The sequence below is a fragment of the Rhodohalobacter sp. 8-1 genome, from assembly GCF_038150125.1.
Classification (GTDB): domain Bacteria; phylum Bacteroidota; class Rhodothermia; order Balneolales; family Balneolaceae; genus SW132.
In genome coordinates this window covers 1-115343 of sequence record NZ_JBBVMF010000009.1, presented here as the reverse complement: position 1 = coordinate 115343, position 115343 = coordinate 1, and the positions used below count along the sequence as shown (strand labels likewise).

Genomic DNA, 115343 nt, shown 5'->3' with positions numbered 1-115343 from the left:
TGTTCCAGTGGTCGGGATTTGGCGATACCGAGGGGAATTTGCTTCTTTTCTTTTTTGGAGCGATTATCCTCGGGTTTACGGTTTGGATCTTTTTAGAGGCGGCTTTACTGTTTCGAAAAGAAAATGACGAGATGTAAGTGCCGTACACATTTTATTAAACCTTCATGAACTATACACGAAATGTTGATTACACTACGGGCCTTTATACTCTTCATTTCGATTTTATTTATAACCTCATCGGCTTATTCTCAAACTTTGTTTATGGGTGAAAAGTCAAGTGGTATTGGCCTGCAATATCAGTACACCTCATTTATGGGGCAACCCGCATCCGCTTTAACAGTCGGGTTTTCCATCGATAAAAACATGGATGTGGCTTTTTCAGGTACAAGCACAACTGTTGAAGAGACCCGGGACTATAATGAATTCAAGGCAGCCTCCGGGAGTGTGTTGCTGACCTTTTTTCCTGCAAAAGAACAAGATGAGAACCAATTGTTTACAGGTGAGGTAATGACAGGATTTGGTATTACCAAAATTCATAATACGCATGGAATCATGCTGATGCTTGGTACCGGTGTCTCAAAAGGGTTATTTCAAAATGAACAGGGAAGTAATATACGCCCTCGGATTTCTGCCGGCTATACACTCTCAACAATTAAAACTGAATCATATTCCGGGCCTTATTCCCCTACAGCTTCAGAAAGGACACAAGTAGATGTAGGCGTCATAATAGGAGCGGAATTGTTGATGGATCTCAGGCTCAGTAAAACTGTTACCCTGCTCATTTCACCCTCCCTTAATTTTTATCCAAACGAAAGAGAGACCGGATTGGGATTTTCTTCTTCCATCGTGTTTTAAAATTAGTAATCGAAAGTATTAGCATCATTCTTTAATCCCCCGTTCTTAAAAGGCGGGGGGTTTTTTATTTCTGCAAGATTTATAAATTGCTTGCTTGCACTGCGAAAAGCTAATACTGATCGTTACATCCCCATCAGAGACACTTAAATAGCATAAATCTCTTTTTAACTCGTCAACTCCGCTATTTAATGCTTATCATTGCAGTCCTGAAAATCATTTGCAATAAATTCTATTCCACTTTTCCAGATCCAAATACAGTAGATGAAAAATCCGTTTCGCAAAAAAGCCCCTGACCAGGAATACGTAATAAAGCCTTCAAAAGATGGTCTGGGCACGTTCGGCGGGGTGTTTACACCGTCTATTCTTACCATCCTTGGCGTTATTATGTACCTGCGATTTGGCTGGGTTGTGGGAAATGTAGGCCTCATCGGCACCCTGTTAATTGTCACACTCGCCACTGCTATCACCTTTTTAACGGCGCTATCCATTTCCGCAATAGCTACCGATCAGCGGGTACGAATTGGCGGTGCCTATTATATGATTAGCCGTTCGCTCGGTATTGAACCGGGCGGCGCCATTGGGATTCCTCTTTATATTGCCCTGGCTTTATCGGTTGCACTCTATACCGTCGGTTTTGCCGAAAGTGTTGTGGGAGTTTTCCCATCGCTCGATTTCAAAACGGTGGGAATGGTCACGACCGTTGGCGTGGCGGTTCTGGCCATGATTTCAGCCAAAGTTGCCATCAGGGCGCAATACTTTATCATGTTCGGCATTGCAATCTCGCTGGTTTCGCTCATTTTCGGGAGCCCCGTGGAGCAGTCAGACATTGAAATGTGGGGTGCGGCTGACCGGAATTCTGAAGGGTTTTGGGTTGTGTTTGCCGTCTTTTTCCCTGCCGTAACGGGTATCATGGCCGGAGTAAACATGTCGGGCGATCTTGCAAATCCCTCGAAATCTATCCCCAAAGGAACATTTTACGCGATCGGTGTGGGCTACGTGGTCTACATGGTTCTCCCTATCATTTTGGCTAACAGAGCGGATGCCCTCACACTTATTGAAGACCCGCTGATTATGCGGAAAATTGCCTGGTGGGGTGATGCTATTTTAATCGGCGTTTGGGGCGCTACGCTGTCGAGTGCCGTGGGAAGTGTTCTTGGTGCACCCCGCGTACTTCAGGCGCTTGCCAGGGACGGTATTTTGCCACGGTGGCTGCAATGGCTCGGCCGTGGCGACGGCGAAGACGATTCTCCGCGCCTGGGAACACTTTTAACAATGGTTGTAGCCCTGGCTGCTGTTTACCTCGGTAATCTGAACATCATTGCGCCGGTACTGACTATGTTTTTCCTGACAACTTACGGTGTTCTCAACGCGGCAGCCGGCATAGAACGGCTTCTCGACAGTCCATCCTTTCGTCCGGAATTTCAAGTTCACTGGAGCTTTTCCATTCTTGGCGCGGTTGGATGCCTTGCGGTCATGTTTTTAATCAATACTTTAGCCACAATACTCGCGTTCATCTTTATTGCCGCAATCTTTCTGTGGCTAAAACAGCGCGAAATGAAATCTGCTTGGGGCGATGTAGGCAAAGGCTTATGGATGGCACTCATCCGCTTCGGGCTGATGAGAATCACGGAAGAAAAAGAAGCCAAAACCTGGCGCCCCAACCCGTTGGTACTATCCGGTGCCCCAACGAAACGATGGCACCTGATTGAATTTGCGAACTCCATCACACACAACCGCGGAATTCTAACGATTGCGACCGTTCTGACCAGTGATAATATAGCGCCGCTTCGCCAGAAAAATATGGAAGATAATATCAGAGATTTTCTATCCAAACGAAGCATCCAGGGACTCGTTCGGGTTATTTCAGCTAAAGACACCTTTCAGGGTGCAGAAGATCTTGTGAAGTCGTATGGCCTGGGATCTCTCGTTCCGAACACCATCATTCTTGGCGATAGTGAAAACGAAGAGATCCGTGAAAAGTATTGCGAAATGATTGCCCACTTTTATGAGCAGAAGCGCAACACGGTTATTATTCATGACAATGACGAGAATATTTTCCGAAACAAACAGAAAATTGATCTGTGGTGGGGTGGATTGAAAGGGAATGGCGGTTTGATGATGATTCTCGCCTATTTACTCCAAAGCAGCCGCAGCTGGTGGAATGCTGATGTAACCATCAAAATGATGGTGCCTGACGAACGGGCCGCAGAAGATGCGCGCCAAAATCTGAGTCGGATTACTGCTAAGCTTCGAACCGGGGCAACCTCAGAGGTTATCGTGGCAAACGGCCGATCATTTACCGACGTTCTTCATGATTCATCAAAAGATGCAGATCTTATCTTCCTGGGCATGGCCACTCCCGATGAAAATTTTGTTGACTACTATCAGAATATTCAGAAGCGGCTTGAAGGGCTCCCAACAACAGTTATGGTTTTGGCAGGAGAGGATATTTCGTACGGCGAAGTTCTGTTGCAGCAAGATGAGTTTGACGAAAGCTGACGGAATACTTTTCCGGTGATAAACCCCGTACAGGTGACACACTGTATCGGTTGATTTTTAACCTCTTTGTCTCTAAAATGTATGTTAATATGTAAACAAGAGGAATATGTCTGCAACAACCACAACATCACGGTTAACAACATACGATGATTACCGGCACCTGCCGGATGATGGTAAACAACATCAAATCATTGAGGGGGAATTGTATATGACACCTGCACCTACCACCGTGCACCAGCGGGTTCTTTTAAATTTATTTCGACTTATTGATCCATTTGTCAATGACAACCGCAGCGGTGAAATTCTGATTGCTCCCATTGATGTTATTCTCTCAATGACCAACGTCGTCCAGCCCGACCTGGTTTATGTGGCACAGGAACGACTGAATATCATCACCAAAAAAAATATTGTAGATGCTCCTGATTTTATCGTGGAAGTCCTGTCCGAGAACACCGAAACAATCGACCGGCAGAAAAAGATGGCTCTCTATGAAAAGCATAAGGTAAAAGAGTACTGGATTGTTGATCCATCAGAGAAAACAATTGAACAGTTCGTGCTGAAAGAGAACTCCTTTCACCTCCGTGCAACCATCAGCGGTAATCAAAACTTTTCCTCTGTGGTTTTAGAAAAACTTACGCTCGCTGCAGACGACATTTTTGGATAATGTATGGGCCGCAAAAAGTTCCCCGGAGTTAGACATGGCATGTCTCTTTGCAGATCCAGGAAACTTCTGAGTAGTTAGCCAATGATTAAAAACGCAATTCTGTATCCGTTGATCAGACATGCTATGTCTTGTGGTGGCTATGATCAGTTATTTATCCCTAAAGCCCGATTTCACATCAAAGCTCATTGAAGAAACTATATGACCGAACGGCAAGAGACATGCCATGTTTTCTTATTGAATAAAGCTCGGTTTCTATTCAAATTTTTTTTAGAAACGGAATCCGCGGATGATGTCTTTAAACAAAACATAAGCTTCCCGGCGCTGTCAGGCCTTGATCCCTAAACATAGCATGTCTTGATATTGCAACTTCAGTCTCACTCTCCTCATAGCTACCCGATGTAACTGAATGCCTGGATAGCACGAGACATGCCATGTTTTATCCCATGCATCCCGAAGAATGATTTAACGATGTATAAGACGTAACCATGTAGCGATTTCCGATCGTCTTACCTTAGCCTCGAAATAAAAGGCTACTCCTCCACTGCCCCATTCTCTTTCACGTAATAATCCAGCCAGTCTACCCAGCGCGTCCATAAGTCGAGCAGTGTTTGCTCGGCATCTGGCCCGTGCCCCTCATGCGGGTACATATAAAGCGCCGCATCTTTCCCGATGCCATTCAGCGCATGAAACATCCGGCGTGAATTGGTTGGCCAGGTTCCCACATTCTGATCTGCCTCGCTATGATACATCAGCAGGGCGCCGTTGAGGCGGTCGGCCCAAAAAATCGGGGACATCTGAACATACTTATCCAGACCCCGCCACAAATCATTCGGCTCTCTCTGGAAACCCAGCGGCGTGAGCGTACGGTTGTAGTTTCCGGCGCCGGCGATACCGGCTTTAAAAAAACTGGTGTGAATCATGGCATTCGATGTCCCGAATGCTCCGTAACTATGTCCGCCAATCGCCATTTTATGCCGGTCGATGTAACCACGGGCTTCGGCACTGTCGATCACTGCCGTGCTGTTTTGAACGATACTCCACACAAAATTATCATTGGAAGAGCCCCTGTCACCGGCGATGGGCCAGTCTGGCTGCAAAACCGCATAGCCCTCTTTAATCATTATATCAGATGATCGTGCATAAATTCGGGGGTACCGATTTTTGTTGTAGTCCCGCACGCCTTCATCATAATCTTCCTGGTCATCCACCTCGCGCGGGTAGTGCCATATCAGTCCCGGGAGCGGCTCTCCATTCCAGTCCTGAGGCATTATAACCTCCATCCAAAACTCAAACCCATCAGCCCGTTTCACCTTAAAACGGTCACGCTGTGCCTGGGTTACTTCACTGTTGGGATCACTATTTACTGTGAGCTGCTCCATCTCTTCCGTTTCCCGGTTGTACAGCCAGGAATTTGGAATCATTGTGGGAGTTTCCCGCTCCAGCATTAGCAGATTCAATTCGTCGTCCAGAACTGACGCCACTTCTTCATAGACATCCGGTGAGCTTTGGAAAATTCGTGTCGTTTCTCCCGACCTTATATTCACTTCATCAACAAAAGGCCGCGGAGCATTTTCTTCAAAGTCCTCAAAATACTCTGTCCCATCCAGGTAAACATTCTCCCCGTTTGGCGACACCCGAACTACATATTCCCCGAGATCACCACCGGTTCTCATCACATTTCCGGGATCTTCGTAAAACTCCGATCTTTCATAATCGAAAATAGTGTAGGTGCTGTCAGGTTCATCCATAAAAACAGCGTAAAGTTTTTCATTTTCGCTGCCTCGTTCAGTGATAAACAGAATATCTGAATCGTCGTTATACATCACGTCATCCATTTCGCTATCAGTTTCGTATACTATCGACTGATCATTTTCGCCAAATGGAGGCACCCATTGAATCACGCGGTCGGTCGCATCGTCGTCCTCATTCGGTTCAGAATTCTCCCTGGTGTCATCGTCTCCATTGTCACCAGAATCACTTTCTTCTTCATCTTTGCCAGCATCACTTTTCAGCAGCAAGCTCAGCCCATTTCCATCGGGCCGCCACTTGATATCGCGACGTCCATAATCTTCAACCTCTTCGGCGTCGGGTACCCCAAGGCGGTGGTCAGACGTACGCAGTTCTGTGAGCACATTTCCATTCAGATCCCAAATTTCTTCAGTCCATCCAAACCGGGATACCGGTACAATGTATGAAAAAGGCCGTTTCATGGTTTGCACAATCAAATGGTCTCCATCCGGTGACGTATCAAAACGCCGAATCATAGATGGATTTCCGATATGCTGAACAACCTTCGTTTCAACATTAATTTTGGCAAGCTGACCTGTCACGAAATATTCAAGTAGATTTGCATCGTGCCTGTCTGTTAGCAATGACTGGTAAGTTCGAAGCCGGTTTTCTTCTGGCGTGGTTGTTCTAACCGTGATTGCATTTGGTGTTTGCGGGCGGCGCGGCTCAGCTCCTCTTTCTTCCGGTAAAAGTACTGTAAGGATCGACTGCCCGTCTCCGGCCCACTCAAATGAGGTAACAAGTGTTGCGAGAGCAGGCAGCGTTGTTAAGCGTTCTGACTGGCCCGACTCAAGGGTCGCAACATAAATGTGGGTTGCCCGGTTGTAGTGTGCAAAATACGCGAGTTTATCCCCGGCGGGCGACCAGCTTACATCCGTTATGGTGGCTGTTCTCGGCGTACTTAGCCGGCGTGATTCTCCTGTGCGTGAATCGATCAATTCGAGACCAATAACTGGATCATCTATAGTCATTGAGCGATTGCGGTTTGCCCGGTGATCAATCTGAAGCCCGGCAATATTGTACCAGGGTTTTGCCAGCTTTGAAAGCTGAGGCAATCCGCTTTCGATGCGGTTAAGAAAATAGCCGCCGTTCGGACTTAAATTATTTAAGGTCACATGCTCATGCCGCGGCGCAAGGATTTCTTCAGCGATTGATTCGGGAGGAGTAATGTAATCGTCGCTATAGTTCGGCTTGGATTGAGCCAGTATAGCATCGGGCACAACTGAAAGCGTAACAATCATCAGACAGGCGTAAAAACCAAAGAATTTTGAAATGGACATAGCGAGCAAATTTCATGGCGGTTGAAATGTTATAGAAGTACGTGAAAAGCGGGGTTACTGTCAATTCAGATTGATTGGCTGAGCTATCAAATATTGATTATGGCTTTATTTTACATACGGTGCATCTACCATAACAATGTTGTCACTATACAGACACAATTGAGTAATCGCATCTACGTCTACCCGACCCAATCTTAAAAAAAATTCAGCTCCTTACTTAAGATTTCAACCGGGAAGGCTGATAACATTTACAAGTTCATGAGGATCGGTTTGAGAATCCTCGATTTGGCTTTCGGGGTGATCAAAACGAGGGGGTGAAAAGAGATTTTCACCCCTTTTTTTTTTACTGTGCCGGTTTTCTTTTCTCACATTTGCAGTCTATTGAGCCGCCTTATCATTTTCAAACCTGCCGAATCCGATTCACTTAATTAGTTTTGAAATAGCCTGTTCTCCAACAAAAGATTCACAAAGACTCCGTTATAGATTGCGGTCCCGCTCTGAGATGTCATCACAAATTTACAGCTCTGGTGAGAGACCCTACATAATTCGTGATAAAACCGTGTATGGAAAGAAATTCATTCAACATGTGACAGATGCAGAAACTATTTGTAGATTGACAGATCTTCAAATCGAACTCAAAACTATTTCATAAATGGATATTATCTGGATTGGTGCGGCTTTTGCACTCGGATTTGCTGTTTCGAGAATACATCTGCCCCCATTAGTAGGATACCTTGCAGCGGGCCTGATACTTTCCGCATTTAATTATCAACCCGGGGAGATGCTGAAGGAGATCTCTCACCTTGGCGTAATCTTTCTGCTTTTCACGGTAGGCCTTCATATCCGGCTAAAAAACATTCTGCGGTTTGATATTGTGGGTGTCGGCCTGACACATATGGCCATATCAGCGGCTATTTTTACACCCATCTGCCTAGCTTTTGGATATGGCCTGGAAGCTGCAATTATTATTGCTATTACCCTAAGCTTTTCAAGTACTGTGCTTACTGCAAAAAATCTTGAGCGCAGAAATGAGCTGGGTGCATTTTACGGGCGTACCGCTATTGGCGTGCTCGTAATACAAGACCTGGTCGCCCTGGGACTGATTGCCTACACCGGGGGCGGCGCCCCTTCACTTTGGGGCATTGCCATTCTTGGAGTCCCTTTATTGAGGCCACTTCTGATTAAGCTGCTGGGTCAGGTTGGCGAGGATGAGTTATGGATGCTGCTGGGACTTGGGCTGGCGCTGGGCGGTGCCTACCTGTTTGAATATTTTAACCTGTCGGGTGAACTGGGTGCGCTTCTTGCCGGGATGCTTCTGGCCTCGGACGAACGCGCTGATAAGATTGGTAAAAAAATGTGGGGTATAAAAGAGGCATTCCTGGTTGGATTTTTCCTTGAAGTGGGCCTTACCGGGTTCCCGACAATCTCCGGATATCTTTTTGTTGGCATATTCCTGTTATTACTGCCCCTCAAATCGATCATGTTCTACTTTCTGTTCATCGCATTTCGCCTGCGCGCAAGAACCGCCTACCTGGCAACAGTGTCCCTTACTGCTTATAGCGAGTTTACGCTCATCGCGGGTGTTGTTGCCGTCTCAGGTGGATATATTCCGGCGGAAGTTATCGTAATACTCGGCCTGCTCACGGCTATTTCATACGCTGTCAATGCTCCGATCTCGATGAATGAAGAGACCTTATGGAAAAAATGGCAGACTTGGTTGCTGCGATGGGAAAGAGATGTAAAACACCCGGAGCACCATACGGTCTCTCTGGGCTCAGCTGAATATCTGATCATCGGCATGGGAAACGCCGGACGCGCTGCCTACGACAAGCTCAAGGAACAGCACAAACCGGTTGTGGGTATGGATATTGACCCTGAAAGAATCGAACGGAATATCAATGAAGGCCGCCGCGTGGTATATGGCGATATACAGGATACAGATCTATGGTTAAATTTGGATCTCAAAAAAATTAAATCTGTAATGGTTGCAATGGGAAACCAGGAGGTAAAAGCCAATGCAACACGAACACTTCGCACGCTTGGATTTAAAGGGCTGATTTATGTGTTAACAATGCGTGAGGAAGAAGCTGAAATTATGCAGGAAGCAGGCGCAAGTGCTGTGTCCATCCCAATAAAGGAAGCGGGAGAACGTCTTGCAGAACTTAGTGCATCCCACAATAGTCACGATGAATAATTGATTTAACAGTTAACAGAACTTATTAGTCTGATGTCCAAAGTAAAACCTACACTCATCTATGTTTACGATCCACTTTGCGGATGGTGTTACGGATTCCACCCGGTGATGGAGAAACTTCAAGAACGCTTCGAGGACCGCATATCCATTGATGTAAAAGTTGGCGGCCTGGCCGTTGGCGACCGTGCTCAAACCATCGAGGAAGGATTCAGCTATATAAAAGACGGTTTACAGCAGGTTGAAAAATCAACCGGTGTGGAATTCGGAAGAAACTTTAAACTACTTGTTGAGGAAGGAAGCTATATGTACGATTCCATGCCTCCATGCAGAGCTCAGAAAACGATGAATGAGCTCGCCCCGCACCAGGCTCTTTCCTTTGCCGGCACGCTTCAGGATGCCATTTTCCAAGACGGAAAAAACCTGAACGAGTGGTCCACTTATGAAGAACTCGTCGAAGATTATGACGTGGACCCCAATGAATTTAAAAATCGTTTTGAAAGCGATGAGATCAAAAACAACCTGATTGATGAATTTACATGGTGCCGGAATCACGGGGCCACAGGCTTCCCGACGCTGCTTATTCAAATTGAAGATGAAATCAGCATTATGACACGTGGATACCGCCCTTATGATACGGTTGAATCACACCTCCACCACCTCCTTCGGAATCTTGAGAAAATCGAATCGTAGCCGATTCAGCAGCTTCATAACATAAACCAGCATTTTATACACTTGGCCCCTCACTAAATAAAGCACCCAGGATCTTTGGCAACATAGATGATGCTATTGTTATATTTCTGTTATTGAGATCTATAAACTCAATTAATCCGTTACCCTTTGGTTTCGAATGCTAACTCATATATTATCACTCTATAAATCATGACTCTATCTTCTGAAATGCAATGAACACAACAATCCGATCTATTGCAGTTGTTGGCGCCACGGGAATGCTCGGTGCACCCGTTACTAAAATTTTGAAGCAGGAAGGCTTCTCTGTTACCGCAGTAGTCCGGGACATGCAAAAAGCTCAGCGCAAATTGGGGGCCGGCTTTTATCTGAGTAAAGGTAATCTTAAGGACAAAAACAGTTTGCGCACGGCCTTTACAGACGTTGATTACGTTTACCTGAGCCTGAGCACCGCACCTGATGAGAAGAACAAAAGGTTTAAAACTGAAATAGATGGGTTAAAAAATGTGATTGAAGCGGCTAAATCGGCCCGGGTGAAGCGAATCGGTATGCTATCGTCTCTGGTAAAAGATTATGACGGCTTCGATTGGTGGGTATTTGATATTAAGCGAGAAGCCTGTAAAATACTACTCGATGCAGATATTCCGGCTACAATTTTTTACCCCTCAAGTTTTTTTGAAAACCTCACCAACCTTCAGCTCAAAGGAAAGCGTGTTGTAATGGCCGGTGAACAGACGACTAAAAGCTGGTGGATTGCAGCAAACGATTATGGAAAACAGGTAGCAGAGTCATTCCGGGTTAATAAGAACCATAATGAAAACAGGGAGTATCCGGTGCAGGGCCCGGAGCCTTACAGCATGGAGGAGGCTATTGATCAGTTTATCAAACACTACCCCGGCAAAACGCTTAAGAAATCTAAAGCACCGATGTGGGTTTTCAGCCTGCTCAAACCCTTTTCAGCTTCTATAGATTTTCAGTATCACATCCTATCCGCTATTAATCAGTACGATGAGCAGTTCCAGTCTGAACATACCTGGGAAACACTTGGGAAACCGGAAACACACCTGGCTGCCTGGACAAAAAATCAGGGAGAGTAACCAAGCCAAACTCTTGATGCATGGCCATAACTGATATCTGCTTTCTGTTTAATACACAATCCAACAGCGGAAAAGCACTTGGCCGGGAACAGGAATTGCGGCAACAGGTTAATCTTCGCTGGCCAGACGCGGACATCATCAACACTGGTGCAGACGAATATTTCTGGAGTGATTTACAGCACAGGCTTCGAGGATATAAAACTCTCGTTGCTTGTGGAGGAGACGGCACAGTGCATAGAACAGGAAATCTGGCTGCCAGACTTGGAGCGGTACTTGGAATTGTTCCGATGGGAAGCGGCAATGATTTTGCCCATATGATGGGGATACCTAAGATATTACCCGATGCACTTGACCATTTACTAAAAAATGATCCGCGTCCCATTGACCTCATCAAAGTTGACGGTGACCTTGACTGCTTTTGTCTGAATACTGCAGGGATCGGACTCGATGGCCTGGCCAACCATCACACCGAGCTTTATAAGCGAACATTAGGCAGAGCAGCATATGCAGCAGGGGCGCTTAAAGCGGTTAAGGAAATTACCGGTACCAGAATGTCGGTTACAACAGATGGTACAAAACGCACCGGTAAATTCCTGATGGTTACAGCGTGCAACGGAAAGAGAGAAGGCGGGAGTTTTTGGGTGGCCCCAAACGCTGAGCCCGATGATGGTCTGATTGATCTACTGATAGTGAAACCCATGCGCTTACCATTATTGTTAATGGCACTGCCTATGTTCTTAATATCCGGCCCTGAAAGAATGTTCAATATAAACCGCACCCGGTGTAAAAAAATTGAGGTAATTTGCCGGGAACCGGTTTATATGCATGTTGACGGTGAGTACTCCAGCACGCATGTGAAGCAGTTGGTTTTTCAGGTAAAACCATCGGCTCTGAAGGTTATTGCATAGTCTGTAGTGTTGTCAATTCAATATCCAATTAATGGGTTATCTACTGAATTTCCTTGTATTCTTCGTACACGTAATCCCACAGTCCTGCCAAATCGGAGCCTTTATTATGCGGATTCTTGGATGTTGATGATTTCATCGCATCAATACAGGCACGTTCACGTGCGGTATGAATTGCCTTTAACTGATGTTTTGTGGGATTTTCGATCATCTCTTCATACTTTTCTATGTCTTCCTCTGTTACATCTTCTTCCATAATACTGATAGTTTTCGTGTTTAAATGATTAAAAATGGTATTTTTACTAAAACAAACAAGCCTTTGAAGAGTAATAGTTAATATTCAAACATTTATGAAGTCTGATATGTTCCGGTATATCGCTCTCCCCGTTGTTATTACCGTCTTCTTAGCCGGTTGCAGTACATCCTCCGACGTTGAAGAAATCAACTATATCCCCTGTGAAGACGGAACCGCGGAAGGTTACCCCTGTGATAATGTTGATTATTACGCACACCTGACGCCCACGGAACTTCTTGCTGAAACCAAAGATAATTTAAGAGCCTCACTAAATGATATCTGGGGATGGATTGATCCCGAAACCGGCCGCGAATACGCTCTTGTTGGCCTGTCAGACGGAGTGACGTTTGTAGATGTGACAAATCCCGCAAATCCTGTTGTTGTTGGCAAACTATCAGAGCCTTCAGATAACAGTGCTGAATTGAATCCCCTGATGGCCCGTCACGATGACGAGGATGGTTTTAAAGAAGCATCTTCCTGGCGTGATCTCAAAGTGTATCAAAACTATGTGTATGTTGTCAGCGAGCAGGATACCTATGGCCTCCAGGTATTTGACCTGACACGCCTCAGAGATGTTCAGGATCCTCCTCAGATATTTAGTGAAGATTATAACTACACTCGATTTGGAGATGCCCATAATATTGCCATCAATACAGAAACCGGGTTTGCCTATGTTGTTGGGTCAACAATAGGAGAAACCTGCGCGCAGCGGGGCGGTCTTCATATGATAAACCTGGCAGATAATCCCATTAGGCCTACATTTGCCGGATGTTACTTTGAAGAAGAAGCGGGCGGTATTACCGGCGGAAGAGCCGGCTATATCCACGACACCCAATGTGTTATTTACCAGGGCCCCGACGCCGACCACCAGGGCCAGGAACTCTGCTTCAGTTCAAGTGAAACCAGCTTCACGATTACCAATATGGAAGATAAAGATCAGGCGTTTACCATTTTTAACGGCTCATACTCCGGCAATCAATATTCCCACCAGGGCTGGCTTAGCGAAGATCATCGCTATTTTTTCATGAATGATGAGCTTGATGAACTGCGAGATAACAATAATACCCGGACCTACGTCTGGAATATTGAAAACCTTGATAGCCCGGAGATGATCGGATTCTACGAGCATAACACGGTCTCAGTAGACCATAATCTTTATGTGAAAGAGGATCTTCTTTACCAGGCCAACTATACATCCGGCCTGCGGGTTCTGGACATTCAAAATCCTGAACCAAACAATATATCTACTCTCGGTTTCTTCAACACTACACCAGGAAATAACCAGCCGGGATTTGCCGGACTATGGTCCGTTTACCCCTATCTCTCAGGCGACAAAGTTATCGTTAGCGACATCAACAATGGCTTGTTTATCTTGCGATACAGCCGTTAATCATCACCTACAGATTTCCAATCTATTGAAACGACAAAAACTACATCCGGAAGGCCCTGAATTCTCTAAAATAGCCGCCGGTTTGTGGCGGATGGATCAATGGGGTATGTCTCAGCAGGAGACCGTTGACTGGATAGAATCCGCACTCGAACTTGGCATTACAACATTTGATCACGCCGATATTTACGGCCTTTATACCAATGAAGCCCTATTTGGAAAAGCTCTTGAGCTCAACCCATCGCTGAGAGATCAAATGGAGCTGGTCACAAAATGCGACATTTGCCTTGTGTGCGATGAGCGACCGGAATTCCGGATCAACCACTACAATACCTCGCCAGATCATATTATTTCCTCAGTTGAAAATTCCCTTATAAATCTCAGTACAGATTATCTTGATTTGGTGCTCTTACATCGCCCCGATCCCCTGATGGATGCGGACGCCACTGCTGATGCATTTAACACGCTAATAAAAGAGGGGAAAGTGAAGCATGTTGGTGTCTCCAATTTTTCACCATCTCAGATCAACCTGCTGCAGAGCCGGCTTGATCAGCCCCTTGTCACCAACCAGGTGGAGTGCTCGCTTCATCATACAGCACCGATTTTTGATGGAACCTTTGACCAGGCGCAGCAACAGCGGACATCCCCAATGTTTTGGTCTCCCTTTTCGGGAGGCAGATTGTTTACCGGTAATGATGAGCAATCGCAGAGAATCCATTCTGCACTGGCACCGATGACAGAAAAATACGGAGCCGGCATCTCACAAATTGCACTTGCCTGGCTCATGAAACTTCCCTGTAATGGTTTGCCCGTCATGGGAACAGGGAAAACGGACCGGCTTAAAGAAGCCGTAGAAGCGACAGCAATAGAACTTGACCGGCAGGATTGGTTTACTCTACTGGTCGCCTCACAAGGGCATCCAGTTCCATAAACACCCCTTCAATTGCCACCCATTCTTTTGACATGGGTTGCAATTTCCGTACATTTTTCGACTGCAATCCCGTTCAATATGCTTTCGGGTTTATAAATCAAGTAACGACTAACCGACAATAAGCTTTTATGGATCTTTTTGATAAGCTCGAGGGACGCCCCGGCCCTTTAGGAGAATTTACATCTAACGGCTACGGCTATTACACATTTCCAAGACTCGAAGGTCCGCTTGGGCCGGTAATGAGGTTCAATGGAAAAGAGATGATTGTCTGGAGCGTGAACGATTATCTAAGTATTGGCAATCATCCGGAGGTTCGGAAGGCAGATGAATCTGCTACGAAAGAGTATGGCTTAAGCGTACCAATGGGTGCCCGCCTGATGACCGGAAACTCTACGGAGCATGAAAAGCTTGAACGGGAGCTCGCTGATTTTGTCAGCAAACCCGAGGCGATGCTTCTTAACTATGGTTACCAGGGTATAATGAGCGTCATTCATGCCCTCGTAGACCGCAATGATTTCCTGATTTACGATGAGCTGAGCCACGCCTGTATCGTTGATGGCAAGCAGCTGGCGGTTGCTGAAAAATCAGTTTTCAAGCACAATGATATCGAAAGTCTCGAGAAGCAGCTCGAGCGTGCCGAACGCCATCGAAAACCCGACTCCTCCGTACTGGTTGTAACCGAAGGTGTGTTTGGCATGACCGGCGACCTGGGCAAGTTGAAAGAGATCATTGCCCTGAAAGAGAAATATGATTTTCGCCTATTGGTTGATGACGCTCACGGACTCGGCACACTTGGAGACGACGGGTCGGGTACCGGAAAACAGCTTGGCTGCCAGGATGGCATTGATGTCTATTTCGGAACATTTGCGAAATCCTTTGCACTGATTGGTGCCTTCATTGCATCAGAACCTCGTGTTGTGGAATTTCTGAAAGCGAACACACGCAGTCAGATATTTGCAAAATCCCTTCCCATGCCGATAGTCGTGTCAGCAAGAAAACGGCTGGATCTTATCAAAAAACATCCCGAATGGCGTGAACAGCTTTGGGAAAATACTCTCGCCCTCCGCGAAGGACTGATCGATATAGGTTACAATGTACTTCCGTCGGAAAGTCCCGTAACGCCTGTTCTCACAAAAGGCAGTACAGAACTTTGCAAAACCATTATGAGAGTGTTGCGTGAAGAACACGGCGTGTTTGTAAGTGGTGTCGCCTATCCGGTGGTACCAAGGGGAATGGTTCTGATCCGGCTCATCCCAACAGCCGGCCACACGAAAGAGCACGTAGATAAAACATTACAGGCTTTTGATGCGATAAAATCCATCGCACTGAAAAATGTAGAAGAGAAAGTGTCGGCTTAGCGCAGGCACTTTCCATCCACAGCCAGCTATTTCGGGTGTGATATTCATTGTCTTAGCGCCCACAGGCCGTTAATTCCATTTCAATGTCCGGATATTGTACCGGTAATTACTTCTTTTTACGGAATCCTCACCCTTCCCAATCCGGTTGTTTCGTAGATTTTCACTACATTAACAAGCCATATTAAAACCTCTTCACATCAAATTTGAATTGATAATATGATTCGGATCTTCATAGTTCTCTTTGCCCTGATTTTCACATTTCCATTCCAAAATTCTGTCTACTCACAGGATACAACCCCATCCGATAGCCTCTCTCTCGAAAGTATTTTCCTCGAGCCCATGATTCCCGGCATCCGGCCCTCATTGCGTTCATTCTCAGCCGATCAGCAATCGATATATATTTCCTGGAATGATTCGGCATATTATGATACCGGTCTGTACGAGCTCTCGCTCGATAGCGGTGATCCCAAAAAGGTTGAAGACATCGACCGCGCCATTCATTCGCCAAATAATCGTCATGTGGCATACACAAAAGATGGCAATCTATTCGTGTCGCGAGCAGACGGCAGCGGAGAACGGATGCTTTTTCAGTCTGAGAACCCGGTCTATAGCATCGAGTGGGCACCCGACAGCCGGCAAATTGCATTTGTCAAATCGGGCGACATCTGGGTAACTAATATTGCACAGCCCGGCATTCAGCAGGTAACGGCCAAATCTGACGAAGAGCCTGGTTTTTCACTCGGTGGCTGGTCTGGCAGCGATGCACTTATCATCAGCCAGACAGATTTTTCCGACGCGAGAACTATTTATTTTCCAGAATACGTGGGTGAATTTGTTGTGCCGGGCCCGTCGCGACGGGGAATTCCCGCCGTGGCACTCTACCATGCCAACCTCGAAACCAATGCAGTAGATACGCTGATGAATGGCGTTCATCGCTCATCAACCAGGGCTTCCTACTCCGGCCGCTTTGTTGCCGTAGATTCCTCAGGCGCAGCATTGAAAAAGCGTGATATTATCCTGCACGACACCCATCAAAACACAAAGAGTATCGTTTTCACAGATTCGACCGACGGCTGGCTGTACGACCGCGACATGGAGTTTGCTCCTGATTCAGAAAAAATGTTCTTTCTGTCTGAACAAACCGGCTGGAACCACATCTATCTTACCAATGCCATTACCGGCAGCTTAGAGCAGCTTACCGAAGGCGATTATGAAATTACATGGGCAGAATGGCTAAGCGATAATGAGATTATTTACGCCAATAACGAAGCCGACTATGGCGAGCGCCATCTCTTTATCTTAAATCTGGAAACCAGAGAAACTGAACAGCTCACTACAGAAGAAGCGTACAGGTATCAGTTTGAACTTAGTCCGGACAAATCGAAACTCATTTACGCCAAAACATTTTTCAATGAGCCGTATGAGCTTTTCATGATCGACCTGGAAAATCCCGGCGAGGAGATTCAGCTTTCAAACTCCGTTCCGGATTCTTTTCACGACATCGACTGGCAGCGTGAAGAGTACATTCGATTTACCGGGCGCGATGGGGAAACTGATATTTCGATGTCGGTTCTCTATCCAGAAAATTACAATGCGGATCAGACCTACCCTGTTGTGGTATTTGCCCATGGCGCCGGATCGCTGCAAAATGTATATAAGGGGTGGTCAAATAATTACTGGCGCGAATATATGTTCAACCAGCTACTCACCCGCAATGGTTATTTTGTGGTTGATGTCGACTTTCGCCACAGTACCGGCTACGGCCGTGACTTCCGTGAGGATGTGACCAACTGGATGGGCCGGTATGAAACGATGGATATTGTAGACGGACTTGACTGGGTTAAGGAAAAAACCGGTGGCGCGCTCGATCTCGATAACGTGGGGATTTACGGCGGAAGCTATGGCGGATTTATGGCACTTTATACACTTACAGCCGCTCCTGACCGATTCCATGCCGGTGCGGCACTGCGGAAAGTATCCAATTGGCGGAATTACTATTACGCCAATCCCTGGTATACGCTACCACGCCTTGGAGATCCCGAAGAGGTCCCTGAACATTATGACCGAAGCTCGCCGCTGACCTACGCGCCTGAGCTGAAGCACCCGGTTATTCTGCTGCACGGACTGATCGATGACAATGTAGGCTCGCAGGATACGTTCCAGTATGCCGAGGAGCTGATTCAAAACCGCCACAGGAATTTTGAGATGATGATATACCCGTCAGAGCGCCATAGTTTCACCAGCGCCAACTCCTGGTATGATGAATACAGTCGTATTTTCGAATTTTTCGAGGAGCATTTGAAGTAGCTGCTATAAAATCCAAAACTATACTTTTAAAAGCTTTTGAGAATGGACTCATATTCCCCTCCTTAAAAAGGAGGGGTTAGGGGTGGTTGGATCACCGATCTTTTTCTTATCCAAAAATTTAAATTTAGTTCACAGGATTTTTGAACCACCCCTGCGTCCCCTCCTTAAAAAGGAGGGGATTTATTGCACGCAAGCCATTTAAAAGCTGTCACCAATCACCCCAAACAAAACTCAATGAAATCCATCACCACTCTTTTATTCACCCTGATTCTGCTAGCAACAGCAACCAGCACTTTCGCCCAAACCAACGCCAACAGCGGTATTTCATCTGGGCCGGTATATCAACCTTTTTTGAAAGAAGTAGCCGATGACGTATCTGCCGACCGGCTTGAAGAAGACATCCGAACCCTGGCCGGATTCCGCAACCGCCATACATTGTCCGACACCACCTCCGATACTTACGGTATCGGAGCAGCCCGTCGCTGGATTAAAAAAGAGTTCGAAGCTATTTCTGAAGCATGCGGTGGCTGTCTTGAAGTCTTTTATGTGAGTGGAGAAGTTGGAGGCACAAACAGGATTCCTGACCCTGTAAATATCGTGAACGTAGTAGCCGTCCAGCGCGGAACAGCAGATCCCAGCCGCGTGATTATGATGACGGGTGATATCGATTCGCGGGCATCTGACGTAATGGATGCCGAAATCGATTCTCCAGGCGCAAATGACAATGCATCCGGGATGGCGGGAGTGATTGAAGCTGCGAGGGTATTGAGTCAGCATGAATTTCCCGGCACAATTGTGTATGCAGGACTCTCCGGTGAAGAGCAGGGTTTATTTGGCGGAGAAATATTGGCCGATTACGCCATCGAAAATGGCTGGCGGATTAAAGGGGTGCTTAACAACGATATGATCGGTAATATTGAAGGTGTTAATGGCGTCATCAACAATACGACCGCGCGCGTCTTTTCTGAAGGAACCCGTGCAAATGAAACCGAACGGGAAGCACGCATTCGGCGGTTCACGGGTGGCGAGGTCGATTCTCCATCACGAAACCTGGCTCGATACATCCACACGATGGGTCATCAGTATATTGACAACCTGGATGTGATGATGATCTACCGGCTTGATCGCTTCGGCCGCGGCGGCCACCATCGCCCATTTAACGAGGCTGGATTTCCGGCGGTCCGTATCATGGAAACGAATGAAAACTATGTTCGCCAGCACCAGGATATTCGTGTTGAAGACGGAATTGAATATGGCGATGTGATTGAAGGCGTCAATTTTGACTATGCCGCCAAACTCACCGCGCTGAATGTGGTGACGATGGGAAGCATGGCAATGGCGCCGGCTCCGCCCGTGGGCGTTGGCATCGATGGAGCCGTTCAGCCTAGCACCACCCTCAGCTGGGATGCCCTCAATCCTGAGCAAAACCCACAGCTCGAAGGCTACAAGGTCTACTGGCGCCTGACCACCTCTCCGGTCTGGACAAATGCGCGCCCCACCGGTAACGTCACCGAATACACGCTCGAAAATATCGTGATCGACAATTACTACTTCGGCGTGGCCAGCGTGTCGGAAGACGGGTACGAAAGTCCGGTTGTATTTCCTGGGCCTGCGGGGTCTTTTGGGGAGTAGTAGATTGGGGAATTGGTTATTTGTTGATTGGTTATCACTTTTATTCGATGCTTAAGACCATCAGGTTTCGCTTACTGTTGTTGAGGCGGGTGAGACTGTCTAAGAAAGCAGTCTCGTGCACCTCTCTCGAGCTTTCATCATTGATGATACAGAAAAATTAAACCGCTGATATGGGCAGAGGTTCGTCTAACAGGGAAAGATAGGCAAATCAGGGAGGGCAGTATGAACACCCCCAATGCCTCCTACCTTTCCGGAAAGTCTCATAACTGCAGTTAGTAAAGAAATGTATAGTCCAGTTTGATCATAAAAGTATTATTGGGAATTATATCAAATACATCTCTGATTTGATCACCAAACTGTTTCTCATAGGGAGAGTCAGCAAAAGGAGCTAATGGATTGATTCTTTCTTCAATAAATCGTCCGTGAGACCATACAAGAAAAAATGTGGCGCCGGGCCGGTATTCCCACCTCAAAACCGTATTTGACTGGAAACTGTTCAGAGAGAATTCATCTCTCTTTGGATAAGGGTCAAACTGAGAAAGATTATCACGATTATCAAGAATTTGGAAATTATCATATTTACCCCGCGCCATAAAATACTGACCATAGAACTGTAAGGAAAGATTTTGTATAAAAGTGATGGTGCTTCTGACAGTAAAATCGATAGACCGGGTATCACGAGCACCAAATACCGGGGCATAGTATGTATTGTCATTCACCCGGCGGGATTGTTCAAATATGGAATCCAGCAATCCTTTATCATCGAATAATACATAATCCTCCGGGCTGAGCCGCGTCGGCGGCGCAGATTCTTTACCAATCAACCAGTCGGAACCTCTTCGTCTGAATGATTCGTTTGCTGCCCATGCAACTACACCCCTTTCCCATTCTATCTCTACATTTCCCATAAAAGATAGACGTGATCCAACATTGACGTTTCCCCTCATTCCCGTGCTGTATTGCCTTCCACCGTTATCAAAAAAAGACCCTGCTATCTCCGGAGATAACTGCCATGATCTTCTCTCATCTGTTTCATATTCCAGTTCAATTCCAAAACTTAAAGGTTCCGCCCACGGGCCTAATCCCCTTGTCTCAAAAAGGTCATAACCGCCAAAAATATTATCGAATGAAAAACCAATCTCAAAAGACTGAAATGTTTTTAAAGTCCATTCAGATCCAAAATTCAGGCTCATTCCAAGATCCAGCCCCTTATCATATGAAATGCCTTGCCGGCCAAAAAAGTCAGCCTTAGCCTGCTGAAATAGCCCAAAAGGCTGGCCTCTGTTAATTTGGTACTCAACTCTTGACAACCCTACAATGTAGTTGTTTGCACGGAGCTGTCCGATATCATTGGGATTAAATGTATCACTGAAGACGTCAACCCCGGTAAATCCTGTCAACTGTCCCTGGCGCTTTACAGACCACAACCTGCCTGCAAAACCTGTTTCTGAATTCTCCTTTGCAGTTAATGTTCTATGTGTGAAAGAAGCAAATCCTTCAATGCCGTAATTGTTATCTAAAAAACGAAAATCCCAGTCTGAGCCTCCTGAATAACTACGACGCCGGCCATCCCCTCTTGAGTAAGGACTATCAAAAAAAGTTAGTATAGAGCCAATAGAAGAATAATCGCCAATTTGTTGACTGACACGGCCTACCCCATAATTGTTTGAAGGGTTAAAATCATCCCCGGTAACAGCACCAAGAAATCCGAATGAAGTTCCTTTATCTGTGCGGCCCGACAATTTTGTAGCACCAATAATTGGATTTTGAGCACCTATTCTTCGGGTATATAAAAGTTCGCCTCGCCCGACTGAAAACTCATATATATTGAACCCTTCGACAAAAAACGGGCGTTGTTCGTCAAAAAACGTTTCAAAAGCCGACAGATTTAATTCAGCAGGATCTGCTTCAACCTGGCCAAAATCGGGATTTATGGTGGCATCAAGTGTTACATTGGGGCTTAATCCGATTTTGAGATCGCCACCTGCATCGAAACTCGTACTTGAAAGTACCGACCCCGGTGTATTTAAATTTTCCTGCCTATTAAGCCTGCTGACAGTGTAAGGGCGAAACTGAATATTCGGTCTTGGCTCTATGTTTCTTATCTCTCTTAATTCGCCAAAGCTGGCTATCAGGTTGTCGCGCTCCACCCTTGGTACCATCGGCCATTCAGATACCTCCCCCAGTCTTGGTATTCTTCTTGTAAAATGGATACCCCAAGTCAGATTTGCAGCGTTTGAAAATCGCAGCATGCTGTATGGTATTTCCATTTCCACTATCCAACCCTCACTTGTAATACTGACCTCTGAGTACCAAATTGCATCCCATGACGTATCCATACCGCGAACCCCCCCGCCTGTTTGGATTGCGTCATACTGTGTGCCCGCAGCACTTACACCAAATGCATATGCATTTTGACGATCAAAATATGAATCTATAGATACCCGAAACCAGTCCGCGCGGTTATAGTCGTCTCTTCTTGCCAAAGCGCGTTCAATATCTTCCGGATTTTCATCATAAAGTACAGCTCCTATATATACGCTGCCCTCACCATACAAAATTTTGACTTCCGATTGTTGCGTGGCTGGCGCACCTTCATCGGGAGTAAACTGTTGAAAATCTATTGCCGTATCCGCGTGTTGCCATGCTTCTTCATCCAGCCGGCCATCAATTTGGATGGAAGATTCTATTTCATAAGCATTTAATGTTCGTAAGTTTTGCGCTGTGCTCAGTATGGGAAAGAGAAGCAATCCTGTCAGAAACAAGGAAAATGGCTTAAATCTCATTTGTATACTCAAGTTATTATTTTTCATTCATTTAAAATTTCCAGCAAGAACTAATTAAATTAACCCGTAGTTATCTGGTTATTAAGTTCTAACGGCGTCCGGCTTATATCTGTACTCCGAGAAGTGATCAATTTATGTTAGAAATCTATGGTAAAATTGAAGTTTTGTAAGTAAAACTTTATTAAAGTGATAAGTGGAAGAGTATGATATTTTAATGTCAACCGAATGGGAGATAAGCAATCAATGTTAGAGACCAAACGCGGCTAATTCATTTAGGCATCAGCAAAATGTTTTAATAAATGATTAACCAATAGCCAGTGTTTTATATATAACCGATACCACTCATGAAACTAATTTACCTTCTGATCTTATCCTTTTTTCTGACCACACTTTCTGCAGCACAAAATTTTGCGCTGGAACAGCTCGAAAACTCACCCCGTCATCACGAATGGGTGACTGTGGAGCAAGAGGGCCGTGAAGTCTATAATTTTGTTGCTTACCCGGAAACGTCTGAGGACGTGCCCGTAATGATTGTGATCCACGAAAACCGCGGCCTCACCGACTGGGTTCGAAGTTTCGCCGATCAAATGGCTGAGGCCGGGTATATCGCTATCGCCCCGGATCTCCTCTCTGGTTTTGATGAGGACCATAGCCGCACGCCCGATTATGCTTCATCTGATGCCGCTCGCGATGCACTTTACCAGCTCAACCCAGACCAGATCACGGCTGACCTGATGGTGGTTCAGTCATACGCTGAAGGGCTTGATGCATCAAACGGAACAATCGTCGTGGGTGGATTTTGCTGGGGTGGTTCACAGACATTCCGATATGCCACCAATGCTGATGGCTTGGATGCAGCCATGGTCTTTTACGGAAGCCCGCCATCAGATGAAGAAGCTTACGCCAATATTTCCGTGCCGGTTTATGGCTTTTACGGCGAGGACGATCAGCGTATCAACTCCACAATTCCGGAGACAGAAGAGTTGATGGAACAGTATGGTAACACATACGACTACGTGATTTATGACGGAGCCGGTCATGCTTACATGCGCCGCGGGGATGACCCGAATGGGTCTGAGGCGAATAAGTCGGCACGAGATCAGTCGTGGGAACGACTTCTGGACATTATGTCTGATTTATAGAATTTCAGGCAAATATAAATTGATACAGATGGCTTTGCCGTCGGATACCCGGGGTGCACTTCTCCACTTACGGCATTTCACCTTAACACGATCTGGTTTTAAGTAAAAGACAATTCGATAGGACAAAACCCTCTGATAACTATTTACTGACAATTTACTCACAATGATACATTCAGCCACGTATTAATGGCGCTGAAGTACGGGATCACAAAATAAGCAAGCTTTTCCGTGTCTTTATTGGTGTGAAAGAGTCACTCATTTATACAGCAACATTACAGTTAACTGTACCCGGGATTCCATATCGGGCATTACCGTTGTTTATCTTTTTAAACTGATTATATAAATAATAACTTGTTTTAGTTACATTGCTGAAAGAAGGTCCAACCCATTTGAGCACAGGGTGTTATGCTAATTACATAAGATTGATTTAAAATCAACCATCACCGAACTATGAATGATAAAATTATGAACCATACGCTAACTGCCTCAATCGCCACATTTCTTGCATTTGCCGCTTCCATTCTTCTCTTCACTACATCCGCTGTGGCACAAGATGGAACGATATACCCGCTTGATGCTCCTGATGAGCCAAATGCTATTCCGCTCGGTACAGGTGAAGTCGAAGGGCAAACCGCGCCCGAAACCTGGTTTCGCCAATGGGGTGACCCGATGGCGAGGAATATCTCTACTGCAACTCTCACTCCGTTTTTGCCAGAACCTGACAAAGCGAATGGAGCTGCAGTAATCGTTGCACCTGGTGGTGGTTTCAGATGGCTTTCACTGGGCAATGAAGGATGGGAAGTTGCTGAGGCACTTGCCGAACAGGGGATAGCCGCCTTTGTGCTTAAGTATCGACTCCACCCTACCCCTGAGTCACTCGACGGCTTCAGAGACTCGATGAATCGAACCTTTGACACAGCAGCAGCTGACTCAGCTGATACACCGCAAAATGAAGAACCACCAAGCCGGCCGCAAAGAGACCTGTCTGACCAACTTGAAGATGCCGAGGCCGCTTATGCCATGATCGTTGACCGGGCTGAGGATTGGGGCGTCGATACTGATCGGCTGGGTATGATTGGCTTTTCGGCAGGTGCCGGTCTTACAATGCATTCAACAATCAATTCACAGACTATGAAACTGGCCTTTATTGGCCCGGTCTACGGCGGTATGGGCCCGGTTGAAGTACCAAATGACGCTCCGCCTATGTTTAATGTTATCGCCACAGACGATTTTCTTTTTCGAGGACAGTTCGGCGTCATCAAGTCCTGGTATGATGCGGGGGTACCGGTCGAGTTTCACCTTTATCAAAATGGCGGCCATGGCTTCGGCCTTGGGAATCCGGACCGCACCAGCAATCGTTGGTTTGATGCATTCATTCACTGGCTGGAAGTAAATGATTTTCTGGCTGCCAGTTCAGAAGGGTAAATCTACGTTGCAATGCTTTAGTCAAAAAGGCATCTCCATTGATCATTTCTTCTGCAGAAAAAGTCTATCTTACTTCCATAACTACATATAGAACATACTATATCCGGCCATGAAACTACCCGCTTATCTTCTTCCAGTTCTTTTCTTCGCTATGCTTGCCTGTCAATCAGAATCTCAGTCTCAACCTGAAACATCTGAAAGCGGAACAGACACTATTTCTCTTTTCAATGGCGAAGATCTTACCGGCTGGCATGCAGATGTTCCGGCAATGGATGAAAACCCGGATACTACCGAGGCTTTTATTGTGCGAGACGGCATGCTGGTCAGTCTTGGTGACCCGCGAGGCCACCTGATTACAGATGAAGAGTATTCCGATTATCGCCTGGACGTGGAGTATCGGTTTCCGGGCGAACCGGGAAACTGCGGAGTTTTAGTACATGCATCCACCCCGAGAGCGCTATATGGGATGTTTCCTCAATCAATTGAGGTACAGATGATGCATGAAAATGCCGGGGATTTTTGGGTGATTGTAGAGGATATCACCGTACCTGATATGGTAGACCGACGAGGGCCGCAAGAGGAATGGGGTATCCGCGAGGGAGAGAACCGGCATATTCTTAATTTAACGGAAGATTCAGAAAATCCATTGGGAGAGTGGAACCGGATGACGATCGAAACGCTGGGCGACTCAATTAAAGTCTGGGTCAACGGTGACATGGTCAATTTCGGGTATGATGCCACCGCCGAAAGCGGACACATTGCACTTCAGGCGGAAGGCGCCGAAGTGGAGTTTCGAAAAGTTGAACTAACGCCCATTACTGCGTTAAGTGACTAAAACGCGGGCAGTTTAAAACTCTCCGCTATCCACATCTTTCAGGAATGTCACAATACCGTTAATATAGGTTTTCTGGTCGTCATACTGCGACAGGTGGCTTCCGTCAGGGCAGTGCAGGTAGCGGCCGTTCTGAACTTCGCTCGCCATCCACTCCATATGCTTTGGATCCATCGTGTCGTGTGTGCCGCCAATGGTAAGCGTTGGAACAGCAATTTTGGGGAGATCCTTTGTTCGATTCCAGTTTTCCAGTGTGGCACCACCGGTGATGCCAAATTCGCTTGGCCCCTGCATATACATATAGACCTCTTTATTGAGGTGTGAAAATGTTCGTTGTATGGAGTTGGGCCACTTATCCAGTGGTATTCGCAGCACATGGTCGGTGTAGTGGTGCTCCATCAGCAATTCTTCATAGCGCGGATTTTCAAAGTCCTCCTTCTCTTCAAGCTCAAGAATTTCTTTATAAACCTCATCCGGCATCTGGGGACCCAGCACCTCTTTAGCATATTTGTTATAGGCTTTAACGTCAGCCATCATATTCGAAATAATGAGTCCCTTCAGAAGATCCTGATGCGCCAGTGCATACTCCATCGCCAGCATTCCGCCCCAAGACTGACCCAGCAGAAAGAAATTGTCTTTGGTCAATTCCAGGGCTTTTCGCACCTGCTCTACTTCATCCACAAACCGGTCGATCGTCCATAATTCCTCTCCATTTGGCTGATCACTGTAATAAGATCCAAGCTGATCGTAGTAAATATATTCGATTCCTTCATAAGGCAGGTATCCATCAAAACACTCATAGAGTTCATGAGTAGCGCCCGGTCCGCCATGAAGAAGCAATACCCGAATCCTGGGATTATTCCCAACCCGTTTTGTATACACCTTAAACTCTCCCTTTGGAGTTGAGATCGGTATCATATTGATGCCGCCGGTAAACTGGTCTGCTGCCCCTGAATAATCTAAGTAATCGCTCTTTTCTGCCATGATTTGCTCCGCTTAATTGTTGAATTTTGATTCTTATAGATAGTCAAGCGTGGGGAAAAAAGAAAGAGGCTCACGTCATCTTTAGTTTTTTAAATAAATTCGGAATTATATACATATTTGACTTACCCTTTATAATGATAAGTCTATTCATCAAAACAAGATTTAAAGCAACCCTTATCCGTCCATCATGATATTAGAATCAGGTTTCATCTATGTAATCCTTGTTGCGGCTGTTATTATAGTTCTTTTAACGATTAGCTATAAGTTCTGGAAAGGCAAACCGAAAGATGAGATCGATAAAACAATCATCGACTTGAATATTATGATATTTTCCAGTGGATTCATGATAGTCGTCTTTATGTTTTTGCTTCCATTTCCTTCATTTATAAGTCCTTCAGGTCTACCGGAATCAATCGGGGATTCGCAGTCAAACGAAGAACTTCTTTCATACGCTAATAACCTTGGGTTAGCTCTTGATCGTCTGCGGGACATCATCTATTTCTTCTTTATTTTCATTGTATTCGGACTTTTGGGTTCTTTTTATCAGGTCACTAAACTTGTTAGCAGCCTAAGAGAGAAAGATAATTCAGAGTCTTCAATGGATTTAGAAAAATCTATTTCTCAGAAAATGCAAAGCTTGCTGGAATCTATTCGCAAAATAGATCGGAAAGAATAAATTAAAGCTCTTCACTGAAGGGATCTGTTTTACAGATTCCTGTCAAAATTCTCACCTAAATTCTGAAACGTTATGATACTTGAGTACCTAACCTCCACCCGGCAGCAGTTTGTATTCTATAAGGAAATGGGAGATAAAACCTTCAACCAGCTCGAAGATGAAGATCTTTTCTGGCAGTATAATGATCAGTCCAATTCTATCGCGATTTTGGTCAGCCACCTGTCGGGCAACATGATTTCGCGGTGGACAGATTTCCTTACCACCGATGGTGAAAAAGAGTGGAGAAAACGCGACGAGGAGTTTGAGCCCGTCATAAAAACCCGTGATGAGCTGTTAACGGCCTGGGAAAAAGGCTGGGCCTGCCTGTTTGATGGGTTTGATACGATTGACGAGTCTAATTTTGACACCAAGATTTATATCAGAAACGAAGAGCACTCTATCATTAAGGCCGTGAATCGTCAGCTGGCCCATTGCGCGTATCATGTTGGGCAAATCGTATACATCGCTAAAATGATAAAATCAGACGACTGGAAAAGTTTATCTATTCCGAAAGGGGAATCATCGGAGTTCAACGAAAAGAAGTTTTCAAAAGGCGGACACTCAGGATCTCTCACAAATGATTTGAGCTGAAGGGATCTTGGCATACCTATTTAAAATCGCATTACAGATTCATCGAAAATATTGAAGCCGGCGTACCTGTAATGACGGGACCAGATGCCGGAAACCCAACCATGGTCCCCGGCTATAGCGCTCACAAAGAGCTCGAGTTTATGGCTGATGCGGGGATGTCGCCCGCCGAGATTCTAAAGTCAGCCACAATCATACCCGCCCGTTTTCTGAATATGGATGAGACTATGGGGAGTATCGCGGAAGGAAAAGTGGCCAACCTCATTATGCTTGATGAAAATCCGCTTGATGATGTGAGCCATACCCAGACGTTGAGCCGGGTGATGCTTGAGGGGTATTGGATTGAGTAGTTACAGATGACGTGGTGAAGTCTCTGACTCTATTTTTATCATTAGAGATGTCGACCAATACTATTTCAGTATAAATCTAATTGAGCAACTGGTTGATGTGAAGGTTGATCTGTTCAATTTGTTTTGCCTCGGTACCTTTTGCGGTAATATTCCCTATAATTTCATCTCTTTCCTCTCTGCTTAGGGCTTTAAATTTGCCAAGTACGCCGGCATCATTGAAACATTGAAGGATATCCGATTTTCCATCAATTCTATCTTGGGTATGCAGAAACAGTGTTACTGTAACCTCGTCGCCTCCACTTTTGCCAATGGCATCTCTAATTTCCTTATTTATCGAGATCATTTTGTCCTCGTCCTTTCGAGGTGCCAAGTTCATTTCTTTCAGCTCATAATCATCGATGAGTCCCGAAACTTTTAGTAAGCCCCATTTGCCTTTGATATCTGCGGTTTCAGGAATAACAATATGGTAAGTCCAGGCACCTTTACCTTTCTCGTATATCAATTTGAGTTTTTCTCTGTCGACTAGTTTTTTCAACTCTATTCAGGTTTTTGATATTGCAGGTAAAATTAGCATATAACCAATGCTGTTAAGGTCATCCTTGCTTCATATGAAAGTTTTAACACTGTTATTCTTAGAATGGTTGGAATATGATGAAGAAACGAGATATCATATCAAAAAACGAACATCAGCTTGTGCAAAGAATTATAATGAACAACACCAAAATGTTGTGTAGCGAAATGCTGGAGATGTATTGGCTGGATTGAAAAACCCGGGAGACTCCGTATTCATACGTTATAATTTCTTCTTTTGAATCTCCTTTTCTGGGGTACCTCGAAAAGTCTATACCTTTAATAGAATCTGCTTCGGTTATTTTATTTTTTCAACCAGCTCCCCGTCTTCATACCTTTGCTGGATAGTGATGCGCCCCTCTTCATCATACTCTGTCATGAGTCCCTGTTTTAATTTGTTTCCGGTATACCCGGTGTAGAATGATTCAAGCTCCAACTGTCCGTTTCTGTGCCACAAACGAACATGCCCCAAACCATCTTCGGTTTTACCGGGATGGAGGTCTTGATAGACTAAAACCTCATTGACATACATCTCCTCAAGATGAGGCTTATCCAAATACAAGTCACTTTTTTGCAGATAGATATCCCCATCTTTGGTCATCAAAGAGCCGGTATTGAACCCATCTTCATAGTAAAGCTCCATATGCAGACTATCATTCTCGACATAATATACCTTTTGAGTTCCCGTGAAAAGGTCTCCGTTAGATGTGTATTGAGCAAAAAATGGTACACCAAGTTCTTCAGAACGGTCTGCATCATACTGAAGCTTCACATCGGTATAAGTGGTTGGCTCAATCAAATCACTGAGCTTAATATCTGAGAGATCGGGCTCTTTACTGCAGAAAGTCAGAGTTAGCAACGCAAGCAGAGGAAGCAATCGTAATTTTCCTAAACCGGATTGGGCTATTGGGTAAAAATTAAGCATCATTTTAAGTCGTTTTTCTCTGATGAATAGCAAATACTGCTGGTTGAGCTCATAGGTACAATCCCGTCATAGAGCCGAATTAGTTCTTTTGGCCTCCTTTTACCGATGCCCCCTTACTGACCTTGCTTTTACTTATTAACGTTATCTGATACTTCAAACGGTTGTTTTAATCATCGGCACTGTTCTTTATTGAATTAAGTCTGATTTAGTGATCCTAAATTTTTCAGGTTCTACCGGAAAGTTTGTGGGTTGATGACAAAATATGTGAATAATCGCTTAGACCATGTTCAACATTTTCCAAATTTATAGGTCATTACTTTTGCAGATCCTTCTCTTCGCCATCAACAACAATGGCTCGATCAGGATGACACGCTCTTTGGTGAGCATACGGGCGGCGTGGTTGCATTCTACATTTTCAATATCGTCTTGTCGTCACGCCGCCCGATACCCCAAGCCGAATCATTGTCATTCTGAATAAAACGGTGGTTTTCCGTTTTGTGAAGAATCTGCAAAAGCAACATGTTTTGTTCTATCAAATGACTCGTTTAACTTTCTGAATGACCCATTTGGCTTAATAAGACTATGAATAGGATTATAACATGTACCCACAAACTTTCCGGTAAAACCTATTTTCACCTATGCGCCAAGTAAGGCACTTTCGCATTCACAAAGGTTTTTTTGATCATTAATATCTGTTTTCTCTCAGGAGAGAATTTAGTGCAGTTCAACAAACCATTGACTTTCTCCCGTCGAATTGTACCTTCCTGATAATATGATATCACAACAGAACAAAACACGACTCAATACGGCAAAAGCTGCCCGTTGTCTCCGTAAGATTAAAATATCCACGATTTATGGCATTTGAAGCTGATCACCTGAAGCAAGCATCCACCCGGTCTGAACTCATTGACCTGGCCCGAAAACACGATATCCCCATTGATCGAACCCTCAGAAAACTTGAGTATGAGGCTGAACTGAAACAGCTTCAGATCGAAATGGTGAATCTGCAAAAGTGGGTCGCCCGGACCGGTCGCCGGCTGGCCGTTATTTTTGAGGGACGTGATGCCGCCGGAAAGGGAGGCTGCATCAAACGGTTTAAGGAGCACCTCAATCCGCGGTCGTCTCGTGTAGTCGCTCTTACCAAGCCCACAAAAGTTGAGAGAGGCCAATGGTACTTTCGGCGCTACATCAAAGTACTGCCCAACCCGGGTGAGATGGTCTTTTTTGACCGCAGCTGGTATAATCGTGCCGTGGTAGAGCCCGTGATGGGGTTTTGCAACGAAGAAGAGTACGAACAGTTTATTGTTCAGGTCCCGGAGTTTGAGCATCTGCTCTATGAAGACAACCTGATCATCATCAAATTCTGGTTCTCGATATCGCGGAATGAACAGCAGAAGCGGTTTGACTCAAGGCTAAAAAACCCGCTCAAACAGTGGAAATACAGCCCGGTAGACAGGAAGGGGCAGGAGCTGTGGGACCGCTACACGCACTACAAGGAGCAGATGTTTGCCAAAACCCATACCAACTACAGCCCGTGGGTTATAGTTAGGGCAAACGACAAAAAACAGGCGCGGCTGGAGAGTATGCGGTACGTGCTTTCACGCTTCAATTACGACGGCAAAGGAGAGTCCGAAGCCACAGTGCTGCCCGACCCGAATATCGTGATGCAGTACCATCGCAGTTCTAAACAAATTGACATCTGACCACATGAAATTCAGCGACGAAGATTTAGGACTACTGAATTCAGAATTGGGTAAATGCGCCCTTCTCCGCCGGTCTAAACCGAGCGTGAAACGAGCGCTGTCTGAGGTGCGATATGCCCACAGCCTTCGAGAAGAGCAGGAAGAGCTCATCAAACTTCAGCAGTGGGTCATCGAAAATGACAAAAAAGTGGTAGTGCTCTTTGAAGGCCGTGATGCGGCAGGTAAAGGCGGGGCAATCCGCCGGCTTACGGAACGCATCAACCCGAGACACTATCGTATAGTAGCGCTAAACGTGCCAACCGAAGATGAACGCAAGCAGTGGTTCTTTCAGCGGTATATCTCGCAGCTGCCCAATCCCGGCGAAATGGTGTTTTTTGACCGCAGCTGGTACAATCGGGCTGTGGTGGAGCCGGTCAACGGTTTCTGCACAGATGGAGAGTACGAGATTTTTATGTCGCAGGTGAATGAGTTTGAAAAAATGCTGATCCAGTCCGACACGCACCTGATTAAGATCTATTTCTCAATCACCAAAAAAGAGCAAGCCAGTCGTTTTAAGGATATCAAAGGCGATCCGCTGAAAAAGTGGAAAATGACGGCTGTTGATGAACGCGCACAAGAATTATGGGAGGATTACACCACCTACAAAGAGAGGATGTTCGAAAAGACAAACAGTGATCACGCCCCCTGGAATGTGATCGATGCCAATGATAAAGCCCCCGCCCGGCTTGAGACGATTCAGTATATTCTGGGGCGGATTCCTTATGAGTGAGTGAGCGTGAATTAAAGTAGCAAGGGAGGGCTCATCTGAAATTTGATTCCTCTATCACTTATCCATTTGTAACAAAACAAATTTCGAGGGTATAAAAAACACAAAGTTAAACTGAAAGACTACTGCCTGGTTTAAATTTGATAACCATGGAACTCAGATAAAACCTAAGTGCTGAGGAACAATTAGCTCTTAGGTTTCAGATTTTCTGCATCTAAGATTAGTCTGAGTGAATCAACCGGAATTGATTGAAAGAAATTGTTATTCATAATCGGTTCGAAAGAAACAACTATTATTCCGCAGTCATGCCCAAAGAATGTGTTTCCGACCGGAAGTACTCAAAAACATCCGGAATAACCGTCAGCGGATAGCTCGAGCTGGTGTTGATGAGAATACAGATCCCGATGCCATCCTCCGGTGCAAAGGCAATCTCACTGCGGTACCCGTTCACATAACCACCGTGATAGACGATTTTTTGTCCGTGATTATCAAGGACCCGCCATCCCATGGCGTAATGCGATTTATTGACGCCTACCCAGTGTCTGCTGTATCGGCGGTTATTCATGGTTACGAACGGAGTATAAATATCTTCAAGCGTTTCTTTAGAGATGACACCGGGTTGGTGCCCGGTTAACAGAAGCAGCCATTCCCCCATATCTGAGGCTGACGCATTTATTCCGCCGGAAGACACCGCATTGTAATATTTTCTTGAAATCGAGATTGGAACGCGGCCGCGTGCTCGGGAATAATAGACGTGAGGCAGTGCTACATTCCCGGAATTCCGTATGCTGTCATAACTGGCCGAGGAATATTCCATCCCAAGTGGACTGAACAATCTTTCGTGTAGCAGGGAATTAAAGTCGGTGTTGGTTTGGAATTCAAGTACTTTTTCTATCGCTGAATAGGCTGCGTTTTGGTACGAAAGCTGATCGCCTTCTTTCGCGATCAAAGGAACACGTTCCAGGCGTGGAATAATGCGGTCTAATGTTAGCCCGTCTTCCACCAGATTCGTATATGCGTGGCGCGGCAACCCAGATGTATGAGATAGCAGGTGCCGGACCTGAACCCGGTTGGTTTGTTCGGGATCATTCAGCTTAAACTCTTCTAAATACTTCGAGACTGGATAATCCCATCTGACCAATCCTTCTTCAACAAACAGACCCGTCAGAACCGAGGCAAAACCTTTTGACACACTTCCCAGCCTGAACACGGTATGTTCGTCAACTTTTTCGGGGTTGCCTGCCTCTTTCACGCCAAATCCTTTTTGATAGACAACCCGCCCGTCTTTAACAATCGCAACAGCCGCACCGGGGATTTGTTTGGCGATCAGCCCCTCGGTAAAACTCTGCTCAAATTCATCCAGAAATGTGGTCATCGAATCGTCCATTACCCATTCCTCGGGTTTGGGCTCAGACGCTAAGTCAGGCTCAGCTGCAGGCGGCTCCGGTTTGATACCCGTAAAAGCCAGGTATGATCCGACAACGGCAATCAGCAGTAGTATTACAGAGAAAATTCGAATTACAGACAATTTATAGAAGACAAGAAGTTAAAATTTGTACTCATACGATGCTTATACAGCCAGCCGTGTATAATAGTGAGTTTATCTAACAAAAGTATAAACCAAAGTTCAATTCGAAAATAGGGAAAAATATCTAAAGCTGACCAAAAAGGGCGGTCATTTAGTTAATTCAATTTTGAATACTGTATATACCGCCTTTATGGGGATGGGCGATCCCATCTCTCTACTTCGGAATGCGGGATAACAGGCCTTTTACCGGACTGCTTTAAATGTATTTCAGTAATGATAACAATCGAACTCAGGTTATAAATCAAAAATTTCGTTTACGCGGGCATTCCCTGGCAATAATTTGAAACCTGATTTCCGGCAGCCTGTATTTCAACTTAATTTAAATCTGCGTGTAGGAATTTCGGATTACGGTTTTTATATAGAAACAACCACGATCTGCTCTTTAGTAAATGTCACAGACACCTGAGCTGACCTTACAAAACCCATTAACCTTTCATTCAAACCTCATGAGAATTCTATTCGCTGCTTTCTTCAGTCTGTTTACAATTGTAAGCCACGCTCAAACCAATTCTATCGTCTCTACACCACCCCTCACTGAAGGGCGTGCAGAAAATTACGGCATGTCACCGGAACGCCTCTCACTGATTGATAGTATGCTGGCTGAACAGATCGAAGAAAACCGGATTCCGGGCGCGGTAGCCCTCATTGCACGAAATGGCAAAATTATTTATCACACATCATTTGGGATGGCTGATAACCAAAGCGGCAGAGAACTTGAGCGGGATGACATCTTTCGGATTGCGTCTCAAACAAAAGCGATCACGTCAACAGCTGTAATGATGCTTTGGGAGGAGGGCTACTTCAGGCTTGATGATCCCATCTCAACCTATCTACCGATTTTTGGCGAGGCGCAGATACTCGACACGTTCAACGCCGACGATACTACGTACACAACTGTTCCCGCAGAAAATCAGATTACCATCCGGGATCTGATTACTCATACATCTGGCATAGGCTACGGTGTTATTGACGGAGATGAACGCTTCAAAATGATCTATGAGAAAGCGGGTGTCACCGATCTTTTCACGACTGAATCCATCACAATTGAAGAGAGCGTGACCCGGCTGGCGGAACTGCCGCTGCATCATGAACCGGGCGAGGCGTTTACATATAGTGAAGGTCTTGATGTGCTTGGGTATTTTATTGAGGTGATGTCAGGGATGCCGTTTGATGAGTTTCTTCAAACACGGATTTTTGACCCTCTGGGTATGGATGATACGCGATTCTACCTGCCGGAAGCTAAACACGACCGGCTTGTAACCGTGCAGCAAAAAGATGAGAATGGAAAGTGGACACCCTACCCCGAAACATTTTATGATCCTGACTATCCCAAAACAGGTGCTATGACATTTTTCTCAGGTGGTGCCGGCTTATCCGGCACAGTCGAGGACTATGCTAAGTTTTTGCAAATGTATTTGAACAATGGTGAATATGGCGGCATCCGCCTTCTTAGCCGTACGACCGTTGAATTTATGATGCAAAATCAGGTGGCCGATCTACTTGGAGAAAGCGGGAAAGACTACGGCCTGGCATTTGGGCTGATTGATGAAAATGGGGAAACGATGGGTGGACGTGGCAGTGAAGGTACATTTGACTGGGGCGGCTATTTTAACACCTCTTACTTTGCCGATCCGGAAGAAAATGTCATTGGAATTTTATTCAAACAAACACAAGGACCAACCGGAGATCAGTCAGGATGGAAATTTCGGCAGATGGTTTTCCAGGCAATTGACGATTAGCTATTAGCTATTAGAGGGCCTCACATTTTGTAATTACTCAACTGTCGGCTGCTCCCCATATGGGAGTTTTGTTACGAAGAAATCCGTTTGGACCGGCTGATGGGCGCCCCTAATCCTTCAGCCCGCAAATACAGCGTGCAGGCGGATAGTAATGAAAACCTTCGGCAATTTTCTTCTCTTTCAAACCACTCCATTTTACCGATCTCAATTTTTTTCATTTCGCTTAAAACTTTTTTCAGACCTGTATCGTCATACATTCAGAACCTGAAGAATTTTCGGGGATAAATCAGGCTAACTGATGGATAACATGGACGACACGCTTCTTATTAAACAGGTACAAAACGGCAACAGGGCCGCTTATACCCAACTCGTAGAAAAGTGGCACTCAAAAATCTACCGGTTTGCCTATCGCTTTTTTGCTGATGAAGATGAAGCGCACGACATCACCCAGAAAACGTTTATCAAAACGTATCAGAATGTGAACACCCTGAAGAATCCAGAGAAGTTTTCGTCCTGGATATACAGAATCGCTAACAACCTCTGCCTGGATGAACTGAAGCGCGCCGGCCGGCGAAAGTCCACATCTCTTGAAGCGTACATCGAACAGTCGGGCAGACTTGAGGGAGATCAAATAGCACCCGATACCGACTTACAAAACAAAGAGCTCGGCACCATTCTTCAAAGAGCGTTGCTCACGCTCCCTGACGAGCAGCGGACTGTCATCATTCTGAAAGAATATGAAGGCCTTAAGTTCAGGGAAATCGCCGACATTCTTGAGGAACCGGAAAGTACTGTGAAATCCCGCCTCTATTACGGGCTTAAATCAACCCGGCGAGTATTGACCCACTGGAATATCAAACACGATTATCTGAACAATGGATAAAAACGACGTACAATCCAAACTGATGGACTATCTCTATGATGAGATGGGGCCAAACGAGCGACGAGAATTTGAAAAGTTGCTGCGCAATCAACCTGAACTGCAGCAGGAGCTCAACGAGATGCAGGCTACCCGCAATCTTTTGCAGGAAGAGTCTGATGAGATCACGCCGAAAAAACTAATGCTGATTCGGACTGAGGAGAATCACACTGCTGGTGATAAAACATCCAACCCATCAGGAAATCCAAAAATATATTTCCTGAAAACATTTGCCGCTGTCGCAGCTGCTATCCTGGTGACCGTAGCCGTGTTTTCATTTGTGAATCTTCAAATCAACCAGACAGAACAAGGAACTCTGATTTCGTTCGGCACGCCTCAGCCGCAGCCTGTTGAGGAACCTGCCGAAACTGAGTCGTTCATCACAGAGGATGAATTTTATACCATGATGAGCGAGCTGCAGGAGCAAAATAACCATGTAATGGCCACAGCTCTTGAGCAAACGCGCGAGCAGCATCAGCAGCAGATGGAAAACGTGATTCAAACCCTCACTACCTATTACAACCGGCGGCGCCAGCAGGACCTTGTGCTGGTAAGCGAGGGGCTGGCACAGCTCGAGGAAGAAACGTATTACAGGTTCCTTCAGACCGAAGAAGCCCTGGAAGACCTTATTTTTGCACTGAATGTTCAACAACCAAACGAGTGAAACCTATGAAAACTCAACACATCTTTTTATCGTCAATAATTCTCTTAATCACACTGTTTTCGGGAAAGCTTGCGGCCCAGTCAGCCGACCGCTTTGACCGCGATATCCGCATTGCCGAAGGGATCATTGAGGAACTTTTTGAAGCTGAACCTTCAGCGTCCCGTTTTAGCAGCCGGCACATTCGGGAGGTAACCGGCCAGTATATTCCCGGCTATGGCATTCATTTCAGAATCGGTGCAAACCTCACGCCTGCATTTGTCAGGGTTGTGCTGGAAGAGCAGACAGAAATTCACATTGATGAAGATCCTGAGCCTGAGGAGTTGCGCGAACTCGGCCGGGAATTTGTAGAAGAGCGGTTCATGGAGTACTTAAAAAATTATGCGCCGCTGTTCAGGCAACTTCCCGGTGATGAGGTCATCCGGCTGACCATGGGGCCCCACAGTTACGGAGCTGGGGTGTTCACTATTCGACCCGGCACGGCTGCATCAAGGCGAACAGTGGCAAATCTTACGGCTTGGGCTACAGCCTCGGACATCCGCGCATATGATAACCGATCCATATCTGATGGGGAATTTGAAAGCCGCGTCGAAGTGGTAAACCTGGCAGAGCGCGATACGGACAGGGACCTGACGGTCTTTGCCTCAATCCTTCAAACCTCACTGCAGGAGGTGTCCGACACCATCCGGGTTCGTCGATCTCCTGTCGTGGAGCACCTGCCCGGACTTGGAGCGAGTTTCACAATCAACGCCTCGATGCGGACCGGCGGCTGGTTCGATTTTGGTGATCTTGATATTAATATCGAGGAGTTACGAATTGAATCAGACAGTCTCTCGATTAATATCTCCAATATGCTTGATGAGATCGATTTTGAAGAAATTGGAAACATTGCCGAAAGAATCGACAGTGCCTTTGCGCCGGATGCTCCCAGATTCAACCCCGACAGTATGAGGCGTTCAGTGAAGGAGCTGCGTGAAAGAGTAGAGCAACAACAAAGAACACTGCCTGATGAAACCGTCCGCGACCTCGTAGACCGGTTTCATACTACGCTGACCCAAACCGTCCGGGATTATGGCTCAACACTTCGGTCTCTGGACAATGACGACATGCTGATGATTACGGTAAACTGGAACGGCAGGTATTCAGCCCTTCCGGCCCGAACCGAACTACGTATCCAAAAATCAGACATTATAGATGGAGATGAGCCTGTCATTGAAGAAGTTCAGCGACGCTAATTTTGGAGAGGGCTTTGCTCTCCAATCTGAAGGTCTACTTGAAACCTTCAGATTGGAATTAAGTATGCCCAAACAGCAGTAACCTCTGCTTGTGTTTTGAGGCTGCCCGATGTGACAACCGGCGCAGCTTTTCTTTTCTTTAGTGCTACAGTTTGTCAGTTCAACAGTTGACCAGCTGACCTATTAAGCCCATCTCCAATTGAACCTATTCCCTCCAATCTTAGTTTATCTTTACTCGAAGCAAACACAAAACCTTACCCAGCCTCATGCTCATTCAAAAAGACCACTCTTTAGATAAGGCCTTCAATGAAGTACATGATCAGCTCAAACGCGCGGGAGTTGATACAAGACACAAGTTTCGGTTTTTCTCTGTTGCCACTGTCAACGCATCAAAAAAGATTATTCCGCAGAGCAGGATGGTTGTCCTGAGGTCATTTTCAGACGACTGGGCGTTTGAGTTTTATACCGACCATCGTACTTCCAAAGTGGAAGAGATTGAATCTAATCCCATCATTTCTGCCCTTTTCTGGGATCCGTCAAAGCGAGTTCAGGTTCGGATTGAAGCAGAAGCAGCGATTCATAATCAGGATGACCTTGCCGAAAGCCGATGGAAAGATGTGCAGGGCGATGCCCAAAAGGCGTACACTCCAGTTGTTTCCCCGGGTTCTGTCGTTGATAAACCAGAAGACGCACATAAATGGCCCGACGCTTACAGATACGATTATTTCACAGTTATTGTTTGCTCGGCAGTTAAAATAAAGGCCCTTCAGCTCTCGGGGATGGAGCACCTGGCGTTTTTGTGCAAAAGGTCACATGAATCAGACTCATGGGATAAAAACTGGATTGCGCCCTGACCTGTAGAGCTAATATTTGTAAAAATCGATATTTCCTCCAACTCCGGGAACGTGCTGGATTGAATTCGAAGTTTAACATTAGGGTAATGAAATTGTAGCGCTTTTTCGTTACTCTTACGTCACTTACAATGCAGGATGTTCATTGATGATAGTTCTCCTGAAATACAAACAAATACTAACCTAAATCAATATTTATGAAATATTTAGCTACGATCAGTAAGCTGATGCTCGGTGCACTAATGCTATTTGCATTTTCTGCGTCAACATCATTTGGTCAGGTTTTATTAGAAAACGATCTAAGAAGCGGTACTGCTCCGGCAGACTGGACCGCCACCGATATGGAATTCAGAGATTCGGCCGGAGGATATGCTCTTCTTAACCAAACAACATCTCAATTAACATCGCCGTCTTTCGATCTCAGCGGCGTTACAGAAGCTACACTTTCCTTTCAAGTCGCTAAATTTGGCAGTGGCGATGATGGGCCGCTAACGGTGGAAGTTTCCATTGATGGTGGTACAACATGGGACGCCCAAACATATACGTCTCCAACACCAACCGGCTCTTCATATGAAGCGGCTGAGATGGTATTTGATGCTTCAGTTCTTGGAGAGTCAGATGTGACATTTAGATTCAACCGACCGAATAGCCCATCCGCCAAGCGTCTTCGTGATGTATTGGTTTTAGGCCCTGACGGAATATCTCTGCCAACACCTACAGAAGTTTCTACTATTGCAGAGCTCCGAAATGGTACAGCTGACGGTGAAACACGCTATAGATTAACCGGCGAAGCTCTCGTGCACTTTTATGATAGTTTCCGTGGCCGCCGAATGCTTGTTGACGGCACTGCTGGTATCTGGTCTGTTGACTTAGACGATAGTTTTACTGACGGCACAACTATTGGAGACGGAATCACAGGTCTCGAAGGTACTTTGAACCTAACAAATAACGACGCACTACTTCGTTTTGAATTAGATGCCGGAGCTGCAGATGCTACAGTCACATCAACAGGTAATACGATTGACCCCGAAACTATCACGATTCCCAACCTTTCACTCGATGACACCGGTAAGCTTGTGCTTATCGAGGGTGTTACATTCCAGGAAACAGGTGAATTTAGCACGGGAACAAATTACACTCTGGAAGATGGAGATGGCAACACGCTAACGTTCAGAACCGACTATTTCGGCGCTGACTATATTGGTGAGCCAATTCCTACCGGTACTCTTTATGTAACAGGTGTTGTTGGTGGCTACGGATCGTCTCCACAAATTTTTGCACGCTCAAGTGCTGATCTGGATCTGCAAGGTGCGGGACTCCAAATTATTCACAACTCACCGGATCCTGCCGTTTCATCTGTTGATATTTTCGTGAATGGAGAGTCATTTCTTTCAGATGTAGCGTTTCGATCTGCTACCAATTTCATGTCTGTCCCGGCAGGTGTGGATCTTTCCATTGAAATAGCTCCTGCAGGCCAGGGTATTGAAGCAGCTCTTGATCCTATTGTCGTTAATTTAACGGATGATGAAAACTACATTGCAGTTGCATCAGGTGTGCTAAATGTCAATGATTTCACATTTTCTGACACAGCAGGTAAAGAATTCTCACTTGAACTATTTACAGGCGCTCAGACACAAGCAACTGACCCGGCAAAGGTAGACCTGCTGGTTCAGCACGGTTCACCCGATACACCCGCTGTAGATGTGTACCTCGAACAGACAGGTGACCAGACACCCGCAATTGGTGGTCTTACTTATCCTAGTTTTGTTGGGTATACACCAATTGATCCCAACAATGAATTGATTACTGTAGCAGTTGCAGATGGAGAACCTGTTACATCATTTGCTGCTCCGCTCGCTGACCTAGATGCCGGTGGCGCTGCAATTACGGTTCTGGCTTCAGGTTTCTTTCTTGAAGGCAACCAAACAGGGAATAATGCATTAGCACTTATTGCTGTATTAGCTGATGGTACCGTACTTACGCTTGAAGAGTTCTCTCTTACGCAGTCAATCGCGTATGCTAATCTCCAATGGCCACCAGATGCCACCATTACTACTACTGAAACCGTTGACGTATACGGCCAGGTCTACGCAGAAGGTATTACCGAAGCAGATGGTGCCCCTGCTGGTATGAATGCTTGGGTTGGAGTTTCTTCTACAGATACTGACCCGGCTACTTGGTCAGAAGAGTCATGGACCGAAGCAACTTACAATGAGCAGAAAGGTAATAACGACGAGTACGTAGCAACAATCGGCGATGGTCTTGCGCCAGGCACCTATTACTACGCTACCCGTTACCGTTACGAGCAGGAGCAGTATGTATACGGCGGTTACACTGAACAAGGCGGCGGATTCTGGGAAGAAAACGTAAATGTGTCCGGCGTACTAACCGTCACTCCAGCCGGCGCAACCATTGCAGAAGCACGAGCTGCTGAAGCAGGATCGTTCTTCGAAATTACCGGATTAGTCAGCTCACCCGATTTCGGGTTCGGTGTTGCAGATTACTATGTGCAGGATAACACGGCCGGCATCAACGTCACAGACTTCGATTCTGGAGGTGCCCGATCAGGTGTGGTTGTTGCACCAGGCGACAGCATCCGAATTGTTGGTGAAACAGCAGTTTTCAGAAATCAACAGAACATTGAAGTTATTGAATTTGAAATAATCAACAGTGGAAACCCGCTTCCTGAACCTCAGGTAATTACTGCCGCGGAGTACAATGCTGATTCAGATCTTCAAGGGTCACGTGTACTTTTGGAGAACGTAACGCTTACAGAAGCCAGCGAAGCAGACTGGCCTACAGATCCTATCAGCTCTGGCAGTGGCGTGAATGTTACATTCGAAAACGAAGCAGGCGAGACATTCATCATTCGACTCGCTCGAAACAATACGTTCTTCAGCTCCGGAACACCGGTTCCAACGGGACCTGTAAATATTACAGGATCACTGGGTCAGTTTGATGACGACACGCAGTTATTTCCTTTCTTTGAGGGAGACATCTCACCTGTTACAGTTCCAACTCAGGTTCAGATCATTCATAACTCAGCAGATCCGGCCGTTTCATCCGTCGATATTTATGTGGACGGCACGCTAACTCTGGAAGATGTTGCATTCAGAAGTGCAACAGGCTTCATTGAACTGCCATCAAATACAGCCGTTGATATTGGTGTAACCCCAACGGGCGAGCCGCTGAGTTCAGGAGTTACCTTCCAAAATAACTTCTTCGATCCGGGTAACTACTACGTGGTAGCAAGCGGAGTTCTCGATCCATCAGGATTCCAGGCAAATCCTTCGGGAGAAGACATCGATCTTGAGCTATTTGTGATTCCAAATGCAGAGCTTTCAGCTCCTGATGAGGATACGTTCTCGTTCAGAATCCACCATGGGACAACAGATGCACCCGCAGTTGATGTATTTGCCCGAAATGTTGGCCCTCTTGCAACAGATGTTACTTATGGTGCAACAACACCTGCGTATGCAGATGTAGCTGTCGGGTCATACACTATCGACATTGCACCGGCCGGTGGTAACGTTATTGCCTCGTTCGAGGCCGATGCCAACGCTCTTGGCGGAGAATCTGCACTTATTCTTGCCAGCGGATTCCTTACACCTGACAATGACAAGGATGGTGAGCCATTTGGTGCGCTGCTTGTATTAGACGACGGAACCACTGCGCTTTTACCAGCTGTATCAACCAGCATCGACGAAATCGATGGAGTGCCGCAACAGTTCGCGCTCGAACAGAACTTTCCAAACCCATTCAACCCAACAACTCAGATCGAGTATGCACTGCCTCAGGCAGCCGACGTACAGATTGCGGTATACAATGTGGTTGGACAACGAGTCGCAGTTCTGCTTAATAACGAGCAGCAGTCAGCCGGGTACCACACTGTATCATTCGATGCAAGTAACCTTGCAAGCGGCATGTACCTGTACAGAATTCAGGCAGGTAACTTTATACAGACACGTAAAATGACGCTGATTAAATAATAGCTTAAGTTGACTTTCAGCTTATTCCAATTTCAAGGCCTTCCGGTTAGCTCCGGAAGGCCTTTTTTATTTTACTTTTGGAACAGAAGTTTGTCTGCAAAGATGCAACCGTTCGGATAATTAATTCAGTGTTCAAAACCATCTTTAACATATCATCAGCTGTTTTTCTTTCCTTATCAGGTAACTATTTCGTTTCTTATCTGCGAACCTCAACTTTCTCTGAACTCTATGAAACGTACTGCAATTCTTCTTTTTTTAGGACTTCTCACGCTCACTTCAGCCCTTCAGGCACAAACAACAATTTCTGAAAAGACTGCCGGAATGGAGCACTATGAAGGCTTTTTCGACTTTTGGTGGGATGATGCAGAGGGAAAAATATGGATGGAAATAGATAAATTGGATGAAGAAGTTCTCTACGTCAATTCTCTCGCAGCCGGACTCGGTTCCAACGACATTGGGTTAGACAGAAGTCAGCTTGGCGACTCTCGCGTCGTCATGTTCCAAAAAATCGGCCCGAAACTTTTAATGGTTCAGCCCAACTACGGCTTTCGCGCCAGCAGCGATAATGCCCTTGAACGGAAATCAGTTGATGAAGCTTTTGCACAATCTGTGCTTTGGGGATTTACCGTTGAGGTATTTGAAGACGGACATGCCCTCATAGATGCCACCGAATTTCTCCTCCGCGATGCACATGACGCTATCGGAAGTCTGCGAAGCCGCGGCGAAGGCAACTACTCGCTGAATGCCGGCCGGTCAGCCATCCACTTACCCGGAACATTCAACTTTCCAAAAAACAGCGAGTTTGAGGCCATCCTAACATTTACGAGCTCCAACCCCGGCAGACAGGTTCGCTCTGTCGCGCCAACGGCTGAGTCAGTTACACTTCGTCAGCATCACTCCTTTGTAGAGCTTCCCGATGACGATTATCAGCCCCGAGAATTTGATCCGCGATCGGGTTACTTCGGTATTTCTTACCAGGATTATAGCACGCCAATTGGCGAGGAGCTGACAAAACGCTTTATCTCTCGCCATCGGCTTGAAAAGAAAAACCCTGATGCGGATGTAAGCAAACCGGTTGAACCGATTATCTACTATCTGGATAACGGAACCCCCGAACCTGTACGTTCGGCGCTGCTTGATGGCGCCCGATGGTGGGCTGAGGCATTCGAAGAGCTCGGTTACGAAAATGCGTACCAGGTGGAAGTTCTGCCGGATGACGCCCATCCGCTCGACATACGCTATAACGTAATCAACTGGGTTCATCGATCAACACGAGGCTGGTCTTACGGGTCGTCCGTTACGGATCCGCGCACCGGAGAAATCATCAAAGGGAATGTTCTGCTTGGGTCATTGAGGGTTCGCCAGGACTACATGATTGCGGAAGGACTTCTCGCTCCTTACGAAGAAGGAGTTGAGCCAGGCCCCGAGATGCTGGAGATGGCACTTGCCCGAATTCGTCAGCTTTCAGCCCATGAAGTCGGCCACACACTGGGTATTGCCCATAATTTTGCATCAAGCACAAACGATCTCGCATCCGTGATGGATTACCCGCATCCAAGAGCTACGATTACCAGCGATGGTGAACTCAGTCTCGAAAATGCGTACGACACAGGAATTGGCGAATGGGATAAACGATCTGTAGCATACGGTTACCAGGATTTCCCCGAGAATGCCGATGTTGAGGAAGAGCTGCAACGCATACTGGAAGAGACAATTAATATGGGGCTACTTTACATTTCTGATGAGGCTGCCCGTCCGCAAAGCGGCATGCATCCGGCTGCGCATCTTTGGGAATATGGCAGCGATCCGGTTGGTCAGCTCGATCATATCATGGACATCCGCCGAATTGCGCTGGATAATTTCAGTGAAGAGGTGATTCGTGAAGGGCGCGCAATGGCCCAGATGGAAGATGTGCTTGTGCCCATTTACCTGTATCATCGCTATCAAACTGCAGCCACGTCGAAACTTATCGGCGGCGTAGATTACACCTATTCCGTTCGCGGCGACAGCCAGCACGGGCCTCATCCGGTCGAAGCATCAATCCAGAAAGGAGCCATGGAAAATCTAATGAGAACCCTTGATCCTGAGGAGCTGGCACTGCCTGAATCACTGCTTGGCCTGATCCCCCCGCGTCCCGCCCGAATATCGCCTACACGCGAATTATTTAGGGGATACACCGATCCCGCTCTCGATCCGGTTGCGATTGCAGAAACCGCATCAAACCTGACAGCCGGTCTCCTTCTCAATTCAAACCGTGCCGCACGTCTTGTTCTCCAAAACGCGCGGGATGAATCACTTCCCGGGCTGGGTGACCTTTTCACTACTCTGTTCTCCCACTCTGTTTTGAAGGAACCGGCTACAGGCTACAACGGCACAATTCATCGGGCAGTGAATGTATCGATACTCAGGAACGCACTTCAGCTTGCAGGCGATGAATCAGCCGCACCGGATGTAAAAGCCATTACGAAGATGAGGGTACAATCTCTTTCTGATGAACTGAATGATCTCCAGGCAGGCACCGATAACCTCACTTGGCAGGCTCATTACAGCTACCTGTCAGATATGATTCAGTCGTTCATAGACGATCCGTCAGCTTTCTCCGCCCCTGATGCACCCTACACGCCGCCGGGTTCGCCTATCGGGAGCGGATTGCAAGAGCTGATTTCTGCTCCGAGTTGTTCGTTTTAAGTTAATTTGGATTAACAGTTTAAAAGAGTGTTCCCTTTCCCTCGGGATCCCTTATACGGGGCAATCTCCCCTTTTTAGGGGAGACTTTTTTCTAATGATTTGAAAAATTATTGCTCAAACCGAGATATTTAACAAAGCTGTAACTATGCCCTTTACCTTTACGAAAAATGACCGCGGAATATCATCGTTTACATTCCCTATCATGCGAAAACTGGTCATTCCAACCGCAAGACGCCTGTTTTCGCCGGTTGTGACGAATCCGGAAAACATGCCGGCTACCGGTCCCTGTTTCATTTTTGGAAACCACGCTAATTATTTCGATCCGTTTTTCATCAATCTTGATATGACGGACGAACCAACGGCCGGCGTTATGACCCGCGATCAGTTTCATAAAACACTGCCGCGCATTTTTATGGACAGCATCGGTATTGTTCCGACCAGCAAGTATGTACCTGAACCAGGCATTGTACGAAGCGTCATGAAAATGATTGATAAACGCCGGATGATTGTCATTTTCCCCGAAGGCGGCCGCCGATGGTCGGGCAAACCCAAACCGCTCATCGAAACCACACTGAAACTGTTTTGGAAAATGAGTATCCCAGTCCACCCGGTACAGATACACGGATCGTACCTATCATGGCCCCGGTGGGCAGACAAGCCGCGGAAAAGCACTATAGAAGTGCGCTGGCTCGATCCGCTTCACTCGTCAGATTTCACTGATTACCAAACCTTTGCCGACACCTGCCGCAACCTTATTGATTTTGATGAATACAATCCGCCAGACTCTGTTCAGATTCACTCCTGTTCAAAACCGGCCAGCGGCATTGAGCGGTTTCTTTTTCGCTGTCCGGAAACAGGAGAATCGGGAGCCGTATTCTCACCGGATGGACTTCACGTGTACAGCCGTACATCTCCGCTATCTTACAGAATGAATCTTCGATCCAGACTTGTAGATCCACAAGGGAAACCTCACTCCATCGTCGATATGTTTGAGACCATCAGTAAAATGCCAATGGTAATGGACCGGAACTCTGTTCTGCTCTCCAATCCCGGCTGTAAAATCAATGAGATCAACAAAGATCATGATCTAATAAAAAAAGGTCCCGGATTTACCGAACTAACTCCTGACTCTCTTTTGCTTTCACTCGGGGCAGAAAAAACGCGGATTTCAATTGAAGACATTCTATATATGTCTGTAGAGCAAAACCATAAGGTGACGATCACGACCACATCAGGAATTCACCAGGTGGAACTTCGAAATGCAAGTGCGCTGCAGTGGAAAAACTACATCACACGCCTAAAGGATGGGGAAAGCCCTGTAAGGAGCCTGCAATGATATTCTGGGAAATAGATATTTCGGCAGGGCGTTTTTTCCTTGATTTTGCCTGGCTCGGCGCATTGCTTCTGGCAGGATTTTTCGTCCGGTTTAAGGTTCAATTTTTTCAGCGATACCTCATCCCCGCAAATCTGCTGGCAGGAATTTTAGGATTGATGATTGGCATGAACGGTTTTGGGTTCATCGACCTAACGTCTGAACACCTTGGCGTCTACGTCTATCATCTTCTGGCGTTACTTTTCATTGGGCTGAGCCTTCGGGCCGCACATAAAAATATTGGCCTGTCGTCAGTCAAAACCGGCATTATCTTCATTATCACCTACCTTTTACAGGGAATCATCGGTTTATTGATCACTTTTGGACTCATTTTTACTGTGCAGCCTGATCTTTTTGCGGGCATTGGTATGCTTCCGCCTCTCGCCTTTGGGATGAATCCCGGAATCGCCTATACGATTGGCCAGAACTGGGAAGGCTTTGGTTTTGAAAATGGCGGAATCGTGGGTCTGACGTTTGCAGCGGCAGGGTTTTTAGCAGCCTACACAACAGGTGTATATTTTGTAAAACGCGGCATACAGAAAGGGAAAGCTGAACTCATACAGCCCGGCAGTCATGCAACTCAGTTTCATCTGCCGGATACCGACCAGGGGTTGTCAGCGGGTAAAATTACGACCTCACCGGGAGTACTTGAATCGCTATCATTCCATATTGGCTTGATTGGGGGTACCTACCTGCTCACATACCTTTTTCTGATTGCCGGAGAAGCGGTGCTCAATATCGCGGGAGCAGCAAATGAAGCATCCACGCTATGGTCGTTTCATTTTATATTTGCCGCAATAATTGCTCTTGGCGTCAGGAAAGTCGTCGATGTTACAGGATCGGCATCCTACGTAGATGACGTTACAATGACCCGGATATCAAATTTCTTTATGGACCTGATGATCACCGCTTCAGTTGCGGCCATCAGTATTACTGTTATTGGAGCCTATTGGCTTCCTCTTCTTCTTATTTCGCTATCGGTTGTGATTGCAACATGGTGGACACTCGAAAAGCTCGTTGGTTCATTGTTCCCCGATTTCACTCTTGAACGGTTTGCGGCGATCTATGGAAATATGACCGGAACGCTTCAGTCGGGACTGTTACTGCTCAGAATTCTTGACGAAAAAATGGAGACTCCCGTTAGCTACAATCTTGTATATGGAAGCGGGCTTGCACTGGTGTTAGGGTTTCCGCTCCTGTTACTCATCAACGCACCGGTTCATTATTTTAGCAGTGTTACGGCCGGGTTTGGTATTGTTTTAGTTATTATGGCCCTCTATTTACTGCTGCTGCTTTTAGCGCTTTTCTACCTAAATGGGAGAAAGTAGGCTAACAAAATTGAAAGGAAGAAGACCTGTCAGGTTTTGAAAACCTGACAGGTCTCAAAAATCAGTATCAACCCGGCACAAATAAAAAAACCCGGATGATTTTTACACCACCCGGGCTTTCATAATTGAGGATTATAAGCAGAAAACTTACTCTACAACCAGTGTACCAACCATTCCGCCACTGTAGTGTCCTGGAAATGTACAGATAAACTGGTATGTTCCCGGCTCTTCCGGAACCGTGAACGTTACTGAATCGGACTCACCATTTCCAAGCATGTCGGTGGCTGCAATCACCCACTCTTCGTATTCTGGTGAAATATATTCGTTATCTGCTGCCTGTATCGACGCTCTTGCAAACTGATCGGCATCGGCATCCTGGCTTAGCAACACGAAGTTATGAGACATGGCCGTTGGTGGCAGGTTGCTTACAGTGCGAAGAGATACACGCAGTTCTTCGCCGGGAGATGCTTCAATAGACTCCACAATCATAAACTGACCGGAGGATCCGCTTGTTACCACTCCTTCTTCAGCTTCAGCCACGGCAAAACGAAGATCATCAACGCCAACCAGATTTATTGTACGAACGCCATCATCCATCTCTTCCATTGACGTATCTTCATTTGTTTGTTCTGCTGAATCTCCTCCGCCGCCACATGCTGCAAGCATGAAGACAAACGACATTAGGATTGTGCTTATAAGTAATTTTTTCATGAGTATTATTATTTTATTGTTTGTGATTTATATCTGTTAAACTGAATAACATTCTTTTCTTATGATAACGGAACAATCGCGTGCATCTTAACATTCGGGAAGATAAGCTCATTCAGTTAATAGTTTATGAATATATGATATTATTTGATCCTGGTTCATCTTACTTCCCGCATATGTATTGCTAATGTTACCATTGCGGTCAATCAGTTTTTCGTTGAAAAGAAGTATTCCTGTCAATAGTAATAAATGGGTAATCAACAGAGCAACGATTGCTGCCTTTCTTCAGATCAAATACATGATCACATCTAATGAAATGGAGCCGGACTGTCATGGAAGTAAGACACAGACTTTACGCACATAGTTTTCGCAAGCGTCAATAATCTGTGGCAACTTATAGGAAAATTATAGATCTGAGCGGCACTGCGTCTTGTTCGATGACACAACTATAGTAAGGATTTCAAGCTTTTCATGGGGTTGATGATTACCGCCTCGTTTACAGCCATCAGTTTGCTGCTATCGGGGCCTTTCAGTTTTCGTCTCTTCTTCCCATTAGTTATAATTACAACCTGATGGGCACTATAAAAGCTCGTTGACTTTAGTTCCTGATTTAAGCCTGCAACGATTTTCAGAATCTAAGGCAACATGACCGTGACTCTGCAAACCGGCTTTTTTTATTCAGAATTCTCAACAAAAAATGGAGACGGCTACAAATTATAGGGTTTTTTATGGAATCGGATCGGATCTGGCTTTTACATCTTACAGATGCGGATGGCGCAGTATTTACTACTGTTACCTCTTATTCATTTCTATCTAAACATAAGGTGATAATTCATAAAGTTCTCGCGTTTACAATTATTATTATTTCACAAAAAAACCCGGACGGTTTTTACACTACCCGGGTTTTTTTAATTTTGAACTTCTTGAAAATTATTCTACAACTAAGGTCCCGACCATTCCGCCACTATAGTGTCCGGGAAATGTACAGATGAACTGGTATGTTCCAGGCTCTTCCGGCACAGTAAACGTTACTGAATCAGATTCTCCGTCTCCAAGCATGTCGGTGGCTACAATTACCCAATCTTCATACTCAAGTGAGATGTAAGAATTGTCCGCTGCCTGAAGAGATGACCTGGCAAACTCATCGGCATTTGCATCCTGGCTAAGCAGAGCAAAGTTGTGGGACATCGCTGTCGGTGGAAGATTACTAACGGTACGCATATTTACGCGTAGTTCTTCGCCAGGCGATGCTTCAATAGATTCCACAATCATATACTGTCCTGAAGACCCGCTTGTTACCACTCCTTCATGTTCTTCTGTCACAGCAAAACGAAGGTCATCAATGCCCACCAGTTCTATTGTACGAGTTCCATCATCCGTCTCTGCCATTTGTGTACCTTCATTCATATCTCCAGTCGTCTGTTCGGCAGTATCTCCGCCGCCGCCACATGCTGCAAGCATAAAGACAAATGACATTAGGATTGTACTTATAAGTAATTTTTTCATGAGTAGAGTTATTTTACGATTTACAATTGATGTTTGTCTAATCTTTATATTTCGACGTTTATTTATAAACAACAATCTTGGGTTATTTAAAGTTTATAAGGTAAGCTCATTCAATTAATAGCTTATGAATATCTGATATTATTTCATCCTGGTTCATCTTACTTCCCACATAGGTGTTTCTAACGTTTCCTTTGCGGTCAATTAGCGTTACGCGATCTGTATGGTCGATGTAGTACGTAGCGGTGCCGTCGTCATCAAAGCTGGTCGGGGACTTTAGCGTATTAATCTCCAGTGTTTCCAGAGCGCTGTCAACCTCATCTGTATTTCCCGTAAGAAGCCGCCAGTTCTGCTGATCAAGCTTATAGTTATCTGCATACTGATGGAGTATTTCGGGGCTGTCTCTTGTAGGATCAAATGAGATACTTATCAGCATGAAATTTTCTTCTTCCGAAAGCTCCTGCTGTATATCTCGCATGTTGTACGTAATCATCGGGCAAATATCCGGGCAGTGCGTATACACGTAGCCAACCAGCATCACATTTCCGAGGTACGCCTTCGGAAACTGAATTGAGGTCCCGTTTTGATCAACCAGCTCATAGTTTTCATCTGCCATCGATTTCTTTACCGCAAGCCGATCACAACCGGAAAGCAGTATTCCTGCCAGTCCGATTGCAAAGACTATTAACAGCGTGGTAACGGATGTTCTTTTCCTGATGAAATCCATAATCACATCTATCGAAGTGGAACAGGGCTGTTAGGTGAGTAAGGTACGGATCCGCCATAAGTAGCCTGGAGCACATCAATGATAACAGGCGTATAGGAGAGAACAATCAGAATAACTGCGATAATTATGAACGGCTTGAAATTACGCAGCCATCTTGCTTCCTCATCATGCAGCGACTCAGAAATCGGGAATGTTACATCTGGTCTGTCAGGATCCGATCCGGGTTTACTCTTCGAGAATACTGTTGTGAAGAAGGATGCAATGAACATCACAATTCCAACAAACATTATCACCCCGCCTACAACCGACAGGTTGATATATGGAACCCAGTCGGCCTGGAAAAGAATGCTGTCCGGATTCGCATACGATGCGCCGGTATTGGTTCTTCGCGGCATTCCTTTAAGACCACCAATCTTAAGACCATACGACATGATAAATAGGCCAATGGTGTAGATATACGGCATTATCAACGCCGTTCTCTTCAATCGAATCTCTTTATTCATGAACTGGCCAATCAGGTAGAGACTGCCGCCCAGAAATGCCAGGAGAACCGGTCCCGCAACCGTCAGGTGAAAATGGCCCGGCACCCATGCAGTATTATGTACAACCGTATTCATCTGGTAGGAAGAGTTAATTATGCCTCCTATGCCACCAAATATAAAGATCACAAGCCCCGTAATCAGGTAAGAGAAAAACCACTTTTCTTTATCCATATAGGGTAGTTTGCCCATCCAGCCAAAGAGACTGGTTGCACCATTCTGGCGGCCGGCGTATTCAAGTGACGCGGCGATTGTAAATGCCGTAATTAAACTTGGCAGCGCAACGGCAAACGTGAAGATTCCGTGTAACAGTTTCCAGTTGGCACCAATAGCAGGATCCATATATTGGTGATGGGTACCCACAGGTATTGAAAACAGTATGAACATCATAAACACAAGACGCCCGGCCATATCGGAATAGAGTTTACCGCCGGCAAGTTTTGGTAAGAAACTATAGTACATCACATAGGCAGGAAGCAGCCAGAAATAGACAAGCGGGTGGCCGAAGAACCAAAACAGTGTTCTTGCGAGCATCACATTTACTTCGTCTACCAGCCCCATGGACCACGGCAGCAGCATTGTGAGTATTTCAGTTGCCACTGCCAGGGTTGCAATAAACCAGATAATAAATGTGGTAAACATTCCAACTACGGCAAGCGGCGTTTTCTTGCCTTTATTTTCTTTTCTCCACTCCAGATATATCGGCACCCAGTTATACGACGCCAGCCACGAGCCAACTACCAGCAAGGTCAACCCCACGTAAAAGAGCGGATGCGCCTTCAATGGCGGATAAAAAGTATATAAAACAGTTGCTTCTCCCAATAGAATAACAAAAGCAGCGAGAACAGAGCCCACCAGCATCATTATACCCGAGGTCCACGATATTTTACTGTTGAGCTGTTTTTTCAGCGAATAAGGGACTAAAGCATTCCCCAACGCTACAGCGAAAAATGTGGTAAACACAATCGCATTCAGCACGCCGTGAAACGTCAGCCCTTTATAATAATCTCCACCAACAAACGGATCGCTTTGTATGATGCCTGCCCGGAACAACGTCTGCATCAACCCACCGTACACGCCAATAAACAGCAGAATCATCGGGATGATGAGAAGGGTTGAATTCAGGTATTTTGAGGATTTTGAAAATTGAAATGTATAATTGTCTGTAGTCATTTAATCCGCCTCCTAATCTGCGGTTTCAGGTTCATTGATGGCTTCCTCAATAACAAATCTTCCGGCCATGGTATGGTGGGCGGCTCCGCAGAATTCATGGCACGCAAATTTATACTCACCGGCTTCATCAAATGTCACCTTCAAATAATTGATTGCGCCTGGTGCAGCCATTAGGTTTACATTTTTTCTGTCAACTTTAAAACCGTGGATGATGTCCTGAGAGGTCAGGTAAATGTTTACAGTTGATCCTACGGGCAGACGAACAACAGAGGGCTGAAATGCCCACATCCGGGCAACCATTTGCAGTTCGTATTCGTCTGGTCCGGTTTGGAAAAGAGTGTCTGTCAGGAATGGTTCCACGTCTGTTATACACGTGGGAACTTCGATGTTTCTCGCCATTGACGCGTACACTATTGCTCCGAAAAACAGACTGAGCAATAAAAAGCTAAGTGTTAATGCCAGTTTTTCTGATTTATCCATATCCTACCCCCAGGAAAGCATTAGAAAGTAGATGGAAAAGTAAACAGTAATAAAAAAGACGAGTAAAACTACAAAAAACGCCATCGCGCCCCTTGGCTTGAACTCCTCTTCCTTGTTATGATCTGTTCCCATTTTATCCCCTTTTAGTTTAAGTTATTGTGTAATTTTACATCCACAAAACAATAGAGAAACGGGCCGTTTGATGATGTAGTAAGGTTGCCTGAACATCTTGTAGGGAAAGCCCCTACAAATCTCTCTGCTTAATGTTTTGAGGATGCGTTATTTATTGCAAAAATACCCGCATCTTTAAGGAACCGATTTTATACAATAAATTCAAAACCATTTTTTTATGCCATCTTTTGATATAGTAAACGAAATCAATGCTCAGGAAATCGATAATGCCGTTAATAATACAATGAAAGAAGTGGCCACGCGCTACGATTTCAGAGGCCTTCATACTGAGGTTGAATTTTCAAAAAAAGAGAATAGGATTGATGTTGTAGCCGCTGAAAGCATGAAATTGCAGGCAGTGAAAGAGATGCTGATCAAACATTTTATCAAGCGTGGGCTTGAGCCAAAAGTGTTGGATTTTGGGCCGGAACAGGGAAGCAGCTCAGGGGCAGTTAAAATGAGCGCCGACATCAAAGAAGGAATTGACCGCGACACAGCCAAGAAAATTGTGAAAGAAATTAAAGCTACTAAACTCAAGGTGCAGGCTGCTATTCAAGACGACCAGGTACGTGTGACCGGCAAAAAGATTGATGACCTGCAGGAAGTTATCCGCGTGCTTAAAGGGAAGAAGTTTGGGATTCCGCTGCAGTTTGTAAATATGAAATGACGGTATCGGCGGGGAAAAGAGATGGCTGAACTTAATGTGAAATGCGTAAGCTCTCAGGTATTGGTTATCAACCTGTCAGCCGAAGGTGCCGCAACAGCGGTACGCCCACCGGATCTGACAGCGTTGATTCCTGATTATAATCATTGAATCGAATCCTGAAGCCATCTCTCGGGATCTACAAATTCACTGCCCTCGCGCACCAGGAAGAAAAGCACTTCCCCGCGCAGATTGTCTTCATCGCCCGAAAGTCCGATAACGTCTCCCTGCTGAACCACCTGGTTTTTTCTGGCGTAGATGCTACTCAAATTTCCGTACGCCGTGTAATAGGTTCCATGTTTCACTAGTACAACTTCGCCAAAATCATTAAAGGTAACCACCTCAAACACATAACCATCACTTACAGCGCGTACGGTTGACCGTGGCTGCGTGGCAATATCAACACCGGGCACATTGGTTCGGGTTCGAAATACCGGGTGAACGCGGTCACCAAACCGTTCAGTGATCACACCGTTGTCTACAGGCCACGGCATCTGCCCGCCTCTCAGGGCCTCAAACCGCGACTCAAATACTGCCATATCATCCTCGCTGATTGGACTTGCACGTGTTACGCCACTTGAACTCGCTGCTGCATCAAGCCGCTCCTCTTCAGCAATAAGGTTATCAAGGGCCTCGCTAAGTTCGTTCAGCTGATTCTGACGTATCTGAACCTGGTTTTCAAGGTTTTCGCGATCACGCTGCAGCAATTCAATATTCCGTTTTTGCTGACGCTCTTTCTCTGCAAGTTCTTCAGTTTCCTCACGTATCGATTCCAATGACTCACGGTTACGCTCACGAGCCTGTTCCAGATCCTCCTGGGTTTGCTCGTACTCTGCCTGAGTTTCACGAATGACCTCCATCTGCTCTTGCTGATGCTCATCGAACTTGCTTAAATAGTATGAGCGGATCATAAGCTGATTAACCGAGGACGACGTTAATAAAAGTGCGAGTTCATGAGTACGCCCATATTTATAAATGTAGGAGAGCGTGGACTGGTACCGGTCAATTAATTCATTCAGGCGTTGCTGCAGAGCTTCCTGCTCTTGCTCTACGAGCTCAATCTCATCAAGAATCTGCTGGCGCTCCTGGTTCATTTGGTTAATTTTTTCCTGCTGAAGAGCAACCACACGTGTTAACTCTTCATACTGCTGATACATCTGATCGTACCGCTCGGTTGCATAACCCAGCCTCTCGAGGTAATTACTGATCTGATCCTGCAAGTTTTCTATTTGGGTTCGCGTCGTCTCTTGTTTCTCCGCAATTTCCGACCGCAGCTCGTCGTAGTTCGACTGACCCATTACGGGCAGCATCAAACCGGTGCAAAGTATTATTAGAAGTAAAAGTGATCTGAGTATCATGGCCTGTATATTGGAACGTCATCCGGAAGTTCAATCTTCAGCGGCGGCAGTTTTCCATTCACACTAAGCTGCTGAACAAGAAATGTGGCACGTGAATTACCATCTGCGCTAAAAATGGTGATTTTCCTCGGCAGTTGAAAACGGTCAATATTTGCATATCCATCATATTCAATCAGCTGATATGGAATGGGCGGCGGCGACTGCGATCGATCAACCCGAACCACCCGGCCGCTGCTTTTACCTACTTCTACGGCCGCCCGGTCGCTTAAAAGTGCAAGATACGTATCGCCATTATCAAAAATTTGTTCAACCTGTTCAACATCAATCACAAAATTAAACAGGTCTAGCATATTCAGTGATGCAATGGAACCTACGCTGCTGAGTGTGCTTTGTGCCGGCGATACTTTTTGCGCGATTCCATCAACCTTGTTGTAAATCAGCACCGAATCAGGTTCAATCAGAATTTGCCCGCCTTCAATACCTATGCCTGTCCGAATGGTAAGCAGGCTTCGCGTCCTGTTGCTTTGAAATTCAACTGTCACACGCTCGCTACCGCCCGGTTCACTGACAAGCGCACGCCCGGTTCCGGTCATGGTTTGCAGTTCTTCAGAGTAATCCGGCATCATTGCCACCAGTGAATCCGCAGTGATCATGGCCAGGTCGAGGTTTTCATATTCAAGAGCCGCGCGAGGACCAGCACAGCCATAGGCGATAAAAACAAATACTAAGAGTAACGTCAGGCAGGTTAATGGAATACGGTTCACGACTGTGCGGATTCAATTCGTTCTTTGAGGTACTCTCTGTTTGAGTCGTTTTCAAGCGCTTTGTTCCACCAGTTGATCGCCTCGTCTATATTCCCAAGCGCTTCAAAAACATCACCAAGATGTTCGTATACCTCAGGGCCGGCATCACCGGTATCTACAGATCGCTGTATGTAGGTTTTCGCTTCTGAATAGTCACCCAGCTGATAGTGAACCCAGCCGATGGTATCGAGGTAGGCTGCATTTTCGGGCTGAAAAGATACTGCCTGCTCCGCAAGCTCAAGCGCATAATCAAGCTCTTCTCCTCGGGTCGACAAATAATAGGCGTAGTTGTTCATCGCGTTATGATTTTCGGGATCGAGCCTGAGCGCCCGATCATACGACCGCTTTGCCTCATCCCAGCGATCGAGATCTGACTGAACATCGGCGAGCGTGCTTTGGATCACCGACCTGAAGTTCCGGTTGGCCGGCGCAAATGACGCCGACTCAAGCCAGCTCAGAGCCTGTTCAGGACGATCGGTAAGCATATATGATGCACCGGTAAAGAATTGTACAAAAGCATCGTCTGAGGCGTACGTATTCGCTGAATCTGAAATGGAAATCACTTCCTCATACCGCTGCATTTGAAACAGGATTTGAGTTCGCTGCCTCCATGCATCAGGCTGTTCAGGCATAACTTTATTGGCCTGTTCCAGTTTTTCAAGTGCCGGTTCCATCTCCCCTTTTTGAAGTAGATACTCCGCAGCTAACAGCTGTGCGGGCCCGTAGTCAGGTTCGTTTTCGCTAAAGGCGGTAAGCACCTCACCTGTTTGCCGGGCCAGAGCCTCTTCCGACGGCCTGTTTTGATACTGAGAATAGATAAAACGTACGAGCTCCAGCTTTTGTGACGGATAGATCAGCGGATCCTCCAGCATGGATACAAATACATCGCCCAGGCGAGTCCACTCTGACTGATTTACATAAATTTCTGCAAGCAGCAAAAGCGTTTGCGGATCTCTTGCATTACGTTCTCTTGCCTCATTCAGGATTTCGAGGGCGAGTTCCGGCTCATTTAGTTCAAGATAAAACTGGCTGATTGTACGCAGTGTAGCAAGGTTTCCCGGATCGATTTCACGCATCTCCTGAAGCTCAACAAGAGCTGAATCACGCATCTGAAGCGCATTAAAGTTTCTGAATTTCCTCAGGTGAATCGCAAAATCGGCACCGCGCCGCTTCATAATTCTGTCGTAAATGGCGTTTGCCTCAAGCAGTTCTCCATAATTGACATACGAATCCGCGAGCTGGAAAAGAATCTCTGTATCGTTGGGGTGGTACTCAAGCGCTGTTTTATAGGCCTGAATGGTTGCATCATTACGTCCTGCCCGGCGATAGATTTGCGCCAGCTTCAGGTGATACCATTTATTTTCAGGATCTTGTCCGGCCGCAATCTTTCCGTAATAAGAAGCATTTGTTAAATCGCCGGTTGCCAGATATGCATCAGCAAGGGCAAAACTAACGCCCGCATGATTTGATAACTTCAAGTGGGCAAAAGTCAGTTTATCCAGCGCGTCTTCATACTCTTCATTCTCAAAATGCATGACGCCGTCAACGTAAGCACGCACCGCTTCCGCTTCGTCAGCAGACCGCATAGTTGAATCCTGTGCGGTAACCGTTGCGGCAGAACATAGAGTGATGGCCACCATCAAAAAGAGAAACGATCGAATCATAGATACATCTGTTATAAAATTTTAACCAATATACGATCTTTAGCAGTTGATCATGAATTGAATTCTCAACCCCTGGGTTCGACACAGCTCAAAGAACGAACTCCGGTCGTGATTCATTTTATCGGCGTGATATATATTCTCATGAAATTGCTTTTCGAAATGAATTGAGCCGCCTGAACGCGATAAGCATTCGCGATCCATACCAGCTGAACCACTCACCGTTTACCATTAGCACACGGGAATCGGGACATGCTGCTTCTACCTCATCTCTGTGTTTTTCCTTGAATGGATAGGGCTCACTACTAAGCAAAATCAGCTCGGGGTTTTTCTTTGCAAGTTCAATCAGCGACGTTTTGGGATAGCGGGTTTGTTCGCCATACACATTCTCAAGATTCCAATGCGTTAAAACTGAATGAATATAAGTGTCATGGCCGATGGTCATCCACGGTTCACGCCAGATAAAATAAGCGGCTGATTGCTGAGGCTCAGCCGGCACATTATTCATTTCCGTTCTTATTTTTTTAATCAACGCATCTGCTTCTGCCGCCACGCCACACCGCTTGCCAATATCATAGATCGTCAGCAGGGCATCTTCAATTGTTTTGATGTCGGTTACCATCACATCCAGTGAACCGGCCAATTCTTCAATATCTTCCTTTTGGTTCTCCTCATGATTGGCGATAACCAGTTCGGGCTTGATCTCGAATATTTTATCAAGACGCGGATTTTTTGTTCCTCCTACAATTGGCACATTCTCAACTTTTCCTTCCGGATGGATACAGAAACGGGTTCGTCCTGCCAGTCGGTCACCCAGGCCAAGATCAAACAGAAGTTCTGTTAAAGACGGGACAAGACAAACAATGGATTTGGGATAGTTCATAAGATTTTAGACTCGAAAACGGTAGCAGCTGACCGGTCAGAGAAGGATCTGCAATAATTCTTTCATTGATATTTATAAAGTAACGGACTCTGCTCTCGTTTAAAAATACATTGCTATGCCGCTACTTTGCACTCAGAAATCATTATTATAATTATAGTTCTGGGTGTTTTTTCAGTACACGGTTTCTGACAGCTCAGGCCTGACAATCGAGGGCGGACGATGCCAGCAGCTCTCTTCGTTCGCGGTCTTGCAGATTCTTTGTGTTGCCCCGATTCAACAATTTCCCAGTTCGACGAGCCAAGCTATGCGCCGACAATGTCAGAAACCGAAATAAAGCCGAGATGCTCGGGTTAGTAATACTATCAAGAAAACCGATCCAGCACACGTTTAGCCTGGGAGACATAATGCCCGCCAAAAAGATTAACATGCACAAGCAGCGGGTAAAGGTTGTAAATCGGCACGCGTTCTTCAAACCCGTTCTCCAGCGAACTCACCGACTCATATCCCCGGTAAAACTCACTCGAAAATCCGCCGAACATCTTGCTAAACGCAAGATCCATTTCCGGGTGGCCGTAATAAACAGCCGGATCTATTAATACAGCCCGGCCATTTGTATCAAACAAATAGTTACCGCTCCATAAATCTCCATGGATGAGCGATGGTTCAACTTTTGGCAATAGTCGGTCGAGTTTTGATGATAACCGGCCCCACGCCTTTTGTGCTGAATGGTCCATTTTACATGAATCAATTGCCATCTTTAGCTGTGGCTTGATGCGTTCCTCGCTGAAGAACGATTCCCATGCAGAGTGTTTACGGTTACTCTGTGGCAGGCTGCCGATGTAGTTGTCGTCTTCAAGCCCAAACTCGGACTCTTCTGTTTGATGCAGCTTTGCAAGCTCCGCCCCAAATTGTTCGGAATCTCCAGATCTGCCCGACTCAATATATTCCATCACCAGAAAACCAGGCCTGTTATTGTCCGGACCATCCGCCGCGATGACTTCAGGAATTCGAAGATTTGTATTGGCTGACCTGAGCATTTTCAAACCATCGGATTCTCTTTCAAAAAAATTCTGCGGCACATTTGAATTATATTTAAGAAATAAATCCCCGAGGCTGGTACTAATACAATACGCACTATTGATACTTCCGCCTGAAACAGAAGATTCGCTCTGCACGTCAATGTTGTACGACTTTTCGAGATGTTCTTTCAAATTGTCTGGCAGCGGCATAGTTACATAGATTTGAGATCTAACATTTCATCAATCTGAAGACAAGATTATTTAGCTTTTCACATGCTCTTCAAGTTCATCCAGCAGTGCTTTGCAGCTTCGTTTTACGATATTAAACACATTCTGAAACCCGTCTAATCCGCCATAATATGGATCAGGAACCTCTCCGTCACCCGGTGCCGGATCATACTCCCGCAACAGAACTATTTTATCCTTGAAATTACTTTCAGGATCCAGTGCTTTGATATTTTCCAGATTTTCTTTGTCCATAACAACAATAAGATCAAACTCCTGAAGGTCCTCGTCCTCAAACCGTCGAGCCCGTGACCGCAATTCAATGCCGTACTCGCGTGCCGTTTCCCGGCTCTTACTATTTGCCAGCTCTCCGATATGATAGGCTGATGTGCCAGCTGAATCGACATAAAAATACGATTGAAGCCCCCGCTCATTTACAAGATGCTGAAACACACCTTCCGCCGTGGGACTTCTGCAAATGTTACCAAGACAGACAAAAACAATCTTGTAGGGATCTTCCTTCGTAATAATAGTCATATGAATGATTTTAATAAATTTAAGCGCATACCCATTTTTGCTGATAACAATAGATACACCGTATCTATTTCGATATTGTTGCGTACGGTCTTTTTTTAACAATAACTCGAAAAGATTAAAGGAAACTTATACTTAGCGATGATTTAACGGTGGCCTGTTGTGCCAGCCTTTTCAAACTGATCCGCCGGCAGGTATCGCCGGATGTCTGTCAGTAAGAATTTATAAAGAAATATATGATAATTATTAACAATGGTTTAGCGCCTTAATAATAGCATTATTAATCATTTTATTGCGTCATAAAAAATTCACGAAAGAATCCATCTTCACAAAAACAGGCAAAGCCAAAATAAATATTTTTTAATATTAATATATTTTAATAATTTAGGCGTTCAAGAACAGACCTATGGAAAAAAATAAGAACAGCAAAGGGAATATATTCATCGTAGAGGACGACATGTTACTCTCACTCGTAGAGGAACGTCTACTCATGAAACTTGGATATAGCGTGATTGGAAAAGCCGTATCGGGAGAAGATGCCGTTCCAAAAATTAAATCTGCAAAGCCGGATGCAATCCTCATGGATATTTCGCTTAGCGGTGAGATGGATGGCATTGACACGATGACAGAAATCCGGAATTTTTCATCCGTGCCCGTTATCTATTTATCAGGCAATTCGGATCAGCTTAATCTCGAGCGCGCAAAGAAAACACGGTATATTGATTATCTCGTTAAGCCAATTACAGAGCACGACCTCGTTGATCCTCTCAAAAAGGCAATGAAAGCGGGATATACAGGCAGAATTTCCAACCGATCCATCAATCACGTAGGCTAACAACTATACGCCCGGCCTGACGTCCGTCAAGGATTTTCTCAATTTCTTGGGGAAGATCGCTGATTATACATGTATGGCTAAGTTTCTCAAGGTTTGATGGCTTCCAGTCTCCTGCCAGGTAGTCCCAAATCTCAAGCCTGGCGCTCATCAGGCAATTTCCGGAATCAATCCCCATCAGCGAAATACCGCGAAGGATAAATGGGTAGATGCTTGTTTCCAGCCTGCCGCCCAAAATATTTCCGCAACACGCCACCACGCCGTTATGCCCCGCCTGACGCAAAACAGCATCCAGCATCTCACCACCCACTGTATCAATTGCTGCAGCCCAGCGACTAGATTGCAGTGGCGCCCCGGATATCTCTGTCACCGATTCGCGGCTGATGATCTCCGACGCCCCTATTGATTTTAAAAATGATTTCTCCTCCTTTTTTCCCGTTACCGCCATCACTCGATATCCTACGCGCGATAAAATTGAAACAGTCAGAGACCCCACACCACCCGTAGCGCCGGTGACCAACACATAATCCTCATCGGGTTCTATTCCCTGATCCACAATTTTTTTAACGCCATAGGCGGCCGTAAAGCCGGCGGTTCCTAAAATCATGCTTTCCTTGAGCGATAACGATTCGGGCAGCGGTACGACCCAGTCACCCGGCACACAAATGTATTCACCAAACCCGCCCGCCGTATTCTGGCCAAGATCATAACCAGTCACAACAACTTTATCGCCTATATTAAACCGATCGTCATCACTCCACTCAACCACACCAGCTGCATCAATTCCTGGCGTATGGGGGTAGGATTTTGTAACACCGGGATCTCCGCTTGCAGACAGAGCATCTTTATAATTAAGCGATGAATAATGAACCCGTATCAAGACATCGTGGCCGGGAAGGTTTGATGTCTTCAGCGATTGAATACTCAAATCCTTCTCACCATTTTCTCTCTTTCCGGCAACGAGTGCTTTGTATGTGATGTCGGGTTTCATAAAATCGTTGACCAGTTTTGATTAATGCTGATGAATCTTACGACTGTCATCGCGGACTGCGATCCGCGATCTCCCATTTGTGTTATGAACAACAGTTCGATTTATAATCTATCTTATTAAACAGTATAAAGTCTCCCCTAATAAGGGGAGATTTAGAGGGGTGTCCATCGGTTTTTTATAGATCTGATGAACATTCCCTTAACCCCCTTTTTAAGGGGACCTTTTGAGTTCATTAATTATGAATCGAACTCAGGTTATGAGAAAATGTTTGCCTGCGGCAGAATTTTCACATCGAACCAGAAATAGAAGAATCCGCATCGGAACGCCGGATGACATCTATTGAACAGCACACATTGCCTTTTAAACAACTTACGTTCTCAGCTCACCGCAAAAACAGTTTTTTCAACAAGAACAATTTTTTTCCAAACGGCGGATATCGAAACGACGGATCCGGCCAGGTTGACCTGCGCATCACCGCGTGCGGACGGGTAAAGCATTCAAAACTGTATTTCCCATGATACTGACCCATGCCGCTAGCGCCAGATCCACCGAACGGCAGATGCGGATTTGCAATTTGCATAATCACATCGTTCACACAGGTCCCGCCGTGAGGCAGGTTTGTGATTAAGTGATCTGCAAATACTTCATCTTCCGAAAAGATGTAAAGAGCCAAAGGAGATGGCATAGGGCGCAGAAGTTCAAGCGGAGACTTTTGATCGCCATACGTCATAATCGGCAGGATCGGCCCGAAGATCTCTTCCTTCATGATCGGGTGCTCCCAATCCACACCATCCACAATTGTCGGCTCGATGTATCTCTGCTCTGCATCACATTCTCCTCCCTGAATGACGTTGGTGTCTGTCATCAGGTTGGTGAGCCGTTCAAAATGGCTGTTATTAATGATTCGCCCGTAGTCTTTCGACTCTTCAGGCTTTCTGCCGTAATATTTCCTGATCGCTTTTTTGAGATGTTTCATCAGTTCATCTTTCTCCTGCCGGTGAACCAGTACAAAATCCGGGGCGATACAGGTTTGCCCGGCATTCATAAATTTACCCCAGGCAATGCGGCGTGCTGCAGTTTTGATGTCGGCACCTTTATGAACTACGGCCGGGCTTTTACCACCCAGCTCGAGTGTGACCGGGGTAAGATGCTGAGCAGCTTTTTCCATCACAATTTTGCCCACTCGTGAACTGCCTGTAAAAAAGATTTTATCGAACGACTGGTCCAGCAGCTCCTGGTTTACGTCTACTCCCCCCTCTACAACATGAATATATGATCGATTGAACGTACCGCTGATCATTCGCCTGATAAGTGATGATGTGGCAGGCGCGAGTTCCGACGGTTTAAGAATGGAAGTATTTCCACCTGAAATTGCTCCAACTAGCGGAAGCAGCAACAAGTTAACCGGGTAGTTCCACGCCCCGATTATAAGTGATGTTCCGTATGGCATTCGCCTGACCTCATTTTTCGATGGCAGTGATATCAGGTTTGCCCATGCCTTTTTTGGCTTCGCCCATGAATCCAGTTTCTTCAGGTGCAGATCTATCTCTTCAAGAATAGTGATGATTTCAGCGCTTACAACTTCCATTTCCGGCTTATGCAGATCGCGCTGCACCGCTTCACTGAGCTCCTGCTCATGGATTACAAGCATTGCTCTCAGCTTCTCAAGATTCTTTTTCCTGAAAGAAATGCTCCTTGTGGAGCCTTCTTCAAAAAATTTCCGCTGATCCCGAACCAGTTCTCCATAGTTCATATCACTCCTTTTCTTTATCTCTTTCTCTTCCTTCAAACGACTCCATTGACCGATACACACCAAGCACATTGCCCGCCACCCAATCAAACGCCCTTTCCGGCAGCAATGACTTAATAAAAGGCACAAACCGAACCATAAACGGAGCCTGAATTTTACTTTTTTTCTTGCTGATACCCTTTATCATCAGCTCCACTATCTGATCCGTTTCGAGCAGCGGCACCAGAAACGGGGCTTTTACACCTTCAAACATCCCCGTTTTGATGTAACTTGGGACAACAGATGTGATGCTTATGCCTGTATTCAGCTTGCCCATTTCAAGCCGGAGAGATTCCGACCATCCAATAACGGCCCATTTGCTTGCAGCATATACACTCATCCGGGGATTCCCGATATAACCTGACGCCGATGCCAAATTCACAATATGCCCGCTGCCACGCTCTATCATCTCCTCGAGAAAAGCATGGACCACCCACATGCTCCCGGTAGTGTTGATGTCGAGCGTACGCTGAATTTCTTCTGCACTATGCTCGTGGAACATCTTGCCGACTACAATTCCGGCGCAGCTTAAAATTAGATCAGGTACAACGCCCTCAGATTTTAGCTTCTCTGCGTGAGTTGTCACAGATTCTATAGAGGAAACATCAACTCCGTGTGTTATAACCTGACACTTATCCCCGATTCCGGCAGCAACCTCATCAAGCACATCAGGATTACGGTCCCACAATACAAGTTTGCGTACACCTCTTGATGCAACTGTCTCCGCAAATCGCCGCCCGATACCACTTGCAGCGCCGGTAATCAGAATTGTTTTGTCGTCGAAATAGCTGGCCATATGGAATGCTTTTAAAAACAGAGTAAACCACAATATATTAAAAGATAGGTGAATTGTGCGGATGGAGTTAGGAACTCATTCAGGCTGACTATCTCCGGTGATTCCTGCTTAATCCTCTCAATAAAAGATCCTATATTTACTTCAACCCATTCAAACCAATCCAATGTTTATGACTCGTTTAGCATCAATTTTATTAGCTACCCTTTTTATCGCTTTTGCCGGCTGCAGCGGATCAATCACGCCTGAAATGGCTGAATCCGGCATTACCGGGGAATCCCTGCTCTCACACATCGAGGAAATTTCATCGGATGAATTTGAAGGCCGCGCTCCTGCCTCGCGCGGAGAAGATCTAACCGTCAATTATCTTGTGGATCACCTACAAAGAATGGGCATCGAGCCGGGTATGCCCGATGGGACATATATCCAGGAATTTCCGCTGTTGGGTCAGCGTGTTGATGGAGAATCGGCATCCATCACCATCAACACAAATAGGCAGCAGGGTGAGGAACTTGAGTATACCGCTGATTTTATGGCGTGGCCGAGCAACGAAGCAGAACAGGTCCAAATTCAGAATGCCGACCTTCTGTATGTTGGCTACGGCATTCAGGCGCCGGAATTTGGCTGGAACGACTATAAAGATGCGGATGTGGAAGGAAAAGTGCTGGTCTTTAAAAACAGTGATCCGTCTCACGACCCTGAAATTTTTGAAGGGGATTCAAGGCTTTATTACGGCCGCTGGAGCTATAAATTTGAGAAAGCTGCAGAGATGGGTGCACTGGGGGCGATCATTATTCACACCACACCAACAGCAGGTTACCCCTGGGATGTGGTATCCAACAGCTGGGGACGTGAACGGTTTGCTTTGAAAAGCGGGGGTGACGGAGGAACACAGCAGCCTGAGTTTAATGGCTGGTTCACGCAGGAAAGCAGCGAACGTCTTTTTTCAGCTGCCGGGATGGCTCTTGATGAGATGCTAAACGCAGCCAACAGCCCGGACTTTACGCCGGTTTCCCTTGAAGGGGTCACCCTTGGCGTTGATCTTTCCGCAACCTATAGCGACATGAGCTCGCGCAACGTGATTGGTAAAATTGAGGGCAGTGATCCTGAACTAAGCGATCAGCACGTCATTTTTTCCACCCACTACGATCACCTCGGGATTACCACGCCGGTAAACGGCGACTCCATCAACAATGGCGCGTGGGATAACGCTTCGGGAGTGGCGGCGGTACTTGAAACGGCAGACGCACTTAATATGGTCCGTGACAGTCTTCGGCGAACCGTCCATTTTATGTTTGTGGGCGCCGAGGAGATGGGATTGCTTGGATCTCGTTACTGGTCACAAAACCCAACGGTTCAGCCCGGAAAAGTATCGGCAAACTTTAACCTGGACAGCATGCAAATCTTTGGAGAAACATCGGATATGGTGCTCGTGGGGTATGGGCGCAACACATTAACGGACATATTTCATGAGCACGCACAGGCAGCGGGCCGAACTATCGAACCTGACCCCCAGCCCCAGCAAGGTTTCTTTTACCGGTCCGATCATTTCTCCTTTGCCAGAGTTGGAATACCGGCCATCTACCCAAATCCGGGTCGGGCGTTCATCGACAAGCCGGACAATTACAATGCTATCGTAGACAGCGTAACTGCTGCGAACTACCATTCCGTATCAGACGAAATTAATGATTACTGGGATATGAATGGCATGACGGCCGATACGCATCTAATTTTCCGAACAGCCTATGATGTCATCAATCGCGACACGATGATGGAATGGGAAGCGGGCGACGAATTTGAGGCGATTCGTGAAGAGATGATTGAAAGCGTTGAATAATATAAACATGCATTTATTTACATAATTTTGAATAACCTTAACACCTTACTAACAGCCTCAGTGGAATTGTTAAAATCTTTGACTAAGTGACAAACTATGATTCGTAAAAAAAATTGAGTCTTTGATATTTTGCCACGAGGACACGATGACACATAAGGATCACGAAGAACAATAAATGTTAAGTAAGAAATAACTCCACCGTTAACAAGACACTACATTCTGAATTCATATTGACGCGGTAACTTCAAGACTATTTGATTCAAACCTCTTGGCTTATCAGAGGTTTTGAGTTATACCTTCAGAAACCTTTTTTTAAGATATAGTCACAACTCATGAGTCACTCACAATTTCCATATTCCCGTCCTCGACGCCTGCGTGCCAACGGCAACATCAGGCGGATGGTTGAAGAAAATCATTTATCAGTCAGTGATTTCATCGTCCCGCTTTTTGTGATGGAGGGCACCGGTAAGAAAGAAGAGATCGCCTCTATGCCGGATTATTACCGGTTTACGCTTGATTTGCTGATCGATGAAGTGCGCGAGATTGAAGACCTGGGAATTCCATCAGTGCTGCTGTTTGCGAAAGTACCGGATGAGAAGAAAGATAACGAAGGCACTGAAGCTCTAAATGCCGACGGGCTGATGCAAAAAGCCGTTCGCGCCATCAAAAAAGAGTGCCCGGAACTGGTGGTGATGACCGATGTAGCCATGGACCCGTACAGCAGCTTCGGGCATGACGGTATTGTAGAGGGCGGACAGATTTTAAATGACGAAAGTGCCGACCTGCTTGCCAAAATGGCGGTAAGCCATGCCGAGGCCGGGGCTGATTTTGTGGCCCCATCAGACATGATGGATGGCCGGATTCTGATGATGCGGGACGCGCTTGAAGAGATGGGATTTGTAAACACCGGAATCATGGCGTATAGCGCAAAATATGCTTCAAGTTACTATGGGCCGTTCAGAGATGCACTGGATTCCACCCCGGGATTTGGGGATAAAAAAACCTACCAGATGAATCCCGCAAACAGCCTTGAAGCCATAAAAGAAGCCATATCTGATGAACAAGAGGGCGCCGACATTATCATGGTGAAACCTGGCATTCCCTATCTCGATGTTCTCCGGGCTGTGAAAGAGTCGGTACATGTGCCGGTGTCTGTATATAATGTGTCAGGCGAATACTCGATGATAAAAGCGGCCGCTGAAAAAGGATGGCTGAACGAAGAGCACGCAATGATGGAGGCACTGATTGCGTTTAAACGTGCAGGTGCTGATCTCATCGCAACATACTTTGCAAAAGACGCGGCACGATTATTGTGATTGATAAATTATTAAATTTGGTGTCCGGCTTGTACCTGAATGGCAATTCAGACATCATCAAATAAACAGTTTCAACGAAAGTAACACATGAAAAGAGTCATTCTATTTTTAGCCACTAACCTTGCTATTATCGTGGTAGCAAGTATCACTCTCTCCCTGTTGGGAGTTGGGTCTTACCTGGATGAAACAGGAACCAACCTGGATCTTCAGGCTCTGCTGATTTTCTGTTTTGTATTTGGTATGCTGGGTTCAGGCATTTCACTTCTTTTATCGAAAAAAATTGCCAAATGGACCACTAACGTCCAGATCATCGAGGAGCCGCGGAATGAGCAGGAACGCTGGCTGGTACGAACCATCGAAGAGCAGGCGCGTGATGCAGGAATTGGCATGCCGGACGTGGGCATTTTCCCCGCTCAGCAGGCAAATGCATTTGCTACCGGAGCTAACCGAAATAAAGCCCTGGTTGCTATAAGCGAAGGTATGCTGCAGCGATTCGACCGCGAAGAGATTAAGGCGGTGCTGGGCCATGAAGTCGGTCACGTGGCCAATGGCGATATGATTACCCTTGCGCTTATCCAAGGCGTGGTTAACACGTTCGTGATGTTCCTTGCGCGAGTAATCGGGTTTGCGGTAGACCGCGTGATTTTGAAAAACGAAGAGGGCCTTGGTATCGGCTATTTCATCACTACGATTGCGGCAGAAATAGTTCTTGCTATTCTTGCCTCTACAATTGTTTTCTGGTTCTCACGACGCCGGGAATTCCGTGCTGATGAAGCCGGCGCGCGTTTCGGGACTCGCAATGGAATGATTGCAGCGCTTCAACGATTGCAAAAAGAGACTGAGGTTCCTAATCAGCTCCCTGATTCTATGCAGGCGTTTGGTATCACAAGTGGTAAAAAGAAAGGGTTCAAATCACTTTTTATGACTCACCCGCCGCTTGAGCAGCGTATTGAAGCGCTCAGAAATATGACGGATTAACACATTAGAATATAGTCCTGAGTCGTGAGTCTTGAGAATTTAATTCTCTACTCACAACTCACGACTCAACACTCACGACTCAATACTATCTCCTTTATGCTATTAAAAAGCGAATACCTTTACGAGAGAGCCAGAAAATTCATTCCAGGTGGTGTAAACTCTCCTGCCAGGGCGTTTAAATCTGTCGGAGGTGTTCCGGTTTTTTTCAAGAAAGCTAAAGGCTCCATTATCACAGACGAAGATGGCAACACCTACATTGATTATGTAGGATCCTGGGGGCCGATGATTCTTGGGCACGCCTACCCCCCCGTTGTGAAAGCCGTGCAGGATGCATCGTTTAACTCCACATCATTCGGTGCTCCAACAGTAGCTGAAATTGAGATGGCTGAGCTTGTCCAGCAGATGGTTCCCAATGTAGATAAAGTACGCATGGTGAATTCAGGCACGGAGGCATGCATGAGCGCCGTTCGTGTGGCTCGCGGCTATACCGGCAAAGACAAAATTATTAAGTTTGAGGGCAACTATCACGGCCATGCCGATTCCTTCCTGATTAAAGCCGGAAGCGGCGCATTAACACTCGGCAAACCCAGCAGCCCCGGCGTGACAAAAGGCACGGCAAAAGATACGCTGAATGCTGACTATAATGACATTGAAAGTGTAGAAAAACTGGTAAAAGAAAATGAAGGCAATGTCGCTGCCATCATCCTTGAACCCGTTGCAGGAAACATGGGCTGCATCCCGCCCAACCCGGGATTTCTTGAAGGATTGCGCGAGCTGTGTGATGAGCATGATATCGTCCTGATTTTTGATGAAGTGATGACGGGCTTCCGTCTGTCAAGGGGCGGGGCCCAGGAACGGTTCAATGTGTGGGCTGATCTTGTCACCTTTGGAAAAATTATCGGCGGCGGACTCCCGGTTGGTGCCTACGGCGGAAAACAGGAAATTATGGATATGGTTGCTCCTGATGGCCCGGTCTACCAAGCCGGAACGCTGTCGGGAAATCCGCTTGCGATGAGCGCCGGTAAAGCACTTCTGGGTATGCTCGACAGACATCCGGAGTACTATGTTGAGCTTGAGGAGAAAACGGAATATCTGAAAAAAGGACTGGCCGAAGTTCTGAAAAAACACGATATCGATTATCACATGCACCAGGTGGGATCGATGCTGAGTATCTTTTTTACCGATAAAGTTGTTACGAACTTTGAAACTGCCAATACAACGGACCAGAAATTTTTCAGTCAGCTCTATCATCAGTTGCTGAAACGTGGAATTTATCTGCCACCATCTCCGTTCGAAAGCTGGTTTTTGTCGAAATCTCTCACATACGACATGTTAGATAAAACCATCGTGGCAATGGACGAATCACTCGACGAGCTGGCTAAACAAGCGTAGTGGTCTTTTTCAGGCAGATATGAATTCTTCTTTTCCAATATTTTCTGTCCATCACTGCTTTGGTGGGCTTTGCAAAAACACAGTTTTGTAAGCCCTCTTTTATTCCTTTCACTCTATCTGAATAATTGTTATATATCAATTGGTTAACAGCGTTAAGTTGATCTGCAGATCATTTAATTTTCTGACCTCCACTGGCCAGATATATGTGGCGCAATGCTTTTCATCTTTCGATGTAAACGAGGCATTATGTAAATCTGTTTACGATACTTGTGACTGTTATCTCAGCCATGCAATTCAATAAATCAAAGGAAAGAAATGGCCAAATCAGACAAATCTAAAACAAATGACGTCGTTTTTATTGATGGCGGCCGCACACCATTTTTACGTGCCGGAACCGATTTCAAAAAATTAACCGCTTACGATCTCGGTCGCCGTGCCATTGCGGGGCTTATCAACAAAACCAAACTTGATGGCGAGCATATTGACCGTGTCTACTTGGGTAATGTGATACAGGATATTAACACCAGTAATGTTGCAAGGGAGAGCTCACTTGCTGCAGGACTTCCGGATTCTATTCCGGCGACTACGGTCTCCATGGCGTGCATCTCCTCCAACATGGCTGTTACTATGGCGAAGGACAGTATCGAGACTGGTAATGCCCGGGCGGCCATTGTAGGCGGCACAGAAGTGATGAGTGATATTCCCATTCGCTTCCGCAAAAAATTCCGCCAGAAACTCCTTGAAACTCAGAAGTATAAGTCTCCCACCGACTACCTGAAGTTTTTCAAAAATCTGAGACCGTCCGATCTGCTTCCGGAAATTCCGTCTATTTCTGAATTTTCCACCGGTGAAACAATGGGCCAGAGCTGCGATAAGATGGCCGCCAAGTACGATATTTCTCGCGAAGAGCAGGATGCCTACGCGCTGCGTTCACACCTGAAAGCCGATCAAGCTAAAGAGCATCTTACCGATGAAATTTTTCCAGTCTCGCTGAAGAATGGAGATTTAGTTATTGATAAAGATAACGGCATTCGCGGTGACACGACCCCTGAGAAGCTGGCATCACTTAACCCGGCTTTCATTAAACCGCACGGAACGGTAACCGCTGGAAATGCTTCTTTCCTCACTGACGGTGCATCGGCCGGTCTGGTTATGAATCGTGAATACGCACTTAAACACAGTTACCAGCCAAAAGCTATTTTACGATCCTACAGCTATGTGGCTAAGCGTCCCGGCGATGAATTGCTGATTGGCCCTGCGCTGGCAGTTCCCCGTGTTCTGGATGATATGAATCTCAGACTGGATGATATCGATGTATTCGAATTTCATGAGGCGTTTGCCGGGCAGATGCTGACCGTACTGAAAGCCCTTGCAAGCGATGACTTTGCAAAGGAACGCCTCAGCCGAAAGAAAGCTGTTGGCAAGGTTCCGTATGATGCGCTCAACAGCTGGGGTGGATCGCTTTCGATCGGCCACCCGTTTGGTGCTACCGGTGTCCGGCTGGTTACAACAGCTGCCGACCGCCTGATTGATTCCGGCGGAAAGTATGCGCTGATTGCAGCCTGCGCCGCCGGCGGTCAAGGCCATGCAATGGTTATTGAAAGATTTGAGGAGTGAGGATTCAGATGTGAGATATGAGATATGAGATATGAGAGGACCTGACAGCATACAGAGCGAAGCGACGTTTCTGTCAGCGTCCGGTACAGACATAAATTCCTCATTGAGAAGTGATTTTATACAAAATTTAAACACCCAAACCCATGGCTAAGAAAAAATCGATTCTCCATAAAGAAATCATCGATGATGTTGCAATCATTACGCTTGATGCGCCCGGTGAAAAGGTAAACAAGCTGAATGAACAGCTCATCGATGAGTTTTCTGCACTTCTTGATGATCTTGAATCAAATAACGATGTAACGGGCGCTGTACTGCTCAGCGGAAAAGAGAATAATTTTATCGCCGGAGCAGATATTGAGATGTTTAAATCTCGCGATACGGCCGACGAACTTGCCGACCTGAGCCGAACAGGCCATGAGATTTTGCTTAGGGTCGAAAACTTTTCAAAACCAATTGTCGTCGGTATTCACGGGTCGTGTATGGGAGGTGGCACCGAGCTTGCACTTGCCTGTCACTACAGAATCGTCTCCGATCATTCCGATACAAAAATCGGTCTCCCGGAAGTAAAACTGGGACTTTTGCCCGGCATGGGAGGAACGCAGCGCCTGCCGCGACTCATCGGAATACAAAAAGCCCTGCCCTATCTTCTCACTGGCAAAAACATGTATTCGCGTCAGGCGCGCCGAACCGGCTTTGCTGATGAAGTGGTTCACCGTCATGCTCTTAAAGATGCCGGTATGAACGCTGTACATAAGTTGTCTGAAACATCCGTCAGCCATCCCGACAAGCGTTCGATGGCTGAAAAATTACTCGAGGGCAATCCCCTGACCCGGAAAATCATTTTCTCACAGGCACGAAAAAAAACGCAGGGAAAAACCAAGGGCAACTATCCCGCACCCTTCAAAATTATAGATTCAGTTGAGTATGGGTATAAACACGGGTTTGAGAAAGGGATCCGCCATGAATCGAAATTGTTTGGTGAGCTTGCCGTCACGCCGGAATCCCGTGCTTTGGTTCAGCTATTCTTTGCGATGAACGAGGCGAAGAAAAACCCTCTCGAGGATAAGAAAAAGGATATTAACAAGATCGGCGTGCTTGGAGCCGGTTTGATGGGGGCCGGCATTGCCCAGGTGAGTATCGAAGATGGTTTTCACGTATGGCTCAAGGATCAAACAATGGAACAGGCTGTCAAAGGTGAGGCGGGAATCGACGATGATCTCCAGCAGAAAGTAGATAAAAAGATCATAAGCTCGTTTGAGAAAGATGAGCAGATGAGCCGGATTCATCCTACCACAAGCTACAAAAACTTTGATCAGATCGGCCTTGTGATTGAAGCGGTGTTTGAAGATTTGGATCTGAAACAATCGATTGTCAAGGAGGTTGAATCCAACAGCTCTGATGAAACAATTTTTGCATCTAACACTTCATCCCTTCCAATCAGTGACATAGGCGCTAAAGCTGACCGGCCCGAACTCATCCTGGGCATGCACTATTTCTCGCCGGTTCAAAAAATGCCGCTGATGGAGATCATAAAAACAGATAAAACGTCAGACTGGGTAGTTGCAACAGCATACGATGTAGGACTTCGCCAGGGCAAAACGGTGATCGTTGTTAACGACGGACCCGGTTTCTACACTACCCGCATTCTTGCGCCTTTCATCAACGAAGCTCTCCTGATGCTTGAAGAAGGTGTCTCTGTTGAACAGCTCGACAAAGCTATGAAACAGTTCGGGTTCCCGGTCGGTCCCGTGGCTCTTTTAGATGAGGTCGGCATTGATGTGGGTGCCCACGTAGCAGGCGTCCTCAGCGACACGTTTGAAGCCCGCGGAGCCAAAACCAGCAAGAAAGCCGACGAACTTGAAGAACATGGTTATAAAGGGCGCAAGAACAAGAAAGGGTTTTATACCTACGAGGATGACAAAAAGAAGGATGTAAACCAGGAGATTTATCAGTACTTCGGCGGACAGAAGCGCAAGAAATTTAAGGAGATCGAAATACAGCAGCGTCTCTCTCTTGTGATGGTTAACGAGGCGGTACACTGCCTTGCAGATGACATTCTGAAGAACCCGGCCGACGGTGATCTCGGTGCCATTCTTGGCCTCGGCTTTCCGCCGTTTCTCGGCGGTCCGTTCCGGTATATCGACCGCGAAGGGGCGGATGCAATTGTTGAACGAATGCAGATTCTGCAAACAGAGCTGGGCGACCGTTTCAAGCCTGCAGATCTGCTGAAAGATCACGCAGATAGCCAGACAACATTTTACGATTGATTGAATGTAGTGTACTAACACCGAGCAAATTTCCCGTCGGTGTGATCAAACAAACCCGTTCAATCCCATATCGCCGCACGCGTAGAATGAGCGAGCCGACGTTGTAGTCCGCTTAAAATTGTCCTATCTTTGAAAGCTGATAATTCAATTAATTTAAATTTTATTTTATGACATTTCTAAACGTGTTTTTCATGATGGGATCTCCCGGCGGCGATGACGGAGCCCTGATCAACCTGCTCTTTCTGGGCGCCCTCTTCTTTGTATTCTATTTCTTCATTATCCGTCCTCAGAGCAAGCGGCAAAAAGAGATTCAGAAGAAAGTTGAAGAGATGAAAAAAGGCGATAAAGTTGTAACCGGCGGCGGATTGATCGGCACGGTGAACACTATCGACGAAGAGACTGTTTTACTGGAGATTGACAGCGGTGTAAAAGCCCGGTTCCAAAAAGGATCAATTACTGATGTAAATCCCGGCAAGAATTAAGTTTCTTACTTAGGGTAGTTTTTTGTTCATTTAGCTAAGAGACCATGGCACAGCCCCCATTTCACTCCATTCCAGACGCAATAGAGGATATCCGTAACGGTAAGATGATCATCGTTGTGGATGATGAAGACCGTGAAAATGAAGGTGACTTCCTTATGGCGGCCGAAAAGGTGTCACCCGATGCAGTCAACATCATGGTAAAACACGGGCGGGGCCTGGTATGTGTACCCATCACAAAAGATCGCGCCCATGAGCTCGAACTTGATTATATGGTTACCGAAGGTGCAGATCCTGATGAGGCTGCATTTACCATTTCTGTAGACCACAAAGAGCTCACCACCACTGGTATCTCCGCGCCGGACCGTGCCAATACAATTAAAGAACTGATTAATCCGGATGCGGACCCCCGGGATTTTCGGCGGCCGGGACATATCTTCCCTTTAATTGGTGTGGATGGCGGTGTTCTTCGGCGTGCCGGCCATACCGAAGCGGCTATCGATTTTGCCCGACTGGCCGACTGTCAGCCTGCAGGAATTATCTGCGAAATTATGCATGACGACGGCGAGATGGCACGTCTCCCCGAGCTGATTGAACTTTCGAGAAAGTTCGATATGAAGCTGGTGACCATCAAAGACCTGATCGCTTACAGGATGAAGCACGAATCACTCGTAAAAAATATTATGAGCGTAGATATGCCCACCATCTACGGTGATTTTATGCTTCATGTGTTTGAAGAAAAACTCACGGGAGAACACCATCTTGCATTTGCCAAAGGCGAGTGGAGTGAAGATGATCCGGTGCTTGTGAGAGTCCACTCAGCCAATCCGCTTGCCGATATTTTTGGCAGCAAACGAAGCGACAAGACTGCAATCCTTCAGCAAAGCCTGCGCCTTGTTGATAAATCCGATCGCGGCGTGGTGCTCTACATGGATCAGATGAGTAACGAATACAGCATTGTTGACCAGATTACCGCTATGCGCTTGCAGGAAGAGGGGCTCAGCAAGAAAGAGATCAAAGCGAAACTTGGAGCTAAAATGGATTCACGAGACTATGGAGTGGGAGCTCAAATCCTGCACAGCCTCGGTATTAGAAAGCTTCGTCTTCTCACAAACAATCCTGTGAAGCGCATTGGATTGAATAGCTTCGGATTGGAAATGGTTGAAGAAGTGCCTATCCCCCTTGATCATATCGACACCGAGCATCCCGAAGAGAAGCTGGATAAGCCCCAGACTAAAGAGGGTTTTTTAAAACGGCTGATGCTCGAATAATCCCTTGCCATTTTGTAAGCCTCTTCTCACCCGGCCTAATAATGTAACATCACATGGACATAAACATTTCAGCTTGCCAGATGGAGGTCTCACCCGGCCATCCTGATGTTAATGTTAAAAAAATGCTTCAAAGAATAGATGAAGCAAAAGCGGCCGGTGACGATATTATCATTTTCCCGGAGATGGCAATACCAGGCTATATCATTGGCGATGAATGGGAAAACAGTGCATTTGTTAAAGACTGCTACGGCTATAATGAGCAGATTACTGCGGCTTCGGATGATATCCTGGTAGTCTGGGGAAACGTAGACCTGGATGAAAACAGCGTTAGTGAGGATGGCCGGATCAAAAAATTTAATACAGCATTTACAGCTCAAAACAGAAAGGTAACCGGCCGGTTTCACAAAACCCTTCACCCCGACTACCGGGAATTTGATGATGATCGGCATTTCTACCCCGCCCTAAAAGAAGCTCAGGACGAAAAGGTAGATCTGAAGAACTTTCTACAACCTCTTGAAACTAATATACGCGGAGAAAAAAGAAAGATCGGCATCACGCTTTGCGAAGACATGTGGAGTGATGACTACTCTGTTAATCCCATTGAAATACTTCTGGCTAATGGAGCTGAGTTTATCATCAACATATCCTGCTCACCCTGGACCTGGAGAAAGAATGATAAACGTCACCGTGTGGTAAAACAGAGGCTTGAGGATCATCCGGCTCCATTTATTTATGTGAATAATACAGGCATTCAGAATAATGGGAAAAATCTGTTCCTCTTTGACGGCAGCACAACGATCTATAACAGTGATGGATCACTGAGAGATGTTGCTCAGCCGTACGAGGATGACATTCTGAAATTTAACCTGGCTCACGATAAGGAAGAGACCCAAAAGAAACCGGTTTTATCAAATGAAATTGATAATGATGAGTTGCTGAGCGGGTTGGTATACGGCATCCGGAAGTTTTTTGAGCTAATAAATGCAGGGAAAGTTGTCATTGGCGTTAGCGGGGGTATAGACTCATCCCTGAGCGCATACCTTCTCAGCAGGGCACTTGGGCCGGAACATGTATACGCGGTGAACATGCCGTCGCAGTATAACTCAGATCTTACAAAAGGACTAGCCCGTCAGATGGCCGAAACGCTGAAACTAAACTATGCCATTGTTCCTATTCAAAAGTCTTTTGAAAACACAACAGAGCAGCTTGGAAATACATCTTTCGAACGTTTGGACGGGTCCGGAGCAACAACGGAACTTGAATTGAGTGACGTAGTGAGGGAAAACATCCAGGCGCGGGATCGGGGAAGCAGGGTTCTGGCCGGAATTGCAGCTGCGCTCGATGCCGTATTTGTAAACAACGGCAACAAAAGCGAGACAGCTACAGGATATGCGACACTATACGGTGACATCAACGGAGCACTTGCCCCAATTGCGGATCTCTATAAAACGCAGGTTTACGATCTTTGCCGCTATATTAATTCCGTTGAGGATGAGCCCGTATTCCCGGATAAGCTATTCGAGATAAAGGCATCCGCTGAACTGAGCGACAGCCAGGATATTGAAGAAGGAGAAGGCGATCCGTTTGTTTATCCTTATCACGATGCAATTCTACGTGCCTTTATCGAATGGAGGCGTGATCCGGAGGATATTCTTTCCTGGTACAAAAGCGGCGTTTTGGCTGAAGAACTGGGCATTGACGAAGAATTAATCTCCGAGGTATTTAACACCCACCTCGGCTTTATTGATGACCTGGAGCGCATCTGGAAGCTATTTAAAATCAATTATTTTAAGCGAATACAAGCACCTCCCATTATTGCAGTGAGCAAGCGTGCATTTGGTTTTGATTTGAGGGAGTCTCAAATTGGAGTTCATCATACCCGGGCATATAAGGAAATGAAGCAAGAACTTCTTCAAGACGAATAAAACGGATTGCAGATTAAAGTATCAGGTAATTAAACCGCCTTTGATTAAACTTTAATCACCTTTTAAAATAAATTCAACAAATTACCGACACTCCACCACGCCTGACGTCACCTGCGCCGGAAAATCCCTTCGGGCCAATGCTTACCGCATGGACTCCGCCAAAAAAGAGGGCTTTCTTTTTCCATATTTTTTGATTTGTATACTGCTGCTCAAGCGCCTGAAAATGCTCAAGGTTAAACCCTTTTTCTGCATTAAGCTGACCTGATTCAAAATGCAGCCTCGGAGCGTTTACAGATTCATCTAATGCCATTTCGTAGTCAACGAGATTTATTAGAAACTGCAGGATGGCCGTTCGAATACGGTTTGATCCACCGGATCCAAAAACGACATTCGTGCCATCAGGCATGTTTAGAATCCCCGGCGCCATCATTGACGACACACGCTGATCGGGTGTCCACTGATGAAAACCGCCGGGATTAAGGTCCTGCTCTCCCAGCATGTTATTTAGCATAATACCTGTACCTGGAATCATAACACCGCTGCCTTCGCCGTTACTTGATGTCAGGCTCGCAAGGTTACCCTCACCATCGGCTATGCTAATCTGTGTTGTACCTCTGTAAAAAGCCGCCCTGTCTCGAACCATCTTTTTATACTGGTCCAGATATTCAGGATCCAATAAATAGCCGACCGGATCAGAAGACGGATCATCCAGAAAAGCGTCCATTCTCGCCTTGTTGGTCATATGCTGAATTTGAGCAAGGAGATCGATGTATTCTAACGAACCGCGTACGGGGATTTTTTTCACAACCGACTCCAGCAGTTTTAAGGCAAACGCAATGAGTATTCCTCCGGATGCGGGCGGAGGATTGATGAATACCTCATGCCCGCGATACATAAACCGGGCCGGTCTTCGCTTGACCACACTATATCTTTTCAGATCTGCAGCGGTTAGATGACCGCCCTGCTCACTACAGATCTCTGAAATGATCGTTGCTATTTCTCCTTTATAAAAGTATGCTGCGCCGTACCGGGCAAGGTCCTCAATTGTATCAGCGAGTTCAGGCTGCTTCAATCGTTCTCCCTCTCGTATCAAATCACCTTCCTGCTCAAGGCTCTTAAAAATACGGTTAGCTCCTTCAGAAGTACGGTAAATGGGGCGAATAATATCAAATACCCCGGATTGAAATGAATTCATTATTACCCCGTTCCGAGCCAATTCAACGGCACGTTCTACGAGCACCTTCATGGGCAGCGAGCACAAGTCGTTATGGACTTCAAAAAGTCCTTTTACCATTCCCGGAATTGCTGCTGATCCAGGTCCGATGTGATACTCCTGCTGAACTTCACCGAAATCAGCAGAAATCGGGTGAAATTTAAGATCATCCGGATTTTTCTTTTGGCCAGGCGTCTGCACAAAGAAATCATAGAGGGTTGGTTTACTACCCGTGGTTTGTGCCATCATAAATCCGCCGCCGCCAAGCGATGTTAGCACCGGTTCTGTTACGAATGCAGTAAATTGTGCCGCAATAACTGCATCGAACGCATTGCCTCCCTTTTTCAGTATAAGTTCTGCCGACTTCACCGTCTCAGGATGTCCGGCCGCAATTACGCCTTTTTCGTTAACCATTTTATTTGTGATACCAATCAATTTGAAAGTCCATTCAACTGCCAGCTGGAAAGAGTGAATCAGGCTATATGGTAAAGGAAAGCGTGGTAATCCGACAGGTCAAAATTTATTGCAAAGCAAATCAGCCAGATATCAGTATTAGTGCACAAACATCATCTCCAGAAACAGAACGCGCCTCCTTATTGATTGGGAGGTATATCACCTTTTAAAGGCTGAGTATCTACTGCTTCGTCAGAATTGACTTGAGATTGAGATGATTCCGGATATCCCTGATCTTGCAGTGGTTGTGAAACTTCATTCTCTCCACTTTCCCGGGTCTCCTGCTCTTTATCACTATCAGGCATAATCTTTTTGTGAAAGAGAAGCATGGCGATGATAGAAGTAGTTATCGCAATATCGGCAACATTGAAAATGTAGGGGAAGACCGGAGTATCACCAATTCTGAGATTGAAATGAATAAAATCAACCACATGGCCATCCAGAACGCCGCCATATCCGCCAACTATTGCCATAAATATACGGTCGGCAATATTGCCTAGCGCACCTCCGAGAATGAGCCCCATGCAAAAAAGGTAGGATAAATTGGCATCTTTGATGGTGAATAGGATATAAGTAACAATAGCAATTGTGGCAATGATGGCAACAATGCTAATCATTGGCGTAGAGAGCCAGTCCATCCCCATGGCCATGCCGGGGTTTTTGGTAAAATTAAACGCAAGCCAACCATCAATTACATCAACACGATGTAATTCAGGCGTGGTTCGAACCAGCTGTTTCGTAATCTGATCTATGACCAGCACAACAACAACCGGCAAAAACAGGACCAGTAATTTCTTTTTTCTTAGCGACAAATCGTTTGTTTATCTGCGTTTTAATTTCGCATCGATACTTAACTGGGTATGAGGAACAGCTTCCAGTCGGCCTTTGGCAATTTTTTTGCCTGTTACCTTGCATACGCCATACGTTTTATTCTCGATACGGACGAGAGCATCGTCCAGGTAACGAATAAATTTTTTCGTTCTGTTAAAGAGCATGTATGTTTTTTCACGCTCCTGGGCATCCGTTCCGGCGTCGGCCATATGAAAAGAGTATGCAGATTCATCCGATGAATTTTCCATACTTTCTCGTAATGACGTTTGCAGGGCATTTAGCTCTTTTTCAGCTTCATCACGCTTTTTAATGATGATCTGCTTAAAATATTCGAGCTCTTCGTCATTGTAGGGTGATATACGCTTACCCGCCTTGGAATCTTTTGAAGAAGCCATGTGACAATCCTTATCCTTAGTTATTTATCGTTCTCTGTATTGAAATCTCGCAGTCTTCGCCCTCAATGTCCCACGATTTAATAAAGTCGGGTTCCTTGAGTGTCTCGTCGTAGATTTTTTCTGCGAGTGTTTCTTTTTTTATTGTATCAAGCCGTTCGTTAATAGCCGTTTCAAGAAGCTCTGACCCATTATACCCGATCACAATTCGATCTGTAACATCGTAATCCGCTTCTTTTCGCATATTTTGGACGCGATTCATAAATTCCCGCGTAAGACCTTCCCTGAGCAGTTCATCTGATATCTCTGTATCAAGTGCAACCGTAATGCCATCCTGTGTCTCCACCGTCCAGCCTTCCAGGCCTGTCCGCTGAATTTCAAGCTCATCATTGCTAATTACAACCTCCGTTCCGTCATCAAGCGTAAGCGTGATTGAACCGGTTGATTCAAAATCATTTATTTGCTGCTTGGTCAGATCTCTGATCTTTGCAGCAACTGGCTTCATTTTTTTTCCGAGACGCTTGCCCAGCTTTGGAAAATTCGGTTTTGCAGATTTGTCTACAATACCCGAATCATCGTCGACAAACTGGATATCTTTAACGTTAACCTCATCTAAAATAATATCTTTTACCGCTTCTACAACAGCGCGATTCTCTTCATCCATCGGAATGATGATGCGAGATAGCGGCTGGCGTACGTTTATATCTATTTGATTACGCATTCGAAGCACCACGGTGCTGACCGTACGCGCTACGTCCATTCGGGTCTCGAGCTGCTTGTCTATTGCAGTCTCTTCAACCGTTGGGTAAAACGACAGGTGAACCGAAATCTCATCTTTTGCCGTCACCTGGTTGAGCTGCCTAAAGAGCCATTCACCCATAAACGGTGCAATAGGGCTAATTATTTTCGCAAGGCTCACTAAACACTCGTACAGTGTTTGATAGGCGGCCGTTTTGTTGATACTTTTGCCCTCTTTCCAGAATCGTCTGCGGCTCCGGCGCACATACCAGTTACTAAGTTCTTCCACAAACTGCTCGATATCACGCGCGGTTTTCGTTGGTTCATACTCATCAAGATGTTCGTCTACCCGCTTGATGGTACTGTTAAGACGCGAAATAATCCACCGGTCCATTTCGGTCCGTTCCGTTTTGGGTAGCGGCGATCCGGAATACGTGAAACCGTCAATATTCGCATACATGGCGAAGAACGAGTAGGTATTCACAATGGTGTTGAAAAATTTGCGCTGGGTTTCTTTCAGGCCGTCCTCGCTGAACTTCAGATTTTCCCAGGGTGATGAATTACTCATCATGTACCATCGAACCGTATCAGCGCCATATGTCTGGAGCATCTCAAACGGCTCAACAGCATTGCCTTTCGACTTGCTCATCTTCTCGCCGTTCTCATCCAGTACAAGACCGTTAGACACTACATTATTGTAGGCCGGTTTATCAAACAGCATGGTTCCCAGCGCGTGAAGCGTATAGAACCACCCGCGTGTCTGATCCACTCCTTCGGCAATGAAATCCGCCGGAAAGTTATCTTTAAATTTTTCTTTATTTTCAAACGGATAGTGCCACTGCGCCCAAGGCATTGAGCCTGAATCGAACCACACGTCCATCAGGTCGGGAACTCGCCTCATTGTACCTCCATCGGGAGCTTTCCATGTCAGATCATCTATATAGGGGCGATGGAGATCGATATCGGTGTCATCAGACAGGCCGGCTTTCTTTTTCAATTCTTCCACGCTGCCAATACACTCCACGTACTCCGGATCTTTATCGCTCATCCAGATGGGAAGCGGCGTACCCCAATAACGCTGACGGGAAACTGCCCAGTCTACATTATTTTCGAGCCATGTACCAAAACGACCGGTACCGGTGCTTTCCGGTTTCCAGTTAATTTCTTTGTTATAGTCTACCATCTTCTGCTTTACCTCAGTGGTTCTGATAAACCAGGATTCCACGGGGTAGGACATCAAAGGAGTTCCCTTGCGCCAGTCAAACGGGTAATTATGAAGAAAGGTCTCGTGCTTATACATCAGGCCTTTTTCTTTTATGTCCCGGCTAATCTCTTTGTCGGCATCTTTAAACCACTGGCCGGCATAGTCATCAACAACCTCAGTAAACCGGCCCTCTTCATCAACCGGGTTAAACATCGGGATACCCCACTTTTGGCCAGTTGCGTAGTCATCGGCACCGAATGCGGGGGCGGTATGAACCACGCCCGTACCATCTTCAGTTGTTACATAATCGGCTTCAACAACCCGCCACGCTTCATCTTTGGAAAACTCTTTCAGGGCGTAATCAAACACAGGCTTGTAAACCCAGCCTTTCAGGTCGCTGCCTTTGTAGCTTTCTACAATGTCGTAATCCTGGTCTATTGCGTCATCAAGACAATCTTTTGCAAGAATCAGAAATTCCTCGCCCTCTTCGCCTTCTACTTTTATTTTGACATACTCAAGATCGGGGTTGACGGCCAGTGCCATATTTGAAATGATGGTCCAGGGCGTTGTTGTCCACGCCAGGAAATAAACATTTTCGTCAGCCTCCAGCGGGAATTTTACATAAATAGACGGATCCTGCGTTTCTTTATAACCCAGGCTTACTTCATGCGATGACAGCACCGTACCGCTGCCCGGTGAATACCACTGAATTTTATAGCCTTTGTACACTAAATTCTTCTCGTACAGCTGCTTGAACGCCCACCAGACCGACTCAATATAGTCATTTTCAAATGTGACGTACGGGTTTTCCAGATCTACCCAGTAGCCCATTCGGTTGGTCAGATCATCCCAAAGATGCTTGTACTTAAGCACGCTTTCCCGGCACTTGGCGTTGTATTCTGCCATGCCATAATCTTCAACCTGTGAGCGGCCTTCAAGGCCAAGCTCTTTTTCTACCTCAATTTCAACCGGCAGGCCGTGGGTATCCCAACCGCCTTTACGGTTAACACGAAATCCTTTCAGTGTTTTGTACCTGCAAAACAGGTCTTTAACCGTACGGGCCATCACATGATGGATGCCCGGTTTTCCGTTTGCGGTTGGAGGTCCCTCATAAAAAGTAAAAGGAATGCCATCTGCACGCGACTCAAGACTCTTTTTGAAGATCTCTTGTTCCGCCCACCAGTTTAAAATTTCAACTTCCGCTTTTGGATACGCAAGCTGTTTTACTTCGTCAAATTTTTTACTCATACAGAACGAGTTCGTTCTAAAATTCAAACATTGATAAGTCCGTAATATACGGAATCGGTTGCAATGAATATAACTGTCGGCTCATCGAATTTCTCAATTTGACCCGTTAAGGCGGGTCAAGATAGAACGAGATGCGGAGAAAATCAGATTAATTTCACCACGCCCTAATTGTTCAACTGAGATTACGGGTTGGCACAACACCCTCTAAGAGATTATTATACATCCACTTGAGTGCATAAAGTACATGGAACATTAAGGCCTTAGGATTCTTTATTTTATTTAACCCATAACAAACGGAAACAAACTTATGCCGAAAGGAATCAAATATACGCTGATAGGTCTGCTGATCATTGTCGGAGCCGGGTTTCTCGTCTTAACCTTCACAATCGACTCAATCGTATCGTCAAATATAGAACAGATAGGCTCTGAAATGACCGGAACACCTGTTACCGTCGAAAATGTGTCGATCTCTCCATTTTCCGGCAGCGGAACTATTCAGGGGTTTCGCATTGCTAACCCCGATGGATATTCGCAGGATCATGCCGTTACGATTGAAGATTTCTCTATTGAACTGGAGTTATTCACTCTTTTTTCCGATGAGATTATCGTCAATGAAATAATCATTTCAGGCGCCTCGGTCTACGTTGAGCAGAAGCTTCCCGAAAATAATATCAGGGAAATAATGAGCCATGTGAATTCCGTTGAGGAAGGAGAGGCATCTGATGCGCGACTGATCATTGAGCATTTTGTGCTCGAAAACGGAACGGCAGATCTCTACACGGAGGTAGGCGGCGAACGATCGGCCCGTGTTGAGATTTCAAGGATAGAGCTGAACGATCTCGGACGGGCAAGCGGGCAGCAAACCGCTGAAGCCGTCATTAAACAGATAGCCAAAGAGGTTGCGGGAGAATCGCTGGAAGCCGCAGCAGGTAGCGGCGTTGAACAGCTTCAGGATGCGATAAGAGATCTTTTTAATTGATGAGTGCCTTATCAATAAAAAGTAAGTATCGATTCAAACGCCCCCGGCAATGAAAGGCTCTCGTCTTACTATCGAATAAGCACCGCCAGTGATAGCTTGAAATAAATGCTGTTTTCGGGTTATAATCAGCGTTTTTCACCATTACGAACACACCCCTAAATCCCCTCTCGAGAGGGGACTTTTATACTCTCACCTCATAATACTTTTGCTCTACTTTAGTAAAAATTAGTGGCTACCAGTGACAAATCAATCCGATGTAATAAGAATCAGCTCTTCTTGCGGATCGGTTAGATATTCCGCACCGTTTTCAGTTATCACCGCCATCTCTTCTACGGAAATGGTTTTTGTGCCGCCCTCAATCTCCCATTTATAAAACCCGTCGTAGGCAAAAACATTGCCGCTTCGCAGTTCTCTATAAGCTGCCGGGCTTGGGTCGCGGCCGTCCTGCGCCCCACCCAGGCTTGGGCCGATATCGTGTGCCACATAGCCTACCGGGTGCCCGGTATTCCAGAGCACATTCATGGATCCATTTTCATTCATCCAATTGCGCTGTACCCGGTCTACCTCGAGACCGGCAACACCCGGTTCCATCGCCTCATATGCCCGTTTGCTTCCTTCGCGTGCCACTGCCCAATATCTCTGAATATCTTCAGGCGCTTCTGCCTGACCGGGTGCCAGAACGTAGGCAAATCGCTGAATGTCTGAGACCCATGTATCATAAACCCGGATTCCAAAATCAATTTGTATTACATCCCCGGGGCGGATCACTCGATCAGTGGAATGGGCATGTCCGCGGTCGGGACCTGAATTAACTAATGGATTTTGATCAGGAGACCATGCATCTGTCACGCCGGCCTCGGCCATTTTCTGCTTTAGGAAAGTTGCAATATCCCGGTCGGTACTTTCATTTGGCACCACCTGTTGGTACGCTTCAACTTCCCATTGCGCCGTCAATTCCGCCGCCTTCCGCAAAATATCAACTTCTGCCGGAAGCTTGACCGACAGCCATTCATACACCAGCTCATCCGCCGAGACAATCCGGTTGATCACAGGCTGTATCAGCATGTTAGTCAGACGAGTGTACTGCGAATAACTGATACCATCCGCCAGTTCATTCGTATCGCTAAAATTTAAGGCGAGCCTCCCGTTTCGGCTCAGCGATCGATTAAGGTACTCCGCGGCCACAACCATTGGGTCTTCCGTTCGCTCCACAATCTCAATAGTGTCGTGCAGCCCTAGTTCCTGTAAGGCAGTTGCTTCTCCCGGCGGAGTGAACACGGTTGATTGTACACCTCCATCAACCCTTTCAAACAGATATACTGCAGGTGCAACTGCATTCTCGCAGCCAACGTGGCGTGCAAGCGGATCGTTATTATTCGACCGGCAGAGAATAGCCCAGACTTCAACACCGGCTCTCTCCATTGCTTCGGGAAGTAAGGTTTCAATGCGTTCAGCCCGAATATCGGGCCAGGGATTTGAACCTGAAAAAGGCTTTTCAGGCAAATTATCTGACGAGGATTGAGTACAGGAAAACAAGAAAAGAGAACTTACTAAAAGCACTATTAGACGGTACATAGCGATTATCTGAGGTTGAATTTTTACATGTCGAATATCTTAAAAAATTCATTGCTAAACCGAATTTATATCCCGTTCACGTTCGGAAATGAATCAAATAAGAACGCAACATGCACTTAAATTATCCGTAAATTGTTGATGGAATTCGGCACGTTGTCACCTCTCTTTTTAATTTCACAAATTTCAAATCAAGCAAACAGGGTCTGATCACCGCATCAGATGTAAACATCTTGCCGACCTCTAAAGAGTTTACTCACAGTTAAATAATTTAAAAAAACTATCAGCATTATGGCCGACGTTAACAACCCTTTCGAGGGTACAGACATACCACCTCAGATTAAATCGCTACTGGGTAATATCAAAATTATCGTTGTTGGAGTTGTAGCAGCGGTTCTTCTCTTTTCATCTTTTTATACCGTTGACCCGGAAGAGGTTGGCGTTGTACAGCGATTTGGAAAGTACACCCGCACGGCAGAATCAGGACTTAATTTCAAAATCCCTTTTCTTGAGGTGGTCCGCATCGTACCTATTGAGCGGCAGCTTAAACAAGAATTTGGCTACCGAACTGTATCTTCAGGCATTCAAAGCCAATATCAAAAAGCAGGTTACGAGGATGAATCGCTTATGCTCACCGGCGACCTGAACCTTGGTGATGTAGAATGGGTGGTTCAGTACCGTATCTCCGATCCGTACAACTATCTTTTCAAAGTAAGAAACCCCGACCAAACGCTCCGTGACATGTCTGAAGCGGCAATGCGGCAGGTTGTGGGTAATCGAACTGTAAATGAAGTTCTCACAACCGGGCGAGCGTCGGTAGCGTCACGCGTTCAGGAGATCCTACAGGAGCTGAATATTGAATACGAAACCGGCGTAAATATCGAACAGGTTGTGCTCCAGGATATCAACCCGCCAAACCCGGTCAAACCTTCCTTTAATGCAGTAAACGAAGCACAGCAGCAGAGAGAAACGCTCATCAACCAAGCTGAATCTGACTATAACCGTGTCATTCCAAGAGCACGCGGTGAGGCCCAGCAAACCATTCAGCAGGCAGAGGGTTACTCTACAAACCGGATCAATACCGCAGCGGGTGAAGTTGCTGCATTTGTTGATTTGCACGCTGAGTATGTTAAGGCTCCCGATATAACCAAACGACGCATTTATTATGAAACAATGCAGGAGCTGCTGCCCAAACTCAGCAATAAAGTCATCACCGACCAGGACGGCTCCGGTGTGCTGCCACTGCTGCAGATGCAGATGGAAGGCGCAAACCGAACCAATCAGCCCTCAAATTCTAATTCCAATAACCAGTAGGCACACTACCCATGGATAAAAAATTTATCATATTACTCGTTGTTCTCGTGGCTGCAGGCGTTGTTCTTTCCAGCAGTTTTTATTCGGTTGATGAAACTGAACAGGTTATTATTACACAATTTGGTGCCCCTCAGGGTGAGGCCGTTACTGAGCCTGGCCTCAAGATGAAAGTGCCATTTATACAGAAAGTAAACCGGTTTGATAAACGGTTCCTTGAATGGGACGGTGATCAAAACCAAGTGCCAACAAAAGATAAGAAGTTCATTTTTGTGGATTCTTATGCACGCTGGCAGATCACAGATCCGCTGCAGTTTTTCCGACGGCTCCGGGATGAGCGAGGTGCTCAATCCCGCCTGGATGACATTCTTGATGGAGAGACCCGAAATGCGGTTGCCTCCCACGATCTGGTGGAACTTGTGCGAACATCAAATCGTGAGCCTGATCTTGAAGCTGAAATTTTCGAGGCTATTGAAGACTCCCTTGAAACCATTGAAGTTGGCCGGGATGCCATACAAGGAATTGTGCTGGAACTTGCCAATGAACGCACCACAGATCTCGGCATTGAGGTGCTCGATTTCCGTTTTAAACGCATTAACTATGTGGAAGAAGTTCGGCTGACCGTTTACGATCGAATGATTAGTGAGCGAAATAAAATTGCTGACTTGTTTAGGTCTGAAGGTCAGGGTGAAGCCTCGCGCATTGAGGGTGAGAAAGAGCGTGAGCTTTTGGAAATTCAATCTGAAGCGTTTCGTGAAGCACGTGAAATCCGCGGACAGGGTGATGCCGAGGCAGCTGCCATCTACAATAACGCCTATAACCGTGATACATCAACCCGTGAACTCTATGACTTCATAAAGGCAATGGAAGCGTACGATACCGCGTTTGATGGCAACACGTCTATCTTTCTCTCAACGGACAGTGAATTCTTTAAATACCTGAAGGGAATAAATTAATCCACCAGGTATTCCATTTTAGTAGGATCTATTCAAAGCCTCTTTCCGAATTCGGGAAGGGGCTTTTTTTGCACATTGGATGTTTGCATTCGTCTGTATTCTGGGGGGATTTTCCAACCGACTAACTCCAGCTTGTTGCTTTTCATCTTTTAAATGAGTTGCTTACAATCTGTTAGTTTCAAAGAGATCCATCATAATAAATAGAGGGAGTGGATATGGTTTTAAGCAGTTTATTATCGCAATACAGTTCAGTATCGCACGTGTTCAGAGGCGCACTTTTTTCGTTTCTTGTTTTAGCAGGAACAGCCGTTTCATTAGTTGCCCAAAACTCTACAATTCCAACGGGCAATCTTAATGTTATTAACCAGGATCGTATCCAGCTCGACGTTCTGCAGCGGGATACCACCAATCTTGAAATCATGAATAACCTGAACTTTCGTGATTTGCAGCTTCAGCCGCGGGAAAAAACCGTCCTCAACCTCGACCGGGACTTTTCCCGCGTGAATACCGGGCTTCTGAACCAGGTTAATCCACAGATATTGGCCGGCATCAATAGTCAGGAGATTTACAGTTTTCCTGAACTCCACGTTGAAAACAGAGAAGGATCGAACAACGGCAATAATCAAATCGTCTATCAACCGATCATCACCTCGTTAAAACCCCTGGTATACGATCATGTGGCTGATGTTTTCACATCCACACTTAACTTCCTGCTGCTTAGCCAGGGTCAATCGTCAGGTGACCTTTCTAACCCGATGCCTATTGAACTTCATTCTGACTATATAGACAATATTCAGCCGAACCAGCTTCAAATCGGCCATTTGAATTTGCCATCAACCAGCGTAAACATCTCGGCACGGGATGTCCGGGATTCGGTGCAGATACGAATTGTAACCGAAGCCAACTCCGACGGCTACGAAGCTTACCTGAACGTGGAGCCGACGCTGAATATATTTACCGAACGAAAGCAGCTTCAGGGACTTGGCATTCAGAAAATTCCTGTGCAGGTTAATTGGAAAGGATCGAGTTCAAACGAGTCAAAAAGGGTTAACATCAGCTCAAGCCTGGGATCTGTCACACCAAGTTCCATAGAATTATCCTACAATCAGCCCGCCATTGTTTACCTGAGATCAGAAGGTCTCGGAACCGCGGAACTGACCGCCACCACGGCCGGTGCACAGTCCAACACGCTGGAGATCAACTACATTTTTCCATGGCTTTTCCTGCTTTTTTCGGTGGCCGGCGGCTTTCTTGGCGGAACTGCCAAGTACTTTACGCTTGACGAGAAACCAAAGTCATTTCTAACGACAACCATCGGCAGCCTTTCAATAGGCCTACTTGGTGCACTGGCCTATTTTGTGCTTGGTATCAACCTGCTGAGCATCGAATTCAGCAGCACATTTAACGAGTTTGCGGTATTTGGAGTAAGTGCGCTGATTGCATTCTTTGGCATCCGGAGATTGAAGAATCCTGCCGAATGACCTATACTCTATCCAATACCGAATTATCAATGTCTGTTCAAAAAACGGGAATAGAGCTCTGTTCAGTCATATCACAAAAAACAGGAACAGAATATATCTGGCAAGCCGACCCTGATATTTGGGGCAGCCATGCGCCGGTGCTGTTTCCGATTATTGGCGCGCTTAAGAGTGGCAAGTTTATATTTAATGGTGACACCTACAGCCTTCCCAAACATGGATAATCCGGCATTCCGATAAAGCCGAGCTCACGCATCAAACCGACAGCATCCTGTTGTTTACACATCTCTGGGATCATGAGACACTACGCCGGTATCCATTCAAATTTGAATTCAAGACACGCTATTCACTGTCAGGCACAACTATCTCTGTAGATCATACTGTCATCAATCGTGGTAACAAACCAATGTACTTTTCGCTGGGGGGCCATCCCGCCTTCAACTGCCCCTTATACGATAACGAAATGTATTCTGATTACGCTCTCGAGTTTGAACAAAATGAGACAGCTCCGGCTTTCCTCCTCAATTCAGACGGGCTGGTGGGTGACAAAAAGCGGATGATGCTCACGGACAGTAATCTGCTGCCGCTGCATAAACACCTTTTTGATGATGACGCCTTGATTTTCAAAAACTTGTCCTCAAGAAAAGTGAGTCTTGTAAGCAGAAAGACCGGCAGGATTCTCACTATGCATTACGAGGGGTTCCCTTATCTCGGCATTTGGGCGAAACCGGGTGCATCCTTTGTTTGTATTGAACCGTGGCAGGGCATCGCCGATACAGCAGATACAACACAAGAACTTACCCAAAAAGAAGGGGTGATGTCTCTTGGCAGCGGAGATATTCACAGGGCGGGATATTCTATTACGTTCTATCCGAACGAGTAAAAGTCTTCGCGATTACGATGGCTGACTAACTGCAAAAGACTTATCAAATTAATGGGTTATCACTCAAACTCTGTTTGGTAGGTAATCATCGCATTTTTCCGGAAGTTATACAAGGTAAGCTGCCGAAGAGCATACCATCCCCTCCAATAGTCGCCCAGCGTTTGAATGTAAGCTTGCCGGGCAGAATCTTTTTCGTTTTGAGCGATAAACAGATTTGTAATATCAATCTTGCCAATCAGGTAGCGGTTTTGCGCAACATCATAACGTCGCTGGGCAATGGTGTCTGACTGAGCCGCTAACAGTACCTGGTCTTTGAGCTGAAGAAACTGGCTCACCTGGTACTCCACTTCCTGTAAAAATTGATTTCGCTGATACTCAATACTGTTGGCCACCTGTCGCTGCTGATTCCGGGCAGAATTCACTTCTGCCCGCGCTTTTCCCCAGTTGAAAATTGGTATATTAAACCCAACGGTTACAAACTGCCTGTTTTCAGGATTCGAGTATAAATCACTGAAATTTTCGGATGTTTGGTTCAATCCGTAATTAGCCTGAAGTGTTGCTGAAAACCCGGCTTGTTTCTTTGCCTGCTCGAAATCTCTGTTGGCGGCAATCTCGTTGAATCGATAGGTGAGAGCTTCACTGTTATTTTCATACGCCAGTTGTTTTGCCAGATCAATATTTACATCTACATCAGGCAGCTCATCCGGAGCCTCCAGGTCCAGTGTTACATCAGTCGTGTAGCCCAGCAGAATTTTAAAATTGTTGAGGGCCCGCTGGTAATCAATCCGGGATCTTGTGAGAGACGATTCCGCGTTACGCAGTTCCAGTTCCGTTTGGAGCAGATCATTTTCGGCAATATTACCAACCCGGTATCTCCCCTGCGAGATGGTATAAATAGAATCGTTCCTGGCTACATTGAACTCCGCATTTTCTACATTGATTCTCGCCAGGTAGATATCGAAGAAACCAGCCGTAACCTGAACGGCAAGAGCTTCCATCTCCTGAACAAACTCCTTTTGAGCAATCTCATTCCGAAGCGGCTCAAGACGATTTCTCCATTTTAATTCATTGAACTGGAAAAGTGGCTGCTGTAAACCAATCACCAATGGTGTGCTTTGCCACCTGTAAGTGCTTTCGTCCTTAAAAATGCCGAGTCTTGTTATGCCGGTTGAAAGGGATAGACGACCACCGGTAGGTAAAATATTTTGATCTATACTAATGGATGCTGATGCGTCTGATTGCCGCTCAGATACAAATGTGAGTGTTCCATCATTCAGTCGGATCGGAATTATGCTTTTGTTAAAATTCGGTGCATCGCCACTCAGCGACAAGCTGGGATACAGATCTGCTTTGAATGATTGATATGCCCATCGGCTGGAAATGAGTGAGTACCGGTTTGCCCTGGCAACGGGACTATTTTCCTGGGCAATTTCAATTGACTCCTGGAGAGAAAGCGTCCCAAGATTGAGATCCTGAGCGGCGAGAGTTGCAGGGTAGAAAACTGATAGTGAAAGAAATATCAGGCCTAATCGAAAATAACTATTCATGATGAAGTGATTTAACAGGGTCTTGCTCTGCAGCACGTTTAGCGGGGAAGTAACCGAAAACAACACCAATACTCATTGCTACACCAAACGAAATGACGATGGAATAAAGCGTTACAATAGTTTGAATACCCGCTGTAATTTCGATGATATAGCTAAAGGCGATCCCAAGTATAATCCCAATGATACCGCCCGAAATGGAGATCGTCAGCGCTTCTGTCAAAAACTGAAATTTGATATCCTGTTTAAGTGCTCCAACCGCCCGTCGCACGCCGATCTCCCTGATCCGTTCCACCACAGACGCAAGCATGATATTCATAATTCCAATACCGCCTACAAGCAACGAAATGGAGGCAATGGAAGAGAGGACGATATTAAAAATGTTCTGAGTTCGGCGTTCTTGCTGAAGCAGCAATTCAGGTACAATTACTTCAAAATCGATTACATTGTTGTGTCTGCGCGTGAGCATTCGGCGAATCACATCCGATATAGGAACACTGAACCGGTTATCACTCACCCTTACAATCAGTTTATCGAGCTGGTGATAGTTTTGACCCGATGTATTTTCTGAACCGTTGTTTGCCGCTGCCGATTGAATATCCTGGCCGGTTAACACGCCCCTGTTTTTATACCTGAGAAGAACCGTTGTGGCAGGAGTGTAGATATCTAAATTATAGTTTCGGATACCAAGGTTCTCGATATTTTCAGTACTGATTTCTCGTTTCTCCAGCACACCAACCACGGTAAACCAAATATTGCCGGCCTTAATTTTATTTCCTAATGCTTGTTCTCCGGCAAAAAATCGGTTTTCAATATCCGATCCGATGATGCAGACCGGGTCCGAGTCTCTCACCTGGATGTCAGAAAATGTACCGCCATCGGCAAAACTAAAGCTGTTGATATCAAAATATTCCTTACTGACCCCAATCAGTTTACCTGACCGAAGTCGTCCGTTTCGAATAATTTCGGTATCAAACACAATTTCCGGGCTAACTGACTCGATGTTTGAGATGTTTGCCACAATACTTTCCATGTCCTGGAGCGTAAGCCCGGGCGAGTACCTGTTTTCATCTTGTGCAGGACCTTCTACCTGTTGAACGTCGCCCTCCATCTGCCGTACTACCGGCTCAATAATCACATTATTGGTTCCCAGAAGCTGCATCTGCTGCAGAACTTCTTGCTGAGCTCCCTGGCCAATCGCAAGCATTGCGATCACCGAAGCTACTCCAAAAATAATACCAAGCGAGGTCAGGAAAGATCTCATGGTATTCTGTTTTATCGCATCGAGGGCGATATCGAAATTATAGATTAGTTTCTTAAACAAAAGACATTCATTTGTGTTTTAGAATCAAAGTGCCTGCGATGTAATCACAGATCTATTCTTGCTGTGCTATTTCTTCCGGCTCTTCATATTCCAGCAGAACCTCCGATGGCAAATATCTGCGTTCTATTGCCGAGGTATCAACCGGAAGTGACAGATATAGTTGATCAGATAGGTCAACCCCTTCCTGAATGACCACATCATTTTCATTCATCATCCCCATTACAATTTGCTGCATCACTGCACTTTGGCCCTCTCTTTTGTAAACAATATCCACATTATTATATGTGTGAATCGTTTCCAGTGGTACATAAAGAGCACTATCGACTGAACTAATATGTATCGTGTTACTTGTAGTCATAGCCGGACGAAGCGTGCTATCGGTCTCGTTTACACGAATGGTGACCTGGAACACTTTTGAGTTTGAGTTTGGCCGCTGTTCGCCGATATTTGCCACACTTGTTACCTGCCCCGTCAGCTGTTTTTCCGGCATAGCATCCAGCCCGATATCAACACGCTGTGCTGTTCTAACTTTCTGTATGTCTACTTCGTTGATATAGGTCAACGATTCCATCACACTAAAATCCGGAAGTTCTGCAACTGTTGGGTCCCAGGCACTGATTGAACTCCCCTCTTTTACTTTTGAGCCATCCCTGTTGCGTTTATAAATAACCATGCCGTTCTCGGGAGCATAGATTGTAAACTGGTTCAGGATTTCCCTGATGCGCTGTACATCATTCCGCTCTTCCTGCACCCCGGTTTGCCTTCGTCTTACATTCGCTTCCGCCTGCTTTACTTGTGTCTGATAGTTCTCCTGCGCTTGTTTCAGCCTAAGAAGTGCTTGCTCTGATTCTATTTGAACCTGCCTCTGAACAGCCGGAGATTCGTACTGAGATTGTTCAACCACAAGCTGTGCCTGTTCCGCAGCATACTCTAAATCCACAATATTATTTCGGGCTGCTGAAAGAGTAAGGGTCGAATCGAGCCTGGCCTGTTCCAGCTGTGTTTCTTCTTCCTCCAAACTAAGCTGGGCGTCCTGTAACGTATTGGCGAGGCTCGACCGATCGAGCTCTGCTACAAACTCTCCTTTTTTGACAACTGTACCTTCCGGTACCAAATTCAGAATCGGCACATTATTAATGCGAAACTGCCGCATGTTTTCCGGAGCGGTAATACTTGTTGAATTTTGAGCCTGCAGCTCTCCGCTTGATGTTATTGTGACCTCAAAATACCCAACGGCTGGCTTAGTATAGATTACATTTTCTTCTGATGATTCAGCTCCTACCGTCAGCCACATGGCAAATAAAATCAGAAGCAGTGCAAGCGGGTATAAATATTTTTTATTGAATTTCATTTTTAACTTTTTAGGGGTTAAGCACTATAAAAATAGGAAATTAAAACCTATTCAAATTCCAATTCGAGCAGATTATGATACTTTTACAAGTTGCATGAGTAACTCGATCAAACGATCCATCAGGGGCTCATCAAAGCAGCTTTCCGGCATTAACTGCGTTAAAATTTCGTAAATCGAGCAGGGCGCACATTTAGGCAGAAACTAAGGGTGAAATTTATCCCGGGCATGAATGATTTTATTCATCACTTGAGTTCGATCAGAAGTTCTACAGGAGAGGTTGTGGTTTATAGGGTAAATTAGTGAACACTTACTTAGAATCTTTTCAGAGTATAGGTTATTGCTCTTGCAGGTCCTTTGGATAATATCCCCCGGGGATTCTGCGCCATTAACTGCAATAACTTGATCAGCGAGACATGCTTATTCGTGAGTAACTGAGCGGTGTGGGCGCATCAGTCGCTTTTTCCCTGCGCCTTGCTCCCGACATAATTTCTTGGTGAATAATCCGGGTAAGTGGCTTTATGAGACTACACAAGTAGCTGTATCAGGATTATATATTTATCCACAGATTTTCTTTTAGAAACTACTTTTCCGGAAGTTGACCCCTCGGAAAACCCACCATTTTTTGCAATCGCATCATCAACAAGAAAACGCGCACCTGCTTTTTAAGTACCTAAGGTCGATTTTAAATTGCGGCTAATGCGTTCTTCAAATATTTGAGGAAGGAATTCTCAGTCATACAGTTGTTTGTTTTGTAAATCGAACTCAGGCTTTAAATCAATCCTTTTTGTCAGGGACTATATCATCTTCCAGGGGCAGTTTTACGGCCATACGGCATCCCCTGCCAAGAACAACATCGGTCTCAAAACTTCCGCCCAGCAAATTGATCCGTTCCAGTATACTAAACAAGCCAAACCCTTCTGTCTGCTCGATTTTTTCTAAATCGAACCCTCCCCCTTCATCTATGACCCGGATGATCATCTTGTTATCTTTAGAACGATTGATTTTAATGATTGCATTTCGTGTTTCTGTATGCTTCACAATATTAAAAAGCAGTTCCCTCACAATCTTGAGAAGTACAATTCGGACATTATTGTCTTTGACCAAAAAATCTGTTTCTACATCGACTGTAGTTCTCAGGTCGTACATTTCATCGTATCTTTCCGCAAGCCATTCCAGTATCTGACTGATTTTCTCCGTTTGCATAATGGGCGGATTGAGATCATGGCTGAGCTGACGGGTTTTATCGATCGCAAGAATGACCATCTCAGTGACTTCTGAAATCTCCTCTTCAGCAATTTGCCCTCCTTCTTCAGCAATCTGCTTCTGTATAAGATTTAAAGTCAGCCGAATTGAAAAAAGAACTTGCTGAAGGTCGTCGTGCAAAATCTGGGCCATTCGCCGGCGTTCCTGCTGTTCTACTTCGGTAATCTGCAGAGCCAGTTTCCGTACCTGCCTGGTACGTTCTTCAACTCTGTTCTCAAGCTTTTGTCTTGCCTCCTCAAGCTCCCGGAAGGCGTTGATGCGTTTAGTAGCGTCTTCAAACGCAATCAGTATGAGCTGCATGTCATCTATCTGATGGGCATTCAGATAGATAATTCGATGGCCAACTCCGGGAAAATCATGCTCCACTTCGTAATCAGTTATCGTCTTATTTTGAGGCAAAATCTGCTCTAAGAGTTCACGCAGTTCTGTAATATCCCATTGGCCATCACCCAGCTCAAATAATTTCTTCCCTTTTATCTCCTCCAATTCTACCTGGAAGAGATCACAAAAAGCCGCGTTAGCCCTGCGTACCCTAAAGTCGGTGTTTAACACCAGAAAGCCTTCACGCAATGTGTTGAACAGTTCATCAGTAAACGTCTTAAGGTCATGAAAGGATTTTGGGTCAGTCATCTCTGTTTTTTTTGCGTTTTTTTCGTCTTTAAAATAAGAGCATCACACTTATTTGCTTCAAGTTTAATCGAATAATCTCTCGAGCCCTGCTATTTTTAAACGGGTGTACACGTATCTTTTTTTTTGCACTTGAACTTAATCTACCAGCTCATGATATGTTTAAAGAGTATAAATTTTTACATACCTGTCAAAAGAGGTCTTCTTTTCAGATAATGACAAGCTCCATTATCACCTGCATTTTCATGATCCGGCCATTTAAGGGATTATCCTTTTCCAGACTATTTCTGAACACTATTGCCGGTAACAGCCAAATTGGGATGGATCTGTTATACGGGTTGTCCATTTTTTATGCAAAAAGGTATGGAAAAGAGCCTGAATATTCACCTACTGTGCCCCATTTAAGACATTTACAGTGTCAAATTATTTCATCTATAAATAACCGGTGTATTTAGTATAAGAATAATATTGGTTGAATGTCTTTTCAAAAGAGAGTGTTAAAAATCGACTATTCCACTGACTACAATACGGATGCTGTTTTAAAATTTTAGCTCCATGTTGACACTGGTTGTCGTTAACTCCAGACGTCATGAGAGTTACTGCGAATAGTAATCTCTTATTTACGGGAAAATAATCATCTACACGTGATGGAGAACCTCGACGACAGTTTTTAAACCAGACTCTGAATGGATTCATAGTATTCAGCTCCCCGCTTAAAAGCCTTATAGTCTCCCATTGTTTCAAATGCAATCTGGCTAATTTTAAGATCTCTCAAAACTTTTATTCATTATTCTCTGTTTTTATAGATAGATCAGGAAACAACAATAGAAGAGAGGATACTTATGGATAGCTTGCTTCAACAAAAAGAAGAGATGATTGAGAGACAATTACGATCTCGTGGAATTGATGATGAACGTGTATTATCGGCCATGGAGGAGGTTCCCCGCGAGAAATTTATCAAAAAAGATTTGGTTGAATTTGCCTATCGAGACGCTCCCTTGCCGATTGAAGAAGAGCAAACCATTTCTCAGCCCTACATTGTGGCTCTGATGGCCCAAATCCTGGAGCTGGAACCCAGTGACAAGGTTCTTGATGTTGGAACAGGTTCGGGTTACGCTGCTGCCGTGATGAGCAGAATAGCGGACGAAGTGTACACGGTTGAACGCCACAAGGTATTGGCTGAAACAGCCAGTAAACGGTTCCAGGATCTTGGCTATGACAATATTTTTGTGCTTCATGGCGACGGTACGCAGGGGTGGGAAGAACACGCGCCGTATGATGCGATTAATGTTGCCGCGGGCGGGCCGGATGTTCCCGAACCGCTGAAAGAGCAACTGGCCGAGGACGGCAGGTTGATTATTCCTGTAGGTAAAGAGCCGCGTCAGCAACGACTGGTGAAATTAAATAAAGCAGATGGAGAGATTCAGCGTAAAAATTTGGGGCGCGTTCAGTTTGTTCCGCTGATCGGGCTTTCCGGATGGGAAAATGAAGACCGAGAATCTGATGTCAAATCCAAAAAACCCGCACCTTCAAAACAGTCACTTCCCGATATGATTGCCGGTGAAGCTGAGCCATTTTCTGATATTGATTCAGCAGAACTGGCCCCATTACTTGAAAGAATTGGTGATTCCAGGGTTGTGCTATTAGGAGAGGCCACCCACGGTACATCAGAATTTTACAGGATGCGATCGCGAATTACCCGGGCGCTGGTTGAGGAAAAGGGATTTAACATCGTGGCCGTTGAAGCCGATTGGCCCGATGCCGCTCACATCGATCGGTTTGTCCGGGATACAAATGTAGAGCTGCCAACTCAGAAACCGTTTACCAAATTTCCTTCATGGATGTGGCGGAATGAGGAAACCAAGGATCTCATCAGTAAGCTGAGGCTTTATAATGACACCGTGGAAACTCACGACGACAAGGTCGGTTTCTTTGGCCTGGATTTATACAGTCTTTATTCATCTATTGATGCCGTCATCAACTACCTCAGCGACGTTGATCCTGATCTTTCTGAGCTTGCCAAGCGACGGTATAGCTGCCTTACGCCTTACGAAAACAACCCCGCCAGATATGGTGCCGCCGCCTCAAGCGGGCGATTCCGGAATTGCGAAAAAGGTGTGGTAAATATGCTCGAAGAAATGCTCGAAAACCGGGTTGAGCTGACTACTCACGACGGGGATAAATACCTCGATGCTGTTCAAAATGCACGCCTGGTGGCTAATGCCGAGAGATACTACCGAAGCATGTATGTGAGTTCCAATCAGTCCTGGAACCAGCGCGACAGCCACATGTTTGAAACTCTCCAGGCGCTTCTTGACTATGAAAACTCTGACTCAAAGGCTGTTGTGTGGGCCCATAACTCGCATGTAGGCAACGCAATGGCTACAGAAATGAGCGGCCGGGGAGAGCACAACATCGGCCAGTTGGCCAAGGAGGAGTATGGCGATGACACTTACAATGTCGGGTTTGGAACGGATCATGGCACCGTAGCTGCCGCCAGCATGTGGGGCGGACAAATGAATTTTAAAGACATTCGCCCTTCACTGGATGACAGTTATGAACGCGTGATGCATCAGTCAGATGTAGAAAAATTCATGTTGCCGCTTCGGGACAAATCAAAAACTGTCATCAAAAAACTGGAGAAGTCGCATCTTGAGCGGGCAATTGGTGTAATTTACCGGCCCGAAACAGAGTTACAAAGCCATTATTTCCAGGCGTCGCTGCCTAATCAGTTTGATGAGTACATCTGGTTTGATGAAACGAAAGCCATCACCCCGGTGGAAACCTCAACTGCTGAAGGGGAAGACAAAATGCCTGAGACATACCCGTTTGGTGTTTAAAATTAACTTTAAATCAAGATTGAATGAGTTATGAAAAAAAATATCCCATTTGTAAAAGAGAAACTCAACTGGATGCAAAACGAAGAAATCTGGCCAAACGGTCTGCGATATCTCTGGACAGATGCGTTTGGCGTTGTTCTGCTCACCTCCTTACACAATCACACCGGTAAAGAACACTACCTGGACCAGGCTGAAAACGTGATTGCAGAAGTAAAGAGAGTGCTTGGTCGGGACAAAGGATTTAGAATCGGCGAACTGCCCGACAGGCACGGCCAGTACTATCACTACCTGGCAATGTGGATGTACGCCCTTCATGTTTTGAGCCTTTACCGTCCAGCATATCATGAAGAAGCAGTGCAGCTGATCAAGGATATCCACCCGGAATTCATAGAGCCCGGGGTTGGCATTCACTGGAAAATGAAGGAAGATTTAAGCGGGCCTGAACCAGGTTTCGGATACGGAGCACTTGATTATTTTCACGGGTATGTAGTCTATAATCTGATTGACCCTGACGGCCTGGAGCATGAAATCAAGCAGATGAAAGAGTTAATTGACTCATCATACAAAGACCTGACCATTGACCAGGATTTAGGACTTGGCATGATGTTATGGATGTGCCAGTTCCATGAGGATGAGGAATGGGCGCAGTTTCAGAAGGAGCAGTCACTGAATACCTTAGATGACCTTTGGATAGAACCGCCCGGATATTTTTCCCGCCAGAGAGGACGGCCGAACACCAAATTTGCCTTTACCAATTTCGGGATTTCTGTTGGGTTGCAGTCTGTAAATGAACAACAGGATCGCCTCGAGAAATTAAATGCCTATTTCAGCGAATTCGAATCCGGTGACAGATACGACCGGGATGCTATTACCCACGTTATGGAGTGCAATTCGCATTTTCCCGGGTTTTTGGTTAAGGATTATGATAAGAGAATTATCGAACGCAAGGTGGAGTAAAATCACCTTTTCAATTGCTTTGTAGCTTATCCACTATCAAAATTTTCAATCACGTTTTAACTCTGGATAATTAATCAAACATATTCGCATGGCAGATATTTACATAGGCACATCCGGCTGGAACTACGATCACTGGAAAGGTGCATTCTATCCGGAAGATCTACCGAAAAGTGACTGGCTCAACCATTACTGCGGACAATTTGATACCGTTGAAGTGAACAACACATTTTATAACCTGCCTGAACCGGAAACCCTGGAGGATTGGGTAAACCGGGTGCCAGACAATTTCACCTTTGCCGCAAAAGCGAACCGGTACATCACACACATGAAAAAGCTGAATGAGCCGAAAGAGAGCCTCGAAAACATGCTTGAGGTATTCGGCGCATTTGGAAACAAGCTAAAGCCCATCCTGTTTCAACTGCCGCCCAACTGGAACTTTAATGAAGACCGGCTTCGGAATTTCCTGAACCTGCTTCCTGACGATCAGCTAACAACATTTGAATTCCGTGATGAAAGCTGGATAAACGATACAGCCCTCAGCATATTAGAAGAAAACGGTGCGGCTTTCTGCATTTATGACCTGGCCGGATATCAAAGCCCTTTTGAGGTAACGGCCGAATTCGTCTACGTGCGGCTGCATGGCCCAACTGATCAAAAATATAAAGGGAAATATGGTAAAGATCAGCTGGCATGGTGGGCAGACCGCCTCCGCGAATGGAGAGCTGATGGCAAGGATGTGTACCTCTATTTTGATAATGACGAGCAGGGATTTGCTCCTCAGAATGCACTGGAGTTGAAAGATATGGTTGAGTAGAGCCCCGGGCATGAAGAAAATTCACTGGGTTCCTCATCTTATCTTGTCTCAAAGACTTTTTCGAAAAACGGTTCTCTTCTAAACATCTGTATGGGCAAAATTCAATGCTGCGAATCAGTCAGTGAATGGTCAGCATCCGATTGGTCTTGTTTTTATATATTGTTATTACTGAGATTTAAATTCTGAAAGCAAAAAACAATGGTGATGTTATGGATCGAAAATATCTACTCGCAGCCGAAGCTTTTAACTATAGCTATAATAAATACGCAGACAAACTTGATATAAGGGCAAAACGATTTTCGCAATACATGCCCGACGATATAGTCATTCTTGAAAAAGCAGAACGAGACAACTGGTCTTTTGAGCAATTAGCAGAGGCGCTTGAGATGGAGCCTGAAAAAGTTGAATTTCTTCTTCGCGGATATGAGAGAGCGAAAGATATTATTGACGCTCCCTCTCCTGCCGAGTCTTTTCGCCGGGGAGTGCGGCATTCTATACGTTACGCAATAAAGGAAGGACTGGAAAGTGATGAAGATATCGAAAAACTTGTCGTCCAAATCTGTTATCGCGCGGCTGATTTAAGCTACCTGCTGGACATTAAAAATCAGAAACTTTCTGAATACTCTGAAGAGTTACGGGAAATACCTTCAGATTTAGATCTTCTTGACAACCTCTGAGCCGGGTTCTTAATAAACGGGTCGAATGCATAAGTCCTAATCACTCATTATTTACTGATTGTTTTACCGCTCATATTTCAAGATAAATTTGTAAACCTTTGACCGTTACTTTTGCGTTTCCCAAAGCCAAACAACTAGTGTTATGTCAATTCTCATTTGTCGCATAAAGACCTGAGCATTTCGCGGCTTTTCCGGGTTCTGTCAGCGTTGGGCTCGATTTTCCGAAGACATGGCATGTGTTCAATATCATCACACAGACCTTTCTATTAGTTTGTTGAGATCCTGATTGCTAAAAAGACAAGAGACAGCCATCAGCCGGGGAATGCGCAACGCTAACAGATCCAGTTGGTGTACGGCTGATAGTCTTAGATCAGCCTGTCTAACCAAAAAGAGAATGAAGAAGACCTGCGTGAATGATCGTCATCAACCAGATAATTGTTGACCTGTTAATTCTGAAACCCAACACAAACCGATATCCATTCTCATGGCTGAAAAAGACACCGGTATACTCGACCTCATCAAAAATCTTGACCTGGAAAAACTGAGCGCTGTAGCTGAACACATCGATTTGGGGAAAATGTTGGAATCACTTTCCCAAATGGATAAAGCTCAGCTGATGAATTTGAAACGGACGCTTGAGTCGGGCACGGAAGAGTACGAACCGCCGGAAATAAAAAGCGACTTCTATCAGCTTTACGATCTGCTTACCGATGAAGAACGCGAGCTACAGCAGCGGGTCCGGCAGTTTATGGAAGATGAAGTTGGCCCTATCGCAAACGACTATTGGCTGAAGGGTGAATTCCCCCACGACCTCATTCCAAAAATGGCTGATCTCGGCATCTGTGGCCTCCCGCTTGAGGGATACGGCTGCATGAATCACTCGTACCTGATGGAAGGCATTATTTCGCTGGAGATGGCCCGGGTTGATGCATCCATCAGCACCTTTTTCGGTGTGCAGAGCGGACTTGTAATGGGATCCATCTATTTTTGCGGGTCAGAAGAACAAAAACAGCAATGGCTGTCCAAACTCAGGACCATGGAAACGATCGGCGCATTTGGTCTGACTGAACCGAAAGTCGGGTCAGCGGTAGCGGGCGGACTCACCACCAAAGCCCGAAAAGAGGGTGACCACTGGATTTTAAACGGAGAGAAGAAATGGATCGGAAACGGCACCTTTTCCGACATCACCATTATCTGGGCGCAGGATGTGGACGACGGACAGGTGAAAGGGTTCATCGTGGAAAACAACACGCCGGGATTCAGGGCCGAAAAACAGAAAGATAAAATGGCCCTTCGCACCGTGCAGAATGCCCGCATCTATCTGGATGACGTGAAAGTACCTGCTGAAAATAAACTCGTACACGCCAACTCGTTCAAAGACACGGCCAAAGTGCTTCGGGCTACCCGCGCCGGTGTGGCCTGGCAAGCGGTTGGATGTGCCCAGGGAGCATACGAATACGCCGTAGATTATACTCACAAACGAAAGCAGTTTGGAAAAACAATTGGCTCTTTTCAGCTGGTTCAGGATCTTCTCGTTGAAATGCTCAGCGATCTCACTGCCATGCAGACGATGGCCTTTCGCCTCTCCCAGCTACAGGATGCAGGCGAAATGACGGATGAGCAGGCATCACTGGCAAAAGTGAGCTGCACCACACACACCCGCAGCGTGGTCGAAAAAGCACGGGAAATCCTGGGCGGCAACGGTATTTTACTGAAATACAACGTCGCCCGTTTTGTCGCTGACGCCGAAGCCATCTACACCTACGAGGGAACCAAGCAGGTGAACTCGCTCATCGTGGGCCGGGCACTAACAGGCAAGAGCGCGTTTGTCTAATTAGTACCTATGGATTGGTGTGATCTTTTTCTGTGTCGCTTTCATGATACCTGTCTGCTATTAAAAGTTGTAAATATGGCAAATCATCAAATTTCCATCAGAATTAGACCACATCTTTAATTTTCCTCATCTATTAAGATGAAGTAATTACAAAGCCTATATCACAGTTTGAAATATCAGACAACAAAACGGCCAACATTTTTTTTGATACAATCAGATCCAATGAAAACACTATATTTTATTTCTCTTGTTGCCTTTCTCTTTCTTTTAAAACCGGTGACTTCGCAGGCACAAGACTCGACGGGTACAATCAACGTATTCCTGGATTGCCGTCGTGCCTGTGACGAAGGGCACGTTCGAAATGAAATTCAATTTGTCAATTACGTTCGCAGTGAAGAGGATGCGGATATCCACCTGCTTATTACGTCTCAACGTACAGGAAATGGAGGTGAAGAATTCACGCTCGAGTTTATCGTCAGGGATGAAGAACTCGGGGGTGACAAAACACTCACTTATTTTTCAGCAGAATCGGACACACGAGATGAGCGGAGAAGCGAGTTAAACAACTACATTAGCCGCGGCCTGTTTTTCTATCTTGCTGAGAAACCGATCGCTGAAGAGCTAACTATTTACCACAATATTTCAGAGGATACTCAGCCTACCCAGCGTGTAGATAACTGGGATAACTGGGTCTTTGATATTAATGCAGATACCGACATTGAGGGTGAAGAATCAGAAAAGGAATTCTCTCTCCGCGGCCGTATAAGTGCCGAGAGGATCACCCCGGAGTGGAAGTTTGAGTTTGAACTCCAACAAGATTATGATCGTCAAACCTTCCGGGACGATGATGAAGAAAGGGTGTTTACAAGAGAAGACCGTGAAGCCGAATTGCTTCTTGTTAAAAGTTTAAACGATCACTGGTCAGCAGGTATCTCTTCAGAAGCCAGACGTTCTACACGAAACAATTACTCATTGCTATTGGAAGGCAGTCCAGCCATAGAGTTCAGCGTATTTCCTTACGAAGAATTTACATCCCGGCAAATTACATTTAGATACCGATTTACCTTTGGGCGCTATGATTATGAAGAAAGAACCATCTACGGAAAATTAAATGAAAGCCAAATGCAGCAGCAGTTAAGCTCACGGATTGAGTTTACTCAACCCTGGGGAGAGTTTGAAACCTGGATCAACGCTTCGGCATTTTTGAATGATTTTGACAGAAAAAGATTAGACACCCGGATGCAACTTGATTTTCGAATCTATCGTGGGTTTTCTATTTATATTTCAGGCGAATATGCATTAATAAATGATCAGTTATCGTTGCCTGCAGGTGGCATAACCGACGAAGAGCAGTTGCTGAACCTCAGGGAACAATTAACATCCTACTCTTACGAGGCGCGGTTTGGGTTGCAGTTTAGTTTCGGATCTATTTTCAATAACGTGGTCAACCCCCGGCTTTGATTGCGAAATTCGGTTGCAAGGAGGCACTTTGAAATTGTTAAAAAATTCTCCCCTTCTCTGACGAGTCTTTTTTTTCTGAGTTACGTATTGGGGCACCCGAAATCCACTTTTATACCGAAGGCTATTAAAAATCAATGACCAATATTTTCAACCCTGGAAAAGTGCGTAATCCGGGAGAGCACCGTAGGTGCGGCATATCCTTATTGGTTATAAGCCATCCATCTCTGTGTCGGATCTCTTGAGAGATATAACGGTTTGGTGTTTCTGCGGCCGGTTAATCAACTTAAAAGTCTAGCAAGTAACCTGATCCGGTCCGCAGGAAACACTTGTTAACGCAACCTCGCGCTCGATTTAGGAGGGTCTTGCCGGACATGCCACACAGTTTGAATGTAGATTGTATCCTCTTCTTTACGTATCCGATAGATTACCCGGTAGTTACCAAATATCATTTCACGTAAATTAGGTTCATTATACTCAGGTACAATGCGACCTGATTGCGGTTGTTCAATAAGCTGATCTGTTTTCTCAATTAGTTTTATTGCCCACTTTTCAGCTGTGAAAACATCATCTTGAGCAATATAATCGACAAACTTGTTTAGCTTTCGCAACGCCTGATTGGTCCAGACTATTTCCACTTGGCTAGGTTTTCTTTAATCTGCTTTTTGGCTTCTTCATGGGAAACGACTTCGCCTCTTGCAATTTGGCGTTCCGCTTCAATAAGCTCTTCCATCAAGTCGATTTTATCAACCATACGCTGATACTCAGATACATCCACTAAAACAGCCGCACTTTTCCCGTGCTGTGTTAAAACAATGGATCGCTTCTGCTTTTTGATTCGGTCAATGAAATCTGCTGCATGTTTCCGGAATTCGGAAAGAGGTTGAATGTCCTGGTCTATTTCAATTCGCGCTGTGGTCATAACGATTGGTTTTTCTTTTAAACGTATCTTTAATGTACAAAATTAATACATAATGAGTTAACGAAAGTAGAGGAAGTGTATTGGAAAAGGGTGCGTTAACATCCAATTCTGCAGCGTTTCTAAATCGAAGTGTGGCCATCAATTCGAGATTTCCTTGGCAATCAGGATTTAAAGCGTCCAGCATTGGGAATTCACAGCTACCCAATGTGATTTGATATATTGAGAATCAGTAAGAACACCCCAAAGATCAATCATTCAAAGAGGAATACATTCAGTTTCTCAAGAATGTTGATGTGTCCCGATTTCCGAATTTCCTAATCAAAGAATGAACTAATAAATCTTAGAACCCAGGACGCCACAAGGCCCGCCAGCTGTCATGTCCCTAACTGGAGGTTCTCACTTCAACGAATATCTGTTAACCGGTCACGACCAGCGTACCCCGCATTGAAATGTAGTGCCCCGGAAACGTGCACACATACTGGTAGGTACCGGGTTCATCCGGAACCGTAAAATAGATCGTCTCTGACCGCCCGGGCAGAACCACGTTGGTGTGATACAGCACGTCGTCGGTTTCGGGGATATATTCCATATCCTCACCCTGCAGGCCAAGGTTCATTGCCTGCCGGCCCACGGGATCAGCCGTCTCAGGCTTCACGATTACCATATTGTGCAGCATATCATCTGAATTATTGAATATGAATCGTACCCGGCTGCCGGCTTTAACCTCAATTTTATCTTTGCTGTATTTCAACCCCGGAACCGTACCCAGCTCAATTGTTTGGTCCGCCCCATCTTCCCAGGAATCAGGCATCACGACCACGCGCTTTGTTGCCGGTGCTGCCGCTTCATCACCCTGTTCATCCAACACACTGGGATATGCACCGGGAGAATCGGGGGTTTCGATAGAGCTTTCCACGCTGGGGCTACCTGACGGTGCAGTTGCCGTCCAATCACTCTGGCTAAGACTGACTCCTGAAGGGATGTTATTCAGGGTGTAATATCCTACATCATGCAGCAGCTGAGTTCCCGATGCAGACTCAAGTTCTCCGATTTTGACTTCATGGATGTAATACTTCCGCAAATTATCGACAACCAGGCGGACGGTTTTCCCATCGTCAGAGATCTGAAGACCTTTCACCGGTGCGTCTTCCCGGTTAATGATGGGACTTCCATATTCGTAGCGATACATATACGTGAAGCTGGTCACATTATAAAGCGACGGATCTGCAGCAATCTCTTTGTCGACCGGGTGCGTAAATTCGATGTTAAATCCATCGGGCGTGGCGGTAATAGTTTTCATTTCAAACGGAATCTTTCCGGTCCAGTCCACCCGCTGCAGGCCGTAGTTTTTCTCACCGGTCGAACTCCACCCTCGGTCGGTTAACCCAACATACATGGTTTGCCCGCGGCTCTTATCCAGTGCCATGCGCAAGGCACCGGAATCAAGCCCGTAGATAAACGGAAAAATTGCTCCCTGGTATTCCCCGTCTACTTTTTCCATGGTCGCCCGGTTCACCCGTGCATGTCCCTGATCGGCTACGTAGTAATGGTCTTTAAACGGCGAAATGACTCCGGCGGTATCTTGAATCATACCTGTTGTTGATGTCCCCATCAGCGTATGTGGGACCCATACGGCGGGCAGCTTCATAGCCGGAACTTTTTTGGCCGTTTCATACATCGGCTGCTCGCTGTCCACGATCATGCTGGTGTCAATATCGACAGGTGACATCGGGTGATCTGCCCATTTGAGTCCTGCGGGATTACCCGTAAAATCGCCTTCTTCCACATGGGTGATAAACCCGGAACCAATCCAGTCGCCCTGGTTTTCAGAGTAAAAAATATCACCCTCATCATTCACCATCACCCCACTGGGAGACCGCATACCGGTGGCAAACGGGCGCATCTCTCCGTCGGGGGTAATAATCATCATCCAGCCGCGCCAGGGCGCATGGCTTTGGGCCTCCCACCACTTAGGGTTGCCAAAAGCAACATTACCGGTGACCACCATATCGCCGTTGGGTAAAAATGCCGGACCATACGAATATTCATGATAGTGACCGGAAACGGGCCAGGCGTAGACTCGTTCATACAGATCGGTGATATCATCACCGTTGGTGTCGGTCAGCTTCGTTAGTTCGCCACGCTGAGACGTATAAAGCGAGCCGTCCTTATATTCAAGACCGAGGTTTTCGTACATCCCTTCAGCAAACTTAGTGTAGGTGGGCACGCGACCGTTTATCATTTCCGGATTACTAATGACCCATATTTCCCCGCGGCGGGTGGCTGCAGCCAGTTTGCCATTAGGCAGTAAGGCCAGGCCTCCCACCTCGAGGACAACATCATCCGGAGCGGGAAGAGTTGTAATCTGGTAATAGTCATTTTGATTGGCCCTCTCACCTGCGGAAGCAGACTGCTGCGCGATTGCCGGGTTGGCACAGATTAACAAGAGCATTGAGGAAACGAAGGATGTGGCAAACAACTGTTTTAAGCTTAAATTTAGCATACGGTTCATTTCTGTGATGCGGTTATACATTCGGAGGTTCTTAAAGGTGTTCATCGGGTTACCAGACATAACTGTAGGATATTTCGGCGTTTTCACTGTTAGAAACAGGCACGAGCAGTTCCTGTACGCCACCACTGCGCCGGATCCAGGACTCACGTTTGGTACTCTCGCTAAGATTGACCAGGTAGGTTTTGTCGTTCACCTGGAACAGGCCGTTGAGCAGTTCGGTGATGTTGTCACCCGCCGCAATTCGGAGATACAGATTATTGACAGGGCCGCTTTGAGTCAGGCGGATTGTTCTCATGAATTCCCGGCCATCATTATCAGGGCTCAGGTGATCTTCGAATGAGCTGCCGTTCAACTGGTAATTTAAGATCAGCTGATTTTCATCCCCAAATCGATAGCTATTCAGGTCGAAAGCTACATTCTCCTGGAGGGAATCGGGCCAGACAGCGTCCCGGCTATCCAAAAAAGCCATTGACGGTGCTCCACTAAACGTGAGTGCTGCTTCTTCATTCAGCGACAGGTTTCCTCCTCCGCGGCCAACCCACATAGTTGAAACATCAAGAAAGCCACCTTTCCAGAGCTTCATGAGGGTGCCGTTGTTTAAATCGATTCCGAAGTGAATGTCGTCAGGAAAACCCACCGCGGCACTGTGCGGATGCACACGATCGGGCATATCCAGAAACCCATGCATTACAACCGGCTTATCTTCAGGATCGATACGTTTCGGCAGATTAACACTTTGCAGATTTCTCGGGAATGCAGAAGGTGCGTGCAAGGCATGCTTTTGTATTCCCGGACCTTCAGCCATTAGAGAGAGCACAGGTGCATCTCCATCTTCTCCGCGAAAATAGGTTATGGTCACGGTATGAGTGCCCTCAGAGAGATCAACCTCAGCTCTGTCCGGATTCCACCACCCATTATCCGCACCATTTTCAATCAGTTGATTTCCATCAATCTCAAATCGGTTCCCTCCGTCAGTTCGAAGTTCAAACAGATAAGTTCCGGTCTCAGCCACATCAACAGTGCTTTCGTATACGATTGCGAACTCCCCGGTCCTCTGCACGTCATCAAGTGACAGCTCCACGGCTGTTCCCTCAGCCTTAAGGTTGGATGACGCTATGATAGATACAGGGTTTTCTCCTTCATCAAGTCCCATTTCATAATACCTGTATGTGATGTCCGTAAGGTCAAGCTGGGGGTTATCGTACCGTTTATACCTGATATTTTTGATCGCTACCGGCCCGTGGTCGCCCTGGATCCGGAGCGGGCCTTGTGGAGCTTCTTCGTTGCTGATTGCGCCGCCGGTGGGATGAATAAGCTCAAGATCTGCGTGGATGACCTTTCCATTCAGGATGACTTCCTCCAGACGGGCATTTGCTATTTTCTGGCCCTGCTCATTAAAGTCGGGCGCCCGAAATTTGATTTCTATATACTGCCAGACTCCCGGGGCAAGCGCAGCATTCACATTTGGTGCCGTCCCTCCAACACCGCGACCATCTTCCCACCACTGGTAGATACCGCCTAAATCACTAAATTTCGGTGTGTTAACTCCCCAGCTATCAAACAGCTGAATTTCATATCTCCCCTGCAGGTAAATGCCGGAGTTTGACTCTTTCGCCATCATAAAATGAAATGACAAGTCCAGGTCGCCGTGCTCCCAGCTCGTATAAATATCCTGTGGCTCGTCGCCCTCCGCCGTATTTACCAGCACCCCTGAACCATCGAGAGCTTCTACGTGAAGATCCTGATAGGTATCCATGAAGACATCGCCCGCCAGCTGCCAGTTTTCGGATGGCTCCTGAAACGAGTCCAGATTGGTGAGTTCCATTTCTGTAAACGGGAGCTCATTGGTTTGCGCCTGAAGGGCCGAAAACAGGCCCGGAGACAAAAAGAGTACTACAAATAAAATACAGAATTGTGTTTTTGGCATACTTGAATTCATTAAAAATCCTCTGAGTCTACTGATATAAAATTTAGTTTACCTGATTCTGATGTCGGCAAATACCTGTGTCACATTAAAAATAGTCATCAGATAAAAGCCCTTCCGGGTTCAGTTAAATCACTACCCAAAATCGTTGAATTTATTGGTGTTCACAAGTTTACTATTTAATGTAAAATTTCTCATAGTAAGCACCTTTGTGGCCGATGGTTCATCACAAAAGAATGTCATTGTTTTTTTCCATTTTTCAGGACACTATTAAGTTCATACTTTATATGAATGACGGCTTTTTTGATATTGATTACACATCACTCACTATTTTCAAATTCGCTTTCCATCAACCTATTCTTTTTTAAATATTGCAATTGCCTCACACTTTTCATTAACACATCAAAACCCAATCCATTATGAAACAAATTGTTAATACCGGCAACGGCAGCTACGATGTACTCGAAATTCATGATGTGCCGGATCTCTCGCCCGGCGCTGATGAACTGTTAATAGAAGTAAAAGCATCGGGGCTCAACTTCGCTGATATCCTGGCTCGAAAAGGGCAATATCCTGATGGACCCGATAAACCTTGCGTGATGGGTTATGAAGTGTCGGGTATAGTGGCGTAGACAGGTAATAATATTAGCAAAGACTGGGTCGGTAAAGAGGTACTGGCAATGACCCGTTTTGGTGGTCAGGCCGAACAAGTAGTGGTGCCGGAAAACCAGGTACATCAGAAACCTGAGCGCCTTTCATTTGAAGAGGCTGCCACCTTGCCGGTAAATTATCTGACCGCCTGGGTACTCATCGTCGTAATGGGTGGCCTTCGGAAGGATGAATCTGTTTTGATTCATAATTCCGGTGGCGGCATGGGACTGGCACAACTTGACGTAGCCAGTCATATAGGTGCCACTACATTCGGCACCTCCAGTCCGGGGAAGCACGATTTTCTGGCAGATCGCGGTCTCAATCACGCTATTGATTATCGTTCCTCAGACTGGCTCCCTCAGCTGATGGATTTGACCGATGACCGGGGTGTTGAGCTCATCACCGACCCTCTCGGAGGTAAACACTGGAAAAAGAGCTACAAGGCACTTCGTGCGACCGGCCGGCTCGGGATGTTTGGAATCTCAACCGCCAGTACCGGCTCGTCAGGTTCAATTAGCACCACACTAAGTCTGCTAAAATCTCTGATTGGAATGCCATTTTACCATCCATTACCGCTCTTAAACAAGAACCTTGGTGTCTATGGCGTGAACCTTGGCCATCTCTGGAATGAAGGCGACAAAGCATCAGTATGGATGAAAGAAATCTTAACGGGTGCAGAGGAGGGCTGGATCAATCCGCACGTTGATACGACATTTTCATTTGCCGATGCCGGCGAAGCCCATCGATATATAGAAGAGAGAAAAAATATTGGGAAAGTGATATTAGTCCCGTAGATATAGTTGAAGGATTACGTATGGTGAATAAGGAATTCAGAATGTGGAAGGCTTTTATTCTACATCGACAATCGTCATTCCTAATTCATTATGCATTATTCGTTATTCCTCAGTCCTTAAATGTTTCACTGAAAAAGCTGGTCATCTCACTCCACGACAGGCTATCGGTTTCAGCATCGTATGCCAGCGGGAGATCAAACGTCTGCCCAAGTGAATCAGCTGCCGGGTTAGTGTAGGCGTGCATCGCACCTTCGTAATTGATGTATTGGTAATCAGCATTGATTGATTCATACGCACCCGTTAGATTCTCTACCTGTTCTTGTGTCACAAATGGATCATCAGCACCATTCATGATCAGCACTCTTGAGGTGAGGCCTTCCTGTGGCATAACCGGCAGCTGGAGTCCGGCATGAAATGCAGCAATACCATCCAGGTCCATTCCGGAATGTGCCATCGCAAGAATCACACTACCACCGAAGCAATATCCAACGGCTCCGATTCGCGATGTATCCACATTCTCATTTGCTTTGAGCGTTTCGATGGCGGCATTAAACCGAGCCTTTGCTGTATCAAAATTACTCATGACGTTATTGGAAAAACGCATAGCATCTTCCGGGTGAGATGCCTGCTGACCACCACCGTACATGTCTACCGCAAGTGCCACGTAACCAAGCTCGGCCAGCATATCCGCGCTGTTTCTGGCGTGCTCATCGTGGCCCCACCATTCATGTACAACCAAAACGCCGGGACGCTGCCCCATCTGATTAGCATCATGCGCAATATACCCGTTCATGGTGGTCTCGTCAGTAGAATAGCTGATCTCCTCACCAACTATATCAGGCTGCTCCATTGCAGCATCCATTTGCTCACTGCTCTGAGTACAAGCTCCGACTAAAAATAATATTGAGATAACTGTCAGTAGTTTTTTCATAAGATTTTATAGTTCGGTTATAATTTTTTTCTAATTGGATAACAATGGAATTACTTTTTTCGATTCCAGATAAAGGATTTAGCCTTAATGATTGAGACTACGACCTAATTGTTTATGCCATTTTATGAAATAGTAGCTCAAATCAATTCTATTCAATATGTTATTATTCAAAAGTAAAAATTAAAAACAGGCTATGGAATCTGATTCACTACTGAAACGATCGGCTGCCGGTTTACTGCTTGTAATCCTTCTGCTGACTGCTCCTCTCGCTGGTGCAATGGTCGCCGGGGAGTCACCTCTGCCCTACCTTCAATTTCCGCCGGAAACATTTTACGTTGAACAGCCCGCCTTTTCATGGCCAATATTTATTGCGGTACTCCTATTCATCGTTCTGACAACCTGGCCGTTCTGGAAACGGTTTTCAGCCGGCGAATGGAAACCGGACCAACTGCCCGGTTCGCAACGTTTCCCGGCCTGGGGCTGGATTTCGCTGCTGGGCCTGCTGATCTTCTGGATCCTGGCCTGGACCCGTTTTTCGTGGTATGAGCCGCTGCAGCGCTATACATTTTTTCCGCTTTGGTTCTGTTTTGTCATTTTTCTGAACGCACTGGCAGTCCGTCTGTCCGGCCGTTGCCTGATGACCTGCCGGCCGG

The 115343-nt window shown here is 45.9% G+C and carries 90 protein-coding genes and 1 pseudogene (1 of these 91 running past the window's edge); 56 read left to right on the top strand and 35 right to left on the bottom strand.

The genetic code is table 11. The features are described from left to right. The 4 genes from AABW11_RS11170 to AABW11_RS11155 all read left to right on the top strand — a co-directional run. Window positions 1-137, top strand: the 3' end of a protein-coding gene (locus AABW11_RS11170) for a carbon starvation CstA family protein (RefSeq protein WP_340105175.1). The gene continues 1591 nt to the left of window position 1, outside the view; only the last 137 of its 1728 coding nucleotides appear in the window; its start codon lies beyond the left edge, outside the window; the stop codon is at window positions 135-137. Between the two features lie 124 nt (window positions 138-261). Then, complete coding sequence (locus tag AABW11_RS11165; RefSeq protein ID WP_340105174.1) at window positions 262-855, top strand: hypothetical protein; 594 nt, start codon at window positions 262-264, stop codon at window positions 853-855. Between the two features lie 261 nt (window positions 856-1116). Further along, complete coding sequence (locus tag AABW11_RS11160; RefSeq protein WP_340105173.1) at window positions 1117-3354, top strand: Na-K-Cl cotransporter; 2238 nt, start codon at window positions 1117-1119, stop codon at window positions 3352-3354. A gap of 106 nt (window positions 3355-3460) precedes the next feature. Continuing rightward, window positions 3461-4018 (top strand): Uma2 family endonuclease, encoded by a 558-nt coding sequence (locus AABW11_RS11155; protein WP_340105172.1) that lies wholly within the window; start codon window positions 3461-3463, stop codon window positions 4016-4018. Window positions 4019-4548: 530 nt separating this feature from the next. On the opposite strand, the gene AABW11_RS11150 is transcribed toward AABW11_RS11155, so the two are convergent. Further along, window positions 4549-7086 carry a S9 family peptidase gene (locus AABW11_RS11150; protein ID WP_340105171.1) on the bottom strand — a complete coding sequence of 846 codons (2538 nt, stop codon included), beginning with the start codon at window positions 7084-7086 and terminating at the stop codon, window positions 4549-4551. 652 nt (window positions 7087-7738) lie between these two features. Between AABW11_RS11150 and AABW11_RS11145 the strand changes: the two genes are divergently transcribed. The 4 genes from AABW11_RS11145 (at window position 7739) to AABW11_RS11130 (ending at window position 11972) form a co-directional block, all read left to right on the top strand. Next, window positions 7739-9280 (top strand): cation:proton antiporter family protein, encoded by a 1542-nt coding sequence (locus tag AABW11_RS11145; RefSeq protein ID WP_340105170.1) that lies wholly within the window; start codon window positions 7739-7741, stop codon window positions 9278-9280. Between the two features lie 33 nt (window positions 9281-9313). Beyond that, window positions 9314-9970, top strand: a complete 657-nt coding sequence (locus tag AABW11_RS11140) for a DsbA family protein (RefSeq protein ID WP_340105169.1) — start codon at window positions 9314-9316, stop codon at window positions 9968-9970. Between the two features lie 212 nt (window positions 9971-10182). Then, window positions 10183-11064, top strand: a complete 882-nt coding sequence (locus AABW11_RS11135) for an SDR family oxidoreductase (RefSeq protein WP_340105168.1) — start codon at window positions 10183-10185, stop codon at window positions 11062-11064. A 20-nt stretch (window positions 11065-11084) separates the two neighbouring features. After that, window positions 11085-11972: a diacylglycerol/lipid kinase family protein gene (locus AABW11_RS11130; RefSeq protein WP_340105167.1), complete on the top strand. Its 888-nt coding sequence runs from the start codon at window positions 11085-11087 to the stop codon at window positions 11970-11972. 40 nt (window positions 11973-12012) lie between these two features. On the opposite strand, the gene AABW11_RS11125 is transcribed toward AABW11_RS11130, so the two are convergent. Next, window positions 12013-12225: a hypothetical protein gene (locus tag AABW11_RS11125; RefSeq protein WP_340105166.1), complete on the bottom strand. Its 213-nt coding sequence runs from the start codon at window positions 12223-12225 to the stop codon at window positions 12013-12015. Window positions 12226-12319: 94 nt separating this feature from the next. On the opposite strand from AABW11_RS11125, the gene AABW11_RS11120 reads away from it, so the two are divergent. From AABW11_RS11120 to AABW11_RS11100, 5 genes are all read left to right on the top strand, one after another. After that, on the top strand, window positions 12320-13654 hold the full coding sequence (locus tag AABW11_RS11120; protein WP_340105165.1) for a choice-of-anchor B family protein: 1335 nt from the start codon (window positions 12320-12322) through the stop codon (window positions 13652-13654). A 25-nt stretch (window positions 13655-13679) separates the two neighbouring features. Next, window positions 13680-14582: an aldo/keto reductase gene (locus tag AABW11_RS11115; RefSeq protein WP_340105164.1), complete on the top strand. Its 903-nt coding sequence runs from the start codon at window positions 13680-13682 to the stop codon at window positions 14580-14582. Window positions 14583-14710: 128 nt separating this feature from the next. Next, window positions 14711-15940 carry an aminotransferase class I/II-fold pyridoxal phosphate-dependent enzyme gene (locus AABW11_RS11110; protein ID WP_340105163.1) on the top strand — a complete coding sequence of 410 codons (1230 nt, stop codon included), beginning with the start codon at window positions 14711-14713 and terminating at the stop codon, window positions 15938-15940. Window positions 15941-16156: 216 nt separating this feature from the next. Continuing rightward, complete coding sequence (locus tag AABW11_RS11105; RefSeq protein ID WP_340105162.1) at window positions 16157-18247, top strand: alpha/beta fold hydrolase; 2091 nt, start codon at window positions 16157-16159, stop codon at window positions 18245-18247. A gap of 234 nt (window positions 18248-18481) precedes the next feature. Then, entirely contained in the window at window positions 18482-19879 is a 1398-nt protein-coding gene (locus tag AABW11_RS11100; protein ID WP_340105161.1) for a M28 family metallopeptidase, read from the top strand. Between the two features lie 272 nt (window positions 19880-20151). Here AABW11_RS11100 and AABW11_RS11095 read toward each other — a convergent pair whose 3' ends face one another. Next, a complete protein-coding gene (locus AABW11_RS11095; protein WP_340105160.1) occupies window positions 20152-22692 on the bottom strand; it encodes a DUF5916 domain-containing protein in 2541 nt (846 codons plus the stop codon). A gap of 317 nt (window positions 22693-23009) precedes the next feature. On the opposite strand from AABW11_RS11095, the gene AABW11_RS11090 reads away from it, so the two are divergent. The 3 genes from AABW11_RS11090 (at window position 23010) to AABW11_RS11080 (ending at window position 26067) form a co-directional block, all read left to right on the top strand. Further along, on the top strand, window positions 23010-23807 hold the full coding sequence (locus tag AABW11_RS11090; RefSeq protein ID WP_340105159.1) for a dienelactone hydrolase family protein: 798 nt from the start codon (window positions 23010-23012) through the stop codon (window positions 23805-23807). 465 nt (window positions 23808-24272) lie between these two features. Continuing rightward, the gene (locus tag AABW11_RS11085; protein WP_445263763.1) at window positions 24273-25232 is read left to right on the top strand and encodes an alpha/beta hydrolase; all 960 of its coding nucleotides are present in this window, start codon (window positions 24273-24275) and stop codon (window positions 25230-25232) included. Between the two features lie 151 nt (window positions 25233-25383). Further along, window positions 25384-26067 (top strand): 3-keto-disaccharide hydrolase, encoded by a 684-nt coding sequence (locus AABW11_RS11080; RefSeq protein WP_445263762.1) that lies wholly within the window; start codon window positions 25384-25386, stop codon window positions 26065-26067. 12 nt (window positions 26068-26079) lie between these two features. On the opposite strand, the gene AABW11_RS11075 is transcribed toward AABW11_RS11080, so the two are convergent. Beyond that, window positions 26080-27048, bottom strand: a complete 969-nt coding sequence (locus AABW11_RS11075) for a proline iminopeptidase-family hydrolase (protein ID WP_340105156.1) — start codon at window positions 27046-27048, stop codon at window positions 26080-26082. Between the two features lie 187 nt (window positions 27049-27235). On the opposite strand from AABW11_RS11075, the gene AABW11_RS11070 reads away from it, so the two are divergent. The 3 genes from AABW11_RS11070 to AABW11_RS11060 all read left to right on the top strand — a co-directional run bounded on the left by AABW11_RS11070 (window position 27236) and on the right by AABW11_RS11060 (window position 28701). Then, window positions 27236-27724, top strand: coding sequence for a hypothetical protein (locus AABW11_RS11070; protein WP_340105155.1), 489 nt, complete (start codon window positions 27236-27238; stop codon window positions 27722-27724). A gap of 72 nt (window positions 27725-27796) precedes the next feature. Beyond that, entirely contained in the window at window positions 27797-28354 is a 558-nt protein-coding gene (locus tag AABW11_RS11065) for a DUF1572 family protein (RefSeq protein ID WP_340105154.1), read from the top strand. Further along, entirely contained in the window at window positions 28351-28701 is a 351-nt protein-coding gene (locus AABW11_RS11060; protein ID WP_340105231.1) for an amidohydrolase family protein, read from the top strand. Before AABW11_RS11065 ends, AABW11_RS11060 begins: the two co-directional genes overlap by 4 nt. A gap of 76 nt (window positions 28702-28777) precedes the next feature. Here the strand turns inward: AABW11_RS11060 and AABW11_RS11055 are convergent, their stop codons facing one another. Together AABW11_RS11055 and AABW11_RS11050 are read right to left on the bottom strand one after the other, a co-directional pair. Beyond that, window positions 28778-29236 carry a DUF1905 domain-containing protein gene (locus tag AABW11_RS11055; protein ID WP_340105153.1) on the bottom strand — a complete coding sequence of 153 codons (459 nt, stop codon included), beginning with the start codon at window positions 29234-29236 and terminating at the stop codon, window positions 28778-28780. A gap of 333 nt (window positions 29237-29569) precedes the next feature. Continuing rightward, window positions 29570-30199: a hypothetical protein gene (locus tag AABW11_RS11050; protein WP_340105152.1), complete on the bottom strand. Its 630-nt coding sequence runs from the start codon at window positions 30197-30199 to the stop codon at window positions 29570-29572. A gap of 851 nt (window positions 30200-31050) precedes the next feature. On the opposite strand from AABW11_RS11050, the gene ppk2 (AABW11_RS11045) reads away from it, so the two are divergent. Next, window positions 31051-31899 (top strand): polyphosphate kinase 2, encoded by an 849-nt coding sequence (gene ppk2 / locus AABW11_RS11045; RefSeq protein WP_340105151.1) that lies wholly within the window; start codon window positions 31051-31053, stop codon window positions 31897-31899. 4 nt (window positions 31900-31903) lie between these two features. After that, window positions 31904-32668: a polyphosphate kinase 2 gene (gene ppk2, locus AABW11_RS11040; RefSeq protein WP_340105150.1), complete on the top strand. Its 765-nt coding sequence runs from the start codon at window positions 31904-31906 to the stop codon at window positions 32666-32668. A 289-nt stretch (window positions 32669-32957) separates the two neighbouring features. Here the strand turns inward: ppk2 (AABW11_RS11040) and AABW11_RS11035 are convergent, their stop codons facing one another. Further along, window positions 32958-34193, bottom strand: coding sequence for a serine hydrolase domain-containing protein (locus AABW11_RS11035; RefSeq protein WP_340105149.1), 1236 nt, complete (start codon window positions 34191-34193; stop codon window positions 32958-32960). 506 nt (window positions 34194-34699) lie between these two features. Here AABW11_RS11035 and AABW11_RS11030 point away from each other — a divergent pair. The 9 genes from AABW11_RS11030 to AABW11_RS10990 all read left to right on the top strand — a co-directional run bounded on the left by AABW11_RS11030 (window position 34700) and on the right by AABW11_RS10990 (window position 49035). After that, window positions 34700-35992 (top strand): serine hydrolase domain-containing protein, encoded by a 1293-nt coding sequence (locus AABW11_RS11030; protein ID WP_340105148.1) that lies wholly within the window; start codon window positions 34700-34702, stop codon window positions 35990-35992. A 307-nt stretch (window positions 35993-36299) separates the two neighbouring features. After that, a complete protein-coding gene (locus AABW11_RS11025) occupies window positions 36300-36875 on the top strand; it encodes an RNA polymerase sigma factor (protein WP_340105147.1) in 576 nt (191 codons plus the stop codon). Then, entirely contained in the window at window positions 36868-37575 is a 708-nt protein-coding gene (locus AABW11_RS11020; protein WP_340105146.1) for a hypothetical protein, read from the top strand. Before AABW11_RS11025 ends, AABW11_RS11020 begins: the two co-directional genes overlap by 8 nt. A 5-nt stretch (window positions 37576-37580) precedes the next feature. Further along, window positions 37581-38807, top strand: a complete 1227-nt coding sequence (locus AABW11_RS11015) for a hypothetical protein (RefSeq protein ID WP_340105145.1) — start codon at window positions 37581-37583, stop codon at window positions 38805-38807. 266 nt (window positions 38808-39073) lie between these two features. After that, entirely contained in the window at window positions 39074-39661 is a 588-nt protein-coding gene (locus tag AABW11_RS11010; RefSeq protein WP_340105144.1) for a pyridoxamine 5'-phosphate oxidase family protein, read from the top strand. A 194-nt stretch (window positions 39662-39855) separates the two neighbouring features. Next, the gene (locus AABW11_RS11005) at window positions 39856-43647 is read left to right on the top strand and encodes a DUF4397 domain-containing protein (protein WP_340105143.1); all 3792 of its coding nucleotides are present in this window, start codon (window positions 39856-39858) and stop codon (window positions 43645-43647) included. A 228-nt stretch (window positions 43648-43875) separates the two neighbouring features. Continuing rightward, on the top strand, window positions 43876-46335 hold the full coding sequence (locus AABW11_RS11000; protein WP_340105142.1) for a zinc-dependent metalloprotease: 2460 nt from the start codon (window positions 43876-43878) through the stop codon (window positions 46333-46335). A gap of 145 nt (window positions 46336-46480) precedes the next feature. Beyond that, complete coding sequence (locus AABW11_RS10995; RefSeq protein WP_340105141.1) at window positions 46481-47671, top strand: lysophospholipid acyltransferase family protein; 1191 nt, start codon at window positions 46481-46483, stop codon at window positions 47669-47671. After that, a complete protein-coding gene (locus AABW11_RS10990; RefSeq protein ID WP_340105140.1) occupies window positions 47611-49035 on the top strand; it encodes a hypothetical protein in 1425 nt (474 codons plus the stop codon). Before AABW11_RS10995 ends, AABW11_RS10990 begins: the two co-directional genes overlap by 61 nt. A gap of 147 nt (window positions 49036-49182) precedes the next feature. On the opposite strand, the gene AABW11_RS10985 is transcribed toward AABW11_RS10990, so the two are convergent. The 5 genes from AABW11_RS10985 to AABW11_RS10965 all read right to left on the bottom strand — a co-directional run bounded on the left by AABW11_RS10985 (window position 49183) and on the right by AABW11_RS10965 (window position 54165). Further along, window positions 49183-49746, bottom strand: coding sequence for a plastocyanin/azurin family copper-binding protein (locus tag AABW11_RS10985; protein ID WP_340105139.1), 564 nt, complete (start codon window positions 49744-49746; stop codon window positions 49183-49185). Window positions 49747-50673: 927 nt separating this feature from the next. Further along, on the bottom strand, window positions 50674-51249 hold the full coding sequence (locus tag AABW11_RS10980) for a plastocyanin/azurin family copper-binding protein (protein WP_340105138.1): 576 nt from the start codon (window positions 51247-51249) through the stop codon (window positions 50674-50676). Window positions 51250-51355: 106 nt separating this feature from the next. Beyond that, a complete protein-coding gene (locus tag AABW11_RS10975) occupies window positions 51356-51973 on the bottom strand; it encodes an SCO family protein (RefSeq protein WP_340105137.1) in 618 nt (205 codons plus the stop codon). An 8-nt stretch (window positions 51974-51981) separates the two neighbouring features. Further along, entirely contained in the window at window positions 51982-53685 is a 1704-nt protein-coding gene (locus tag AABW11_RS10970; RefSeq protein ID WP_340105136.1) for a cbb3-type cytochrome c oxidase subunit I, read from the bottom strand. 12 nt (window positions 53686-53697) lie between these two features. After that, on the bottom strand, window positions 53698-54165 hold the full coding sequence (locus tag AABW11_RS10965; protein ID WP_340105135.1) for a hypothetical protein: 468 nt from the start codon (window positions 54163-54165) through the stop codon (window positions 53698-53700). Window positions 54166-54514: 349 nt separating this feature from the next. Between AABW11_RS10965 and AABW11_RS10960 the strand changes: the two genes are divergently transcribed. Beyond that, window positions 54515-55003, top strand: coding sequence for a YajQ family cyclic di-GMP-binding protein (locus tag AABW11_RS10960; protein WP_340105134.1), 489 nt, complete (start codon window positions 54515-54517; stop codon window positions 55001-55003). Between the two features lie 140 nt (window positions 55004-55143). On the opposite strand, the gene AABW11_RS10955 is transcribed toward AABW11_RS10960, so the two are convergent. From AABW11_RS10955 to AABW11_RS10930, 6 genes are all read right to left on the bottom strand, one after another. Next, window positions 55144-56397 (bottom strand): murein hydrolase activator EnvC family protein, encoded by a 1254-nt coding sequence (locus tag AABW11_RS10955; protein WP_340105133.1) that lies wholly within the window; start codon window positions 56395-56397, stop codon window positions 55144-55146. Next, window positions 56394-57161: a DUF4292 domain-containing protein gene (locus AABW11_RS10950; RefSeq protein WP_340105132.1), complete on the bottom strand. Its 768-nt coding sequence runs from the start codon at window positions 57159-57161 to the stop codon at window positions 56394-56396. The genes AABW11_RS10955 and AABW11_RS10950 overlap by 4 nt, the downstream gene beginning before the upstream one ends. Continuing rightward, window positions 57158-58864 carry a tetratricopeptide repeat protein gene (locus AABW11_RS10945; protein ID WP_340105131.1) on the bottom strand — a complete coding sequence of 569 codons (1707 nt, stop codon included), beginning with the start codon at window positions 58862-58864 and terminating at the stop codon, window positions 57158-57160. Before AABW11_RS10945 ends, AABW11_RS10950 begins: the two co-directional genes overlap by 4 nt. Before the next feature lie 139 nt (window positions 58865-59003). Further along, window positions 59004-59744, bottom strand: coding sequence for a helical backbone metal receptor (locus AABW11_RS10940; RefSeq protein WP_340105130.1), 741 nt, complete (start codon window positions 59742-59744; stop codon window positions 59004-59006). A gap of 362 nt (window positions 59745-60106) precedes the next feature. Next, window positions 60107-60973 carry a fructosamine kinase family protein gene (locus tag AABW11_RS10935; RefSeq protein WP_340105129.1) on the bottom strand — a complete coding sequence of 289 codons (867 nt, stop codon included), beginning with the start codon at window positions 60971-60973 and terminating at the stop codon, window positions 60107-60109. Window positions 60974-61024: 51 nt separating this feature from the next. Beyond that, complete coding sequence (locus AABW11_RS10930; protein ID WP_340105128.1) at window positions 61025-61525, bottom strand: low molecular weight protein-tyrosine-phosphatase; 501 nt, start codon at window positions 61523-61525, stop codon at window positions 61025-61027. A gap of 403 nt (window positions 61526-61928) precedes the next feature. Between AABW11_RS10930 and AABW11_RS10925 the strand changes: the two genes are divergently transcribed. Continuing rightward, window positions 61929-62357, top strand: a complete 429-nt coding sequence (locus AABW11_RS10925; protein ID WP_340105127.1) for a response regulator — start codon at window positions 61929-61931, stop codon at window positions 62355-62357. On the opposite strand, the gene AABW11_RS10920 is transcribed toward AABW11_RS10925, so the two are convergent. From AABW11_RS10920 to AABW11_RS10910, 3 genes are all read right to left on the bottom strand, one after another. Further along, window positions 62341-63345, bottom strand: a complete 1005-nt coding sequence (locus AABW11_RS10920) for a YhdH/YhfP family quinone oxidoreductase (protein WP_340105126.1) — start codon at window positions 63343-63345, stop codon at window positions 62341-62343. The two genes, AABW11_RS10925 and AABW11_RS10920, sit on opposite strands and share 17 nt — an antisense overlap. A gap of 382 nt (window positions 63346-63727) precedes the next feature. Further along, the gene (locus AABW11_RS10915) at window positions 63728-65098 is read right to left on the bottom strand and encodes an aldehyde dehydrogenase (RefSeq protein ID WP_340105125.1); all 1371 of its coding nucleotides are present in this window, start codon (window positions 65096-65098) and stop codon (window positions 63728-63730) included. 1 nt (window position 65099) lies between these two features. Continuing rightward, on the bottom strand, window positions 65100-65930 hold the full coding sequence (locus tag AABW11_RS10910) for an SDR family NAD(P)-dependent oxidoreductase (protein WP_340105124.1): 831 nt from the start codon (window positions 65928-65930) through the stop codon (window positions 65100-65102). A gap of 169 nt (window positions 65931-66099) precedes the next feature. Between AABW11_RS10910 and AABW11_RS10905 the strand changes: the two genes are divergently transcribed. The 9 genes from AABW11_RS10905 (at window position 66100) to nadE (ending at window position 79009) form a co-directional block, all read left to right on the top strand. Then, entirely contained in the window at window positions 66100-67764 is a 1665-nt protein-coding gene (locus AABW11_RS10905; protein WP_340105123.1) for a M28 family peptidase, read from the top strand. 332 nt (window positions 67765-68096) lie between these two features. Next, on the top strand, window positions 68097-69080 hold the full coding sequence (hemB, locus tag AABW11_RS10900) for a porphobilinogen synthase (RefSeq protein ID WP_340105122.1): 984 nt from the start codon (window positions 68097-68099) through the stop codon (window positions 69078-69080). An 87-nt stretch (window positions 69081-69167) separates the two neighbouring features. Then, window positions 69168-70058, top strand: a complete 891-nt coding sequence (htpX, locus tag AABW11_RS10895) for a protease HtpX (RefSeq protein WP_340105121.1) — start codon at window positions 69168-69170, stop codon at window positions 70056-70058. A 96-nt stretch (window positions 70059-70154) separates the two neighbouring features. Continuing rightward, window positions 70155-71450, top strand: a complete 1296-nt coding sequence (hemL, locus tag AABW11_RS10890) for a glutamate-1-semialdehyde 2,1-aminomutase (protein ID WP_340105120.1) — start codon at window positions 70155-70157, stop codon at window positions 71448-71450. Window positions 71451-71765: 315 nt separating this feature from the next. Next, window positions 71766-73067: a thiolase family protein gene (locus AABW11_RS10885; RefSeq protein ID WP_340105119.1), complete on the top strand. Its 1302-nt coding sequence runs from the start codon at window positions 71766-71768 to the stop codon at window positions 73065-73067. A gap of 143 nt (window positions 73068-73210) precedes the next feature. Continuing rightward, window positions 73211-75334: a fatty acid oxidation complex subunit alpha FadJ gene (fadJ, locus tag AABW11_RS10880; protein WP_340105118.1), complete on the top strand. Its 2124-nt coding sequence runs from the start codon at window positions 73211-73213 to the stop codon at window positions 75332-75334. Between the two features lie 167 nt (window positions 75335-75501). Continuing rightward, complete coding sequence (gene yajC, locus AABW11_RS10875) at window positions 75502-75816, top strand: preprotein translocase subunit YajC (protein WP_340105117.1); 315 nt, start codon at window positions 75502-75504, stop codon at window positions 75814-75816. Between the two features lie 44 nt (window positions 75817-75860). Then, entirely contained in the window at window positions 75861-77084 is a 1224-nt protein-coding gene (gene ribB, locus AABW11_RS10870; protein WP_340105116.1) for a 3,4-dihydroxy-2-butanone-4-phosphate synthase, read from the top strand. Between the two features lie 53 nt (window positions 77085-77137). Next, window positions 77138-79009, top strand: coding sequence for an NAD(+) synthase (nadE, locus tag AABW11_RS10865; RefSeq protein ID WP_340105115.1), 1872 nt, complete (start codon window positions 77138-77140; stop codon window positions 79007-79009). A 73-nt stretch (window positions 79010-79082) separates the two neighbouring features. Here the strand turns inward: nadE and ggt are convergent, their stop codons facing one another. From ggt to ileS, 4 genes are all read right to left on the bottom strand, one after another. Continuing rightward, window positions 79083-80636 (bottom strand): gamma-glutamyltransferase, encoded by a 1554-nt coding sequence (ggt, locus tag AABW11_RS10860; RefSeq protein ID WP_340105114.1) that lies wholly within the window; start codon window positions 80634-80636, stop codon window positions 79083-79085. 179 nt (window positions 80637-80815) lie between these two features. Further along, a complete protein-coding gene (locus AABW11_RS10855; RefSeq protein WP_340105113.1) occupies window positions 80816-81487 on the bottom strand; it encodes a signal peptidase II in 672 nt (223 codons plus the stop codon). Between the two features lie 9 nt (window positions 81488-81496). Then, entirely contained in the window at window positions 81497-81901 is a 405-nt protein-coding gene (locus AABW11_RS10850; protein WP_340105112.1) for a TraR/DksA family transcriptional regulator, read from the bottom strand. 16 nt (window positions 81902-81917) lie between these two features. Further along, entirely contained in the window at window positions 81918-85088 is a 3171-nt protein-coding gene (gene ileS / locus AABW11_RS10845) for an isoleucine--tRNA ligase (RefSeq protein ID WP_340105111.1), read from the bottom strand. Window positions 85089-85395: 307 nt separating this feature from the next. Here ileS and AABW11_RS10840 point away from each other — a divergent pair, with 307 nt between their 5' ends. Continuing rightward, a complete protein-coding gene (locus AABW11_RS10840) occupies window positions 85396-86067 on the top strand; it encodes a DUF748 domain-containing protein (protein WP_340105110.1) in 672 nt (223 codons plus the stop codon). A gap of 246 nt (window positions 86068-86313) precedes the next feature. Here AABW11_RS10840 and AABW11_RS10835 read toward each other — a convergent pair whose 3' ends face one another. Further along, window positions 86314-87642 carry a M24 family metallopeptidase gene (locus tag AABW11_RS10835; RefSeq protein WP_340105109.1) on the bottom strand — a complete coding sequence of 443 codons (1329 nt, stop codon included), beginning with the start codon at window positions 87640-87642 and terminating at the stop codon, window positions 86314-86316. A 288-nt stretch (window positions 87643-87930) separates the two neighbouring features. Between AABW11_RS10835 and hflK the strand changes: the two genes are divergently transcribed. From hflK to AABW11_RS10810, 5 genes are all read left to right on the top strand, one after another. Further along, window positions 87931-88953, top strand: a complete 1023-nt coding sequence (gene hflK, locus AABW11_RS10830; RefSeq protein WP_340105108.1) for an FtsH protease activity modulator HflK — start codon at window positions 87931-87933, stop codon at window positions 88951-88953. Window positions 88954-88964: 11 nt separating this feature from the next. Continuing rightward, the gene (hflC, locus tag AABW11_RS10825) at window positions 88965-89906 is read left to right on the top strand and encodes a protease modulator HflC (protein WP_340105107.1); all 942 of its coding nucleotides are present in this window, start codon (window positions 88965-88967) and stop codon (window positions 89904-89906) included. Between the two features lie 215 nt (window positions 89907-90121). After that, a complete protein-coding gene (locus AABW11_RS10820; protein WP_340105106.1) occupies window positions 90122-91387 on the top strand; it encodes a hypothetical protein in 1266 nt (421 codons plus the stop codon). A gap of 29 nt (window positions 91388-91416) precedes the next feature. Next, window positions 91417-91608 carry a hypothetical protein gene (locus AABW11_RS10815; protein WP_445263759.1) on the top strand — a complete coding sequence of 64 codons (192 nt, stop codon included), beginning with the start codon at window positions 91417-91419 and terminating at the stop codon, window positions 91606-91608. A 50-nt stretch (window positions 91609-91658) separates the two neighbouring features. After that, window positions 91659-92267, top strand: coding sequence for an aldose epimerase family protein (locus AABW11_RS10810; protein ID WP_340105104.1), 609 nt, complete (start codon window positions 91659-91661; stop codon window positions 92265-92267). A 59-nt stretch (window positions 92268-92326) separates the two neighbouring features. On the opposite strand, the gene AABW11_RS10805 is transcribed toward AABW11_RS10810, so the two are convergent. The 4 genes from AABW11_RS10805 to AABW11_RS10790 all read right to left on the bottom strand — a co-directional run bounded on the left by AABW11_RS10805 (window position 92327) and on the right by AABW11_RS10790 (window position 98379). Next, window positions 92327-93814: a TolC family protein gene (locus AABW11_RS10805; RefSeq protein WP_340105103.1), complete on the bottom strand. Its 1488-nt coding sequence runs from the start codon at window positions 93812-93814 to the stop codon at window positions 92327-92329. Further along, window positions 93807-95135, bottom strand: coding sequence for an ABC transporter permease (locus AABW11_RS10800; protein WP_340105102.1), 1329 nt, complete (start codon window positions 95133-95135; stop codon window positions 93807-93809). The genes AABW11_RS10805 and AABW11_RS10800 overlap by 8 nt, the downstream gene beginning before the upstream one ends. A gap of 52 nt (window positions 95136-95187) precedes the next feature. Next, on the bottom strand, window positions 95188-96486 hold the full coding sequence (locus tag AABW11_RS10795; RefSeq protein WP_340105101.1) for an efflux RND transporter periplasmic adaptor subunit: 1299 nt from the start codon (window positions 96484-96486) through the stop codon (window positions 95188-95190). Window positions 96487-97260: 774 nt separating this feature from the next. Further along, window positions 97261-98379 (bottom strand): sensor histidine kinase, encoded by a 1119-nt coding sequence (locus AABW11_RS10790; protein ID WP_340105100.1) that lies wholly within the window; start codon window positions 98377-98379, stop codon window positions 97261-97263. A gap of 839 nt (window positions 98380-99218) precedes the next feature. Between AABW11_RS10790 and AABW11_RS10785 the strand changes: the two genes are divergently transcribed. The 6 genes from AABW11_RS10785 (at window position 99219) to AABW11_RS10760 (ending at window position 106959) form a co-directional block, all read left to right on the top strand. Next, window positions 99219-101216 (top strand): protein-L-isoaspartate(D-aspartate) O-methyltransferase, encoded by a 1998-nt coding sequence (locus AABW11_RS10785; RefSeq protein ID WP_340105099.1) that lies wholly within the window; start codon window positions 99219-99221, stop codon window positions 101214-101216. A gap of 30 nt (window positions 101217-101246) precedes the next feature. Continuing rightward, window positions 101247-102173, top strand: a complete 927-nt coding sequence (locus AABW11_RS10780) for a hypothetical protein (protein ID WP_340105098.1) — start codon at window positions 101247-101249, stop codon at window positions 102171-102173. 88 nt (window positions 102174-102261) lie between these two features. After that, on the top strand, window positions 102262-102987 hold the full coding sequence (locus tag AABW11_RS10775; protein ID WP_340105097.1) for a DUF72 domain-containing protein: 726 nt from the start codon (window positions 102262-102264) through the stop codon (window positions 102985-102987). Window positions 102988-103196: 209 nt separating this feature from the next. Then, entirely contained in the window at window positions 103197-103664 is a 468-nt protein-coding gene (locus AABW11_RS10770) for a hypothetical protein (RefSeq protein WP_340105096.1), read from the top strand. Window positions 103665-104148: 484 nt separating this feature from the next. After that, window positions 104149-105498: an acyl-CoA dehydrogenase family protein gene (locus AABW11_RS10765; RefSeq protein ID WP_340105095.1), complete on the top strand. Its 1350-nt coding sequence runs from the start codon at window positions 104149-104151 to the stop codon at window positions 105496-105498. A gap of 222 nt (window positions 105499-105720) precedes the next feature. Beyond that, a complete protein-coding gene (locus AABW11_RS10760) occupies window positions 105721-106959 on the top strand; it encodes a hypothetical protein (protein ID WP_340105094.1) in 1239 nt (412 codons plus the stop codon). 329 nt (window positions 106960-107288) lie between these two features. On the opposite strand, the gene AABW11_RS10755 is transcribed toward AABW11_RS10760, so the two are convergent. The 4 genes from AABW11_RS10755 to AABW11_RS10740 all read right to left on the bottom strand — a co-directional run bounded on the left by AABW11_RS10755 (window position 107289) and on the right by AABW11_RS10740 (window position 112317). Next, a complete protein-coding gene (locus tag AABW11_RS10755; protein WP_340105093.1) occupies window positions 107289-107594 on the bottom strand; it encodes a type II toxin-antitoxin system RelE/ParE family toxin in 306 nt (101 codons plus the stop codon). Then, complete coding sequence (locus AABW11_RS10750; RefSeq protein ID WP_340105092.1) at window positions 107585-107878, bottom strand: type II toxin-antitoxin system Phd/YefM family antitoxin; 294 nt, start codon at window positions 107876-107878, stop codon at window positions 107585-107587. Before AABW11_RS10750 ends, AABW11_RS10755 begins: the two co-directional genes overlap by 10 nt. A gap of 415 nt (window positions 107879-108293) precedes the next feature. Continuing rightward, a complete protein-coding gene (locus AABW11_RS10745) occupies window positions 108294-110390 on the bottom strand; it encodes a plastocyanin/azurin family copper-binding protein (protein WP_340105091.1) in 2097 nt (698 codons plus the stop codon). A 49-nt stretch (window positions 110391-110439) separates the two neighbouring features. After that, on the bottom strand, window positions 110440-112317 hold the full coding sequence (locus AABW11_RS10740; protein ID WP_340105090.1) for a family 16 glycoside hydrolase: 1878 nt from the start codon (window positions 112315-112317) through the stop codon (window positions 110440-110442). A gap of 416 nt (window positions 112318-112733) precedes the next feature. Here AABW11_RS10740 and AABW11_RS10735 point away from each other — a divergent pair, with 416 nt between their 5' ends. Both AABW11_RS10735 and AABW11_RS10730 read left to right on the top strand, forming a co-directional pair. Next, complete coding sequence (locus tag AABW11_RS10735; RefSeq protein WP_340105089.1) at window positions 112734-112946, top strand: alcohol dehydrogenase catalytic domain-containing protein; 213 nt, start codon at window positions 112734-112736, stop codon at window positions 112944-112946. A 48-nt stretch (window positions 112947-112994) separates the two neighbouring features. After that, on the top strand, window positions 112995-113759 hold the full coding sequence (locus AABW11_RS10730; RefSeq protein WP_340105088.1) for a zinc-binding dehydrogenase: 765 nt from the start codon (window positions 112995-112997) through the stop codon (window positions 113757-113759). A gap of 109 nt (window positions 113760-113868) precedes the next feature. On the opposite strand, the gene AABW11_RS10725 is transcribed toward AABW11_RS10730, so the two are convergent. Beyond that, window positions 113869-114690: a dienelactone hydrolase family protein gene (locus AABW11_RS10725; protein WP_340105087.1), complete on the bottom strand. Its 822-nt coding sequence runs from the start codon at window positions 114688-114690 to the stop codon at window positions 113869-113871. A 193-nt stretch (window positions 114691-114883) separates the two neighbouring features. Between AABW11_RS10725 and AABW11_RS10720 the strand changes: the two are divergent. After that, a pseudogene (locus AABW11_RS10720) lies at window positions 114884-115343 on the top strand (hypothetical protein); the annotation flags it as partial.

Excerpts from the sequence above, each read along its gene's own strand:
- AABW11_RS11110 (WP_340105163.1), top strand. The coding sequence starts at position 14,711 with ATGGATCTTTTTGATAAGCTCGAGGGACGCCCCGGCCCTTTAGGAGAA.
- AABW11_RS10995 (WP_340105141.1), top strand. The coding sequence starts at position 46,481 with ATGCCCTTTACCTTTACGAAAAATGACCGCGGAATATCATCGTTTACA.
- AABW11_RS10835 (WP_340105109.1), bottom strand. The coding sequence starts at position 87,642 with ATGTACCGTCTAATAGTGCTTTTAGTAAGTTCTCTTTTCTTGTTTTCC.
- AABW11_RS10780 (WP_340105098.1), top strand. The coding sequence starts at position 101,247 with ATGAAAAAAAATATCCCATTTGTAAAAGAGAAACTCAACTGGATGCAA.
- ribB (WP_340105116.1), top strand. The coding sequence starts at position 75,861 with ATGGCACAGCCCCCATTTCACTCCATTCCAGACGCAATAGAGGATATC.
- ppk2 (WP_340105150.1), top strand. The coding sequence starts at position 31,904 with ATGAAATTCAGCGACGAAGATTTAGGACTACTGAATTCAGAATTGGGT.
- AABW11_RS11085 (WP_445263763.1), top strand. The coding sequence starts at position 24,273 with ATGAACCATACGCTAACTGCCTCAATCGCCACATTTCTTGCATTTGCC.
- AABW11_RS10775 (WP_340105097.1), top strand. The coding sequence starts at position 102,262 with ATGGCAGATATTTACATAGGCACATCCGGCTGGAACTACGATCACTGG.
- AABW11_RS10960 (WP_340105134.1), top strand. The coding sequence starts at position 54,515 with ATGCCATCTTTTGATATAGTAAACGAAATCAATGCTCAGGAAATCGAT.
- AABW11_RS10885 (WP_340105119.1), top strand. The coding sequence starts at position 71,766 with ATGGCCAAATCAGACAAATCTAAAACAAATGACGTCGTTTTTATTGAT.
- AABW11_RS10815 (WP_445263759.1), top strand. The coding sequence starts at position 91,417 with ATGTCTGTTCAAAAAACGGGAATAGAGCTCTGTTCAGTCATATCACAA.
- hflC (WP_340105107.1), top strand. The coding sequence starts at position 88,965 with ATGGATAAAAAATTTATCATATTACTCGTTGTTCTCGTGGCTGCAGGC.
- AABW11_RS10735 (WP_340105089.1), top strand. The coding sequence starts at position 112,734 with ATGAAACAAATTGTTAATACCGGCAACGGCAGCTACGATGTACTCGAA.
- AABW11_RS10725 (WP_340105087.1), bottom strand. The coding sequence starts at position 114,690 with ATGAAAAAACTACTGACAGTTATCTCAATATTATTTTTAGTCGGAGCT.
- AABW11_RS11095 (WP_340105160.1), bottom strand. The coding sequence starts at position 22,692 with ATGAAAAATAATAACTTGAGTATACAAATGAGATTTAAGCCATTTTCC.
- AABW11_RS11130 (WP_340105167.1), top strand. The coding sequence starts at position 11,085 with ATGGCCATAACTGATATCTGCTTTCTGTTTAATACACAATCCAACAGC.
- AABW11_RS10945 (WP_340105131.1), bottom strand. The coding sequence starts at position 58,864 with ATGATTCGATCGTTTCTCTTTTTGATGGTGGCCATCACTCTATGTTCT.
- AABW11_RS10920 (WP_340105126.1), bottom strand. The coding sequence starts at position 63,345 with ATGAAACCCGACATCACATACAAAGCACTCGTTGCCGGAAAGAGAGAA.
- AABW11_RS11020 (WP_340105146.1), top strand. The coding sequence starts at position 36,868 with ATGGATAAAAACGACGTACAATCCAAACTGATGGACTATCTCTATGAT.
- AABW11_RS10965 (WP_340105135.1), bottom strand. The coding sequence starts at position 54,165 with ATGGATAAATCAGAAAAACTGGCATTAACACTTAGCTTTTTATTGCTC.
- AABW11_RS11030 (WP_340105148.1), top strand. The coding sequence starts at position 34,700 with ATGAGAATTCTATTCGCTGCTTTCTTCAGTCTGTTTACAATTGTAAGC.
- AABW11_RS10745 (WP_340105091.1), bottom strand. The coding sequence starts at position 110,390 with ATGAACCGTATGCTAAATTTAAGCTTAAAACAGTTGTTTGCCACATCC.
- yajC (WP_340105117.1), top strand. The coding sequence starts at position 75,502 with ATGACATTTCTAAACGTGTTTTTCATGATGGGATCTCCCGGCGGCGAT.
- AABW11_RS11015 (WP_340105145.1), top strand. The coding sequence starts at position 37,581 with ATGAAAACTCAACACATCTTTTTATCGTCAATAATTCTCTTAATCACA.
- AABW11_RS10930 (WP_340105128.1), bottom strand. The coding sequence starts at position 61,525 with ATGACTATTATTACGAAGGAAGATCCCTACAAGATTGTTTTTGTCTGT.
- ppk2 (WP_340105151.1), top strand. The coding sequence starts at position 31,051 with ATGGCATTTGAAGCTGATCACCTGAAGCAAGCATCCACCCGGTCTGAA.
- AABW11_RS11120 (WP_340105165.1), top strand. The coding sequence starts at position 12,320 with ATGAAGTCTGATATGTTCCGGTATATCGCTCTCCCCGTTGTTATTACC.
- AABW11_RS10805 (WP_340105103.1), bottom strand. The coding sequence starts at position 93,814 with ATGAATAGTTATTTTCGATTAGGCCTGATATTTCTTTCACTATCAGTT.
- AABW11_RS10740 (WP_340105090.1), bottom strand. The coding sequence starts at position 112,317 with ATGCCAAAAACACAATTCTGTATTTTATTTGTAGTACTCTTTTTGTCT.
- AABW11_RS11090 (WP_340105159.1), top strand. The coding sequence starts at position 23,010 with ATGAAACTAATTTACCTTCTGATCTTATCCTTTTTTCTGACCACACTT.
- AABW11_RS11165 (WP_340105174.1), top strand. The coding sequence starts at position 262 with ATGGGTGAAAAGTCAAGTGGTATTGGCCTGCAATATCAGTACACCTCA.
- hemL (WP_340105120.1), top strand. The coding sequence starts at position 70,155 with ATGCTATTAAAAAGCGAATACCTTTACGAGAGAGCCAGAAAATTCATT.
- hemB (WP_340105122.1), top strand. The coding sequence starts at position 68,097 with ATGAGTCACTCACAATTTCCATATTCCCGTCCTCGACGCCTGCGTGCC.
- AABW11_RS10955 (WP_340105133.1), bottom strand. The coding sequence starts at position 56,397 with ATGATACTCAGATCACTTTTACTTCTAATAATACTTTGCACCGGTTTG.
- AABW11_RS10840 (WP_340105110.1), top strand. The coding sequence starts at position 85,396 with ATGCCGAAAGGAATCAAATATACGCTGATAGGTCTGCTGATCATTGTC.
- AABW11_RS10770 (WP_340105096.1), top strand. The coding sequence starts at position 103,197 with ATGGATCGAAAATATCTACTCGCAGCCGAAGCTTTTAACTATAGCTAT.
- AABW11_RS10985 (WP_340105139.1), bottom strand. The coding sequence starts at position 49,746 with ATGAAAAAATTACTTATAAGCACAATCCTAATGTCGTTTGTCTTCATG.
- AABW11_RS11070 (WP_340105155.1), top strand. The coding sequence starts at position 27,236 with ATGATATTAGAATCAGGTTTCATCTATGTAATCCTTGTTGCGGCTGTT.
- AABW11_RS11100 (WP_340105161.1), top strand. The coding sequence starts at position 18,482 with ATGAAATCCATCACCACTCTTTTATTCACCCTGATTCTGCTAGCAACA.
- AABW11_RS11005 (WP_340105143.1), top strand. The coding sequence starts at position 39,856 with ATGAAATATTTAGCTACGATCAGTAAGCTGATGCTCGGTGCACTAATG.
- AABW11_RS10940 (WP_340105130.1), bottom strand. The coding sequence starts at position 59,744 with ATGAACTATCCCAAATCCATTGTTTGTCTTGTCCCGTCTTTAACAGAA.
- AABW11_RS11135 (WP_340105168.1), top strand. The coding sequence starts at position 10,183 with ATGAACACAACAATCCGATCTATTGCAGTTGTTGGCGCCACGGGAATG.
- AABW11_RS10850 (WP_340105112.1), bottom strand. The coding sequence starts at position 81,901 with ATGGCTTCTTCAAAAGATTCCAAGGCGGGTAAGCGTATATCACCCTAC.
- AABW11_RS11150 (WP_340105171.1), bottom strand. The coding sequence starts at position 7,086 with ATGTCCATTTCAAAATTCTTTGGTTTTTACGCCTGTCTGATGATTGTT.
- AABW11_RS11160 (WP_340105173.1), top strand. The coding sequence starts at position 1,117 with ATGAAAAATCCGTTTCGCAAAAAAGCCCCTGACCAGGAATACGTAATA.
- AABW11_RS11125 (WP_340105166.1), bottom strand. The coding sequence starts at position 12,225 with ATGGAAGAAGATGTAACAGAGGAAGACATAGAAAAGTATGAAGAGATG.
- AABW11_RS10730 (WP_340105088.1), top strand. The coding sequence starts at position 112,995 with ATGACCCGTTTTGGTGGTCAGGCCGAACAAGTAGTGGTGCCGGAAAAC.
- AABW11_RS10785 (WP_340105099.1), top strand. The coding sequence starts at position 99,219 with ATGGATAGCTTGCTTCAACAAAAAGAAGAGATGATTGAGAGACAATTA.
- AABW11_RS10765 (WP_340105095.1), top strand. The coding sequence starts at position 104,149 with ATGGCTGAAAAAGACACCGGTATACTCGACCTCATCAAAAATCTTGAC.
- AABW11_RS11010 (WP_340105144.1), top strand. The coding sequence starts at position 39,074 with ATGCTCATTCAAAAAGACCACTCTTTAGATAAGGCCTTCAATGAAGTA.
- AABW11_RS10970 (WP_340105136.1), bottom strand. The coding sequence starts at position 53,685 with ATGACTACAGACAATTATACATTTCAATTTTCAAAATCCTCAAAATAC.
- AABW11_RS10820 (WP_340105106.1), top strand. The coding sequence starts at position 90,122 with ATGGTTTTAAGCAGTTTATTATCGCAATACAGTTCAGTATCGCACGTG.
- fadJ (WP_340105118.1), top strand. The coding sequence starts at position 73,211 with ATGGCTAAGAAAAAATCGATTCTCCATAAAGAAATCATCGATGATGTT.
- AABW11_RS10925 (WP_340105127.1), top strand. The coding sequence starts at position 61,929 with ATGGAAAAAAATAAGAACAGCAAAGGGAATATATTCATCGTAGAGGAC.
- AABW11_RS11065 (WP_340105154.1), top strand. The coding sequence starts at position 27,797 with ATGATACTTGAGTACCTAACCTCCACCCGGCAGCAGTTTGTATTCTAT.
- hflK (WP_340105108.1), top strand. The coding sequence starts at position 87,931 with ATGGCCGACGTTAACAACCCTTTCGAGGGTACAGACATACCACCTCAG.
- AABW11_RS10750 (WP_340105092.1), bottom strand. The coding sequence starts at position 107,878 with ATGACCACAGCGCGAATTGAAATAGACCAGGACATTCAACCTCTTTCC.
- AABW11_RS10760 (WP_340105094.1), top strand. The coding sequence starts at position 105,721 with ATGAAAACACTATATTTTATTTCTCTTGTTGCCTTTCTCTTTCTTTTA.
- AABW11_RS10975 (WP_340105137.1), bottom strand. The coding sequence starts at position 51,973 with ATGGATTTCATCAGGAAAAGAACATCCGTTACCACGCTGTTAATAGTC.
- AABW11_RS11105 (WP_340105162.1), top strand. The coding sequence starts at position 16,157 with ATGATTCGGATCTTCATAGTTCTCTTTGCCCTGATTTTCACATTTCCA.
- AABW11_RS11140 (WP_340105169.1), top strand. The coding sequence starts at position 9,314 with ATGTCCAAAGTAAAACCTACACTCATCTATGTTTACGATCCACTTTGC.
- AABW11_RS11155 (WP_340105172.1), top strand. The coding sequence starts at position 3,461 with ATGTCTGCAACAACCACAACATCACGGTTAACAACATACGATGATTAC.
- AABW11_RS11000 (WP_340105142.1), top strand. The coding sequence starts at position 43,876 with ATGAAACGTACTGCAATTCTTCTTTTTTTAGGACTTCTCACGCTCACT.
- AABW11_RS11080 (WP_445263762.1), top strand. The coding sequence starts at position 25,384 with ATGCTTGCCTGTCAATCAGAATCTCAGTCTCAACCTGAAACATCTGAA.
- AABW11_RS11145 (WP_340105170.1), top strand. The coding sequence starts at position 7,739 with ATGGATATTATCTGGATTGGTGCGGCTTTTGCACTCGGATTTGCTGTT.
- AABW11_RS10790 (WP_340105100.1), bottom strand. The coding sequence starts at position 98,379 with ATGACTGACCCAAAATCCTTTCATGACCTTAAGACGTTTACTGATGAA.
- AABW11_RS11025 (WP_340105147.1), top strand. The coding sequence starts at position 36,300 with ATGGACGACACGCTTCTTATTAAACAGGTACAAAACGGCAACAGGGCC.
- AABW11_RS10910 (WP_340105124.1), bottom strand. The coding sequence starts at position 65,930 with ATGGCCAGCTATTTCGACGACAAAACAATTCTGATTACCGGCGCTGCA.
- ileS (WP_340105111.1), bottom strand. The coding sequence starts at position 85,088 with ATGAGTAAAAAATTTGACGAAGTAAAACAGCTTGCGTATCCAAAAGCG.
- AABW11_RS10915 (WP_340105125.1), bottom strand. The coding sequence starts at position 65,098 with ATGAACTATGGAGAACTGGTTCGGGATCAGCGGAAATTTTTTGAAGAA.
- AABW11_RS10905 (WP_340105123.1), top strand. The coding sequence starts at position 66,100 with ATGACTCGTTTAGCATCAATTTTATTAGCTACCCTTTTTATCGCTTTT.
- AABW11_RS11075 (WP_340105156.1), bottom strand. The coding sequence starts at position 27,048 with ATGGCAGAAAAGAGCGATTACTTAGATTATTCAGGGGCAGCAGACCAG.
- ggt (WP_340105114.1), bottom strand. The coding sequence starts at position 80,636 with ATGGTTAACGAAAAAGGCGTAATTGCGGCCGGACATCCTGAGACGGTG.
- htpX (WP_340105121.1), top strand. The coding sequence starts at position 69,168 with ATGAAAAGAGTCATTCTATTTTTAGCCACTAACCTTGCTATTATCGTG.
- AABW11_RS11050 (WP_340105152.1), bottom strand. The coding sequence starts at position 30,199 with ATGATGCTTAATTTTTACCCAATAGCCCAATCCGGTTTAGGAAAATTA.
- AABW11_RS10980 (WP_340105138.1), bottom strand. The coding sequence starts at position 51,249 with ATGAAAAAATTACTTATAAGTACAATCCTAATGTCATTTGTCTTTATG.
- AABW11_RS10935 (WP_340105129.1), bottom strand. The coding sequence starts at position 60,973 with ATGCCGCTGCCAGACAATTTGAAAGAACATCTCGAAAAGTCGTACAAC.
- nadE (WP_340105115.1), top strand. The coding sequence starts at position 77,138 with ATGGACATAAACATTTCAGCTTGCCAGATGGAGGTCTCACCCGGCCAT.
- AABW11_RS10795 (WP_340105101.1), bottom strand. The coding sequence starts at position 96,486 with ATGAAATTCAATAAAAAATATTTATACCCGCTTGCACTGCTTCTGATT.